This is a genomic window from Paenarthrobacter sp. AT5 (genome assembly GCF_032764245.1).
In the GTDB taxonomy this organism is placed as follows: domain Bacteria; phylum Actinomycetota; class Actinomycetes; order Actinomycetales; family Micrococcaceae; genus Arthrobacter; species Arthrobacter ureafaciens.
The window spans coordinates 743,521-858,863 of the sequence record NZ_CP136441.1; the positions used below are offsets into that span (position 1 = coordinate 743,521).

The following is a 115,343-nucleotide window of genomic DNA, read 5'->3' on the forward strand; positions in this document are numbered from 1 at the left end:
GCCGATCAGCAGGCCCACGGCCACGCCGATCAATGAACTCGCCCAAAACGGCAGCTTGGTGGCTGATCCCGCAAAGTATCCCAAGCCAACCTGCCATACCGCCCACAGGATGGCGCCAAGCCCGGCGCACAGGCTGAATCCCCGGATGGACACGTTGGCAATGCCTGACGCGGCCGACGTCGCCAATCGCCCGGCCGGGATGAACCGCGCACCGATGATGGCCCCGTACGTTGAGGACCGTCCGGCCTTGGCGATGGCTTCGTGAATGGCCAAGTGGGTTTTCCTTCCCCAGGACCACCGGTCCAGCACGTGGCTGATGCGCCGTTTGAAGAGCAGGTAAACGGCCATATCGCCAAGCCATGAGGCGAACGCGGCCAGGAACAAGATCAACCAGAAGTTGGCGTGGCCGTCAGCCGCGAGGGCGCCGCCGGTGATGACCACCATCTCGGACGGAACGGGCGGAAAAATGGCATCACCAAGCACCACGGGAACAATCCACAGGTAGATGGCCGATCCCCACGAATCGGGCGAGATGAAGTCCACCCGCACAACGTACCGCACTTGCCGTGCCCGCCGCTTCCCTTGCCGTTGCCCACCCGCGACGGAAGACTGGCGGCATGCGTATAAGGATCCTGCAAGGCGACATCACCACGCGAAGCACGGACGCGATCGTCAACGCCGCCAACTCATCATTGCTCGGCGGCGGGGGCGTGGACGGTGCCATTCACAGGGCGGCCGGGCGCGAATTACTGGAGGCTTGCCGGGAACTGCGGCGGAACGAACTGCCCGGCGGCCTGGACGTGGGGAAAGCCGTGGCGACTCCCGGGTTCCGGCTTCCTGCGCGGTGGGTGATTCACACCGTGGGGCCCAACCGGCATGCCGGGGAAACGGACCCGGGGCTGCTTGCCTCCTGTTTCCGCGAAAGCCTCGCGGTTGCCTCGCAGTTGGGCGTCGGCAGCGTGGCTTTTCCCGCGATCAGTGCCGGGATTTACGGTTGGGATGCGCGCCAGGTTGCGGAGGTGGCGTACGACGTCGTCACCGCCTTGGGGGACTCCGTTCCGGAACGAGGCGGTTCAGGAAACAGCGGCCCGGGAAGTCCGCTGGAAATAGTGGAGTTCGTGCTGTTTTCGGAGCAGACGGCGGCCGTCTTTCAGTCCGTTTTTGAAGGTTAGGGCTGTGTTTGAAGGATAGGGCCGCGTATGTTGGATAGGGCCGCGTCGGAGCGTCAGACGCGGGCTTCGCTGAGCTCCAAGCGGCTGCGGTACTCCACGGGCTTCTTACTGATGGGGTCAACAAAACGGATACCCCTGGCCAGGAGTTGCAGCGGCTTGCTGTAGTCGTCCGGCGCCTTGTCCAGCAGGTCCGGGTAGAACGCATCGTGGAGGATGCCCAGTCCCAGTGAGGCCATGTGAACCCGCAGTTGGTGGGTTTTCCCGGTGTGTGGTTCCAAACGGTACAGCGCGCGGCGCTGCGCCCTGGCGTCGAAGGTCCTGATCTGTTCAATCCGGGTCTCCGCATTCGGTTCGCCGTCAACCACTTCTGCCAGTAGGTAGCTGCGGGACTTGGTCATGCGGTTGCGGACAACTGCGGGGAAGTCGACGGCGGGATACCCTGCGGCCGGGGTCGCGGCAGAGACGCACTCGTAGTCCTTCTGGACCTGGCGTTTTTCGAAGAGCACTTGGTACTTGCCGCGTGTTTCCGGGTTGGTGGACAGGAGGAGGATACCGGCCGTCATTCTGTCCAGGCGGTGCATGGGGATGAGGTCTGGCAGGTTTAGGAGGTTCCGCAGCCGGACCAGTGCCGATTCCTGGATATAGGTGCCGCCCGGGGTGGTTGGCAGGAAGTGCGGCTTGTCCACCACCAGGATGTGCTCGTCCTGGTGGAGGATGTTGATTTCCACGGGCAAGCGGGTCTCCGGCGGGAGCGTGCGGTAGTACCAAATGAAGGTGTGGTCCTCCAGTTTGGTGGCCCGGCTCAACGGGATTCCGCCTTCGCCCACAATTTCGCCGGCGTCGAAGCGGTCCTCGATGCCTTTGGGATCGATGTGCCCCCAGCGATGCATCATGTAGTCCATCGCTGTCTCCCACGGGCCCTCATCCGGAAGCCGGAGGCGGGTTGCGTTCACGCCGTCGCGCACGGGGAGGGGGGATTGCATCACCGAATAATTCTACGTTGCCCGGCAGCCCCTCCCTTGGACCCTGGGGAGGGGGCTACCGAACACAAAAAAGTTCTTGACAAAAAAAGTTGTCGGTAGTGATACTTGAGGCATGTTGGACATCGAAGTGATCGAGGATCCCTCCGCGGCGGAAGCATCGCTGGATCCGATCCGCACCAGGATCCTGCAGGAACTCACTCAGCCCGCAACCGCAACGCAGCTGGCGGCCAGGGTGGACATGCCGCGCCAGAAGGTCAACTACCACCTCAAGGCCCTGGAGCAGCATGGCTTGGTGGAACTGGTGGAGGAGCGGCGCAAGGGCAACGTCACCGAGCGCGTCGTGCGTGCCACGGCAGCGTCCTACCTCATTTCCCCGAGTGCGCTGGCTTCCGTGGCGCCCGATCCCCGCCGCTTTGCCGACAGGTTCTCGGCCTTCTGGCTCCTCTCCCTGGCTTCGCGCACCGTGCAGGAAATGGGCAAGCTCATCTCCGGCGCAGCGGCGGCCAAGAAGAAGCTCGCCAGCTTCGCCATCGACGGGGAAATCACCTTCCGCTCCGCAGCCGAGCGGGCCGCCTTCGCCGAGGAACTCGGCGTCGCCGTGACGCGGCTCGTGGACAAGTATCACGACGGCGGTGCTGCCGCAGTGGCGGGCGGCGCACGGAAGCACCGCCTCGTCGTCGTACTTCATCCGGCACTGAAGACTCCATTAACTGAACAAACAACGCACGCACCAGCAGAAAAGGACCAGAGCAATGACTGACAACGGTAAGTTCGAAATTGTGGCGGACACCGAATTGCCCGGAACTCCTGAGCGCGTCTGGGAAGCCGTCACCAAGGGCACCTCGGCGTGGATGTTCCCCACCGACCAGTGGCCTGACGTGAAGACCGTGGAGGAACACCCAAACCACCTGGTTTCCCGCATGGAGGGCCCTGACGGCTGGTTCAACCAGTTGGAGCACGTCCTTGAGCCGCTTGAAGGTGGCCGGGCCAAGCTGCACTACGTGCACAGCGGCATCTTTGCCGATAATTGGGACGAGCAATACGACGGCGCCAGCAAGCACACCGAGTTCTACATCCACACCCTGGGCCAGTACCTCCGCTACTTCGACGGACAACCGGTGGTCTTCACCGACGTCCAGGCACCTGCGGCATCCCGGACGCCGGACGGCTTCATCAAGTTGAAGGAGGCGTTGGGCGTCGAAGGAGCTGCTGCCGGAACTTCCATTGATGTGGACGTCGACGGTGTGGGACGGCTCAGAGGGGAAGTGGACTTCTCGAACGAGAACTTCCTGGGCATCCGCACGTCGGACACGATGTACCGCTTCTTTGGCCGGAACGCTTTCGGTGCACCGGTGGGCATGACTGTCCACGAGTTTGGCGGCAGCGGCGAGTCCGAGCTCACCGCCAAAACCTGGGGCGCCTTCCTGGAGCGGGTCTACTCGTCCAACTAACTGGCAGTAGGGGTTGTTCCCAGCGCTGGGAACAACCCCTACTGCCAGTCAGATGGGGTCAGACTGCTTAAAGGTCAGGCGACGGCGGACCTCTCTTCAGCTTTTAGGCTCCGGCGGAGTTGCGGGGAATCGCCCAGCTTGTCCTGTGCCTCCCGGAGCGCCTTGACCGCGGTTTCGAGTTGCGCGGGCGGAAGTGTGTAAGGCACCCGCATGTAGTGCTCGAACGCCCCACCGACGCCGAACCTTGGGCCGGCAGCCAAGCGGACGCCGAATTCCGGTGCGACCACCGTCAGTGCGGTGCTGCTGGGTGTGGGGAGGCGGCACCAGACAGTCAGGCCGCCTTGGGGTCGCTCCACTTCCCACGCCGGCAAATGTTCGGCCAACAATTCCAACAGCGAGGCACGGTTGTCCCGCAGTTCTTCCAGCCGGGACCCAAGCGGCTCGGCGTAGGAGCGCACCAGCCGTGCCGCTGCGAGTTGCTCCACCACCGGCCCGCCGAGGTCCATGGTCGTCCTGGTGACCACAAAGCGCGTGATCAATGGTGCCTCGGCGCGGATCCATCCGGTCCGGAGCCCTGCCCAGTGCGACTTGCTGAGCGACCCTATGGAAACCACGGCGGGACTGAAAGCTGACATCGGTGCGGCAGTGGCGCCGTCGAGGTTTAATCCCCGGAGCGTCTCGTCCACAACCAGCACCGTGCCTGACGACGCCGCGGCACGTGCCAGGCGTTTTCTGTAATGGTCGGGCATGAGCCGGCCGGTGGGATTGTGGAAATCCGGAACCAGGTAAGCCATGGCCGGCCGTTGTTGGTGCATGGCAGCGACCATCGCGTCGATGTCCCAGGAGTCCGGAGCGTCGGGGGAGGGCAACGCGACGGGCAGGGGGCGGGAGCCCGCGGTGCGGATGGCGTCGAGGGCGTTCGGGTAACTCGGGTGCTCCACCAACACTTTGTGCTGTTTGCCGGCAAGTGTACGCAGAATGATGTTGAGTGCGTGTTGCGCGCCGGAGGTCACAAGGATTTGCTCCGGGGTGGTGGGTACGCCGTCGGCCGTGTACTTCGCAGCGATGGCCTCCCGGAGGACTGGAATGCCCAAGGCGTCGTAGCCGAAGCCCGGCAGGAGCGCCGGCAACTCGGTCAATGCGTCCGCGAAGGCACGGTGGACCACCTCGCCGGCCGCGGGCAACGATGCGTAGGCCAGGTCCAGCAGGCCTTCGGGCGCGGCGAGGCCCGGCATGCTGACGGGAGTACTCCGGTGCGGAATGCTCGTCCGCCCTCGACTGCCTTGGCCACCGGTCAGGAATCCTTGCTCGCGCAGGCTCGCATAGGCGGCGGTGATGGTGGTGCGGCTGAGTCCCAGGGTGGACGCCAGCGACCTTTCGCTCGGCAAGGCGACGTCCAGAGGAATGCGGCCATCCATCACCAGCAAACGCACGACGTCGGCCAGCTCACGGTAGGCGGGCAGCGCGCCGGAGTTCCACGACCCAAGGAGTCGGGCCAGGGCGGTGGGGTTCAGTGAACTCGGCATCAGTCCAGTATTTCAAACTGGCTATGGATTACAAGGCCAGTTTTCATGAATTATGGGATTCATGATGACCCGAAGACTCACCCAACTCCTGCTCGGACTGGCCATGTATGGCATATCTCTGGCGATGTTCATTCGAGCCGGCCTTGGCCTTGATCCTTGGGATGTGTTCCATCAAGGAGTCTCGGAAAAGACGGGCCTCAGCATCGGGGTGGTGGTGATCGTGGTGAGTTTCCTGGTGCTGCTCCTCTGGATCCCGCTGCGGCAGATGCCCGGTATTGGAACGCTGGCGAACGCGGTCCTGGTGGGCCTCTTTGCGGATCTGGGCTTGTGGCTGATCCCGGAGTTCTCCCATCTTGGCGGCCAGATCCCCCTGCTGGCGGGAGCGGTGGCGCTCAATGGCATCGCTTCGGCCTGCTACATCGGAGCCCGCCTGGGGCCCGGCGCCCGCGACGGCCTCATGACCGGCATCGTGCGGCGGACGGGATGGTCCGTCCGGCTGGTGCGCACCGGAATAGAGGTCACCGTGTTGGCAATAGGCTGGCTGCTTGGCGGATCGGTGGGTGTTGGCACGGTGGTTTACGCCCTGTCCATCGGTCCACTCGTTCAGTTGCTGCTGCCGAGGTTCATGGTCCCGGAGGGCAAGCCTGATGCGAAGCCGGGTGTCGCCGCAGGGGCCGTACTGACGCGGCCTGAAACATCGTTTCAGGGCGCCGGCTGGCACCGCGGGCAGAAGTAAATGTCCCGCCCCTCGGTCCCGTCCGGTCCCGCGAGGAGGCCGTGCCGGATCTGCGTACCGCAGCGCCGGCAGGGTTGGCGGGTCCTGCCGTACACCCAGTAACCGGGACGCATGGCACGCGGGCCCAGCGTAGTCCGACGCCCGGGTCCAAGGTTTTCACCGAGGAGGCGCTTGGCGTCGGTGACGATTTTTGCAAGGTCAGGGACCTGGCCCACGGGTAGCGCTGGGTGGATGCCAGACAGGAAACAGGAATCACAGCGGTAGATATTGCCTATCCCGGCAAGCTTGCGTTGATCCAGCAAGGCGAAGCCAATGGGAACGTCCGGTTCGGCCTGCAACCTCCGTAAGGCCTCGTCTTCGTCCCAGTCCGGGCCCAGGAGATCCGGCCCGAGGTGGCCGACGATCTTGTCTTCCTCGCTGGTGGGCACCACATCCAGGATTCCCAGGGAGAAACCGACCGCGTCCCCTACGGGAGTGCGCAGCACACAACGGGCGGTATGACCAGGCTTCGTCCATCGGCCCCCGGGCGGGTAGACCATCCATGAGCCCTCCATCTTGAGGTGCGAATGGATGGTCAACGCCCGCGGTTTCTTGCTGGCACCGGTCAGGGTGTCTTCCGGCCCCTCCAGACGCATCAGCAGATGCTTCCCGCGGGGCACCACCTCCACCATGGTCCAGCCCGACAGGTTCAGTGTGGCAAACCGGGGAACCCTGAAGTCTGAAGCGGAGAGGACCTGCCCTGCCAAGGCCTCGTGGAGCTTGTGTGCTGCCCGCCAAATGGAGTCTCCCTCAGGCACGGATACGCAGTCCCTTCGGTGTGGAGTAGGCGCCGGCGGCAGCCAGTGCCACGGCTATGGGGGTCTCCAGGAGATCGTGGCCGTTCACTTTTTCCATGAAGAGTTTGTCCACGGCGCCGCGCCGCACCACGCCCACCAAGGCCTCTGCGGCCACGGTCAAGGCAGCCTCGTCATGGCTGAAGGTGAGCAGGGTCTTGCCGCCGCGTTCGACGTAAAGCACCAGCGCGCCGTCGACCATCACCACCAAAGCTCCGGCCTTCCTGCCCGGGCGGTGTCCCGATCCGGCTTCACCGGCCACACCCGGCCATGGGAGGGCAGCGCCGTAAGGGTTCGCCGGGTCCGTTGCCGCCAAAGCCAACGCTGACGGGTCGGCCTTGGAGATCCGGGCGTCTTCCGTGAAGGACCGGAGCCTGTCCACTGTGGCAGGCACCGCGAATTGGGCCGCGCCAAGGTGTTCAATGAAGTAGCCCCGGCGGCACCGTCCTGCCTCTTCCAACCGGGCCAGGACCTTGTACATCAGCCCAAACCCGCCCAGGATGTTCTCGGCCATGACGGACCCGCGCGTCACCACTCCGTACCTGTCCAGCAGGAGCTCCGCGGTGCCGCGTGCATGGATGGTGGGGTCGAGCTCCGGGGCGGGAAGCGCGGACCAACGCCCGACGGCGAGCGGCGGCGTGGGTGCCGAAGCAGCCGTTGAACCGTAGCGTCCGCCGCTCAATCCCGGGGAGCCAAGGAGGCCTGCACCGTGGCGGCCCAAACGGCTCATGCGCGGTGCACGGGCCCTCGGGGCTTTCGCAACTTGCCGGTGGGCCGTCCGTCCTCCGGCGATCATGGCACGGACGGGGGCAAAGGTATCCCCGGTAACCCTGCCGGCCCACACCAGGTCCCACAGCGCTGAGACGACGGCGTCGTCACTGAGCACGGCGTCCATACCCCCGGCAACGTCCGTCAGTTGCCGGAAGAAGTAGCCGCCGCCGGCACTGAGGTAGTCCAGCAGGCGCTGCTGGGCATCGCCCGGTTCGAAGTCCGGCGAAGGGCTCAGGGTCAGTTCGGCAGAGTCTGCAACGTGGAGGCTGATCCATCCGTCATTGCCGGGCAGCTGGCCGGCTCCGGACCACAGCAGTTCACCCGCTGCCATGAGCTCGTCGAGCATCGCGGGTTTGTAGTCGGCCACCCTGCTGGCCAGCACCAACGGTTCCCATGCCGATGCCGGGACGGGAACCCCGGACAGTTGGTCCACGGCAGTGATGATGCCATCCAGACCCCGCAGGGCCGAGCCCCTCGACTTTCCCTGGGCACTGACGTTTTGCCATGCGGGAAGGAAGCGACCGTAAGCGGCGGCGTCCACCGGTTCCACTTCCGCCCGCAACGCAGCGAGGGAGCGGCGCCGCAATTTCCGCAAGACCTCGGCGTCGCACCATTCGCTGGCAGGAGGAGCTTCCGGGCCCATCAACTCGGGATCGGTGGTTTCAGGGTCCTGGGTTACGGCGACGGCGTGTGGTCGGAACTCACCCTCCACAACCCTGCCGTCTGCAGCCAGCCGCTTCAGGGCGGTATTGACGACGGCGACGCCCAGTCCCAGCCGCGTCGCCGCTTCGGCCGCAGTGAATGGTCCATGCGTGCGGGCGTAACGGGAAACGAGGTCTCCCAGCGGGTCCTGCACAGGTTCGATAAAGGCCAGCGGCACGCCCATGGGAAGGGGAACACCGATTGCATCGCGAAGCCGCGCCGCGTCTTCAATGGCAGCAAAGCGTTCGACGCCGCCGATAGTCACCTTGAGGGCGCGGTTGGCCTTCTGCAATGCCAAAAGGTGCTGCTCTGCTTCGGCGGGAGTTCCGGGAGGAAGGGCCTTGCCTTCGGTGAGTTCCTGGTCCTCCGCGTGGCCCTGAAACTGTTCCTGGTTCAGCAGCTGTTCCTGCTCCTGAACCAGTTCCTGCCCTTGCAGGCGCTCGGCTACTTCCTTCACGTCCAGCGGACCCAGCAGCCGGAGGAGGTCCGCAATGCCTTCCATCCCACGGACCCGACGATCCGGAACCAGCCGTTGCAGCTCCCGCTCGGTGGAATCGATGACTGCCGCGTCCAGGAGCTCACGGAGTTCCACCCTGCCCAGGAGCTCGTTCAGGAGGGTGGAGTCGAGGGCCAGTGCCGCAGCCCTGCGCTCGGCCAGGGGGGAGTCGCCCTCATAGAGGAACTGGGCGACGTAGCCGAACAACAGTGATTTGGCGAAAGGAGATGGCTGCTGCGTAGTGGTTTCGACGATCCGCAATTCCCTGCGTTCCACGGAGGCTGCGATGTCCTTGAGCGCCGGGAGATCATAGACGTCCTGCAAGCATTCGCGCACGGTTTCCAGCACGATGGGGAACGACGGGTACTTCTTGGCGACATCCAGCAGCTGGGCGGAACGCTGGCGTTGCTGCCACAGCGGTTGCCGTTTGGTGGGGTTTTGACGCGGCAGCAGTAAGGCGCGGGCAGCGCATTCCCGGAACCGCGACGCGAAGAGAGCGCTGCCGCCCACCTCTGCGGTGACGATTTGTTCCAGTTCCTCCGGATCGAAGAGGAACAGCTCCGCACCGGGAGGCTCATCTTCCATCATGGGCACCCTGAGCACAATGCCGTCATCGGCAGCCATTGCCGATCCGTCCAGGCCGTAACGCTGCTGGAGTCTCTGCCCCACAGCGAGGGCCCACGGCGCATGGACCGGCATGCCGAAGGGGCTGTGAAGGACCACCCTCCAGTCACCCAGTTCATCGTGGAAGCGTTCCACCACCAGCGTTCGGTCGCTGGGCACAACCTCGGTGGCCTGCTTTTGCTCCTCGAGGTATTGAATCAGGTTGCTTGCCGCGAAGGTGTCCAGACCGCTGGCCTGGCAGCGTTCCATGGCCGGCCCGGTATCAGCTGCCGAAAGTTCCCGGATGAACGCGCCCAGTGCACGTCCGAGGTCCACGGGACGGCCCAGGGAGTCACCCTTCCAGAACGGCAATTTGCCCGGCTGCCCGAAGGCAGGGGAGACGAGGACACGGTCATGCGTGATGTCCTCAATTTTCCAGCTGGTTGCTCCGAGGGCGAAGACGTCCCCGACGCGGGATTCGTAGACCATTTCCTCGTCGAGCTCGCCCACGCGGCGGCCGCCCTTGGCTGCGCGGGACGATGGGCTCGGGCCGTCGCCGTCAGAGCCACCGGAGGAACCGGTCCCTTCAACTTCGGTACCGATGATGTACACGCCGAAGAGGCCGCGGTCGGGAATGGTGCCGCCGGACGTGACCGCCAGCCGCTGGGATCCGGGCCTGCCTTCAATGGTTCCTGCGTGGCGGTCCCACACGATGCGGGGCCGCAGCTCGGCAAACTCATCGGAGGGGTACCGGCCTGCCAGGAGGTCCAGCGTGGCCTCGAAGGCTGACCGGGGGAGGCTGGCGAACGGCGCCGAGCGGCGAACGGTGCTGAACCATTCCTCGACGTCGATGCTCTCCAATGCGGTGGCCGCGACGGTCTGCTGGGCAAGGATGTCCAGCGGGTTGGTGGGGATGCTCAGCCGCTCAATCTGGCCACTGAGCATCCGCTCCACCGTGACGCTCGTGTGGAGGAGGTCGGCCCGGTGCTTGGGGAAGAGGACGCCCTCGGAGATCTCGCCTACTTGGTGCCCGGCACGACCGACGCGCTGGAGGCCGCTGGCAACCGAGGGCGGGGACTCTACCTGGATGACAAGGTCCACCGCGCCCATGTCGATGCCTAGTTCCAGTGATGACGTTGCAACAACACAGCGCAGCCTGCCGGATTTGAGGTCGTCCTCGATCATGGCCCGTTGGTCCTTGGACACTGAACCATGGTGTGCCCTGGCAAGAACGGGATCGCTTCCGCTGGTGCTGCCTGCCTGGGCCATCATGTGAGCGGGTGTTGCGGTGGAAACAGGCGCCTTGGCCCGGGATGCAGCGGAAGCCTCATCTTGCCCTGGCCCGGCGCCCCAGTCCTCCGTGTCTCCAGCTACCGGCTCCGCCCACGGTGAACCCGCCTCCGCCATGAGTTGCCGCTCCGCGTAGATCTCGTTCAACCGGGCGGTCAGCCGCTCCGAAAGGCGACGTGAATTGGCAAAGACAATGGTGGACTGCTTGGAGAGGACCAGATCCACAATCTGCTCCTCAACGTGCGGCCAGATGGAAGCTTGCGGCTGCAATCCGGAAGCCGGCCCGGAATCGAATGCGCCGGCAGCACCCTGGAGGTCCGACATGTCCTCAACAGGCACGGTGACCGTCAGGTTCCAGTTTTTCTTGGAGGGGGGAGCAACGATCTCCACCGGAGCCTGCCCGGCAAGGAATTGGGCCACCAACTCGCGCGGCTGCACTGTGGCGGACAACCCGATGCGTTGAGCGGGCTTGGGCAATAGCGCGTCCAGGCGTTCCAGCGATACAGCGAGGTGGGCACCGCGCTTGGTGCCGGCAACAGCGTGGACTTCGTCGATGATCACGGTGTCCACTTCGCTGAGCGTCTCGCGTGCACGCGACGTCAGCATCAGGAACAGGGACTCCGGCGTTGTAATGAGGATGTCCGGAGGGTTGGACAGCAGCGAGCGGCGATCTGCCGCCGTCGTATCTCCCGAACGGACGCCAACGGTCACCAGCGGTGCGGGCAGGCCCAAACGCTTTGCCGTTTGCGTGATGCCGATCATCGGGGCGCGGAGGTTGCGTTCCACGTCCACGCCGAGGGCCTTGAGCGGCGATATATAGAGGACGCGGGTCTTGGTCTTGGGACGCTTGGCGCGGCCCTTGGCCGGCGCCGGAACCTCCTCAAGTCCCGGCAAAGCATCCGACGGGGCTGCGTGCAGCCTGTCCAACGCCCAGAGGAACGCGGCCAGGGTTTTTCCCGAACCGGTGGGGGCTACCACCAAGGCATGGGAGCCGGAGGAAATGGCATTCCACGCGCCATCCTGGGCGGCCGTGGGCTCACTGAAAGCGCCGAGGAACCATTCCCTGGTTGCCTGGCTGAAACGGCTCATGGCGCCTGTGGACGCCTGCTGCTCCTGCATTCCTCCATCATGCCCCACGGCCCGGACATAATAAGCCCGGCCCGTGGGGAGGCGGTTTATACCGCTTGGAATGCGGTGATGCTCAAGAGCTTGATGCCTATGTTGCTGCAGGCATCGTGGGGTTCGGCGACGAACAGGGATGCCGTGTCTTCGGGCGGGTAGATGCGGTATCCCGCTGCCGGGACCTTGGTGCAGTCGCCGTAGTTCCCGGCCTGCGTGTACCGAAGCTCCGCCCATGCGGACTTGCCGGGGGCCAGCTCGATCTTAGTGACGGGCGTGGTCGTTTCCCGCGTGGCCGGTTCGCCAATGGGATCTCCCGTGGCGTTGGCTGTGAGGGACACCCCGGCGAAGCCTTCCAGGACACAGGTTGCCGAGCCTGAGTTGGTCAGAATCAGTTTCTCGTAGATGCTTCCGGCAGCGCCGCCACCGGTGGCGTCCGTTGTTGCAGTCAACGAATCCGCCTTGCACAAGGCGGGCGCGGCCGGAGCAGCGGACGTGGGGGCTGCCGACGGTGAGGTGCTTCCGGACGGAGCAGCCGACGTCGACGACTGCGAGGGCGAAGCGGACGGCGTGGATGAACTTGGCGGTGCGCTGCTGGTCCCCGAAGGGCTCGGGCTGGGCCCGCAGGCGGCCAGCATCAGCAGCGAGGCAGCCGCCGTCGTCGTCAAAAGTCCGGTCTTGATGCGCTGAGTCCACATGGGCACCAGCCTTGCTGCGGCCGTGGCGGGAGTCAATCGAGCCACGGCCACCGCCACGGATTGGCGCCCGGATTGTGATCTTCCGGGCGCCAATCGTGCAGGGCTACTTGGTTGTTGTGCCCGTCTTTGCGGTCCGGCTGCGGAGGAACGCCGCGCCTCCCAGAACCAGGCCGGCCAAGCCGGCGATCAAACCGGCCCAACCAAGTGCGGTCGAGTCGTCGCTGGTCACGGAAGCGGCCTGCTCAGTGGTTTCCGTTGACACGCCGTGGTGGCCGCCGGACGAGTCGGCAGGGGTGATGGTCACCGAAGGGGCGGGGGACTTGAGGTCATCCTCTTTCCGGCCATCCTTGGGAACTTCGGACCAATCCACCTGGCCCTGCTCGCAGGTCTGCAGCGTGGGGAAGTAGATGGTCTTGCCCGCTGCATCAGGCAGCTTGACCGACAACACCAAGGCATCCCGCAGGTGCGGATCCAGCGGGGTCTTGGCCGTGTAGACGATCTGGCCGGTGCGTTTGGTGATGCTGGTCCCGTCGTCCAGCTTCTTCGGTGCGTCGAGGGTTTCGGTCACCTTCTCAACGGTCCAGTTGGGGTTCACCGTGGGCTGCGCATCCGTCAGTTCCTCAGGCAGCGTGATGGTCACCTTCGTGGTGGGGGAGGTATCGCAGCCGTGCGGAATGCCAAAGGTGACCAGCGCGTAGGAGTTGGCAGCGGTCTTGTTTGGATCGGCGCCGACGTGGGCGGACGCCCCGGCCAGTCCGGCCATCATCAGGGCAGCGGTGGCACCGGCTGCAGCGGTCGTGGACAGGGCACGGCGGAGTACGGACTTGTTCATGGGAATGCCTTTCAAGGTGCGCCTCTGAGCGGCGCTGGGTACAGGTTTTTAGCCCGTCACCTCACAAGGCTTTTGCTTGTTGTGAACCTTGGGTGCCGGGCGGAGTCAGGAATGCACGACGGCGGCCGGCGGGCCGCGCCGGCTGTCTTGCCTGAGGTTCCGCCACGGGCGGGGGATGAAAACCACGGGTGCGCCGACGACCAGTGGCGTGGCACCGGCGTCGGGCTTGAAAAGCAGTGTGGGCAGTACAGCAAGCGGCCGGAGCCAGGCTGCAAGCTGCCACAGCGCATCCTCGCCCTTCGACAAGGCAACTGCGGACGCGACGGTGGCCAGAGCGTGCGCCACCAGCATGAGGGCTCCGGCGGCAGTTCCCGGATCATGAAGGTGGGCAGCGGGGTCCAGCACGGGTGTCAGGAGCTCGGTTCCCACGTGGTGACTGCCTCGTGGTCCGGTAACACCCACCGGTGCAAAGGCGCTGAAAGCGTCGTGCAGGATGAACTGGCTCGCGCCCAGAAGCGCGGACATTGCCACAAGGTTCAGCTTGAACCGGGAAGCGAAGGTGGTGGCCAGGCCCGTTACGGCAACCAGCGCCAGGAGAACCGGGAACGTGGGGAGTTCGCCGCCGCCGGCAACGTGGGCACTTGCGGCCAGCAGCACGATCACCGTGGCGATCGCCGAAGAGCGCAAGGCATGGAAGGGAGTCCGGTGCTGCAGAGTGCGCACTGTGTCCTCCCTGTGTTGGCCGGCTGCTTGGGCACCTCTGATTCTATCGGGATTTCTGGAAAGGGCTGGCGGAGCGTTCAACCGAGGACGGCCTCAGGGTGCGTTCGATCTCCAGAAGCTCGGACAGTGCTTCGGCGCAGTGCAGGCAGCCCGCCAGATGGCTTTCTGCCCGCCTCCTGCCGGCGGCGGTCGCCGAGTCCCGCGCCAACCGCGCCAGGAGCTGCGAGATTTCGGAACAGCCTTTGCCGGCGGGCTGGCGGACGTGTGCCTGGAGATACGCCTGGCGGAGACCCTCGCGGGCGCGGATCAGTAACGAGGCAACGCCGTTGGGGTTCACCCCCACGTATTCTCCCGCCTCGGTGTGCCTCATCCCCTCAATGTCCACGCACCACAGCACCCGTTGCCATCGGGTGGGGAGCGAGCGGAAGGCCCGCAGCAGGGTGGTTGATTCGAACAGTGCGACGAAAGCGTCTGCCTCCTGGCTTGTTTGCGCGAGCGCCCTGTCCCGGTCAAAGGCCGCCCGGCGCCTGGCGCCGGCGTTGCGTTGGTGGGCCATCCGGCGCGTCGTGGTCAGCACATAGGAGCGGAAGTACGCGTTCGGTCCTTTGCCGGCTTCCAAAGCCACGAGGACGGCCAGGAAGGCTTCGGCAACAACATCGTCCACGTCGCTGAGGTTGTCTGCCTCCCTGCGTGCCACGTAAACGGCTGCATTTTTATGGCGTCTGTAAAGTTCATCGAATGCGGACAGGTGTCCTTGCCGGACGAGTTCTATCAAGTGATTGTCGCGGGCATTGGGGGAGTCGGCGGCTGCAGTGGTTGGGGGTTCCACACTTTGCCTTTCAGGGTCGGGGCGAGCGGCCCAAACCTAGGAAGAGCATGATTGGATTCACCGAAGATGCAGGAAAGTGGGAAAAACGGACTGCCCATGCAGGATTTCGATTTCGACGAGCGTGACCTGAGGCTTTTGCATGCCCTCCAAGTGAGGCCCAGGGCACCATGGACGGCTTTGGCTCCAGTGGTTGGCGCCGACGCCGTCACGCTTGCACGAAGGTGGAACGTCCTCCAGGACCGAGGGCTCGCCTGGATGACGTCCTACAAAGGATCCGGGGCCAGGTTTGTTGGTGCCATCATCGACGTCACGTGTGCGCCGTCCATGATGTCGGCAGTCATACAAGGTCTGGTCCGCGACCGGGAGGTGGTTTCCGTCGACCAGACCGCCGGAGCCCGTGACCTTATTCTTACGGTCTTCTGCAGTACCGACGCCGAACTTTCCACGTTCCTCCTGGACCGGATTCCCGCAGTGGAGGGGATCACCAGCACGCGTACGCACCGGGTCACCAGGATGATCACGGATGCACGGAAGTGGCGTCTGAGGTCCTTGGCGACTGACGAAGTGCGGGCGCTCGAAAGGGCTGTGCCGTTGCCAACTCCGCGGGCCTCGGCAGTCAGTGCCGAGGTCGAGAAGGATTTGGCCGGGATCCTGCTGATGGACGGCAGGACGTCCGTTGCCGACCTTGCCCGACTGCTGCGCATCAGCCCTACACGGGCAAAGACCGCGCTGGCCAACGTCCTGGGTTCGCAAAGGGTGGTGGTCCGGCTGGAACTGGCGCGGACATCCTCACCCTGGCCGGTCTGCGTCTGGTACTTCCTGAGCGCCCCGGCGTCAAAGGTCGATCTTGTCGCCGCAAGCCTGGCCGGATTGAACGAAGCGCGGCTGGTTGTCACGACTGGCGGCACGCATTCCATCGCGATGGCGGTGTGGTTGCGCGGAGTCGAGGACATGGCTGTGCTGGAGCGCCAACTCGGCGAGCAGCTGCCCTACGTGGAGATCGCCGACCGGTCGATTGTGTTGCGGACACCGAAGCACATGGGCAAGCGCCTGGACACGGACGGCCGGCGGATTATCCAGGAGATTTAGACTGGCGGTTTTCGGGATCGTTCCGGGTACTGCAGGGCTCGGGTTTCTTGGATGACTTTCTTGTAGTCATCAACGTTGACCCCGCTTTCGTTGTGCTCTTTGCCCTCGAACAAACACGCTTCGAAACCGAACAAGAACATCGTCATGCCGCATTCCTTGGCATATTGCGGAGCTCTTCGCAGCTGATCGGAAATGCTGTCTGAGCGTGGCGAACCTCCCGTAAATGGCCAGTCCGCCGGGCCGGGGTTTTCCCCCACCAATCCCAGGCCGGCGCGTCGGGCCAAGGCGCTCGTGTACCTGTGGGACGACCACAGGGAGGCACTGTCGTGCAGCACATCGTCGTCGTCGCTCGGGTGGCATTGGTCCTGCGGAGGCAAAGCATTGCGTGCTTCGACGGCGGATATGTCGTCCAGTCCGGTGAAATCCACGTCCACGCCCGGCAACGTTGACAGGACCGCGAATTGGGCGGGGTAGTCCAAGCCCCGTTCCTGGGCTCCGTCTGGATTGGCCCGCCCGTCCAGACGTCCTTTGATGGCTTTCGCCTTGTCCGCCGGCAGGACCCCACGGCCCGCAACCGGCACGTGCACTCGTCCCTGATATCCGAGCTCCCTTAGTTCGTGTATCTGCCATGCCACCGCATCGACCACAGATCGGGCGTACCAGTCCCACCACCCCTGGACCTGCCCGTCAGTCACTGAACTCCCGTTCCACGAAGGTGAGCCCGGGACCCACCCCGGCATTGGGGACGGTGATACGCCTTCAGCCAGACCTTTGCCGGACTGCGGGGCGTCACCAAATGCCCAGAACTCACCTTCATGTCCGCCATCGTCAGGCCCCGGGTACCCTAACTCCCCACCGGCATTCGTCCCTACCCGTATGGCTGCGATGCCATTGAATCCCAGCTCCGGAAGGATGCCTGCCAGATAGTCATGGGCGGTTTCCCGGACCTTGGCGCTGAACACCAGCTCGGCCCCGGCTTTTTTGGGAGTGCCTCCTGCGCTTCCCTTCAAGGAACCGCCGGGCAGCTTTCGCACCCACTTGGGCGGGTAGTGCATGCCGGGGGACAGCACGACTTGCATGCCGGCGTCACGACAGTCCGCCAGCTGTTGTTGTACCTGGGCAACGTAGTGGCGGTCCACGCGCCTATCCACCGGCTGGTAGCGATCCCAAGCCAACGGCAGCTCAACAACGGAAATTCCGGCGTCTCGGAGCGCGGCGAGTCGATCGGGAGCGCACGTGGAGCCCAAAACCCCAAAGGACATGGAGCCCGGAATGCCCTGATCGGGCCCAACGCTGCATCCGGCGCCGGCACTTGCCATCGTCACCGCCAACACAGTCGAGAGGATCCGGCGATTCACCGGTACCCGCCGCTGATCGGGGGGAGAGTCAGTCCTCCGGCCACCGCGGCGTCGAGTTTTGTTCGGTCCAACTGCCAAACGACCGTGTCCCCGGACGTCGGGCCGGTAAATGTGAAAACGGGCCGTGCGTTGTTTTTGAGCCAGTCCAGAAGCTCAGGTGCCGCAAAGCCGTAGCCCTCACCCAGCTGCCGTCCTTGGGTCAGAACGTACTGGGCGCCTCCATCCCTGAGGGACTGCAGGGATGGCAGGACTTCCCAACCTTCATGCGGCAGCAACGCGAACTCGCCTGTCACGGACGTCAGGCCCACCTTCGAGGACACGGGCAGTTCGGTGTTCATCCAATCCCGTGCACTGACAAGACCGTCGTCCACGACTGACCTGGCCTGTATCCCCAGCGCGAGACTGAGCACGACCATCAATGCGGAGGCCGTGACGGCGGTCCAGCGAAGCCGGGGGAGCCAGTCGACCACCATCATGACCGCCACGGGCGTTGAAACCAGTGCCGCCAGCACCACGCAGTAGCCGAATTGTTCCTCTGCCGCTCCAAAAAAGACCGAGTAGATACCAACCAAGCCTGTCAGCAGAGAGAACAAACCGATCACGCGACGGTCCGCCAAAGGGGAAAAAGCGGCGATTGCACCGGCAACGATGGAAAGCCCCAACAGTACATAGCTGGTTCCGAACCGACCGACCATATCCATGAGCCGGTCCGTCAAACTAACGCCCGCCACTGAATTGAAGCCGGTCATCTGGACAGCGCCGGCCATCCTCAGGACACCCACCGACTTCTGGTCCACGAACTGGGGCAGCAGCCCGTTGGCGGTAATCCAACCAAGATAAATTGCGTAAGGGACCATGGCCGCGGCGATGACTCTCATGGCGGTCAGCGGGGGAACGGTGTTGCGCCAGAACACGCCGAGCAGCAGCGGGACCACAGTGAAGACTACGGTCATATCTTTCGTGACGATGGCGAGCCCGAAGACCAGTCCGGCGCAGATCTCAAGCCACAGGCGTGCGGCCCGCCACTTGCGGTTAAGCAACAGCAACACCAGGAGCCACCCTGAAAGAACTGCCAGGCCAGCGGGTGGCTCCATCATGAGCCGCCCGTCCATGCGCAGCACAAAGGGGTCACTGGCCAGGACGATGCCGGCCAGCGCAGCGGGCCCCGTCCCAACCAGACGGCGGACCACAAGAAAACAGACAACCACTGTCACTGTTCCGAGGACAGTGTTGACCCAGCGTAATTGCAAGGCCAGATCCAAGGGGTGTCCTTCAAGGCCGCATAGGCGCATGACCAAAGCGTTGAGAGCGTAGGAGCCTGGGGGATGAAGGAAAAAGGGTTTGCCCAGAATGGATGGCGTGTGGCCACCTGCTATCTGCCCAGCCAAGTCTGCGTAGGTCACTTCGTCGATAAACACATCGTTTGCGCGCTGAACGCCGGATGCCCGAAACTCCAAGGCAAGGAGTGCCAACAACACTGCCACCCACATGGGTTGCCGAATTACCCTTTGGATCAGGTTGGCGGGCTGCGGCTTGCTCGTTTCCGACGCCGGTACACGTGGCTTTAGCGAGTTGATGATGCCCTCCAAAATGGTGTTCGCATTGGGCGGGTGCTGTACCCACATCCTGCGAAGTGCAAAGATCGGGCTTCGCAGCTCGGCTGGAAGCCCCTCACTTATGTGCAAGTGCGGACATCCGGGGTTCCGTGACGCGGGAATTGCCATCGATTGCGTCGTCACGGATAAGCGCGGAAGGTGCCCTGGGCGGCAACGGGAGGGATGCGGTCGTGGCCGCCGTGGTCAGAAAACGCGTCATGTCTTTCGCCGCATTGTGGACAACTGCAACATCTGGCTCGGTTGCTTCCGGGCTGTTGGTATTGTCATGTTCGATGCTTTGGCGCTGGTGTTTCTGCGGAAACACACATGGCTTGAAGCGCCTGCCGGTTTTCTCTTGGGGCCGGTGAGCTATGGAGGCATGTTGGCAGCAACGACTGAGAGTTGGATAAGTGCCCGAATTCGATCTTCCGCCTGTCCATGAGGTCGACCCTGAGTATCCTCTCCGGGAAGACGGCAAGCTGCCCAAACAGTTTGAAGCTGAGCTGGAATTGGTCAGCACCCTGCGCTTGAACGGAGTACTTAACTTCGCGGCCCCTATCCTGGGCGCGGTGGATCCGGAAGGCTGCAAGGTCATTGCCAACGCGATCACCAAGCACGCCGACGAAGTGAAATAGCCCAACGGCACCGGCCATATGGACGAGCAGCAGATACAGCAGATAGTCGACCGGGTCGTCGCGGCGATTGAAGGCTTGAAGCCGGGTCCGGCACAGGACTGGCAGGTTTGGGGCGCCTTTGGTTCCTATGCGACTCTCTTGGCGGCCGTCGTGGCGTTCCTGATCGGTTGGTGGAGCATCAGGCAGAAACGCGAGGCCGATGCCCGGTCGGAGTGGTGGCGCAGGACCCAATGGGCGCTGGAGGCATCCGCGTCAGATAACGATGAGATGTATTCCTACGGGACCGGGATGCTGGATCTTCTTGCCCGAAGCGAGTTGGCTACCCCGAAAGACAAAGAACTCCTGGATGCCGTGTGGGAAGTCACCGACACTGAGATGCAGGACGATAGCATTGAGCAACTCATCAACGAGGCTTCCAAGCTCAACGGCCTTAATGAGGAAGAGAAGGCTATTGTTCGGAGTTTCTATAACGTAGACGACCCTCCTGTTACGGGAGAGAATGAGGACAAGAACCAGTCCAGGAACCAGCGGGAGGAGGCAGATGGCTCCGCAGACAGATAAAGACAGAGCTCGCAAAGAACAGGTGTTCAAGAAATTGCGCCGTGAGATTCTGGCAGCCCGGCTGAAGGTTACCCTGGACGAGCAGTTGAACCGGAAGACTTCACCCGCCCAGAAGCGGCTGTCTGAAATGAAGTTGCCACCGATCACCAGGTCTACCGTCACTCCGATCAAGCGGACACCTAACTACGCAGTCAAGTCACAGAATCAGACCGGCCGGCGAGTAGCCAGCTAAGCCCGAATTCTTCAGTCCATCGGCGGCGGGCCCAGTAATTCATGCTCGCGCCGACGCATGAGCTCGTTAGGCATTCCTCCGAGAACCCGCGTAGACCAGCATCGCGCCAAGGAGCTGTGCCCGCCTGACTGATTCGAGCAAAGCAAAAGGCCCCGGTTCCCATCAAACAATGGGAACCGGGGCCTCGCTATATGGCGGTGACGGTGGGATTTGAACCCACGTTGGCTGTTACACCAAACAACATTTCGAGTGTTGCACCTTCGGCCGCTCGGACACGTCACCAACTGAAATAGGGTACCGGAGTTGGGCCCCGTTCCCCAAAACGGCCGTCGCCGTTGGGACGGATCAAGGGTCAACTTCCGTCCCGCGCACAGCAACGATAGATTCATAAGCATCATGACGATCTCTCAGGACCAAGGCGAACACCGCCCGGACACAGCGCAGGCCTACTGGGTTACGGAATCGGGCCACGGGGAACTCCGTAGGGAAGCCATCGAAGCCCCGCAGGACGGCGAAGCGCTGGTCCGAACGCTGTACTCGGGCGTCAGCCGGGGGACGGAGCGCGTGGTGCACGAGGGTCGCGTTCCGGAGCGGGTTGCGGACCTGATGCACGCGCCCCACCAAGAAGGCGACTTCCCGGGCCCCGTGAAATACGGCTACTTGAACGTTGGCGTCGTGGAGCAAGGCCCGGAGGAATGGCTGGGCAAGACTGTCTTTGCACTCCACCCGCATCAGGATTACTTTGTCCTTCCCGCCAGCCAGCTCACTGCCATCCCGGAGGATGTCCCGGCACGGCGTGCTGTACTGACCGGCATTGTGGAAGTCGCCATCAACGCTATTTGGGAAGCCGGCCCGCGGCTTGGTGATCGTGTTGCCGTCATCGGCGGCGGTTTGGTGGGTGGGGTCCTGGCGACGCTCCTGCGCAAGTATCCGCTGGACCGGTTGGAACTCGTGGACGCCGATCCCGGCAAGGAAGAACTAGCCCGGAAGCTCGGCATCCGGTTCGCAGCCCCAACTGAAGCCATGGACGACTGCGACATCGTCTTCCACTGTTCCGCCTCCAACGAGGGCCTCAAGCTCAGCCTCCAACTGGCCGGTGACGACTCGGACGTGATCGAACTTTCGTGGTTCGCCGACAAGGAAGTCACCCTGCCCCTCGGCGAGGACTTCCATGCCCGTCGGCTCAACATCCGCTCCAGCCAGGTGGGCGCCGTAGCCCTCCCAAGGAGGCACCGGAGGACCAACGGCCAACGCCTGCACGAAGCAGCGAACCAGCTGAGGGACCCGCTCTTCGACACGTTCATCACCAGTGAGTGCACGTTCCAGAACCTGCCCAGCACGCTTGTTAAGTTGTTCGAACGGCCCGGTGGTTTCTGCCACGTGGTCGCCTACCCACAGCCGGAGGAATAAGACATGTTCAGCCTGACCGTCCGACGCCATTTCATGGTCGCCCACAGCCTTCCCAGGGAGGCATTCGGCCCGGCCCAGGGCCTGCACGGTGCCACCTTCGTCGCCGAGGTGACGTTCCGCCGTCGTGAACTTAATGACGATGCGATCGTGCTGGACATCGGCGCCGCCGGCGGCATCCTCGAGGAAATCCTCGCCGACCTGAACTACAAGAACCTGGACGAACACCCGGCGTTCAAGGGCAAGCTCTCCACCACCGAAGCGCTCGCCAAGCACATCGCCGACGTTATGGCAGCCCGCATTAAGGACACCGACGACGGTCCCGCGCTGTCCGGCATCGACGTCGTCCTGCGCGAAAACCCCGACGCCTGGGCGGGCTACTCGCTGGAGCTTCCGGGCAACTAGGCCAGGCACGTGGACATCCGCTTCGTCGTCCCGGGCAACGTCCGGCACGGGTCCGGCGGCAACAAGTACAACGCCGCGCTCGCACAGCACCTGACCGCTCTCGGCGCCCAGGTTGAGACAGTAACCGTCGACGGCGACTGGCCGGTGGGCAGCGAAGCGGACCGGAAACGTTTCGCGCAAGCGCTCGACGGCGGCACAACAGTGATTGCCGACGGATTGGTTGCAAGCGGGGCGCCTGATGAAGTGGCCGCCGCCGTCCTTTCGGGAACCAACACCTGGATCCTGTCGCACATGGCATTGGCGGATCACCCGCAACTTGAGGGAAAGGCGCTTGCTGCGGCCAGCGGCGTGATCTGCCCCAGCGAGCATGCGGCCAGCGAACTGCTTACCAGACACGGGGAACTGGAGATCGTCGTTGCAAGGCCCGGAGTTGAGCCGGGGATCATCGCGGCCGGCTCGGATCCGCTGCGTATCGTGGCTGTGTCAGCGTTGCTGCCCAACAAGCAACAGACAATGCTCGTCGAAGCGCTCAGCCAATTGACGGACCTGCCATGGAACGCGGTGCTGGTTGGTTCGCCGGATGCGGACCCGGCCTACGCAGCAAACGTCCGGGCCGCCGTCGAACATCACGGACTGGAAAACCGGGTGACCTTCACCGGTGAGCTGGGCGGGGAAGCCCTCGAAGACCAGTGGCACATGGCTGACCTCAGTGTGCTGATCTCCACATCCGAGGCGTTCGGCATGGTGGTTGTCGAGTCACTGGCGCATGGAGTTCCGGTGTTGGTAAGGCAGGGGACCGGTGCTGTGGAAGCGTTGGGTGGGAGCGGTGCAGGCGCTGCCTTGGATCTCGACGCCCCCGGGGTCCTGGCCGAAACGCTCAGGACGTGGCTCACTGACGCGGAGGTACGCCGGACGTGGCGGGAAGCGGCCTTGGCAGCCCGTGGGCGGCTTCAGAGCTGGGAGACTACCGCCCGGACCGTTTATAAGGCCATCGAGATGACAGTTAATGCCAATCCCGAGGCCTCCGATTGGCATTAAGTGCCATCTCGCGGGCGAACCGGGCTCAGGGCACCCGGTGAGCGGCAAAAAAATCCCTCAGCAAGGCTGAGCATTCTTCCTCGCGCACACCCGCGTAGACCTCCACCCAGTGGTTCAGGCGGCGTTCACGGAGAATGTCGAACACCGATCCGACGGCCCCGGCCTTCTCATCCCACGCGCCGAATACGACCCGCGGAATCCGGGCCAGGACAATTGCACCGGCGCACATTGCACACGGTTCCAAAGTGACCACGAGCGTGCAATCCTCAAGCCGCCATCCGTCGCCGTCAGCTCCGGATTCAGCAGCCCGCCGGCGCAGTGCGGCGGCCGCCTGCCGGATAGCCACAACCTCCGCGTGCGCGGTCGGGTCCCCGTGCGCCTCCCGTTCGTTTCGCCCGGAACCCAGCACGCCGCCGTCGGGCCCCAGGATGACAGCTCCGATCGGAACATCGTCGGTTTCCAAGGCAAGGCGTGCTTCGTCCAGGGCAAGGCCCATCCATGCCAAGTGATCTGCGTGATACGGCTCGGTAGGGCTCATGCCTCAATGATAGTTTTGGGGGATGCGCACACTCGTCGTGGACCACCCGCTGGTCGCTCACAAGCTCACCGTACTGCGGGACAAGAACACCCCCTCACCGGTCTTCCGGCAGCTCACCGAAGAACTCGTGACCCTCCTGGCCTACGAGGCCACCCGCGAGGTCAAGACCCAACCGGTGGAGATTGAAACCCCGGTCACCAAGACCATCGGCACCGCTTTCACCAAGCCCACGCCACTGGTTGTCCCCATCCTCCGCGCCGGACTGGGCATGCTCGAAGGCATGACCAAGCTGGTCCCGACGGCGGAGGTCGGGTTCCTGGGCATGGCCCGCGACGAGGAAACCCTTGACATCATCACCTACGCGGAGCGCCTCCCCGAGGACCTGACGGGGCGCCAGGTGTTCGTCCTGGATCCCATGCTCGCAACCGGCGGCACCCTGCGCGAGGCCATCAAGTTCCTGTTCAAGCGTGGAGCCTCGGACGTCACGTGCATCTGCCTGCTGGCCGCTCCGGAGGGCCTGGCCAAGCTGGAAGAGGAACTCGCCGACGCCAACGTCAACATTGTTCTGGCTTCGATTGACGAGAAACTCAACGAGAAGTCGTACATCGTTCCTGGTCTCGGCGACGCGGGCGACCGCTTGTACGGGATCGCCGGCTAGGCATAGACCCCTATTACTTTCCGTCGTGCCCCGCTAGCCTGTGGCGCATGGACTGGAAACTTGAACTGGTGTTTGTCCCCGTGTCCGACGTCGATCGCGCGAAGGATTTCTACGTCAACAAGGTCGGTTTCAACGCCGATTACGACGAACGACCTTCCGACGGCGTCCGCTTCGTCCAGCTCACTCCTCCGGGTTCGGCGTGCTCCATCGCCATCGGAGAAGGGTTGTCGGACGCACCCCCAGGCACCGCTCCGAGCCTTCAGATGGTGGTGGCGGACATCAACAAGGCCCATGAACAGCTCAAAGCCAACGGGGTGGACGTCAGCGATGTCGACGTCCAGGACTGGGGCCACTTTGTGTACTTCGCCGACCCCGACGGCAATAAGTGGGCGGTGCAGTACCTCCCTCAGCGGCCCAACGGGTAACCAACGCAGGCTCACTGTGCGGCAGGATGGAACCATGATCCTTCCTGCCGCACAGCCCGGTCCGGGACATTCCCGGCAAACCCTCACCGTTCGCGCCGTCCTCTTCGACATGGACGGAACGCTGGTGGATTCGACGGCCGTAGTAGAGCAGGTCTGGCTGGAGTTCGCAGAACGCTACGGGCTTGACTACACCGAGATCCTGCGGACCTCCCACGGCGTCCAGGCCGGCGACACGGTGCGCCGATACGCCCCGGCGGATGCCGACGTCGTTGCCCTCACCGCCGAACTGGGCGAGATGGAACGCAACCGCACTGACGGCATCATTGCCTTGCCGGGAGCTGAGGCCCTGCTCGAAGCTCTTCCGGACGAGGCCATCGCATTGGTCACTTCGGTCGACCGCATCCTCGCCGATATCCGCATGCAGGCCGCCGGACTCGCCATGCCTTCGACGGCGGTTACCGCCGAAGCCGTTACGCGCGGCAAGCCGCATCCGCAGGGATACCTCAAAGCCGCGGCCTTGCTCGGTGCCGAACCGGCCGACGTCGTGGTTTTCGAGGACGCACCCGCAGGCATTGCCGCAGCAAGGGCCGCCGGGATGCGGACAGTGGTTGTGGGCCAGGCCGCCGCGCACCAAGCGGATCTGGAACCCGGCATGTGGCGGATTCCCGACTACTCGGCGGTGACCGTGGAGACCGTGAGGCACGACGACGGCGGCCACGTCATCACGCTGACGTTCTAGCCCTGTTCCACCCGGCCGGGCGGGAGTAGGCTGTGCGCATGTCTGCGTTGCCGGAGGCATACGGTGCTGCATTGGAGCGTGCCATGGTGCACGCCACCAATTGGCTCGCGTCGGTGCCCACCCGTTCAGTCCGCCCACAGTCCGACGCCGACCAGGTCGCCGCAAGCATCCTGCCGCGGCTCCCCGACGAACCTGCTGATGCCGCCGCCGTCGTTGATGAGCTGGCTGCACTGGCCGAACCGGGACTGATGGCCATCCAGTCCGGACGTTTCTACGGCTGGGTCATGGGCGGCACCTTGCCGGCTGCCATGGCGGCGGATTGGCTTGTCTCCGCGTGGGACCAAAACGCGGGCCTGCGCTTTGCCACCCCGGCGGCGGCAGCGATCGAGGAGTCTGCGGCCGATTGGTTGCTTGACCTTCTGCACTTGCCCGCCACCTCCGACGTCGGCTTCACCACGGGGGCCACTACCGCCAACTTCGTCGGGCTTGCCGCGGGAAGGCAGCACCTGATGGACGAGGCCGGCTGGGACCTGGAAGGCCTCGGCCTGTCCGGGGCGCCGAGGATCACGGTGTTCGCGGGGCGGGAGCGGCACGCTGCGGTGGACCTCGCTTTGAGGTATCTGGGCCTGGGGACATGTGTTCCCGTGGACGCAGACAGGGAAGGCCGGATCCTGCCCGACGCGCTCGATGACGCCATGGGAGAGCAACCCGGCCCGGCGATCGTATGCCTCCAGGCCGGCAACCTGCACTCGGGCGCCTTCGATCCCATGGCTGACTCCATCGGAGTGGCCCGCGACCGTGGTGCGTGGGTCCACGTGGACGGCGCCTTTGGTTTATGGGCGGCTGCGAGCCCGAAACTGCGGGAACGCCTGGCAGGTGTGGAGCTCGCCGATTCCTGGGCCACCGATGCCCATAAGACACTCAACGTTCCCTACGATTGCGGCCTGGCAATCGTGGCCCGCCCCGAAGCCATGAGGCGTGCCTTCAGCGTTCATACGAGTTACCTGATAGCGACGGATGCCGGGCCGGGGGACCCTTTCGAGAAAGTTCCGGAGATGTCCCGCCGCGCCCGCGGTATTCCGGTGTGGGCTGCCCTGCGCCAATTGGGCCGGAACGGTGTCATCGACATGGTGGAGCGGTTGGCCGAGAACGCGCGGGCGCTCGCTGACGGCCTATCCTCGATCCCCGGGGTGGAAGTGCTCAATGACGTGGTGTTCACGCAGGTATCGGTGAGTTTCGGGAGCGACGAACGGACGCGCAGGATCACCCAGCGGCTCATGGCAGAAGGCGCCGTGTGGATGTCAGGGTCTTCCTGGCAGGGCCGGAACATCCTGCGGATCTCCGTCAGCAACTGGTCCACGGACGACGCCGATGTGGCGGCGTCGGTGGAAGCAGTCCGGCGTGCGGTGGAGCAGGAACCCGAAGCCTAGTTAAACGCCAACGCCGCCCCCGGTTCCGCCATCCGCTCCTGTAGGTACTGGTGCGTGTGGCGGCAACGGGAGCGGCTTCTCAGGCAACGTCCGGGTTTAGTACCAGTTGTTGGCCAAGTGGAATGCCAAGGCTGCGGACGGCGAACCGTAGCGTTCCTTGATGTAGTTCAGGCCCCACTTGATCTGGGTCTGGTAGTTGGTCTGCCAGTCAGCACCGGCGGAAGCCATCTTGCCGGCCGGCAGCGACTGGACAATGCCGTAAGCACCGCTGGAAGCGTTGGTGGCAGTGGTGCGCCAGTTCGATTCCTTTTCCCAGAGCGTGTTCAGGGCGGTCATTTCACCCGGACCCCAGCCGTAGTTGGCCAGGATGCTGGCAGCGTAGGCCTTTGCGGCGGCAGGATCATCAATGGCCTTGGGGGCTGCAGCGGCGGCAGCAGCTTCTGCGGCAGCCTTGTCCGCAGCGGCCTTGGCGGCGGCGTCGGCTGCAGCCTTCTCTGCTGCTGCCTGGGCAGCAGCAGCCTGCTCGGCGGCGGCCTTGTCAGCTGCGGCCTTTTCTGCGGCAGCCTTCTCCGCAGCAGCCTTTTCGGCGGCGGCCTTGGCAGCTGCGGCCTTTTCAGCAGCGGCGCGCTTTGCGGCCTCAGCCTGGGCGGCGGCTTCAGCGGCAGCGTTCTCGCGGGTCTGCGGGTCCACCTGGACCGAAGCCTGGGTCTGTGCTGCCTGGCTCATCTCCGGAAGGTTGAACGTGGCGTTTGCGGCCTGCCCGAGCGATGCAACGCCCAGCGCGGCTGCGACGACGCCGGCTGCTACCGACATGCGGTGGCCGGTCCTACCCTGGCGGGCAGCGTTCTTCAGGACATTCTGCGACTTGGTCAGGGGAGCGTTGTTTTCGTCACGGTGACGCGCCTCATGGCGCGACTGATCCTTGAATTCAGACATGTGTGATTACCTCTCAGCGCCTGCGGAGTTAGCTGTCGGGTTCGGATGAGGTCATCCGGCCGCGCGTGTAGCTGCGGCTTCACCCCAAGGGCCGGCGCAATGCCTGGCCCGGAGACTCTGGGTCCCCCGTCTCTGCCTCGAAATCAGAACGGAACTCCGGGAAGTGGCAGAGCTCGGCGCATCCCGGGTGTGGGCCAAGGTTGGGGCGACCCACTCGTTCGACGGTACAGGAGGTTCAAGCGAAAGTCACATTTAGGTAACAGAGATCACGACGCCGGTGCGTCGCCTTGCCGGATTCGCCGCGGTGGGGATGTGCCCCAAGGAAGGGCGGGGCAGGATGCGCCACGGCGCCGCGACAATCGGGGGCACTGAGGCTGCGCGGGGGTTCGCAGGTGGCGTTCGGAGCTTTTAGCAGATTGGGAGCCTGAATATCGAGCCTGGCGTCCACTTCGATTGGACAGCATCCGTTTCAGATCGTGAGATTCCGCTGGTCGGGCGCTCGCGGGAATCCAGAGGGGCATCATGCCCCTTTGGTCGAAGAAAGTTCAGTCAGAACGCAATATTTCTGTCCTTAACCGAACAAAACCGCATTCATTTTTGCGATCCGCTGAATTGTGATTTGCGGCACAATACTCGCGCTTATCTCAGAATGTGGACGTTTCCGCCCTTTGTTACTTGCGTGTTGTCATTGTTACGTTGCACACTTCCAATGTGAACAAGAACTCAACAGCACCTGCAGCCGCAGCAATCTTCTCCAGCACACCCGCTGGCGACGAGTCCCGCTGTTGTCGAATGCAAGCCTAACTTCCCACCCCAGAAAAGTTTCAGGCATTCGCCCCCTAGCCCACCGTTGGGCGCCCCTCCCCAAATTCATTGCGGGGACACCAGCATTCGAAGCCGCGATGACGGCTATTCACTTTTGAGGTAAGCACTCCATGTCAGTTGCATCCGGATACGTCCACATCTCCGTCCGTAACGCCAACAAGGCCGCTTCCAACGCCGGCCTCCGCCCCGGTTTCGGTAACCGCCCCGGTTACGCACCCGGTACCCAGGCTGCTGCCCAGCAGGCTCCGGGCTACGTTCCCCAGGGCTACAACCCGAACTCCTACGGACAGTTGCGCGCCGTGCCTGCCGCTACCGAGCCCGCCGCCATGACGGCACCCACTCCGGTGGTGGCCCAGTCCGAGCGTCTCCGGCCCGTGGCCAATGACAACGTAGCCCGCGGATTCGTGCTCTACATGGGCATTGACGAAGAGACCGCAGCTGCTGCCGGGACCTCCATTGCCAAGCTGGCCCAGGAAATCCGTGCTTACGCCCAGTCGCTCGTGACCGGCGCGGAAAGCTATGCCGCCGTCGCCGTTGCTCCCGCCAGCGCACCCGGGTCCGCACTCGACGTCGTACGTTCCACATTCGGTGACCCCACCGTGGCCGCACGCCAGCGCACCGAAGCCGCACGTCCTGCGCCCCAGCAGGAAGCGCGCCCGTCCGGCGTGCTCATCGACCTCGCCCGCCGCGAAGTCCACCTCGACGGCGAATCGCTGAACCTGACGTTCAAGGAATTCGAACTCCTCAACTACCTCGTGGAGAACGGCACCCGCACGGTGGGCCGTGACGAGCTCCTCGAAGGCCTGTGGCGGAACGCCGAGGAAGTCCCCAACGAGCGCACCATCGACGTCCACATCCGTCGTCTCCGCTCCAAGCTGGGCCGCCTCGCCAACACCGTCCGCACGGTCCGCGGCCAGGGCTACCGTTTCTACGAGCACCCCGAGGTCATTGTCTGGGCCGCTCCGGAATACTCGATCTGATCCTGTGACTGCCGAAAGGCGGCACATCCCTCTGCGCCTGCGCTCACTCGAGCAACCACTGCGCTGACGGAATGTGCCGCCTTTCGTTTTGTCTGGTCAGTGAGTATCTGCCTGGCGCGGCTATAAGGTATTTGGATGAGCGACCACCACCTGAGACGGCTTGTGATCATGCGCCACGCCAAGGCGGACTGGCCCGTGGGTGTGCCCGACCATGAACGCCCCCTCGAGGAACGCGGGCACCGCGAAGCCCCGTTGGCCGGAAAATGGTTGTTGAAGCACAAGGTGGTCCCTGACTTCATCCTGTGTTCCTCGGCCCTCCGGACGCGCCAGACGTGCACATGGATCTGCGATGAACTGGGCGAAAAAGCTCCTACGCCCAAGCTCGAGAACGGGCTGTACGCAGCCTCGGCCACAGAGATGCTCGCGGTCATCAACCACGTACCGGACACAGTTACTACGTTGATGGTGATCTCCCACATGCCGGGCGTGCAGGACCTTGCCATGCGGCTGGCTTCCCGGGACTCGGACCACGACGCCTACATGGATGCCGCCACCCGCTACCCGACCAGCGCCTTGACCGTGCTGGAGACGGAGAAGCCTTGGGCTGAGCTCGACGGGCAAGACGCGCGTTTGATCCACTTCAAGGTGCCGCGCCACTAACCCCCCGCCTCTTACCTCAACTGGCTGGCATTAGGGGTTGTTCCCAGCGCTTTTGGCAACCACTAATGCGAGTCAGTCGGGACCGCGGGGAGTTCTTCAGCGGCGGCCACCTCCCGGAGAAGGCGAACCGTGTGGCGGATGTTGGGACTCGCTGCCATGGTCTTGCGGTACACGATCCCTACGGCGCGCTGCTGCACGGGATTCACTACCGGGACGGCAACAACCCCTGCCGGAAGCGGCGGCCTGCCCAGCCGGGGGACCAGCGCCACGGCCACCGACTGTTCCACCATGGCGATGTGCGTCGAAAAGTCGGGATCGTAGACGCGAATATCCGGCACGCGGCCCAATCCAGCGAAGATCTGCAGCAAGGCCTCGTTACAGATGGCTCCCGCCGGCGTGCTCACCCACGTTTCGTCCAACAGGTCAAGGCGTTCGACGGCGGTCCTCGCCGCCAGCGGATGGCTGACGTTGAGCAGGGCGTCGGCCTGGTCGAGGCACAGGTCTTCGTGGGCCATGTTCTCCGGGATCACGAGTGGCACTGAGTTCCAGTTGTGGACTACCGCGAGCTCGGCTTCGCCGGTTGCAACGCGTTGGATGGCCTCGCGCGGGTCCTCGGCGAGCACGCTGACCTCCAGCTCGGAATCGGTAGTCGCGATCCGTCCCAGCATGGGCCCCACCAGGCCGCGGCAGGCTGTGGAGAAGGCCACCAGCCGGAGTGTGCCCGACGGCTTCTCCGGATCTGCCAGCAGGGTTGCCTGCAATTCCTCGAGCTCGCCCAGAATGCGCCGACCGTATCCGGCCAGGGCAACACCACGTTCGGTGAGGAGTACCCCGCGCCCGTTGCGCTCGAGCACGGCGACTCCGGCCTGCTTCTCAAGTTTCTTGATCTGCTGCGAAACGGCGGACGGGCTGTAACCCATCGCCTCTGATGCGGCCACCACGGACCCGTGCTGATCGACCGCAACCAAGGCCCGGAGCGTGGAGATATCGATCATGAAGCAAATCTACATTGTCGCGTACCGAATTCAACGCTGGTGCTTCATTGAAATGAACGTAAGAGTGGACTTGTGAACCTTCGTCATTCCGTGCTCGCAGTGCTCGTTGCCGTGCTGTGGGGCATCAACTTCGTTGCCATTGACCTCGGCCTGCACCCCGACGGCCGGGACGTTCCCCCGTTGTTGTTCGTGGCCTTTCGTTTCCTGTTGGTGGTGTTTCCCTGCATCTTCTTCATCCGCAAACCTGATGTGGGCTGGAAGGCCATTCTCGGCGTCGGGCTCTTTATGAGCGCAGGGCAGTTCGGGCTGCTGTACCTGGGCATGGCGCTGGGCATGCCGGCGGGGCTGGCTTCGCTTGTCCTTCAGGCGCAGGTGCTTTTCACTATCCTGCTTGCCGGACGGTTCCTGGGTGAGCGGCCGACGCGGAGGCAGATGGTGGGCGTGGTCCTGGGCATTGCCGGCTTGGGCGTAGTGGCTTTGGGTCGGAGTGCCGTGGCCCCGGTGCTGCCGCTCATGATCGTGCTGGCCGCCGCCTTGTCCTGGGCAGTTGGAAACGTGGTGGCCCGGCACTCAAAAGCCACATCCGGCCTGGGCTTGGTGGTATGGTCCGGAGCCGTGGTTCCCCTGCCGATGGTGGTTTTGTCCCTTGCGGTGGACGGTCCGGAGGCGGTGCTGGAAACCATTGTTGACCTGCAACCGGCAACCATCCTGAGCGCGGTGTATACGGCCGCCTTCGCATCCCTAATTGGTTACGGGATCTGGAACCGGCTGCTGACGCTCTACCCAAGTTCCGACGTCGTGCCGTTCACGCTGCTGGTTCCGGTGGTGGGGATGACCGCCGCGTGGCTGGTGCTGAGCGAGGTCCCGACCGCCGCCGAGATCCTGGGCGGCCTGGTCCTGCTCCTCGGCGTGGCGACGGCAGTGCTGAGTGTGCCCCGCAAACGATCCGTTGTCAGGTCCGGTGAACGCCTCAAGATTCCGCGGTAGGGCGCAGGGCGGGCCTTGCAGCTAGCGCTTGGTGGCAGGCTTGCGCTGGGTGGAAGCGTTCGACGCCGGCCGCTTGGCAGGCGTCGTTGGCTTGCGGGGAGCGGGGCGCTTGACTTGGGTGGCCGGGCGCGGGGTGGGATTTCGCTGGGCCGGTGGCGGGCTTGGTTTCCGCCGGGCCGGTGTCCGCTTGGTAACAGGGGCCGGCCGCTTGGCAGGAGCAGGAGCAGCCGTTCGCGAGCCAAATGACGGCATCACGGCGCCGAGGAACAGGACCGCCACGGTTCCCACGCCTGCAACGGCAGCGAGGTAGAAGTAAATGTCCGGGTCCTGGCTGCTGACGGCACTGCCCATGGCGTTGGAATCCTGGTTGAATGCCAGCCCCCACATCCGGAGGAAGGCTATGCCGAATCCGACGAACAACGTGGTGCCCACCGCGGCCAGAAGGACAACCAGGTAGCGGCGTCGGTTGAAGACCTGGACCAGTGAGGCCAGATAACAAGTGAGGACGGCGCCAAGGAAGAGGTAAAGAACCACTTCTTCAAGGACCACTGCGGCCAACACCAAGAGCCCCAAGGAGACGAAAGCAGCTACGATCGCGAGCTTTCCACTGTTCCCCATGTGACGCATGGGGTTAATCATCGCCGACCAAGCCGCCACGCCACGCCGTCGTAGATTGCAGTTCTGTACCGTTCAGCGGAACCGGGGTGTCTGCGGGCTAAACGGCAGGGCTACTTGATCACGTACCCGTGCATGATGGTCATCACGGCGGCCACGCTTTGCCCGCGGGTGCGTTCCGGGTTGTAGGTTTGCCGGTCGAGTCCCACCACAAAGATGGCACCGAGGATGGCCGCTTCCAGGCTTCCCCGGGCAATGCTCTGGTCAACGGGATAGTCGCCCGCCACGTGGTCTACGGCCGACCCGATCACGGCCAGCAACTCACCCCGGAGTTCGGCAAACACCGCGCTCCACTCACCGGGAGCGCGCCAGTTCTCGCTGACCCACAGCCGTGCGAAGGAAGGATAGTCGTCCATGAACTCCATGGCCTGCTCCACCATGTTCGTCATGGCGTCCAAGGGGTCCGCGACCTGCCCTTCGATGGCCTGGAGGCGTCCGAGCATGATGTCCACGCCGTGGCGCAGGAGCTGGGCGATCAAGTCCGACTTGCTGCCGAAGTTGTAATAGACCGTTCCCTTGGAGACTCCGGCTGCGGCCGCAATCTCGTCGACGGTCACGCCGGCTGCTCCGCGCTCGCCGATGAGTTCCATCGAGGCCTCGAACAGGCGCTGCTTGGTGGCGTTGGTGCGCTCGGGACGCAGCTTCTTTCCGGTGGCACCCGTGACGCCGGCAGCCCGGACGCCGGCAGCCCGGACGCCGGCAGCCCGGACGCCGGCAGCCCGGACGCCGGCAGCCCGGACGCCGGCAGCCCGGACGCCGGCAGCCCGGACGTCGGCAGCCTCAGCGGTGGCAGCACGGGCCCGTGCGGCCTCTGGGGTGCTCATACGGCGATCTCCGGCTTCAACGTCTTGAGGGTCCACGTCTTATGTTTGCGGACTGCAAGGGTGGACAGTACTGCTCCCAGCACAGTGTAGCCAAGCAGGCCCAGTACCGTTGGCCAGATCATGGTCAGTTCGCCACCGTAGATCAGGTGCCGCATACCGGTGACCACGTAACCCATCGGCAGGACTTCATGGACTACGTGCAGCGGCATTGGCGTGGTTTGCCAAGGGAACGTGCCGCCCGAGGAAACCAACTGGAGGACCAGCAGGATCAGCACCACGAACTTGCCCGGCGTACCCAGGAAGGCCACGATTCCTTGGATGATCGCGCTGAATGCCATCGCCGCGGCCAGCATGAACAGCCACGTGCCCACGGGGTGTGCCGGGTTCAGCCCCAGGCCCAGGTCCACAACGAGCGTCAGGACGGTGGCCTGCAGGACGGAGACGGCGAAGAACGGCAGCCAGCCGCCGACGGCGATTTTCCATGAGCGTGCATTGGATGCCAGTGCCCGTTGGGTGATGGGCCGCATGGCCTGAACAAGCATGAACACGCCGATCCACAGGGCCAGGGTGAGGAAGAACGGTGCCAGGCCCGCGCCATAGGAGCTCGCCTTGGCCTGGAAGATGTTGTCCACCGCCACGGGGTCGGCGATCACCTTGGAAACGTTGCTCTTCTGTTCGTCATTGGGGTTCGGAATGTCGCCCGCGCCCTTGGACAGTTCAGAGGCCAGGGTGCCGGCGCCATCGGATGCCGTCACTGCTCCGGTGGCGAGTTGTCCGGCGCCGTCGTCCAGCCGGTGTGCGCCGCCGTCGAGCTTGGTGGCTCCCTCCAACGCGGCCTGTTGGCCGCTTGCCAAGGTGGATGCACCGCTGCTGAGCTGGTCCGCGCCGGCGGAGGCCTTGCCGATGGCGTCCGTCAGCGCAGGCGTTGCTGCGGCGAGTTTCGCGGCCCCGGCACTCACTGCGGCTGAGCCGTCGGAGAGCTGCTGGATCTTGGCCGCGTCATCGGCGATCTTCGTCCTGGCGTCCGACACCGGGCCGGAAGCCGCTGCCGCGTCGAACTCCGCCAGGACCTTGGCTGCCTGTTCCGGCGTCAGAACACCTGCCGCGACCAGCTTGGAGTTGGCCTCCACGACGCGGTTTCGCATGCCCTTGTCCGCTGCGTCCAACTGCCCGACGACGTCCTGCACCTTCGCGTTCAGCTGCGCATTTCCGGCGGCTACTTGGGCGGCCCCGTCGGCAAGTTTGCGCGAATCGGCCGGCAGCGTGGCGGTCTTGTCCTGCAATTCGTTGAGCCCGGAACTGAGCTGGCCGGCTCCGGTGTTGAGCTGATTGGCGCCGTCACGGAGTTTCGTCTGGCCGCCAACCAGCTGGTCGGCGCCGGTAGCCAACTCCGTGGTGCCGGCGTGAAGGGTTGCAGCGCCATCACGGAGTTTGCCGACGCCGACAGCGAGCTCCCCGGCGCCGTCGGCGGCTTTGACGATGGAGGCGTGGATGGTGCCGAAGCCCGTGAGGAGTTGGTTGGCTGTTTCCTCGCCTACTTCCTTGGCCACGGTGGAGTGCACCGCGGTGGTGAGTTTGTCCACGATGGTGCTGAGGAGGTAGTTGTTCGCGTCATTGGTGGTGACGTGGAGCATGGCCTGATCGGCGGCGTCGAAGCTGCCCGGAGAGGCGAGGTTCGCGGAGAAGTCCTCGGGGATCCGCAACGCGAAGGCGTATTTGCCGGTCTTGACCCCGGCGTCCGCCTCCTCGGCGTTGGCGACTTGTTTCCAGTTGAAGACGTGCCCGTCCACCAGGTTGTCTGCCACTTTCTTGCCGGCCTGCAGTTCCGCGCCGTCCTGTGATGTGGCGCCCTTGTCTTCCACAACCAAGGCAGCGTCGATCCGGTCCAGGTTTCCGTACGGATCCCAGTTCGCGTAGAGGTACACGGCTCCGTACAGCAGGGGAACCATGGTGAGGGCGAGGATGGTCAGCTTGGGCAGGAGCCCGCCGGTCATGCGCTTGAGTTCGGAGCGGGCGAGCCGCAGAACAGTCACGGTGCAGTCCTTTGGAGGTGGTGGGTTGGAACAGGTTCGGTGCTTTCGGGTGTCGGCTCTGCCTCCGGTTCGGCCGGGCGCCGGACCGAGTTGCCGATCACCGCTGCGGGGCCTGTCCAGTTGTCCGGAAGGGCTGAAACGATCCCGACGACGGCGAGCGGCCGCCCGGCGTCGGAGGCCAACGCCTGAAGTCGAGGCAACCACGCGGCGGGGTCGGCACTATGGCGGTCTGGTGAGTCGACCACCAGGAGGTCCACGGCGGGATCAGCCAGTGCGAGGGCGGTCAGTAGTTCCAAGCGGCGGCCGGGCGGCAGCTGTTCAATCCAGAGTCCGGCAATGTCCTCGAACCGGTTGACCTTCAGCCATGGCTTGCTGAGCAATGCGCCGCGGTAACGGCGCGGGATGAGCGCCAGGTCCTCGGTGACCAGGTCACGGACGCTGAGGTGCTGTTCCGGTTCGTTGACGCCGAGGGAGTCCACCAAGGCGCTGGCGGCCCGGATCTTCCTGGTCTTTGGCTGGTTGTCCCAGCTCAGCGTCCCGCTGCCCGGCTTCATCCGGCCGCTGAGGGCCAGCGCCAGGGCGGTCCGTTGTTCCTGTCCTTGGCCGGAAACCAGGAGGAGTTCGCCGCGCTTGGCTTCGAGGGATGTTGGCGGGAGGAGATCGGTTCGCCGGCCGTTGATGTGAAGTTGCTGTGCAGACAGCACGGGCAGGGCCTTTCGGAGTAACGATGTCTGAGTCGAGTCTAACTAAACTGACCGGTCAGTTCAAATAGCAAGCTCTCACAACCGGACGGCTCCCGGCGTAGGCTTCTCCCATGACTGCCGAAAATTCCCGCGAATTCGACGTAATCGTGATCGGCGCGGGCGCCGTCGGAGAGAACGTCGCGGACCGTGTGGTGCAAGGCGGCTTGTCTGCCGTGGTGATCGAAGCCGAGCTCGTGGGCGGTGAGTGTTCGTACTGGGCCTGCGTCCCTTCCAAAGCCCTCCTCCGTCCCGGCAGCGCCTTGCACGCAGCCCAGCTGATCCCCGGCGCAACCGAGGCCATTACGGGAGTCCTGGATGCTGAAGCAGCCCTCAAACACCGGGACTGGTTCACCAACAACTGGCAGGACGGCAGCCAGGTGGAATGGCTTGAGAGCACGGGCATTGAGCTCATCCGGGGACGGGGACGAATTACCGGGCCCCGCGAAGTCCAAGTCGATGGCCTGGACGGTAACAGCTACGCGCTCAAGGCCCACCACGCCGTGGTCATCGCTACGGGTTCCAGCCCCACGGTCCCCGACGTGGAAGGATTGTCCGACGTTCCGTTCTGGACCACCCGGGGAGCCACCGCAGCCAAGAAGATACCCAGGCGGCTCGCCGTCCTCGGCGGGGGAGTGGCCGGAGTCGAGCTGGCCCAGGCCTTTGCCCGGCTGGGCTCCATGGTCACGCTCATCGCCCGGAGCCGCTTGCTCGGCAGCTACCCGGAGGAAGCCGCCGCACTGGTCCTCGCCGGGCTCAGGGCGGACGGCGTGGCAGTGCACCTGCACACCGACGTCGACAAGGTGGAAGAGGACGACGACGGGTCACTGACCATCACGTTCGACGGAAGTACCGTGAGCGCAGACGAACTCCTGGTTGCTTCCGGGAGGCACCCCGCATTGGCAAACCTCGGCCTGGAAAATGTGGGCCTCGCCGCCGACGGCGGGAAGCTCACACTGACCACGGACGTCAGCGGGCTGGTGGACGGCCCGGCAAGCGACGGCACCAGCGGCTACTGGCTCTACGCTGTGGGCGACGCTGCCGGGAAGGCCTTGCTGACTCATCAGGGAAAGTACGCGGCCCGCGCCACCGGAGACGCAATCGTCGCACGGGCCAAGGGCAAGCTGCATGGCACGCCCAAGCCTTGGAGCCCTTGGGCCCAAACCGCCAACCACCACGCTGTACCGAGCGTCGTGTTCACGGACCCCGAAGTTGCCTCCGTAGGCCCGAGCCTTGAGCAGGCTCTTCTGGACGGAAAGAACGTCACGGGTGTCGAATTACCCATCAACGTCTCCGGATCGCAGCTCTACTCGCCCGACTACAAAGGCTGGGCGCAGATCGTCGTCGATGAGGACCGCCGGGTCATTCTGGGCGCAACCTTCGCGGGTCCCGGGGTAGCTGAACTCCTCCACGCCGCGACCATCGCGATTGTGGGCGAGGTACCCCTTGACCGCCTCTGGCACGCCGTCCCGGCCTTCCCCACCCTGAGCGAAGTGTGGCTTCGCTTGCTGGAGAAGTACGGGCTCTAAGCTGCGACCGCAAAAATTTGCTGCATCATTCCCGTCTGAACCCTCGTATCCCCTATAACTACGGGGTTGCGGGAAGGGCATGCGGCTAATGATTGAGCAAATTTTGGTGCTACGCGTGCATCGCACCCTTGAACCAGCCCGTAATGGACGCCGGGTGGGTGATGGCCGTGCCGGCCACTACTGCGAAGGCGCCGGCATCGAGGGCCTGCCGGGCATGGGCGGGTGTATGGATGCGGCCCTCGGCGATGAGCGGTTTGCCCAGGTTCGCCGAAGCGATTTCCGCCAGCAACGCCAGGTCCGGCCCATCGGTCTTGGGGCGCTCGCCGGAGTACCCGGCGAGGGTGGTTCCGATGAGGTCTGCACCGCCTTGGACGGCAGCGGCCGCGTCGTCGAACGAGCCGCAGTCGGCCATCACCAAGGCATGGGATTCGGCATGGATACCGGCAATGGTCTCTGCCAGGGACAGGCCGTCCGGCCGGGCACGCCGAGTCCCGTCAATGGCCACCACATGCGCGCCGGCATTCGCCACGGCAAGGGCATGACGGAGGGTGGGTGTGATGAAGACGCCGTCGTGGCCGTCTTTCCAGAGTCCGATCACCGGCACCTCGACGGCGGCGCGGGTGAACTGCACGTCCGCCAACCCTTGGACGCGGACGGCCGCAGCACCGCCAATGACTGCGGAAGCCGCCACCTGGCCGGTGGTGCGGGGATCACGCATGGGCTCGCCGGGGTACGCCTGGCAGGAAACAATCAGCTGGGAACGGAGGGCCTCGAGGCCTTCGGCGGTGAGGATCATGGTCCCTTCCTTACTTAAGAACGAGTTTCGCAGCGCCGACGATCGCCGCCGTATTACCCAAGGTGGCGCGAACTACCGGTACGGAAGCCAAAGGGGCCAGGAGTTCCTGGCGCAGGGCGGTCTCCATGGGCTTCCACCAAAGCTCCCCGGCGTCGGCAAGGCCGCCGGACACCACCACGACTTCAGGGTCAAGGATATTGATGAGGCCGCCCAGGGCTTGCCCGGCGGCTTTGGCACCGAGCCCGACGGCGGCACGGGCGGCGACCACGGCACCGGGAGCGGCGCCGGCAGTGGCAGCGACGCCGCTCACGGTGCGGTGGTTTCCCTGGGCGATCGCGAACACACCACGGGTATCGGCGGCCTCCGACGCCAGACCACCGAACCGGAGGTAGGCCGCGTGGATGGCGGGCCCGGAAGCGACGGCTTCCACGTGCCCGAAACCACCGCACACGCAGGGCAGCGGATTTCCGTCCACTACGGCGTAGGGGGACGCGAAGTGCCCCACATGGCCGCCAACAAAACGGTGTCCCAGGAACGGCGAGCCGTTCAGGACAAAGCTGCCGCCCACGCCTGTACCGAAGGCGACCATGAGGGAACTGTCGGTGCCTGCGGCTGCACCCAGCCATGCCTCGCCGAGGGCGTGCGCATGGACGTCGTTGACGGCCCGGACCGGAAGTCCCACACGGGCGGAGAGCCCTGCAACAAGCTTCGTTCCGGTCCAGCCCAGGATGGCATCCGTTGCGGAGACCACTGTCCCGGCCGCGGCGTCGATGACTCCCGCGGAGCCGACGCCGACGCCGGACGCTGTCAGTCCGGCGTCGGCAGCGCGCTCAACCAAGCCCGAAACCAGCGCTGCGGTGGCATCCAGGATTGCTTCGCCACCGGTCCGGTTCAGCGTCGGAATGGTCCCCGACATCAGTACCTCCCCCGACTCTGAGACAACCCCGGCGGCGGTTTTGGTACCGCCGAGGTCAACGCCGATCACGTGGGTCATGGAAGCGGTCATCGAACCGGTCATTGAGGACTAGACCAGCCCGTTGCGTTCCAGGATGGCGCGGATCGCGGCGGTCTCTGCGTCGTTCAGGGTCAGCATGGGCTGGCTCATGGTGTTGGACTCGATGATGCCCATCACCTGCAGGGCGGTCTTGAAAGCGCCCAGGCCCGCAGCGCCGCCGGAAACGCGGCCGTTGGGGGTGTAGACGATCTCGAACACATCGGCCAGACGGTCTTGTTCCCGCGCGGCCAGGGCCCAGTCTCCAGCCTGTGCGGCATCGAAGAGGCGGCGGTAGCCGGCCGGATCAACGTTGCCGAGGCCGGGAACAACGCCCTGTGCGCCGCCGAGGAGTGCGCCGTCCACCACCACTTCGTGTCCGGTGAAGATATCGAAATTGGGGATGTCCTTGGCCTGCAGCAGCAGTTGGCGGAAGGAGACGTCGTCGCCGGAGGAGTCCTTGACGCCGGCAATCACGCCGTCGCGGCCAAGCCGGACCAGGAGGTCGGTGGGCAGCTTGAAGTGGGTGCGGACGGGCACGTCGTAGGCGAAGATCGGCTTGTCGATGGCCGCGTGGATGCTGCGGAAATGGGTTTCGGTCTCCGCGACGTTGCCGATCGCGTAGTACATGGACGTGACAACGATCGCGTCGGCGCCGAGGTCCACTACCTTCCGGGCTTCCTCGATGACGCGGTTGGTGGTCTGCTCGTTGGCACCCACAATCAGGGGAACCGCACCTGCGTTGGCTTCGGCGATGGTGGTGACCACCAGTTCGCGCTCGGCGTTGGTCAGGTAGGGGACCTCGCCGGAGGAGCCCAGGACGAAGAGCCCGGCCACACCGCCGTCGATCAGGTGCTTGGTGACGTTCTTCAGCGAGTCGGTGTCGACGCTGCCGTCGGCGTGGCGGGGGGTGATGACCGGGGGAATGACGCCCTGGAACTGAGTGGACACAGAAATCTCCGTTGGTTGTAACTTGTGAGGGGAAAAACTAGATGTGGAGCAGGCTCGGCGCGGCGCCCAGCAGCTTTTTGGTGTAGTCGTTGCTCGGGTTGTCGAACACCTGCGCGGCGGTTCCTTGTTCGACGATCTTGCCGAAGTACATGACGCAGATCCGGTCCGAGACATAGCGGACGGTCTGGATGTCGTGGGAAATGAACACCATGCCCAGGTTCAACTGCGTCTTCAGGTCGGAGAGCAGGTTCAACACCTGTGCACGCACGGACACATCGAGCGCGGAGGTCGGTTCATCGGCCACGATGATGTCCGGGTCCAGGGCCAGTGCGCGGGCGATCGCCACACGCTGGCGCTGGCCGCCGGAAACCTGCGACGGCGTCACTTCGGCTGCCGATTGCGGCAGGCCAACCAGCGCCAGCAGTTCCTTGACCTTTGCCGCACGACTGGACGCGGTGCCGATGCCGTGGACCTGCAGGGGATCGGTGAGGATGTCCTGGATGGTCATGCGCGGGTTCAGCGCCGTTGCCGGGTCCTGGAAAACCACGGACACGGAACGGCCGAACTCCTTGCGCATGGCCGCGTTGCGCTTGATGGCCGGCTTCCCGTGGAACAGGACCTTGCCCGACGTCGGGGGCTGGAGTCCGACCAGCACGGAGGCAAGCGTCGACTTGCCGCAGCCGGACTCACCGACGATGCCCACGGTCTCGCCGCGGCTGATGGTGAAGTCCACGCCGTCCACTGCCTTGACGATGTTCGGCCTGAACAACCCGCCGGTCCGCGCATGGTGGTAGACCTTGACGTCCTTGAGCTCGATCACGGGCTTCGAATCCCGGCGAAGTGATTCGCTCACTTTGCGTCCTCCTTCAAGTGGCTGGCCCAGTAGTGGTCCGTGTCCTCACCGTTCGCCGAAGCGACGGGCGTGAGGACCAGCTTTTGGTGCGGGTCGGCGTCGGGCCTGAGCGAGCGGGCGGCGAAACGGTCACCGGTTGCGAAGTCGCGTGGCGACGGTACGGTTCCCGGGATCTGGTGCAACCTGGCGGCGTCGGCCTCGATGGACAGCACCGCACCCAGCAGGCCACGGGTGTATTCGTGCTTCGGGTTCTGCAGGAGCTCCGACGCCTGCGCGGACTCCACCACCTGGCCGGCGTACATAACCGTGATGCGGTGGGCGAGGGAAGCGACCAAAGCGAGGTCGTGGCTGACAAACACCATGGCGAAGCCCAATTGCTCGCGCAACTCGTTGAGCAGGTCCACTACCTGTTTCTGGACGGTGACGTCCAAGGCTGTCGTGGGCTCGTCGGCCACCACGATCTTGGGCGAACGGGACAGGGCCATGGCGATCAGCACGCGCTGTCGCTGGCCGCCCGAGAGCTCGTGCGGGTAGCTGGCCAAGGTGCGGACGGGATCCAGCTTCACCATTTCCAGCAGCTCGGTCGGAGTCTTGCGGCCTCCGCGCTTGGTGAGCTGTTCCATCTGCTCCTTGATCTTCATGGACGGGTTCAGGGAGCTGAGGGCGTCCTGGTAGACCATGGCGATCTGTTCACCGCGCAGTCCGACGTAGGCCTTCGGATCGCTGTGCCCGGTCTTCGGATCCAGCAGTTCCTTGCCGTCGAACTTGATGGAACCACTGATGTGGGCGGTTTTCGGCAGGAGGCCCATGACCGCGAGCGAGGTGATGGATTTGCCGCAGCCGGACTCACCGACCAGCCCCATCGTCTCGCCCTCACGGACAGTGAAGGAGACGTTGTCCACGATCGCGGTGTCGCCGAAGCGGCCGGGGAAACGGATGGACAGGTCCTTGACCTCGAGGACGTTGCGTGCGCCTGCCGGCACCTGCGGGAGGCGGTCGGTGCGCTTCGCTTCGATCGAGGCGAGGAGTTCAAGTTCGCGGTCCAGCAGGAGGTGCGGATTGACGACGGCGGTCCGTACGTCGGTGAGCACGGCCGACTTGCCGAACTCGTCGGTGACGCCGTCACCGGATGCGGCCCGGACGGCGTCGAGCTCGTGTTCTTCAACCACGGACGGCTGGGCCGGGGAGGTGGCTACCTCGGTGTCCACGGCAGTTGCGACGGCGGCGGTGGAACCGTCGTCGTCCTTGACCGCCGGAGCCTTGCGAAGCTTGGGGTTGACCATTGCGTCGGTGAGGCCCTCGGCCAGGATGTTGAGGGAAAGGACCGTGAGCAGGATCGTCAGGCCGGCGAACGTGGTGGCCCACCATCCGCCGGAAAGCACCAGGTTGCGGCCGTAGGAGATCACGTTGCCCCAGGATGGAGCGGGGTCCTGCACGCCGGCGCCGAGGAAGGACAGCGACGCTTCCAGGATGATGGCATCGGCCACCATCACCGTGGCGAACACCAGCACGGGAGCGGCGGTGTTGCGGACGATGTGCTTGACCAGGATGTAGAAGCGGCCGGCCCCGATTACCCGTTCGGCGCGGACGTAGTCTTCGCCGTACTGGGCCAGGACGTTGGCACGGACAACGCGAGCCAGTTGCGGGGTGTAGATGATGGCGATCGCGATGATGATGGTGGGGACCGAGTTACCGAAGGCGGCCAGCAGCACGGCGGCAAGGGCGATGCCCGGGAACGCCATGAGGATGTCCATGATCCGCATGATGACCTCGTTGACGGCCTTGCTGGAGGTCGCGGCGAGCGAGCCGAGAAGGGCGCCCACCAGGATGGCCAGGCCGACGGCGCCGAGGCCGATCATGAGCGACGACTGCGCACCGAAGAGCAGGCGGGAGAAGATGTCGCGGCCCAGCCGGTCGGTGCCGAAGAAGTGTTCCGCACCCGGGGGAGTGGCCGGAATGAACGTCTCCAGCGGATCGTGCGGGGCGAGTACCGGCGCGAAGACGGCGGCGACGGCGATCACTATGAGGAAGAGCAGGGCGATACGGGAGCCCCAGGGCAGGGCCTTGAAACGAATGCCCGGGGCACTTAGCCGTTCTGCGAGCTTGCTGCGCATGAGCTATACCGTCCTGATTCGGGGGTTGATGAGCAGGTAGAGAAGGTCCACCACGATGTTCACCAGAACGAACGTGACAGAGATGGTGAGCACCACGCCTTGGACGAGGTTGACGTCAAGGTTGGTGATGCCGTTGAGGATCAACTGGCCCATGCCGGGCAGGGCGAAGATCATTTCAATCACGACGGCGCCACCCAGCAGGTAGCCCACGCGCAGTCCCAGCACGGTCACCGGGGTGACGAGCGCGTTGCGCAGCACGTTCCTGGAGACTACCTCGCGGTAGGGGACACCGTTGCCGATCGCGGTGCGGACGTAGTCCCGGTCCAGTTCCTCCACCATGGAGGTCCGGACCACGCGGATCAGTGAGGCAGAGACCGGGATGCCGAGCGCGAGGGCCGGAAGGGCCATCGAGTTGAGCCACCCGCCGAAGCCGGATTCCGGCGTCGCAATACCGCCCGAAGGGAACATCGGGTTGTTGCCGAGCGCGAACCACTGGATCAGGAGGATGCCGAGCCAGAAGGACGGGGTAGCGATCGCGGCGATGGAGAACACGCGGACCAGCTGGTCCTGCCACTTGTCGCGGTAGAGGGCGCCAAGGATGCCGAAGACCAGCGAAACCACGATCGCGATCAGCACGCCAAGGAACGTCAACTGCAGTGTCAGGGGAAAGGCCGAGCCGATCATGGAGGCCACGGACTTCGCCGGCGGGGTGGTGACGCCGAGGTCGAACTGCAGGAGTTTGCCGAGGAATCGGAAGTACTGCAGGAACAGGGGGTCGTTGAGGCCGTTTTCCTGGCGGTACTGTTGCTTCGCTTCTTCGCTGGCACCATCGCCGAGGGCCGAGCTTGCCTGGTCGCCGGGAGCGGCCTGCAGGACGAGGAAGACGAGCAACGTGATGCCCAGGATCATCAATGGCAATGCTGCAAGTCTGCGGCCAAGCAGACGCAATATCGTGACCAATTTATTCTCCGGTTGGTAGAGGTACAGCAGGGTTGCGGGCCCTGCCTTGCGGCCCGGGAGGGGAACCCGGGACGCAAGGCGGGCCCCGCAACGGTGGGGGACCGACTAAGCGGTACGTCCGACGTCGATGAAGGACACGCCGGTGGTGGGCAGGGGCCGGAAGCCGCTGAGCTTGTTCTCGTCCCAAGCGCTGGGCAGCTGGCGGTGGAAGATCGGGTACAGCGGGACTTCTTCGGAGACGAGGTCCACGATTTCGCCGACCGTCTTCTTGGCGGCATCGCCGGAGGCCTGCGAGCCCTTGTCCATGAGTTCCTGGAGCTTGGTGCGCTCGGGCGTGGTCCAGAAGGCGCGCTTTTCCATCCAGGTGCTGCCCGAGTAGAACCAGCTCAGGAGGAGGTCCGCGTCGTTGCCGAACACTGACGGGTCACCCGGGGCGGCAACCACGGTGTAGTCGCCCTTGCCCACGCGGTCGGTGTACAAAGCACCGGACTGGAGGTTCTTGACGGTGACCTTGACACCCGGGAGCTTGTTCCAGGATTCGAGGATCAGCGGAGCGACGTCCTTGACCCACGCGGTGTCGGTGGTGAGGAGTTCGAATTCGAGGTTGGTGACGCCGGCTTCCTTGAGCAGGTCCTCAGCCTTCTTGGCGTCGTAGCCGTAGACGTTCTTGGCCTTGACGTAATCCGGGTGGCCTTCCTGGAAGTAGGAGCTGGCGGCCTTGGCGTTGCCGAACAGGGCCTTCTTGATGATTGCTTCCTTGTCCATGCCGTAGTGCAGGGCCTGGCGGACCAACTTGTTGTTGAACGGTGCCTTGGCACAGTTGAACATGAGGAACAGAAGGCCGAAGGACTGCACCGACTCGACCTTGACCTTGGACTTGAGGCCGTCCACATCGAGGTAGGGGACATCCTCGATCGCCTGGACGCGTCCCGACTGGACTGCCGTGACGCGGGCCGCGGCGTCGGAGAGGAGCAGCCAGGTCATGCCCTTGGCGAGGGCGGGCTTCGGGCCGTTGTAGTCGGCGAAGGCTTCAAAGACGATCTTGTCGTCCTTCACGGCGGAAACGAGCTTGTAGGGGCCGGAGCCCACCGGCTTGGCGTCGAATGCCTTGAGGTCAGTGGCGAGTGCCTTGGGAACGATCTTGACCACGGAGATACGCGGTCCGAAGCCCGGGAAGGCGTACTTGAGGGTGAACTCGACCGTCTTCCCGTCCAAGGGCTTGACGTCCTGGATGAACGGGATGAACTGGGAGAACAGCGACTTGTTGGCCGGGTCCATGACGCGGGTGAAGGAGAAAGCGACGTCTTCGGTGGTGACCGGAGAGCCGTCGTGGAACTTGGCACCCTCGCGGATGGTCACCTGGTAAGTGGTGTCGTTGACCTTCGTGGGGTCCGCTGCGGCGAGGGCGTTGTATGGCTCGCGCGTTGCCGGGTGCAGTTCGATGAGGCCTTCGAAGATGTGCAGGTTGGCTGCCATGGGCGTTGCACCGGAGGAGCTCAACGGGTCGAAGCCCGTGGAGAGCGCGTAGGAGATGCCCGCCTCAATGGTGAGGTCCTTGTTGACCGCAGCGGTGTTGGTCGCATTGCTGCTCGTGGTGCTGGCAGCGCCGCCGCACGCAGAAAGGGTCGCGGTGAAAGCAGCAGCGGCACCGACGGCTCCACTCAGCTTCAGGAAGTTCCTGCGGCTGGCGTCGTTGACCAGCGGCAGGCTATTGATCGTCTTGCTCATAGGGGCCTCACAATTCACTTATCGTGGGTTATCGGATGTAGGACGTCCGATGCTCATAGTGAAACTGTAAGGGTGGTCACAACGAACGTCAAGTGAGAATCAGGTCACGCCGGGGTGTTCCGGAAGGCCTTCGGGGCGACTGTTCGAGGGCCCGGGAGCGGGACTTCCAGGGAAATTCCGCGGCATACTTATCAGGGAGGTGGGACATCCGATATTGTATGCTGCAATCATCAATCTGCAGTGGGCGCTAAGCTCGCTCCAATATTAACACCCGCACTTGCCGGCGGCGGAGGCGTCGAGCCTGCGCAGCGGTAACTGCTTTGGCAAGGAGAGCGCCATGACAACTTCCGGTGTAGTACCGCAGGCGCGGTTCAGTGCACAGGCGCGGCTGCGGGCTTTGCAGTCGGACATTATGGAACTGATCCTCGAGCGCGAACTCGAGGCCGGCGACCCCCTGCCCACGGAGAGTGAACTGTCCGTAGCCCTCGGAGTAGGACGCAACACGCTCAGGGAGTCCCTGAAGGTGCTCCAGGCCCTGGGTGTGATCGAGATCCGCCATGGCTTCGGCATGTTCGTCGCTCCGAGCAACTTCGATGCCCTGGCGGACGGGCTGACCTTCCGCGGCCGCCTCTCCCTGCGGCATCAGGGATTCGAAGCCCTGCAACTGGTAGACGTACGGCAAGCCCTGGAATCCGGCCTGATCGCATCTTCCATTGACGTCATGACGCCCGCGCAGCTGGCCTCCATTGAGGAAGCGGTCAAGCAGATGGAGGAGTTGGCGGCTTCGGGCGAGAACTTCGTCGCCGCCGACGCCGAGTTCCATCGCCGCCTGTTCGAGCCCCTCAACAACGAGCTCCTCATCAACCTCATGGGCGTGTTTTGGAAGGTCTACCGCAAGATCCACGTGGAGATAGGCGCCGGCAACGAGGACCTGGTCAAGACCGCCGCCACGCACCGCGATATCTACACCGCCGTGGCAGCCGGGGACAAGCCCCTCGCAGCCGAACTGCTCAACCGCCACTTCGACGGTATCCGCCGCCGCATCAGCGAGGCCGTGGGCGAGTAACGCGCCGAACCCAAGGGCCGCCGTCGTACTTCTGTTCAAGTACGACGGCGGCCCTTGCCGTTTCCGCTCAACGCACTTTCCCTGCCCCGCCACCACCCGCAGCCGCAAACTCCCTGCCCCACCGCTCAACTCCCTACTTCCCCAACTCCCTATTTCCCCAACTAGGTCGCATTAGCGCGCGTTTAGAGCCGTCTAAACGCGTGTGGAGTCTCATGACTTAATAGACAGTTCTGTCTCATGACTTCGTAGACACTCTGTCTCAGGACATCGTGGACACTTAGCTTGCGGGTTTGCTGCTCTGCATGAGCAAACCCCAACCGGACATCAAGATCCGGCATGCTGTGGCAACGTGGTCCGAGGATTCGCCCAGAGGCGCGGTTACTGCGTTCTGCAGGAAGCACAATGTCTCCCGGGCCTGGTTCTACCGGGTCCGGGCGGCGGCTGCCGAGGTGGGGCCGGTGAAGGCATTGGAGAAAAAGCCCACGATTCCAAGAACCATGCCGGCCCTGACCCCACAGGCGATGATCGAGTTGCTGCTCGGTACCCGGGCGGAACTGCAGGAGAGCGGGCAGGACCACGGTCCGCTTTCTGTCATCGCGAAGCTCTCACGACAAGGCTTCACACCGCCCTCGCGTGCCACCGTGGCCAGGATCTTTTCCCGGGCCGGTGTCGTGATGCCCGAACCGCGGAAGAAGCCTCGAAGCGCCTACAAAAGGTTCGTCTATCCGCAACCCAACGCGTGCTGGCAAATCGACTCGACCGAATGGCAGCTCGCCAGCGGCAAGAAGGTAGCCATCTTCCAACTCATCGATGATCATTCGCGTTTGGCGCTGGCGTCCCTGGTCGCACCCGGCGAAACCAGCGCCGCCGCAATCGCCGTCGTTACCCAGGCCATCGAACGCCACGGAGCACCGCAGAAGTTCCTTTCCGACAACGGCTCGGCACTGAATCCCACCCGCCGCGGCCGCACCGGGGCCCTCGTGGAGTTCCTCAAAGCCAAAGGCATCGAACCGATAACGGGCAAACCCTACAAACCCACCACCCAAGGCAAGAACGAACGCTTCCACCAAACCCTGCACCGATACCTGCACAGGCAACTCCCGGCCCCTTCAATGGCTGCCCTGCAACTGCAGGTCGACGCTTTCGATCTCTACTACAACAACGAACGCGAACATCAAGGCCTACCCGCGGGAACGACGCCCTATGAGGCCTGGAACGCCACCCCGAAAACGCCCCCGCCAACCGTTCCTGAGCAAGTCACGCCCGCAACGGACAGGCAAAGCGCGCACCGAACAGTGAACCGGAACGGGTCCGTGACGATCCTAGGAACCCACTTCAAAATGGGCAAAGAACACACCGGCACCACCGTGCACATCATCTACGACGACACCACCATCATGTTCTTCGGAGCACAAGGCACCGAGATCATCACTCACCCCAGACCTCCGCACGGAACCACCTACGTCGGCAACGGAAAACCCTCAGGAGTCGTCGCAGACCCACAAGGCACCCGCAAGAAACGAACAAAGTACCCGCCCCGCAGAGGCCGACAAACAAAGTCCCAAGACGAAGTGTCCACACAGTCGTGAGACAACAACCGTCCACGAAGTCATGAGACATGAAGTGTCTACAAGGTCATGAGACATGACAAGCCGTCTAAACGCGCACAGCTGCGACTTAGTTGGGAGGGGTGGGAGGGGAGTGGGGGCGGGACGGGGAAAACAAAAGACCCGCACCGGCGAACCGGTGCGGGTCTTTATCTGTGCGCCCAAAGGGATTCGAACCCCTGACCTTCTGTTCCGTAGACAGACGCTCTATCCAGCTGAGCTATGGGCGCATTCTTGGTGATTCTCGGCGGTCTGTTTCTCTGACCCCCTCGAACCTCAATAAACTTTACAGAAGTTCATGTGAAGTTCCAAATCGACAGACTGTAATCTGCCTAACTAGACCGGTCTAGGTGACCTTTGTCACTTAAATCAGCCATTCAGAAACTGGATTCCTTGATTTTCCGCGGTTTTCATTTGCGCGGCCCCCATTTGTCCGATGTCTGACAACGGATTGGTCTGGTCCGCGCCCCCTATCGTTTAGGACACACCACCGAACCCGACGAAGGGAACCGCAATGGGCGATCTGGCGCGACTGCCGCTGCTTGAGAAGGCACCTACTACGCATGCACGCCTGCTGGCCTGGGTCGAAGAAGTAGCTGAACTGACTCAGCCGGACCGCATCCACTGGGTTGACGGTAGCGAAGCAGAAAACAAGAAGCTGACAGACGAGCTGGTTGAGGCCGGCACGCTGAAGCGGCTCAACCCGGAGACGTTCCCGAACTCCTTTGCAGCTTTTTCCGATCCCGCTGACGTTGCCCGTGTAGAGGAGCAGACCTTTATCTGCTCCGAGAACGAGCGCGACGCAGGCTTCACCAACAACTGGATGGCCCCGGCCGAGATGAAGCAGAAGCTGCGCGGACTTTTCGCCGGCTCCATGCGCGGCCGCACCATGTACGTCATTCCCTTCGTCATGGGCCACCTGGATGCTGAAGACCCCAAGTTCGGCGTTGAGATCACCGACTCCGCCTACGTGGTTGCTTCCATGCGCATCATGGCCCGCATCGGCACCGACGTTCTGGAACGCATCACCCGGACCGACGCGTTCTTCGTACCGGCGTTGCACTCCCTCGGCGCACCGCTGGAACCCGGCCAGGCCGACGTCGCATGGCCGTGCAACCCGGAAAAGTGGATCGTCCACTTCCCCGAAGAGCGCTCCATCTGGTCCTTCGGTTCCGGCTACGGCGGAAACGCCCTGCTGGGCAAGAAGTGCTACGCGCTGCGCATCGCGTCGGTCATGGCCCGCGACGAAGGCTGGCTGGCCGAGCACATGCTCATCCTCAAGCTGACCTCTCCCGAGCAGAAGACCTACTACGTCTCCGCGGCCTTCCCCTCCGCCTGCGGCAAGACCAACCTCGCCCTGCTGGACCCCACCATCAAGGGTTGGAAAGTTGAGACCCTGGGCGATGACATCACGTGGATGCGCTTCGGCAAGGAAGGCGAGCTCCGCGCGGTCAACCCGGAAGCCGGTCTTTTCGGCGTTGCGCCGGGCACCGGTTGGGGTACCAACCCCAACGCCATGCGTGCCATTGCCAAGGGCAACAGCATCTTCACCAACGTCGCACTGACCGACGACGGTGGAGTTTGGTGGGAAGGCATGACCGAGGAGACCCCGGCACACCTGACCGACTGGCAGGGCAACTCCTGGACTCCGGACTCGGAGGCCCCGGCCGCGCACCCGAACTCCCGCTTCTGCACCCCGATCGACCAGATCGACATGCTTGCCGAAGAGTACTTCAGCCCCGAGGGCGTGGAACTCTCCGCCATCCTGTTCGGTGGCCGCCGCAAGACCACCATCCCGTTGGTCACCGAGGCCCGCGACTGGTCAAACGGCATCTTCATGGGCGCCACCCTCTCGTCGGAGACCACCGCTGCAGCGGCCGGTGCCGTGGGCGTAGTCCGTCGCGATCCGATGGCGATGCTTCCGTTCATCGGCTACGACGCTGGCGATTATCTGAACCACTGGGTGAACCTGTCAGCGAAGGCCAATCCCGAGCGCTTGCCCAAGATCTTCCTGGTCAACTGGTTCCGCCGCACGGCTGACGGCGGTTTCGCCTGGCCTGGCTTCGGGGACAACGCACGCGTGCTCAAGTGGGCCATCGAGCGGCTCGAAGGCAAGGCCGACGCCGTGGAGACCCCCATCGGCTTCGTGCCGACCGGTGAATCCATCGACCTCGAGGGCCTGGACATGACCCCGGCAGAGGTGGAGGCAGCCGTCCGTGTGGATGCCGACGAATGGACCACCGAGCTGGCCTCCATTGAAGAGTGGTTCGCCAACTTCGGCGAATCGCTCCCGGCGGCGCTGAAGTCCGAGCTGGACGGCCTGAAGAGCCGCCTGGCCTAGACCTCGGGAAGCAGGAACCTCCGGAGGTAGGAACCTCCGGAGGTGCAGAACCTCTTAGGGACAATGGCGTCCCTGAGTGAACGACGACGGCCTGTCACCTTTTGTACGAAAGGTGACAGGCCGCCGTCGTTCCTTGCCTTAGTTGGCGAGCCAGACGTCCGGACCGAAGACCTCGTAGTGGATCCGCGTTGCCGGGATGCCCGCTTCGATGGCCTCGTCGCGGATCTTCTTCATGAAGGGCAGCGGGCCGCACAGGTAGAGCGAGGCATCTGCCGGAAGATCGACTTCGCGAAGCGACATGAAACCTTCCTTGGCGCCGGCCTGCGGAGTCTCAAGCCACAGCTGCAGGTCGGCATCGATCCTGGCGGCGTCGGCGGTCATCTGGCCGCTGAGCGCCCAGCTGTCCATGGAACGTTCGGCGTGCAGCACCACTACATCGCGGTCAGTGCCGGTATCTGCCAGGGAGCGCAGGATGGAAGCGGTGGGCGTGCAGCCGATGCCGGCCGAAGCGAGAACCACCGGGCCTGCCTCGTTCTTGAGCGTGATTTCGCCATAGGGGTTGGAGATCTCCAGGATGTCCCCGGGCTCGACGGCGGTGTGCAGGGCGGTGGAGACCTCACCGCCGTCGTTGAGCTTGGTGGTGAAGATCCGGCTGGTGCCGGCGTCGCCGGACAGTGAGTACTGGCGCACCTGGCGGAGGCCGTCAGGAAGGGTGACCTTGACGCTGACGTACTGTCCTGGCTTGGCTTCCGTGATGGGGGTTTCATCCGCCGGTTCCAGCGTGAAGGTCATGGCATCCTTGCCTGCTGCTTCCTTGCTGACGACGCGCCACGGCATCCACATGCGGGTGTTGGCCTGCGCTGCGTAGAGGTCCTTCTCCAACTTGATCAGGGCGTCCGCCATGAGCCAGTACACCTCGGTCCATGCTTCTGCGATCTCCGGGGTGATGACATCGGCCAGGTCGGCGGCAATGGCTGCGAAGAGGTGCTCGTAAACCACGCCGTACTGCTCCTCGACGATGCCCAACGAAGCGTGCTTGTGCGCAATGCGGGAGAGGACCTTTTCCGGCAGCGTGCCGGGGTTGTTCACCAAGTGCGTGGCGAAAGCGGCAATGCTCCCGGCCAAGGCCTTCTGCTGCTCGCCGGAACGCTGGTTCGATCGGCTGAAAAGACCATCCAGGAGTTCGGGGTGTGCTGTGAACAAGCGGTTGTAGAAATCGGCGGTGATTTCGCCAATCCTCGATCCGACCAGCGGAAGGGTGGCTTCAATGACGGGGCGGGACTTTTCCGAGAGCATGGTTCTCCTGGGGTTGGGGTCCGTGCACCTGCGCCGGACCGGATCAATACATGTATTTCAAATACCTGTATTTAGATCAATTTCTACTCCCCGTAGAAAAGAAGTGCAAATCGAGGGGGTTCGTTACGCCGGAGGTCTCACGCCGTGGTGACGGCGGGCTGGGAAGCGGGTGACGGATCCGTGCCAAACTGGGGACGCAAGCCGATGGTAGCGAAGACCGGATTCATCTGGCGGGCGTGGGGCAGGGACGCGATCACCACGGTGTCGAGTTCCTTGTAGAAAGCTTCCCTGGCCCGCTTCATGGCATGGCGCAAACCGCACTCGGTCAGCAGCGGGCAGTCGCCGTTGGGGGATTGGCACTCCGCCGGGTCTTGCCTGCTGTCCAGGTGGCGGAGGAGCTGCCCCACGGTTGCTTTACGACCGGCAGCGTTGAGCCGGGAGCCGCCAAGCCTGCCACGTTCGACGTCGATCAGGCCGAGTTCGCGGAGCCGGACCATTGCTTTGCTCACGTGGTTGTACGGGGTGCCGACGGCATTCGCCACAGCCTGAGTGGTCAGCAAAGTCCCCTCGGGCGCAGCTGCCAACACCATGATGGCGCGGAGGCTTACATCTGCGAACGCGTTGATCTTCATCGCTTCACCTAAGGTAGTGCGGGTCTAGTCCACCCAGACTGACGGCTCGTGGGTGTCCGGCTCCATGGGCTCAAAGGTGAACCCATCGTCTGTTACATGATAGGGAACTATCGCGGCAAGTACGGTGCCGTCCCTGTGTTCGGCCGCGCCGGTGATTCCATCGCAACCATGTTCCGGCAGGCTGGCATCGTAGGCAACGGCTACCGCGCGGTAGTCGTTTCGCCCCTGCTTGAGGAGCTCCTGCACGTCGGCAAGCATCTGCTCAGCATCGAGGTGACCGTCTTCGTCCGGCTCATTCGGGGTTACCAGGACGATCCTGAGTTCACCGTCATTGGACAAGGTGATTCCGAAGGGGAGGAAGCCGCCGTTCTGCAGGAGGTGTTCCTGGGCCGTGCCAATGGCTGTGCCCAAGGTGTCCCTGAGTTCCTGCTCCGCCGCATTCCCCGCTGCTTGAGGTTCGTGGCTCATATGATGGCTCCCCTATGCCCTGACGATGGCCAGGACGCGGTCGCGGATTTTCTCCATGGTGGGCTGGTCCTTCGCTTCGGCGTTCAGACGAAGGAAGGGCTCGGTGTTGGACGGGCGCAGGTTGAACCACCAGCTGCCGTCCTTGGCGGTAAATGTGCTGCCGTCCATGTTGTCGATCTCGACGTCCTCGGACTCGAAATCGACCCGAACGCGCTCTACCGCTGCGGCTTTGTCCTCGATCTCGGAGTTGATTTCACCGGAGGAAACGTAGGGCTCGTACTGGCGGCCCAGCTCTGAGAGAGGACCGTCCTGCTCGCCCAACGCGGCAAGCACGTGCATGGCAGCCAGCATGCCGGTGTCCGCATTCCAGAAATCCCGGAAGTAGAAGTGGGCGGAGTGCTCCCCGCCGAACACGGCACTTTCCTGAGCCATCACGGCCTTGATGAAGGAATGGCCCACCCGGGTGCGGACAGCACGGCCGCCGTCAAGAGCGACGAGTTCCGGCACGGCCTTGGACGTGAGCAAGTTGTGGATGATCACCGGAGTCTCTTCCCCGGCGGCCTTTGCCCGGGCGATTTCACGGCGGGCCACCATGCCGGTGATCGCCGAAGGAGACACCGGGTCACCCTTCTCGTCAACAACGAAGCACCGGTCAGCATCGCCGTCGAAAGCCAAACCGATGTCCGCACCGTGCTTGACCACGGCGGCCTGCAGATCACGCAGGTTCTCCGGCTCCAACGGGTTGGCCGGGTGGTTCGGGAACGATCCATCAAGCTCGAAGTACAGCGGAATAATCTCAAAAGGCAGGCCCGGGAGGATTTTGTCACCCAGGACCGCAGGGGTGGTCAACCCCGCCATGCCGTTGCCGGCGTCGACAACAACCTTCAACGGCCGGGAACCGGAAAGGTCCACGAGCTTGCGGAGGTACTCGGAGTAGTCCTTCAGGACATCCCGCACACCGATCTGGCCACGCGTGGCGGCGGCCGGGATGCTGCCCTGGTTCAGGTATTCCTCGGCCAGGGCCTGGATCTCCTTCAAACCGCTCTCCGAAGAGATGGGCTGGGCTCCGGCCTTGGACATCTTGATGCCGTTGTACTCGGCCGGGTTGTGGCTGGCAGTGAACGTCGCGCCGGCTGCATTAAGCGCGCCGCAGGCGTAGTACAGCTCGTCCGTGGAAATAAGGTCCAGCAACTGCACGTTGGCGCCGCGGGTGGCAGCGCCCTTGGCGAACGCCTGGCTGAACTCGGGCGAGGAAGGCCGCATGTCCCCGCCCACCAGAACGGTCTCACCCTCCAACCCAAGGACGTCGATAAATGCAGCACCCACGGCTTCTACGATCTCGGCCGTGATTGATTCCCCCACGATGCCCCGGACGTCATACGCCTTGAAAGAGGCCGAGAGGTCAAAGGTCTTAGTCTGCTCGCTAGTCACGCGCTCAATCCTACTGTGAGGGTGCAAATGGGCATGAACCGCCTCCCGGCTATGTGGAGAACGGTTGTCCACATAGCCCTTCCTGCCCGTTTTCGCTGTCAGGCCCTGCTGCAATACTGGGGACATGGCCAACATCCCGCAAAATGTCGCTCTTCCTGTGCAGTCGCCTACACGCCAGCAGGCGCTTGAATGCCTCAGGGAGCTCGTCGGGAATCCCCAAGCCGAGTTCCATGACGGACAATTCGAGGCCATCGAAGCGCTGGTGGACGCTGGACGCAGGGCCCTGGTGGTGCAGCGTACCGGGTGGGGGAAGTCCGCCGTCTATTTCGTGTCGTCCCTGTTGCTGCGCAGGCGCGGGGCGGGGCCAACCTTGATTGTTTCCCCTTTGCTGGCGCTCATGCGGGACCAGGTGGCTGCTGCGGCCCGGGCAGGTGTACGGGCCGTAGCCATCAACTCGGCAAATGCATTGGAGTGGGATACGGTCCTGGCCCAGCTGGCGGCGGACGAGGTCGATGTCCTGCTGGTGTCCCCGGAACGCCTGACCAATCCCTCCTTCCGGGAGAACCAGCTTCCCGAGTTGATCCGGCGGACGGGTCTGCTGGTGGTTGATGAAGCGCACTGTATTTCGGACTGGGGCCACGATTTCCGGCCGGACTACCGCCGCATCGCGGACCTGATCACGCAATTGCCGGAAACCGTCCCCGTGCTGGCCACCACGGCCACGGCGAACTCGCGTGTTGTCCATGACATCGAGGAGCAGCTCGGGGAAGGGGTACTGACCATCCGCGGCCCCTTGGGCAGGGAATCCCTGCGGTTGGGAGTGCTTAACCTCCCTGACTCCCGGGACCGCCTTGGCTGGTTGCTCACGCATCTGAACGATCTGCCCGGCAGCGGGATTATCTACACCCTGACCGTTTCCGCCGCCGAGGACACCGCCCGCCTGCTTGCCGAGGCGGGGCACAACGTCCTGGCTTACACAGGACGCACCGATCCCGCGGACAGGGAGCGCGCGGAGCAATTATTGAAGGACAACCAGGTCAAAGCGCTGGTAGCGACGTCAGCCTTGGGCATGGGGTTCGACAAACCCGATCTCGGCTTCGTCATCCACCTGGGCGCGCCGTCGTCGCCTGTCGCGTACTACCAGCAGGTGGGCCGTGCCGGACGTGGCGCTGCGAATGCCGACGTCCTGCTGCTTCCCGGCTCCGAAGACCGCGAGATCTGGCAATACTTGGCCACCGCTTCGATGCCTTCGGCCGAGAAAGCGCAGGCCGTCCTGAACGTCCTGGATGAAGCTGGTTCCGCCCTTTCCACGGTGGCCTTGGAAGCGAGGGTGGACCTGCGCCGGACGCCCCTGGAGCTGCTGCTCAAGGTGCTCGCCGTGGATGGAGCGGTGGAACGGGTTGGAGGTGGCTGGAAGGCAACCGGGCAACCCTGGGCCTACGATGCTGAACGCTACTCCCGCATTGCCGAGGCACGCGTGGACGAGCAGGAATCGATGATCGTCTACGAGGACACCTCGGGGTGCCGCATGGAGTACATCACCTCAGTCCTCGACGATGAAACCGCGGCACCTTGCGGCCGTTGTGACAACTGTGCCGGGCAGTGGTTCCCGAAGGACATTGCCGAGGCAGCCGCTGACGCTGCGGGGCAAACGCTTCGCCGGGCGGGAATTGTGGTGGAGCCGAGGCTGCAGTGGCCGTCCGGAATGGACCGGCTGGGTGTGGCGGTGAAGGGCAAGATCAAGCCGGACCAGTCCGTGGCGGAAGGGCGTGTCCTGGCCCGCCTGACCGACCTGGGCTGGGGCGGAGCGCTGCGTGAACTCTTTGCCGCCGGCGCTCCGGACCGCCAAGTGGACCCTGCCATGCTCCAAGCCTGCGTTCAGGTGCTGCGGGAGTGGTCCGGTGCCGAGGGCGGGACGGCGTGGAGTGGAGCGGGCCGTCCGGTGGCCGTTGTGAGTGTTCCTTCCAGGAGCAAACCACAGCTGGTGGACTCGCTGGCCCGGGGAATCGCCGGCATAGGCCGCATGCCGTACTTGGGTGCCCTGCAACCTCAACATGGCGGACCCGTTGGAGCCCGGGGTGGCAACAGCGCTTACCGCCTTGCGGGAGTATGGGAACGGTTTGCGGTGGGTGAAGAACTTGGCCAGGCGTTGGTGGGCGCGCAAGGACGGCCTGTGCTCCTGGTGGACGATCTCATCGACAGTCGGTGGACCATGACGGTGGCCGGCCGGTGCCTCCGGGAAGCAGGTGCGGGGGCGGTCCTTCCCCTGGCGTTGGCCCAGGCTGGATAGCGGCCGCCGCCCCTTGCTGCGGACAGGACCGCTGCAGGACCCGTGTCATGCCCGGCCAGGTTGTGTCATGTTGTGATCGCTCCCACATCCCGTCTATAGGATCGATGAAACACACCCGCTTCCCAGCGCGGGATACCGTTTGATCCGGACCGGAGCCATGAGCACAGAATCGAACCGCACCGACGTCGCAGCCCCAAGTGAGAGCATGTGGCAGCCAAAGCTCGCGTTGCTGGTGGCGGCCACCTTCTTCATGGAGTTCCTGGACGGAACCGTCCTGACCACCGCGATCCCGAGCATCGCCTCCGATTTCCGCGTGCCCGCAGCAGATGTCAACATCACCATGACCGCCTACCTGGTGACTGTGGCCATGGGGATACCGTTGAGCAGCTGGCTGGCGGAACGAATGGGCGCCCGGAGGGTGTTTTGCTTCGCCATTGCAGTATTCACGATCGCGTCCCTGCTGTGCGCGGTGAGCCAGGACCTGACGATGCTCACGCTCAGCAGGGTGGCCCAAGGTGCGGGCGGGGCCATGATGGTTCCGGTCGGGACGCTGGTGGTCCTCCGGGGAACGCCGAAGTCCGAGCTTCTCCGTGCCACCGCTTACCTCGTGTGGCCGGGCCTTCTTGCACCGGTGTTGGCCCCGATGGTCGGCGGAGCGCTGACGACGTTCCTCTCCTGGCACTGGATCTTCCTCATCAACCTCCCGTTGGGCCTGGCCGCATTCATCGCCGCGCTGCGCTTGGTTCCCCGGACCGCCGTCGGGGATAAACGCAGGCTTGACTGGCTGGGACTGTTGCTGACGACGCTTGGCGTGGGTGCCCTGGTGGTAGGCCTTGAAACATTGGGCGGCCACACACCGGGGCTGGTGGCTGCGGTAGTGGTTGGAGGCGGCGTCCTTTCCTTGGCCGGAGCGGTCTGGTGGATGACCAGGGCAAAAGTCCCGCTGTTCAACCTTGGGGTCTTCGGAACGAGGACTTTCCGTGCCACGTCCACGGGCGGCTTCATCTACCGGCTCACCATCAGCTCGGTTCCCTTCCTGCTGCCGTTGATGTTCCAGGATGGATTCGGTTGGGATCCCCTGAAGGCCGGTGTCATGGTGGCGGCGGTCTTTGTGGGCAACATCGGCATCAAACCGGCTACCACCCCCATCATCCGGCGGTTCGGGTTCAAGCCCGTACTGGTCTTTGCCTCTTTCGCCTCGGCGGTGACGTTTGTTCTGTGCGCCTTCCTGTCGGCCGAGACTCCCGAGCCGGTAATTTTCGGCCTGCTGCTGCTCAGCGGCGCTTTCCGGTCCATCGGCTTCTCCGCGTACGCCTCGGTGCAGTACGCGGATATCGTCCCTGAGCAACTGCCGTCGGCCAATGCCATCTCTGCCACGCTGGTGCAGCTGGCGGCCGGTGCCGGAATTGCCGTGGGAGCACTGTTCCTCCGGTTGTTCGAAACCGCCGGGTTCCTGGGTGGGGAGAACACCGCTTACAAAGGGGCCTTCCTGGCCATGGCAGTACTGATGCTCGTGAGTACCGTGGACAGCCTGATGCTTCACCGGGATGCCGGCGCGGAGGTCAGTGCAGGCGGTCGTGGCCGCCAACCCCGCTAACGCCGCTAACGCTCGAAGGGGGTCCTGCAACCCCGGGTTAAACGCAAAAGGTCCCGGTTCGAAAACCGGGACCACTTCGCGGAGACGGGGGGATTTGAACCCCCGGTCGAGTTTAACCCCGACCCTTCATTAGCAGTGAAGTCCATTCGGCCGCTCTGGCACGTCTCCAATTGCTATTGCTAGCCCACCAAGGATACGCAGAACGTGCGGCACAGTGCAAAACAGCCGTCAACCAAGCCTGGGCCTTACTCGCCCCCGGCCAACGCCCGCCAGAGGAAGTGGTTGCTCCTGGCCTGCAGCGCGGCGGCTTGCCTGTTGTCCGAAGCTCCGGCGTGCCCGCCCTCCAAGGCTTCGTGGAACCAGACGTTGGGGATGCCCATGGCCTGCATCCGGGCGGCCATCTTCCGGGCCTGGACGGGACCCACGCGGTCGTCCGAGGTCGCAGTCCAGATGAACGTTTCCGGGTATTCCACTCCGTCACGGAGCAAGTGGTACGGGGAGAACGTGCGGATGAATTCCCACTGCCCGGGCACATCGGGATCTCCGTATTCGGCAATCCAGGAGTATCCGGCGGACAGCTTCGTGTATCGGCGCATGTCCAGCAGCGGCACCCCGCAGGAGATCGCCCCGAACAGTTCGGGGTACTGCGTGAGCATGTTGCCCACCAGCAGCCCGCCGTTGGAGCCGCCCACGCACCCCAGGCGTTTCCGGTTGGTGACTCCCCGCGAGATGAGGTCCTGCGCAACCGCTGCGAAGTCCTCGTAAGCGCGGTGCCTGTTTTCCCGGAGGGCTGCGTGGTGCCAGGACGGTCCGTATTCGCCTCCGCCGCGGATGTTGGCCACCACGTACACCCCGCCGCGGACGTGGGCGTCCTCCCCGGTGGTGCGGCGTTCAAGCCATGCCCGGCCGATCGTTCCGCTGTAGGCAGGGGTGCGGGAGACCTCGAACCCGCCGTAGCCGGAGAGCTGCGTGGGGTTCTGACCGTCCAGGACCAGGTCTTTGGAAGCGACCTGGAAGTAAGGGATGCGGGTGCCGTCGGCCGAAACAGCGAAGTGCTGTTGGACCTCGTACCCGGCTTCGTTGAAGAACGACGGCGAGCGCTTCACCTCTTCGTGGTGGCTCCCGGCAGGTCCGAGTGAGCCGCGCGTGAGGGTCGTGGGAGTAGTGAAACCTGTGGCCACCAACCAGTAGTCGTTTCCGGCGCCGGATTCGTCCTCGTCGTCCACTGCATAGGCGTTGACGTCATGGAGCGGGGGACAGGCGTCCAGGGTGCTCCAGGCCCAGGAACCGGAGTCGTCCGGCTTTGAGGGGTCCAGCACCCGGATCTCGGAGGAGACGTCCCGCAGCAGGTTCAGCAGCAGGTAGTCCCTGGTCCAGCTCCAGGACTGCAGGGACGTGTGGTCGTCGGGCGTGAACAGCACCACCACGTCGCGTGTGCCGGCCAGCCACTCTTCAAGGCCTGCCGCGAGGAGGGAGCCGGCAGGGTATTGGACGCCGGCAACGGACCAGTCGTGCCGTGGACGGAACATCAGCCATTCGCGGTGCGCGCTGATGTTGACGTCCGTCGGGACGTCGATGTCCATCCAGGCGCCGTCACGGAGCAGCGACGTCCGCTGGTTGTAGAAGTCGATGTAGTCCACGGCGAAAGTGCGCTCAAAGCCTGGCGTGGAGTCGTGGGCGACCATGGCCAGCATGTGGTCTTCGGGGATCTCGAAGATCTGTTCCGCTGATGCCAGGGATTCGCCGCGGCGCAGCTTCACCGCGGTTCGGGCGTAGGAGGAGGATGTTGCGGGTAGTCCGTCGGCGGTGCTGGAGACCAGGAGAGTGTCTGCATCGAGCCAGCTGACATGGCCCTTCGCGGTGGGTAGGTCAAAGCCACCATCGGCCGGGTCCACGAACGTCCTGGTGGCGAGGTCGAATTCGCGGTACCGGTTGGCGTCGCCGCCGTCGGGGGAGAGGGAAACCATGGCGAGCCGGTAGTCGGAACCGTCGGACGGGCGAAGGAAGCCGGCCCCGTGGAACACCCACTCGATACCTTCGGAGGCTGCCAAGGCGTCCACATCCAGCAGCACGTCCCAGTCCGGTGCGTCGGAGAGGTAGCTCTCCCACGTGGTGCGGCGCCAGAGGCCCTTGGGGTGTTCCCGGTCCTTCCAGAAGTTGTAGTAGAAGTCCCCCCGCTTGTTCACCATGGCGATGCGGTCGGTGGAGTCCAGGACCTCCAGGATGCCCGCTTCCACCGCCGCGTATCCGGCGTCTTCCAGGAGTTCTTCGGTTCGGGCGTTTTGTTCACGGACCCATGCCAGCTGTTCTTCGCCGTGGATGTCCTCCAACCAGACAAACTCATCCGTTGGCTCGGGTGCGACGTCGGCGTGGCGGGGCCCTGGCTGCTCGCGTTCTTCGGGCAAGGGCGATTGATCAGCTGCTGTGGTGGTCATCGCCCCATCCAAGCAACACAGGTAAAAGGGAAGCAAGTCATGCAGAAGTTAAGCTTGAGCGTGGCTACTTCCCAAACCAACCGTGTTGCCCTTGTCGGGGCTGGTCCCAGGGGTACCAGCGTCCTTGAGCGGTTGCTCGCGAACCGGGCGGCGGCAGGGAACGGCGGAAGCACGCTCCACATCCACGTCATTGACCCCTATCCGGCCGGTTCGGGGCACGTTTGGCAGCCCGGGCAGTCCCGGCTGTACCTGATGAACACGCAGTCGTTCTATCCCACCCTGATTCCCCAGGAACCGGAGCTTGCCCCGCCTCTGGCGGGCGGTTCGTTCGACGAATGGCGCGTGACCCGGCGTCGTGACGGCCAGGGACTCAGCGACGCCGAGAAGGCCGAGTTGTCCGCGCTGGCGTCCGACAACTTCCCGAGCCGCGCCCTGTACGGGCGTTACCTGCAGCAGACGCTGGCTGAGCTGCTCCAGCGGGTGCCCGACGGCGTGGACGTCACCTTCCATGAAACGTCGGCGGTGGCGGCCCGCCCGGCGGGCAAGGCGTTCGACGTCGAACTGGCCGACGGCGGTACCCTCACCGTCGATTCGGTGGTGCTCGCCCTTGGCCACATTGAAGCCCGCCTGAACCCCGAGCAACGCTCCTTCCAGGTGGCCGCCGAAGAACACGGACTGCTGTACTTCCCTCCGGCGCCTCCGGCCGACGTGGACTGGTCCATAGTGCCGGACAACGAACCCGTGCTGGTCCGGGGAATGGGCCTGAACTTCTTCGACGTCATGGGGCAGCTGACCGAGGGCCGCGGCGGCAAATTCGTGGACGCCGTCGCCCCGGGTACCGGCGCCCTGGAGTACCGTGCTTCCGGGCGCGAACCGAAAATCATCGCAGCGTCCAGGCGAGGCACCCCGTACCGGGCCAAAGCCGGGCTGTCCGGCTACTACGCCACGAGCATCACCCTCCGCTACCTGACGGAAGCCGCCGTCGACCGCTTCCGGGCTGCGGGGATCCAGCCCGGCTTCGACCATGATCTGTGGCCGCTCCTGCACCGGGACGCGTTGTGGGCGTACTACGCAACGTTGGCACGGTCCCAACCGGCCGCGATCCGGGACTCGGCCCAATTCCTGGCCGACCTGGAGGACGCGCTGCAGCCGCATGCGCACGCAACGGGCAACTGGGAAACCGAAGTGGGGGCGCTGGTCGAAAAACACGTGGTGGCTTCGCGCCGGCTGAACCTTCGGGCGCTCGCCGCCCCGTTGGCGGGCCGGACCTTCGCCTCCCGCCGCGAGTTGGACAAGGCCATCACCGATTACCTGGATGATGATGCCCTGCGTTCGGAGCTCGGCGAAGCCGATCCTGTGAAGATGGCGATCGGCGCACTCCATACGGGCCGCGCGATCCTTAAGACCGTGGTGGCGGACGGTGGAATCACGGATGAGTCGTGGGTGGCGGAGCTGCGCGGCTGGTTCGAATCCTTCGTCGAGGGACTGGCCAGCGGGCCTCCCGCACTTCGTTCGGAGCAGCTGGCCGCCTTGGCGCGTGCCGGCGTCGTGAGTTTCGTGGGGCCGGACCCGAAATTCAGCGTGGACCGAAACGCCAAGGTCTTCCGCGCCTTTTCGCCCTGGGTGCGGGATGCGCCCGTGCAGGCGAGGACCCTGATTGAAGCGATGTCGCCCGCCAACCGGGTGGGTATCAACGTCTCCCCGTTGCTGGAACAGCTCATGGAGGACGGCCTGGTGCGAACCAAGATCATGATGAGCGTCGAGGGGACGCCGGTGCAGACCACCGGCCTGGATGTGGAACCACATCCTTACCGGCCCGTGGCCGCGAACGGCTCGGTAACCGAGGGTTTGTACGTGCTGGGCCTTCAGCTGTCGGCAACCCAGTGGGGGACCGCCATCGCTGCCGAGGCGAAACCGGCAACGGGCCAGGCCTACACCAGCGGACAGCGGACGCTGCGCGACGCCGACGAGATCGCGCGGAGCATCCTGGGGCTTTAACCCCTTTTATGACGACCGTGGATGCCGGGCGTTTGCAGCGGGTGCCCGCCCTTCGCTAGTGTGTGATCTGCGTCACCGGCTGGTGATGCGCGCTAGTGATCCGCGGCGGGAGAGTCCTGCCGGTACATCCCGTCAGGCGCCGTAGGAGCAAACCCTCCCCAGGAATCTCTCAGGCACCCTGTACCGCCGCGGCGAGGCAACTCTGGAAAGAAGCACGGTTCCCACCGGGCTCACCGAAGGTGCAAGCGTTCCTGTCTGCAGGCACGCGGAAACTCTCAGGTCAATGACAGAGCGGGGAGGAACCCGAATCATCGTGGCATTCCGGTGCCGCCTGAACAATGGAGTTCCTCATGACGATTCAGCGCCCGCCAACAGACAACAACCATGAGCCCCACCTCGAACGGCAACTCAGCAACCGCCACATCCAACTGATCGCCATTGGCGGTGCCATCGGAACCGGCCTGTTCATGGGCTCCGGGAAAACCATCTCCGCCGCCGGGCCCTCCGTCATTTTCGTCTACATGATCATCGGCTTCATGCTGTTCTTCGTCATGCGGGCCATGGGCGAGTTGCTGTTGAGCAACCTGAACTACAAGTCCTTCAGCGACTTCGCCGCAGACCTTCTGGGTCCGTGGGCGGGATTCTTCACTGGATGGACGTATTGGTTCTGCTGGGTTATCACGGGCATCGCGGACGTCATTGCGATAGCCGGCTACTCGGAAGAGCTGTGGCCGGGCTTGCCCCTTTGGATTCCCGGACTCATCACGATCGGCATCCTCCTGCTCTTGAACCTGGCAACCGTGAAGGCCTTCGGCGAGACGGAATTCTGGTTCGCCCTCATCAAGATCGTGGCCATTGCGGCGCTCATCATCGTGGGCCTGTTCATGATCTTCAGTGGCTTCCAGTCCGATGCCGGCCCTGCCAGCTTCACCAACCTCTGGTCCCATGGAGGCTTCTTCCCCAACGAATTCATGGGGTTCGTGGCCGGTTTCCAGATCGCAGTCTTCGCGTTCGTGGGTATTGAACTGGTGGGAACCACCGCTGCCGAAGCGAAGGATCCGGAGAAAAACCTTCCCAAGGCCATCAACTCCATTCCCATCCGTGTGCTGCTCTTCTACGTAGGCGCCCTCATCATCCTGATGTCCGTTACTCCGTGGACGCAGTTCGCGGCCGGCCACAGCCCTTTCATCGCCATGTTCTCGCTTGCCGGGCTTGGGGCCGCAGCCACGATCGTCAACCTCGTGGTGTTGAGCTCGGCGATGTCCTCCGCGAACTCCGGGATCTACTCCACGTCCCGCATGGTTTACGGCTTGGCGCAGGAAGGCGACGCGCCCGCAGTCTTCAGTGCGCTCTCCGGACGCAAAGTACCCCGCAACGCGCTGTTCCTTTCCTGCGTGCTGCTGCTCTCCGGCGTCGTCCTCATGTACGCCGGCCAGGACGTTGGCAAGGCCTTCGACATGGTCACCACGGTGTCGGCCGTGTGCTTCGTGTTCGTCTGGTCGATCATCCTGGCGAGCTACCTCGCCTTCCGGAAGCGTCGTCCGCAACTGCACGATGGCTCCGCGTTCAAGATGCCCGGCGGTGTTGTGATGGTTTGGGTGGTCTTCGCGTTCTTCGGGTTCATCATGTGGGCATTGACCACGCAGCCGGACACCCTCATGGCGCTGCTTGTCACGCCGGTGTGGTTCGTGGCGTTGGGCATCGCGTGGGCCATCCTGCGCCGCCGGCCGGCCCACGTGGCCCGGTTTGAAGCTTTCCGCGCGAGCCTGCAAGAGGACGCTGAACGGCTTCCCGAGCCTGAACCCGCACGCAAGTAGGACACAAAAAGCCAGGCCCCGCGACCACACGGACGCGGGGCCTGGCCCCTTCACTGCCAACCCGGGTTTGTCAGCCCCTCAGGCACCTCTGATATTCCAACCAGGCGATGGCGTAGCGGAGCCAGCCCGCAATGTCGTACCACTTGGATGGTTTGGCCGGTGCCGTGCATTGCGGCGGATTCGGGACGCTCTCCGCCACCGTGACCAGGACCTTGACCGTGGTGCCGGTTTCGACGGCGGTGAGCACCAGCGTCGCGGTACCGGCTGCTGCTGTGGCGGGAACCGTGACGTTGACGTTCGCGGCACCGGAGGTCACCGGAACATCGCCCAACTCCACGGTGGTGCCTGCGGCGTCGACGAACGAGGCCTTGAGGGTCTTGTTCGCCGGGCTGCCGATGGACGTCAGGTCCAGCTTGGAAACGGCCAGGCTCAGGGCATCTCCGGCCGTGACGTCGCTGGCTGTTGTGTTGGCAACAGCTACGGAACGGCGCGCGAAGTCGGGCGATACCGGGTTGTGCGCCTGGAGGTACTTGATCCACGCATCCCGGTCCACCAGCCCGGTGTCCTTGGTGTTGCTGCCTTCCTGGAAGACGCGGAAGTTGTCACCGCCGGTGGCTAGGAAGCTGAAGGTACCGATCCTGTACTGCTTGGCCGGATCGATCGGCGTACCGTCCACCCAGATCCCGGTGACGCGCTCACCTGTCGGGCGGGCGGCGTCGTAGGTGTAGTTGACGTTCTTGGACAAGCCCAACTGCTGGTACGGGCGGCTCGGTACCGTTCCGTCGGGGTTGGTCTGCCACTGCTGTTCCAGGAGCGTCTTGAATTGTGCGCCAGTAAGGGACGTCGTCCAGAGATTGTTGACGAACGGCAGCACCGCGTTCGCCTCGGCATAGGTGATGGTTCCGTCCGGGGCGTAGTACAGCTCGTTGCGGAGCCCGCCGGGATTAACGACGCCGATCTCCGCTGCACCCAGTTCCGGCGCCTTGAGCGTGTCCACCAGTGAGTCCGCCACGAGGTTGCCCAACGTGGACTCGCTCGCGCGGTCGTCCCGCTTGGGGGCGCCGCCTTCGGGGTCCGGCGTGAACGCCGTGGTGATATCAGCGGTCACTACCCCTACCGGCTGGTTGCCGATCTCTTTGGCGTCAGCCAAGGCCTTGTCCACGATCGTTTTCACGGCTGCCACCCGGGGGTAGGCGGCAACGAGGCTTTCGGGAGTGTCGGTGGTGCGCTCCACGATCGATGCTTCGTAGGCGGTGACCGTCTTGGAAGCCACGTCCACGGTCAAGGTCACGGTTCCCACGTTCTCCCCGTAGTTGCCGGTCTGGATGATCGGCCGGGTCTTTCCGGTGGCTTGCCCGTCGGCGTCCCGCACCGGGGCGTCCCAGGCATATTCCTTGTGGGTGTGGCCGGTGAAGATTGCCGCGACGTCGGGCGTGGTTTGGTTCACGAGTTTCGCGAACGGTCCTCCGGCGGCAACTTCCTCCTCCAACGTGGCGCCGTCGGGCGTTCCGGACGCTGCGCCGTCGTGGTTTTCGACGATGATCAGGTCAGCGGCGCCCTCAGCCTTGATCTTCGCCGCAACCCGGTTGATGGCATCCACCGGATCACCGAACTCCAGGTCGGCGATGCCCGCCGGAGTCACCAGGGAAGGAACCTCCGGGGTGACGGTGCCGATCACTGCCACGCGCAGGCCGTTGAGTTCCAGCACCTTGTACTCGGGCAGGACGGGAGTGGTGGTGCCCTTTTGGTAGACGTTCGCGCCAAGGTAGGCGAACTTAGCGTTGGTGCCACCCGCGGCGACGCGGTCGCGCAGGTCCTCCCAGCCGCCGTCGAACTCATGGTTGCCAACCGCGGAGGCTTGCAGCTCGAGGGCGTTCAGGACGTCGATAGTGGGCTGGTCTTTCGCCACGGAGGAGGCAAAGAGTGATGCTCCGATGTTGTCCCCGGCCGAGATGAACGCCGTGGCGCCCGGTGCCGCGGCAGCACGCAACTTCTCCACCGTTCCGGCGAACAGTACGGTGTTGGAATCGATCCTGCCGTGGAAGTCGTTGATCCCCAGGAACTGAAGGTCTACGGTCTGCGGCGCACTTGGTGCCAGGTCAAGGCCGACCACCACGGGATCGTGGTCGCTGGCCCGGAACTCGTCCGACGCATAGTAGTTGGTCACATTGTTGTTATACCGGCTGTATTCCAGTGCCACGGACTCCACGGAGTTGATGTTCCATATGTCGCTTCCCGTGACTGTCGGGAGGGCGGCGGGAGAAGCCAGAACGTGGTCCAGCGAGCCGACCATTCCGCCGTACAAGTAGGAATGCTTGCCCGGCCCTGCTTCGAGGTTGGTGTAGCCCGCGCCGGTGAGGACGTTGAGGGGGTCCTCCTTGGCGTAGGCATTGAAATCGCCCATCAGGAAGACCTTGTCCGTGCCCATGGAAACCTGCTGGTCCTTGGCGAAAGCGAGCAGCGACTCGGCCTGGCGTGTCCGGGCAAGGTTCGATGCACCCTGGCCTTTGTCCGTGTCCTCCGGCGTGGCGGCGGATCCCTTGGACTTGAAGTGGTTGACGATTGCGATGAACTTGGTGTCATCTGCTGCGCCTGGGGGCTTGAAGGCCTGGGCCAAAGGCTTGCGGGCACTGGCAAAGGCATCGGTGTCGTTGTGGATCACGGAGCCACCCACCGGTTCGGCCGTGGCTTTCTTGTAAATGAAGGCCGTCCGGATCATGTCCTCATCGCTCAGCGGAGGAGCATTCGCCGGCGTGCGGACGTAGTCCCACACCCCGGGGGTCTTCGCGTTCAGGGCGTCCACCAGTGTTGCCAAAGCGGCATCGCGGTCCTTGCCGAACTGGGCCGAATTCTCGATCTCTTCCAGGGAGACAACGTCGGCCCCGGACTTGGTGATGGCGGCGACGATCTTGGCCTGCTGGCGTTGGAAGTTCTCCGCGTTGGCGGCGCCGCGGGCGTTGCAACCTTCCTTGACGGTGATGGGGTTGCCATCACGGTCGGTGTAGTACACGCAGCCGCTGAGTTGATCGCCCGTGGTGGGAAAGTAGTTCAGGACGTTGAAGGAGGCCAGCTTGAGGTTGCCGCCCACGTCGGCAGGGCCTTCAGGGCGTGCAACAGCGAAGGACGCGGGCTGCACCCCGTCCGCAGTGGCCGCAGTCAGGGGCGCGAGGGGCTGGAACTTCCAGGAGTTGTTGCCGTAGCCCAGGATAACGTCGGTCGTGAACGTGGCAGCCGAACCTACCCGGACGGGGTTTTCCGGAGTGAGGTAGGGCAGTTGTTGGGCTTTGGTGGTGGCGTCCTTAAGGAAGTTGGTGGACGCGCCGTCGTCGAGCTTGATGCCGCGCGCCGCGTTGTCAGCCACAACCGCCGAATACTCTGCCGAACCGTACGGGGCTACCGCCGTCGGCTGCACCAGGGGTGATGTGCCGGCCGCGAGGCCGATCTCGCCGTACTGGTTCAGAGCGTAGTTGTCCGTCACCACAAAGTCGCCTTGGGGTGCGATCAGCATGCCTTCGAGGCGCTCGCGTGCGGCGTCGTTGGCCGGGAGGGAAAGCGGTGTGGCCTTCACTTCCGGGGCGGGATCATTCAGTTTTGTGACACCCGCCGCTTGCACCGTGATCTGGGTCTGGTTCGCGAATTCGCTCACGACGCCGGTCAGTTCCAGGTAGTCGCCCGGCTGAACGGAACCCGCCGTCGTAGGGGAATAGACGAACAAAGCGTCCGACGCCGTCCTGGCCGCCCCGCTGCTGTCGCCTCCCGTCCCCGGACTTTGGACGTAGTAGCCGTTCAGGCCGCCGGTGGCGTAGGCCGCGGTCACCTTGCCGCGGGTGGTCACGGTGCTGCCGACGAGTGGGCTGGCGGGGCCGGTGCCTTGGATCTCGGCGATGGTCTTGGTGCCGGACTCCGGCTGCAGCAAATACGCCTCATTGACGACTACCGGCGAACCAGGAGCCGCGGGATCATCTGCTGCGAGGGCCGGCACAGCCGTCAGTGGGGCCGCTGCCAACCCCGCTGACAGGACAGTGCCCGCCAGGAATTTCCAGTGCTTACGTCGCATCCGCTCTTACTTTCGTGAGGGAGCCCAGCCGGGCTCGCTGAGGGCGTCCACGTTCCATGGCGCGGACGATGAACCGGAAGTTGCTCCGGGTAAAGCTGCCTCGGGTCTAGCTCAGCGCGAACGGATGAATGGGGCATTGCCTGCCGGTAAGCGGAAGGTTGCCCGATAGAACACTATGTGCGGCCTCTGACACTTTCAATGGCTATCCGGGGGCAGGTTCTCAGATAACCGGACGGCAGCGGCGGCAAAGAGGGCTGGAAAGCAGAAAGTGCCCCGGGTTCTGGAACCCGGGGCACTTGTTACGCGGAAGGTAAGGGATTTGAACCCTTGGTACGGGGTTACCGCACACTGGTTTTCAAGACCAGCTCCTTAGGCCGCTCGGACAACCTTCCCTGCCTAGTAGTGTTTCATAGGGAGTTGGCTGTACCAAAACATCACGTACTTTCAGGCCCCGGAGCCGGTTAGTGCAGCAAGAAAACGGGAGTTCGTCATGAAAGCCGTCTTTATTTCCGAACCAGGCGGACCCGAAGTCCTCGAAGTAAGGGAAGTACCGGCACCGGTGCCCGGCGAGGGCGAGGTGCTGATCGACGTCGTAGCCGCAGGCCTCAACCGCGCCGACGTCCAACAGCGCCGGGGCTTTTACCCGCCGCCGCCAGGGGCCTCGGAGATTCCCGGCCTTGAAGTGTCGGGCCGTATCGCCGGGTTCGGGCCTGGTGTCACCAAGGCCTTTACTTTGGGGGACAAGGTAGTCGCGCTGCTCTCCGGCGGCGGCTACGCCCAGCAGGTGGCGGTACCGGCCGAACAAGTGCTGCGTCTACCCGAGGGCGTGGACCTGGTGACGGCGGCGGGTCTTCCGGAAGTGGCGGCCACTGTTTACTCGAACCTCGTCATGACGGCACAGCTCCAGCAAGGCGAGACGGTCCTCATCCACGGCGCGACGGGCGGCATCGGCACCATGGCCATCCAACTGGCCAAAGCCTACGGCGCCAAGGTGGCCACCACTGCCGGCACTGATGAGAAAGTGGGCACCGCCAAAGCGTTCCTGGGTGCCGACATCGCCATCAACTACGCCGAAGAGGACTTCGTCGAAAGCCTCAAGGCACAAAACGGCGGCAAAGGCGCCGACGTGATCCTCGACGTCGTGGGCGCCAAGTACCTCCAGCAGAACATCGATGCACTGGCCGATTACGGCCGGCTGGTGATCATCGGGCTCCAGGGCGGCACCAAGGCCGAGATCAACCTGGGACAGCTCCTGAGCAAGAGGGCTGCCGTCATCGCTACGGCGCTGCGCCCCCGGCCGGTGGCGGAGAAGGGCATCATCATGTCCGCCGTTCGGGAGGTGGTGTGGCCCATGCTCGCCGACGGGCGAATCAAACCACTCGTGGCCAAGTCGTTCCCGCTGGAACAGGTGGGGGAGGCGCACAAGTACTTCGACTCCGGCGACCACGTAGGAAAAGTCCTGCTGCTGCTCTGACCCGACCACTACAGCGAGGAGCCCCATGTCCATCCGGCACAGCCTCCTGGCCTTGCTCCAGGGCCAGCCCAGGTACGGCTACGAGCTGCGCTCGGAATTCGAAGAACGCACCGGCGCCGCGTGGCCGTTGAACATCGGGCAGGTGTACACAACCCTGGACCGCCTTGAGCGGGACGGGCTGGTCAGCAAAGACGGCGACGACGGCGGGGGACACGTCGTCTACAGCATCACTGACGCCGGGGTAGCCGAGGTGGATGCCTGGTTTGAGGATGCGGTTGAGCGCGGCAACCCGCCCCGCAACGAGATCGCCATCAAGCTGGCGCTCGCCGTCACCCTTCCCGACGTCGATCCTTCCGCGGTGATCCAATCCCAGCGCGAGGTTTCGTTGCGCGCCCTGCAGGACTACACCCAGGCCAGGAAGGCGGCCTCGGCGGGTCAGCGCCCGGCGGATACGGCCTGGCTCCTGGTCCTGGATTCCCTGATCTTCCAAGCGGAAGCCGAGGTCCGCTGGCTGGACCTGTGCGAAGCCCGGATGGTGCAGGCTCAAGGCCGCAACCACTCCAACTAACCGCCGTTCATCGCAGCATCACTACCGTTCACCGCACCCGGACGGGCCTGGGCGGTGGGTCGCCCTTCCCCGGGGAACCTCCTTGCTAGCGTGCGCTTGTCGTGTGTCCGCGCACGGCATCATGACGCCAACGCAGGCAGCACAGCGCCGCGGCAGGTCTCAAGGAGGAGAAAATGGGCAAGTTACCTGAGCAAACCGGACTCGTGGAGGGATTGGACCCCACGCTGCCCGCGCCGGCAGTGGACGATTCAGTCCGCGAAGCCGAGGAACGGAAATGGACTCCCGCCAAGATCGGTCTCTGGGTAGCCATTGCGCTGCTGGGCGGCGTCGCCTGGGTGATGCTGGCCCTGGTCCGCGGCGAGACTGTCAACGCCATCTGGTTCGTTTTCGCAGCGGTTTGTACCTACCTGATCGGCTACAGGTTCTACTCCAAGGTCATTGAACGGTATCTGACCAAGCCGGATGACCGTCGTGCCACCCCGGCCGAATACAAAGCCGACGGCAAGGACTACGTCCGCACGGACCGGAACGTCCTGTTCGGGCACCACTTTGCCGCGATCGCCGGTGCCGGGCCGCTGGTGGGACCTGTCATCGCAGCCCAGATGGGGTACCTCCCCGGCACTATCTGGATCATCATCGGCGTCGTACTGGCCGGTGCCGTGCAGGACTATCTGGTGCTGTTCTTCTCCATGCGCCGCGGCGGCCGGTCCCTGGGCCAAATGGCGCGCGAGGAACTTGGCGTCATCGGCGGAACCGCCGCCCTGGTGGCCACCCTGCTGATCATGATCATCATCGTCGCCATCCTGGCGCTGGTTGTGGTCAACGCTTTGGGTGAGAGCCCGTGGGGTGTCTTCTCGGTGGGCATGACCATCCCGATCGCGCTCTTCATGGGCGTCTACCTTCGCTTCATCCGTCCCGGAAGGGTGATGGAGGTGTCCATCATCGGCTTCGTACTGCTCATGGCAGCCATCATCGGCGGCGGCGCCGTGGCCGGAACGGAATGGGGCGCAGCCTTCTTCCACCTGGACAAGGTGACCATCGCCTGGGGCATCATCATCTACGGCTTCATCGCCGCCATCCTGCCGGTGTGGCTGTTGCTGGCGCCCCGCGATTACCTGTCCACCTTCATGAAGATCGGTGTGATCGCCATGCTGGCCGTGGCCATCATCGTGGTCCGTCCGGAGATCAACGTCCCGGCCTTCAGCGAGTTCGCCAGCCGTGAGAACGGTCCGGTCTTCTCCGGTGCGCTGTTCCCGTTCCTCTTCGTGACCATTGCCTGCGGTGCCCTCTCCGGCTTCCACGCCCTCATCTCCTCCGGCACTACGCCGAAGCTCATTGAGAAGGAACGGCAGACCCGGTTCATCGGGTACGGCGGCATGCTCATGGAGTCCTTCGTCGCGATCATGGCCCTGGTGGCCGCAATCTCGATCGACCGGGGCATCTACTTCGCCATGAACGCACCCTTGGCGCTCACCGGCGGAACGGTTGAGTCCGCTGCGCAGTGGGTGAACAGCCTGGGCCTGGCGAATGTGAACATCACCCCCGACGTCCTGGCGCAGACCGCGAGCGACGTGGGGGAGGAGAGCATCATCTCCCGTTCCGGCGGTGCTCCCACCCTGGCCGTTGGCTTGGCGCACATCATGCAGCAGTTCATCGGCGGTCCGGGAATGATGGCGTTCTGGTACCACTTCGCAATCATGTTCGAGGCGCTCTTCATCCTGACGGCCGTCGATGCAGGCACCCGCGTAGCCCGCTTCATGCTGCAGGACTCGATCGGCAACTTTGTTCCCAAGTTCAAGGAAGCGTCATGGCGCCCGGGTGCCTGGATCTGCACAGCCATCATGGTGGCAGCGTGGGGCGCCGTCCTCCTGATGGGCGTCACGGATCCGCTCGGCGGCATCAACACCCTGTTCCCGCTGTTCGGCATTGCGAATCAGTTGCTGGCTGCCATTGCCTTGGCGGTCTGCATGGCCATCGCGGCGAAACGCGGAACGTTCAAGTTCCTGTGGATCGTGGCCGTCCCGTTGGCCTTTGCCGCCGTCGTGACCATTACGGCGAGCTTCCACAAGATCTTCTCGCCTGTTCCCGCCGTCGGCTATGTCGCGAACAACGCAGCCTTCAGCAAGGCTTTGGCGGACGGAAAGACGGAGTTCGGCACGGCCAAGACCGTAGCGGCCATGGAAGCCGTGGTCCGCAACACCATGATCCAGGGAGTGTTGTCGGTCATCTTCGTGACCCTCAGCATCATTGTGATCGTCACAGCCATCATCGCGACGGTGCGGGCCCTGCGCGCCGGAGGCGGCGAGGACCATGAGGACTCTGCCCTCCCCTCCAAGGTGTTCGCCCCCGCCGGCCTGATCCCGACGGCAGCGGAGAAGGAGTTGCAGGCAACATGGAACGCACTGCCGCCGGAGAAGCGTTTGGAGAAGGCCGGGCATCACTGATGAATGCCGTCCTCAAGGGCCTCCGTGGCTTCGCCGGTTACCTCCGGGCGGTCATGGGCGCCGACGCGTACCAAAAGTACGTTGAGCACTTCGAAGCTGTAGGCCATTCCGGTCCCGTCATGACTGAACGCGAGTTCTGGCGGGACCGGATGGACCGGCAGGACGCCAACCCCCAAGGCCGCTGCTGCTGAATCCCGGTGGCCATGGGAGTTTCGCTACAAACGAAGTCCAAAAAGGCCGACCGACCCCGGTTGGTCCGCTTGGGCGTGAGAGTATGAAACCCATGAGCGATCTGAACGACATTCAGCCCAAGGATGAGGCTTCGGACGACACCCCTGTTGAGGGCACTCCCGTGGAGGGCAACGCGCTGGACGGGGATGCCCCGGCCGCGGCCGACGGGAAACCGGGCGACGCCGGGGACGGTAAGCCGAAGGGCTCCAACCTGCAGGAACTGGTGGATGAACCGGCCAAAGTGATGCGGATCGGAACCATGATCCGCCAGTTGCTGGAAGAAGTGAAGAGCGCTCCCTTGGACGAAGCTGCCCGGGGCCGCCTGGCCGAGATCCACGAACGCTCCATCAAGGAATTGGAAGATGGCCTGGCGCCCGAGCTGATTGAAGAGCTGGAACGCATCAGCCTGCCGTTCCCCGATGAAAAAGCACCCTCTGACGCCGAGCTTCGGATCGCCCAGGCCCAGCTCGTTGGCTGGCTTGAAGGTTTGTTCCACGGCATCCAAGCCGCCATCGCCGCCCAGCAGGCCGCGCGCGACCACGCAGCAGCCCAGCGGCAGCTGCGCCAGTTGCCCCCGGGTACGGTGATCGCGCCGGGGATCATTATTGGCGAGAACGGCCAACCGCAGAGGGCTGCTGCTCCAGGAGCCGCGGCGCCTGGGTCCCCGGGACGTCCCGAGGACCCCGACCACGGTCCGGGCCAGTACCTCTAAGCTCGTCCATGAGTTTCTTTGGGGCCGTCCGGCAAGGGCGGAAGGATGATCTTGAGCTTGGCAAGGGCCTGTGGCGCCGGGCCCATGACCGTTTTCAACGCGGGCTGGACCGGTACCATCAGGTCCTTGAGGGTGTCGAGGACGATCAGCTGTACGGCGAGCTGGTAGAGATCGCAAATTCCTTGGCCGCTTTGCTGCCCCGGGTTCGGGCGGTGTGCGTGGAAGCCCAGAAGCGCTCACCCAGCGACGGCTTGGATGTTCCCGGTGCTTTGGCAGGAGTGCACCGGGCGCTGTCCAAGGCAGGAAATGCCTTGGCCACCACCGCCGAGGCGGCAGCCATGCTTCGCCTCGCCGTGGGGCCGGTTCCTGTGGGCGCCCTGTCCGTGCACCGCCGCGCGGAGGCCGTCTTCGAGCAGGTCGCTGACGCTGAGCGGCTGATGAATGAGCAAGGCGAAAACCCCTAAAGCGTGCGGCGCATGCAACTACCCGCGTGCGCCCTTATTCCCTTGGTGCAATGAGTTAAGCGGATAGCTGATCTTCCTGTTTTCGGGCGCGCAGAGCGGCCTGAGGCTGGCAGGATGGCATCATGACTTCCTCACCAACACTGACTTTCAACGACGGCAACACCATCCCCCAGCTCGGCTACGGGGTGTGGCAGGTTGAAGACGATGTAGCCGAAAAGGTGGTCCGCCAGGCGTTCGAAGCCGGCTTCCGCCACATCGACACCGCCAAGATCTACGGCAACGAATCCGGTGTGGGCCGTGCCATTGCCTCCTCCGGCCTCTCCGCCGAGGAAATCTTCATCACCACCAAGCTGTGGAACGCTGACCAGGGCTACGAGTCCACGCTGGCGGCCTTCGAGGACTCCATGGACCGCCTGGGCCTGGAAACCCTGGACCTCTACCTCATCCACTGGATGCAGCCCAAGCAGGACAAGTACGTTGACACCTGGAAGGCCCTGATCGAGCTTCAGAAGCGCGGCCGGGTCAAGTCCATCGGCGTGTCCAACTTCAGCATCGAGGGCCTGCAGCGCCTCATCGACGAGACCGGAGTAGTACCGGCCATCCACCAGGTGGAGCTGCACCCGTTCTTCAACCAGTCCGAGCTGCGTGCCTTCGACGCCGCACAGGGCATCCTCACGCAGGCCTGGTCGCCGCTGGGCCAGGGCGGCGAGCTGCTCGAGAACGCGACTATCGCCGAGATCGCCGCCAAGCACCATGCCACCCCCGCACAGGTGGTTATTGCCTGGCACCTCGCGATCGGCAACGTGGTCATTCCCAAGTCCGTCACCGAATCCCGTATTCAGGAAAACTTCGCCGCGCTGTCCGTGAAGCTGGATGAAGCCGACGTCGAGGCCATCAACGGCCTGGACCGCGGCGCTGAAGGCCGCATCGGACCGGATCCCGCAGTTTCCGACTTCGCCTGATTCTTAAACAGGCGCCCCCACCCAACTGGGTAGCAGTTGTGCGCGTTTTGATCGCTCAAAACGCGCACTACTGCTACTTACACGGGTGGGGGCGTTCTGGTTAAGAACCGGAGTTAAGGTACGACGGCGGCGGACGGGTTCGCTGCCTCGCCTGCGGGCCTGGCCTGCTCGCCTGAGGCCGGGTGCGCGGCGACGGCCGCTGCATGCTCGGCCAGCACACCCGTTTGGTGCCTGATCTTCAGCCGGTAGAGCAGCGCGCCGCCAACAGTCACCGTGGCCACGAAGATCACGCCGCCCCACTGGAGGTACCACTCAAAAGGCGGAACGGAGTTGTAGATTTCCTGTCGGGGCCAGATGAGGTTCAGCGTCATGGCCCCACCCCACAGCACGGCCACAATGTTCACCGGAAGCCCCCACTTGCCCATGCAGAACCCGGGCTCGGATCCGTCGTTGGCAAGCGGCCACTTCTTCAGGAACCGCTTGCGCAGCAGGGGCACTGTCACCAGCAGGTAGGACATGTAGATCAACACGATGCTGATGCTGGAAAGAATGGTGAAGATCGCGGGCTGCATCACGTTGATGAGCAGTGGGATTACCGCTATAACCCCGATGACGATCGCAGCCACCGTGGGCGTCCTGCGGACCGGATCAACCTTGCTGAGCTGCCGGCTGAACGGCAGGTTGTTGTCCCTTGCCATGGCGAACATCATGCGGATCGCCGCCGCGTGAACGGCGAGCGTGCAGACCACGACAGCCACCACGATGCACACCAGGAAGGCTTTGCCGAAGGGTCCGCCGAGGACGCTCAGGACGATGTACTGCAGGCCGCCGTCAGCGTGTCCCACCTTGGGGTCGCTGAGGTCGGGAGCGGCCAGGATGCCGAACAACAGCATCAGTCCGCCCAGCAGGAACGACGCCGTGACGGCGCGAAGGACCGCCTTGGGTGCTGTCTTCTTGGGATCCTTCGTTTCCTCGCCCAGGGAGCTGGCCGTGTCAAAGCCGTACATCACGTACCCGGATGCCATGGCGCCGATCAGGAAGACGCCGAAGAAGCCAAGGTCGTGGCCTTCACCGAAGCCGGCAGTATCAAAGAAGACTTCCGGACCCCGGACAACGTGCCAGCCCAAGGCAAGGATGAGCAGCACCGCGGCGATCAGCTCCACGAAGACCCCGATGCTGTTGATGCGGGTCATGAGCTTCACGCCGAAGGCGTTGATCAGGGTGGAAAGGGTGATCATGATCGTCGCCAGAACCACACCGTTCATGGCGAAGTCGAAGGGACCACTGCCATCTCCGACGAACTGGAACCCGGACCACAGTTGCGGCAAGGTGATCTGCAGCGCCAGTGCTACAGAACCCAGGGCCATGATCGAGGACAGCAACAACAGCCAACCGGCCAACCAGGACATCGTCCCGGTCGACAACCGCTTGGCCCAGTTATAGACCGAACCGGCTACCGGGTAACGTCCGGCGAGCTCGGCGAAGCAAAGGGCCACCATGAGCTGGCCTACGAAGACTATGGGCCAGGACCAGGCGTAGGCCGGGCCGGCCATGGAAAAACCGAAATAGAAAAGCTGGAAAACACCGGTAAGGATGGAGATATAGCTGACGCCGGCAGCGAAGCTGGCGAACTTGCCAATGCTGCGGTCGAGGGTTTGCGTGTAGCCAAATTCGTCCATGCCGCTTGAATCATTACTCTTGCTGGGTTCCACTGTGGACTCCTCATCAGAAAAGCAAGATCGGATCGGCCGCCCTGGGGCGCGGCGGAATCGAAAATTTTTGCTGTGGATACTTATCCCCCCTAGGAGGCGCCCCCGTTGGGGGGCCCCTTAGGCGTACGACGGCGTGAAGTCCTCCTCTGCGGTAACAGAGACGGCAAGGTTCGCTTCAGCCCGGGCAGCCTTGATCAGGTCCGCGCACCGCTCGCCGATCATCATGACGGTGATGTTGGGATTCACGGTCACATGCTCGGGCATGACCGACGCATCGGCGACCCGCAACCCGGTGACCCCCTTCACCCGCAACTCGGGATCCAAAGGTGACATGTCGTCGTCGTACGCGCCCATCCGCACGGTTCCCACCGGGTGGTACACCGTGTTGTGGGTCTTGCGGATGTACTCCCGCAGCTCCTCGTCCGTCTGGGCCTCAACGCCGGGCGACAGCTCGCGTCCCGTCCATTCAGCCATGGCAGGCTGCGCGGCAATCTCGCGGGCCTTCCGGATACCGGCCACCATGACGCGCATGTCATGTCCGTCCGGGTCCGTGAAGTAGCGGGGATCCACCATGGGCTTGTCCCGGAAGTCCCGGCTGCGGAGACGGACCGTGCCGCGGGAGCGGGCGTGTGTGACGTTGGGAGTGAGACTGAAGCCGTTTTCCGTCGTGGGGTAGCCGTGGCGCAGGGTGTTCATGTCGAACGGAACCGAACCGTAGTGCATCATCAAGTCCGGCCGGTCCAGGCCATCCTCCGTGGGAGTGAAGATGCCGATCTCCCACCACTGCGTGGAAGTCTGCACCATCGGCTGCTTGGCCTCGTACTGCACCAGGCCCTCGGGATGGTCCTGCAGGTTCTCGCCCACCCCGGGGGAGTCCACCAAAGCCTCAATGCCGTACTCGGCGAGGTGGGCCGCCGGGCCGATGCCGGAGAGCATCAACAGCTTGGGGGAATCGATGGCGCCTGTGGACAGGATGACCTCGTGGTTGACCGTCAGTCGGTGCGTGCGGCCGAAAGCCGAATCGACAACATCGACGCCGGTACAGCGCTTGCCTGCGTCGAACACCAGTTGGCGCGCCCTCAACCCTGTCAGCAGGGTGAAGTTGGGGCGTTCGATGATGGGGTGGATGTAGGACACCGAACTGGAGGACCGGGTACCGTCCGCACGGCGGTTGATCTGGAAGAAGTTCGCTCCGTTGATCACCGTGGTGCCTGTGTTGAACTTAGTGCGGGGAATGCCCGCCTGCTCGCAAGCATCCAGCAGGGCAACGCCGGCAGGATCGGCAGGTGGGACGTTCATGAGGTGTACCGGGCCCGAATCACCATGATGCGGAGCCTCCGGGCCGGCGTCCTCGTTGGTCTCCAGCCGCTTGTACAGCGGCCAGGCAGCATCAGCGTTCCAGCCGCTGGCACCGTACTTGGACTCCCACTCGTCCAGGTCTTCCCGGGGTGCCCAGAAAGCGATGCAGGAGTTATGGCTTGAGCAGCCACCCATCACCTTGGCACGTGCATGGCGCATGAAGGAGTTTCCGTTTTCCTGCGGCTCGATCGGGTAGTCCCAGTCGTAGCCGGATTCCAGCAACTCCATCCAGCGGTCCAGCTGCAGGACCTCAGGAATGTTGCGGTCGTCCGGGCCGGCTTCCACCAGCGCGACAGTGACATCAGGGTCCTCGCTCAACCTGGCGGCCACTGCGGCTCCCGCAGATCCGCCGCCGATGACGACGTAGTCGAACGTGCGCTCGCCGAGGGCGTCGATGGTGTCGAAGTGCATCTAGTTCTCCTTGCTGTGGTCAGCGAACCAGCCGGTTACCTGCGGCCTGGTGTTCTGGTAGATGTGCTTGGCTTCCTGGTACTCGGCCAGTCCCGTGGGGCCGAGCTCCCGGCCCACTCCCGACTGTCCGAAGCCGCCCCACTCCGCCTGCGGGAGGTAGGGGTGGTAGTCGTTGATCCAGATGGTGCCGTGCCGGAGCCTGCCCGCCACCCGTTGCGCCTTCCCGGCGTCCTGCGTCCACACTGCTCCGGCCAGCCCGTAGATCGTGTCGTTGGCGGTTGCCACGGCTTCGTCTTCGGTGCGGAAAGTTTCCACGGTCACTACCGGGCCGAATGCCTCATCGGTCACCACCGACATTCCCCGCGTGACGCGGTCCAGGACGGTCGGCCGGTAGTAGAAACCGGCGTCGTACTTATCGCCTTCCGGCGCCCCGCCGCCGGTCCGCAACCGGGCACCCTCGGCGATGCCGCGTTGGACGTACTCGTGGACCTTGTCGCGGTGGTCGGCAGAGATCAGCGGGCCGGTTTCCGCGTCCTCGTCGAAGGGGCCGCCCAAGCGGATGGCTTCTGCGCGGCGGGCCAGTTCGTCGACGAAGCGTTCGGCGATGGATTCCTCCACCAGCAGCCGTGCGCCTGCCGAGCAAACCTGCCCGGAGTGCAGGAACGCGCCGTTGAGCGCATTGTCGACGGCGGCGTCGAAGTCCGCGTCGGCGAAGACCACGTTGGGGTTCTTGCCACCCAGTTCCAGCGCCACCTTCTTGACGGTTGCGGCAGCGGCCGCGGCGATGCTCTTGCCGGTCTCCAGGCCGCCGGTGAAGGAAACGAGGTCGACGTCGGGGTGTTCCGTCAGCGGTGCGCCCACCTTCCGCCCGGGACCGGTGACAAGGTTCGCGACGCCGTCGGGCAGTCCCAGGTCCTTCATGAGCTGCATGCACAGGATGCTGGTGGAAGGGGTCAACTCTGCTGGTTTGAGGACGAACGTGCAGCCTGCGGCCAGTGCCGGTGCAATCTTCCACGCCGCTTGGAGAAGGGGGTAGTTCCACGGGGTGATGAGGCCGCAGACGCCGACGGGCTCGTAGACGATCCGGCTGACGACGTCGGGGTTCCCGGCGTCTACCACCCGGCCCGGCTGCTGGCCCGCGAGCTTGCCGAAGTATTCGAAGCACGCAGCGATGTCATCGATGTCGATGCGGCTCTCGATGATGCGTTTTCCGGTGTCCAAGGATTCGGCCCGTGCGAATTTTTCGCGGTGTTCGCGCAGTCCGGCTGCGACTTTGAGCAGGAAGGAGCCGCGCTCGGGGGCGGGGACGGAAGACCAGACGCCTGAGTCGAAGGCTGCCCGGGCTGCGGCGATCGCGCGTTCGGCGTCTTCCTTGCCACCTTCGGAAACGGTGGCGACAACTTCACCGTCAGCCGGGTTTCGGATCTCCCGGGCGGCACCGGAAGCAGCTGCCTCCCATGAACCGTTGATGAAGAGCGTGGATGCTGTTGTTGACATTGTTCTCCCTATGAATCGGGCAAAGTGCTGGGCTTGGAGAGCGGGGTCCGCCAGGATTCGGGCACGGCGCGGCCGGGCCTTGTATGGCTTTGGCGTGTTGCCTGTGGTGTTGGAGTTACGAGCCGTTGATCCGGCACGAAGGTCTGTATGTGGCGTGCCTGGCTGCGATGCAGCGGTGGCCTGTGGTGCTAGGAGCCTGGACTGAGTGTGTCGTAGGTCATAGAAAGACAGTAGAACACTTTGAACGATCGTTCAAGACTTTGCGGCATCAGATATATCAAGCCGTGAGTTTGTGACTTTTAGCAGGCGATCCGGCGTCGGCGTCAGCTTGCTTCAGGCGCCGGGGCGAAAGCGATCTCTTCCGTGCGGGCGATGCTGCGCTCGATGGCGGCCGCGTCGATGCCGAGGAGGGAGGTCAGCCACATGCCGTTCTGGATGACGACGACGTCGGCGGCCCGGTCGCGGCATTCACCCCAGGAAAGCCCGGGCTTGGCATTGGAGATCAGGGACGCCAAACCGTCCAGGTAGCGGTCAAACGCGGCAGCGTTGATCTCGGCGTAGCCCTCATCGGCTTGCGCGAGGGCCCACAAATGCAGGCGCAGGGACAAATAACGGGTAGTCAACAGGTCGGCGCCGGCCACCCGGCGGAGGGCGCGGCGGAGGTGCTCCACGGGGTCAGCGGCTGGGTCTGGTGCCACGAGGAGGAGGTCGTGTTCATCAACGTGCTGCAAGGCCGCCCGGATCAGGCTGGTTTTGTCGTCGTAGTAATAGTTCACCAGGCCAAGGGCCACTCCGGCCTCGCGGGCCACAGCACGCATGCTGACCCCGGAAATACCGTGCCGGGAGAGCAACTCCAAGGCCGCTTCGAGGATGCGGGACTGTTTGTCGAGCTGCTCGCCGGATTTCAAGGTATCTGTCCCCATAGGGCCAGACTAACGTGCCCGCACAGGTGAGGCCCGGTCCGCGCGTCCTGTCGTCATGGTGGAGCGCAAACCGGGCCTTGCCGTGGTGGCCTTAAACGCTGGTGGCGTCCTCGACCTCGCCTACCAGTTCCTCGATGATGTCTTCCAGGAACAGCATGCCGGTGGTGGCGCCGTCGGAGTTGAAGACGCGGGCAATGTGTGCGCCGCTTCTGCGCATCGAGGCCAAGGCATCCTCAAGCTCGCTGCCCACATAGACCGAGGCCAGGCGGCGGATTCGCTTCTCGGGCACCGGACGGTTGAACTTTTCCGTGGTGGTCAGGTCCATCACGTCCTTCAAGTGCAGGTAACCGGAGGGTTGGCCGTCCCGGTCAGTGAGGATGTAACGGGAATACCCATGCTCCGCTACTGTCCTTTGGATGTCGGCCGGGGTTGAAGAATCCGGCAACAACACCATGTCGGCAATCGGTACTTCAACCTCGCCCACCGTCTTGGACGTGAACTCGAAAGCAGCGGTCAAGGTGCCGCTGGTGTCATTCAATGTACCCACGCGGGTGGACTGCTCAACGATCGTGGCTACTTCATCCAAGGTGTAGGCGCTGGTGGCCTCCTCCTTTGGCTCCACGCGGAACAGGCGCAACACGGAGTTCGCGATCCCGTTCAACGTCCAAATCACGGGCTTGAACACCTTTGCCACGAGAACCAGCGGGGGAGCGAGGATGAGGGCGGCGCGGGTTGGGACCGAGAAGGAGATGTTCTTGGGAACCATCTCGCCCACCACCACGTGGAGGAACGTCACCAACACCAGGGCCACCACGAAGGCAATGATGCCAATGGCTTCCGCCGGAAGGGACGTCAGGCCCAACGGGATCTCCAGCAAGTGGTGGATGGCCGGTTCGGAGACATTCAGGATCACCAGCGAGCAGACCGTAATACCAAGCTGGCTGGTGGCCAGCATCAAGGTGGCATGCTCCATGGCCCACAGTGTGGTCTTCGCTGCTTTGCTGCCGGCCTCGGCCTTGGGCTCGATCTGTGACCGCCTGGCCGAAATCACGGCAAACTCGGCGCCCACGAAGAACGCGTTCACAACCAGTAGGACGACCAGCCAGATGATGCCGGGAAGGTACTCGCTCATGGCCGAAGCTCCTCGGAGATCTTGTTGATGATCTGGTCATGGGTGCTGATTTGTTCGGTGTCGGGGTCCGGAGTGAAACGGATACGCCCCAGCTGGGCGCCGGCCACTCTTTCCACCCGCAGAACGCCCCCGCCGACCGCAACTTCGTCGCCCAATTCAGGCACCCGGTCCAGCTGGTCGGACATGAACCCGGCCACGGTGTCGTATTCTTCCCCTTCGGGGACGACGATTCCCGTCCGGTCCAGCAACTCATCCGGCCGCAGGGACGCGTCGAACGTGATGGAGCGTCCCACGCGGACCACACCTGCCCGGGCCCGATCATGCTCGTCCTCGAGTTCGCCCACGATTTCCTCCACGAGGTCTTCGAGGGTCACAATCCCTGCAGTTCCGCCATGTTCATCGGACACGATCGCTACCTGCAGGCCCTGTTTGCGGAGCAGAACCAGCAACGCGTCCACGTCCTTGGACTCCGGAACATACAACGGTTCGGTCATCAGGGACGTCGCCACCACTGCATCGCGCTGCTCCAAGGGGACGGCGAAGGCCTGTTTCACGTGCAGGACGCCCAGGATTTCGTCCCGGTCCCGGCCAATCACCGGGAAGCGCGAAAACCCCGTAGCAGAGGCCAACTCCACGATCTCGGCGGCAGTTTGGTCAGCATCCACCGCCATCATACGGACACGGGGAGTCATGACGTCACCGGCCGTGTGCTCCGAGAACCGGAGGGTTCGGTTCAGCAACTCGGCATGGTCCTGATCCAGAAGGCCTTCCATGGCGGACCGCCGCACCAGCGAGGACAGCTCCTCTGCTGAGCGTGCACCGGAGAGCTCCTCCTTCGGCTCGATGCCGAAGGACCGGATGATCTTGTTTGCGGTGTTGTTGAACAGCAGGATTGCGGGTTTGAAGACGGCGGTGAACAGCGCCTGGAAAGGAACCACCACTTTGGCTGTTGCGAGGGGCAAGGCCAAAGCGAAGTTCTTGGGGACCAGCTCGCCGATCACCATCGAGAACACAGTGGCAAGGAAAATCCCCGCAACTGCCCCCACCCCGGGAACCACATCAGCCGGGAGGCCCCAGGACTGCAGGGGCTCGCTGAGCATCCGGCTGATGGCGGGCTCAAAGGTGTAGCCGGTGAGCAGCGTGGTCAGCGTGATGCCGAGCTGCGCGCCGGACAAGTGCGTCGAGGTGATCTTGAGGGCCTTGATGGTTGGCCCCAGCCGCTTTTCGCCGCGGGCTTGGCGGGCTTCAAGTTCGGTCCGGTCCAGATTGACCAAAGCGAACTCCGAAGCGACGAAGAATCCAGTGCCGACAGTGAGGACGAGGCCTATGCCGAGCATGATCCATTCATACATTCGGGCGCCCCTCTCCCTGGGAGACCGGCAATCCGGTCAGCGGGCAGAGGGGCCTGGGCATATGTGAAGGAGGGTCATCCATAATGTCGTCATTCTACGGGTTGGTTGAGGACCGTGGCGTTCTTGTGCGCCGCAGGCTGAAACCGGAACCGTGAGAAGGCGCAGACCGTTGATGATCCCGGAAGGGCGTTGTAAACCAAAGAAACCCCCGGAAATCCGCAGTTCCGGGTTCTTCAGCCTGCCCGCGGGCCGGGGTCGTGCGCCTTCCGCCGTCCGTCCCGGTGGGACAGGTAGGCGAACACCACCAGGGCGGCGCCGGCCACGATCATGACCACAGGGAAGGCGAAATCCGCAGGGATCAGCAGGACCGTGGCCTGGAGGATGAAGATCAGCCCCATCACCGCCAGTGCCCCGGCCGGAATCAACGGCCATTTCATCCGTTTCCTGTGGTCGCTGGTTTCATCGACGCGCACCGGAACCAGCGAAAGCACACCAAAGGTGGCCGCCAAACCCAGGAAGAGGATGGCGGCGGTAGGGGTACCCTGCAGTTCCTGCGGGAGGGCCACGATGACCGCCAGGGTGAACATGACGCCGGAAGGGATCAGGGCCCACCAGTTGCCCGGTTCGCGGAGGAACACGGCGGCAAAGCCGGCACCCATGAAGACGAACAGGAAGGCTGCACCCCAGGCGCCGCCCGTGAGCTGGGCGGTGGTGATAACCGCAGCCAGGCCCAGGAACACGGACCCGGGGATGGCCGCCCACCAGTTCGCCCGACGACGGATGAACAGGGCAAGGAACACGACCCCAACGGCCGCGAAAATCAGCGGTGCCACGAAAGATGCGGTGTCCATGATGCCCACCCTGTCCAGCAGCAGCAGGACCCCCAGCACAATGATGACGACGCCTGCGATGATGCTTGCGTTTGCCGATTTCACCGTATGCCTCCCGGATCCGGCAGCCGGCCCTTCACCGCGCTGCTTAACTCAGGCTAGGACCGGTCCCGGACCGTAAACAGGGCACAAAGCCCCCGCCTGCCATGCAGGCGGCCCCAACAGCCCGGACTTTAGTCCCTGTTATGGAATAACCCTCAGGCGTAGCTTGAAAGTGGCGCCGGCAACGGCGTCGTCAGGTTTCAAGGGGGCATCATGACCAGGCCCAGGTTCTCGGCACTCTGCATTCTTGGGCTCAGCAGCCTGATGGTCCTGACAGCCTGCTTCGGGCCGCCGAGTCCGTCGCCCACCACGAGCAGCGCCAGCCCAAGCGCGACGACTGGCCCCACCTCAACAGCGGGCACGACGGCGTCGGCCACCACCTCAGCCCCGGCCGCTTCCACGCCTGCCGCGCCGCCGTCGTCCGCCCCCGCAAGCCCGCCAGCCACGCAGGAACCAGTGCCGTCCGGTCTCCCTGAACAGACCGGACCGCTCACCGTTTACTACGTGGCCGTCGGCGACAACGGCGTCTCCGGGCCGCGCATCGGGTGCGGTGACAGCGTGGTGGCCACCACGACGGCGCCGGTCACCTTCACGGACCAGGTGGGCCCGAGCATCAACGCCCTTCTTGCCAACAAGAGCCGCGACGTCGGCCTCTCCGGGCTGATCAACGTGCTGTACCAGTCCAACCTCAGTTACCTTGGCGGCGAGCTGAACGGCAGCGGCATCACCATTTGGCTCTCCGGGCAGTTCATGCTGGGTGGCGTATGCGATGTCCCGCGCGCGAAGGCCCAGCTGGAATACACCGCCATGGCCGCGTCCGGAGCGACGAGCGCGCGGGTGTTCGTGAACAACCGGCCGATCGACGAGGTGCTAAGCCTCAAGTAGGGCGTGCGTGGCTTCCGGAGCAGCCCGCGGGTCAAAACGGTCAATAAAAAACCCCGGATTGCCCTTGAAGTAGGGCTATCCGGGGTTCAACCGAGCTTCCTATCAGAATCGAACTGATGACCTTTTCATTACGAGTGAAACGCTCTACCGACTGAGCTAAGGAAGCACCGCGTCCATCTGCCGTTTCCGGCCGATCACGCAAGACATAACTGTAATAGAGTCACGCGGCCCGGGTCAAAACGGGCAGGAGCCCTAGCATTTCAAGCCGTCCTGCGGCAGCTTGCCGTCTACAAAGTAGTCGTCGACGGCGGTGCTGACGCAGGAGTTGGAGCGGCCGTAAGCTGTGTGCCCCTCACCCTCCCAGGTCACCAGGGCGGCGTTTTCCAGTTGCTTGCGAAGGGACTCCGACCATTCCAAAGGCGTGGCCGGATCACCGGTGGTGCCGATCACCACGATGGGTGCGGAACCCGTGTAATCGACGGCTGCCGGCTGGCGTTTTGGCTGGTACGGCCATTCCTTGCACGTCAGGCCGCCGTAGGCGAAGAAGCTGCCAAATGTGGGGGAGTCCTGCTTGAGCTTGGCTTCTTCTGCGCGCATCCCGGCGGTGTCAGTGACCATGGGGTAGTCAAGGCAGTTGATGGCGGTGAAGGCGAAGGCCGAGTTGGAGGTGTATTTTCCGCTGGGGTCCCGGTCCGCGCCGAGGTCCGCGATGCGGAGCATCTGGGAGACATCTCCGGAGAAAGCGGTCTCCAACGCCTGGGTCAAAGCCGGCCAGCTTTGGTTGTCGTACAACGGCAGAATCAGGCCGTTCACGAATTCGGTTCCCGTGACGAGCCGTCCGTCCCGGGCAGTCTGCGGATTCGCGTCCACCGCATTGATGAGGTCCCGGATCTCTTGGACGCCGTTGTCTACTCCGCCGCTCAGCGGGCAGTTGTTTTGGCCCAGGCAGTTGGCTACGTAGGTCCGGATGGCTTTCTCGAACGCCCTCGCCTGACCAGCGGTGAGTTCTTCGTTGCTGATGGAGGGATCAACCGCGCCGTCGAGGACCAGCCGCCCGACGTTCTCCGGGAACAGGTCTGCGTACGTGGAGCCCAGGAACGTTCCGTACGAGTAACCGAGGTAATTGAGCTTGGCGTCGTTGACCACGGCCCGGAGGACGTCAAGGTCCTTGGCGGCGCTCACGGTATCAATGTGTTCAAGGACCGGCCCGGTCTTTTCGGCGCACTGCTTGGCCACCGTTTTGTTGAAGGCCAGCGCAGCGGCCAGTCCCTCGTCCGTGTCCTTCCGGAAGTCCTTCTCACGCGCAGCGTCCCGTTCGGCATCCGACGACATGCAGGTCACAGGTGCGGACCTCTTAACGCCCCGGGGATCGAAACCCACGATGTCGTAGTTGGAGCGCAGCTTCTGGGTGAAGTGCGACTTTCCGCTGTCCTTGACGAAGTCGACGCCGGAGCCGCCCGGCCCGCCCGGGTTGATCAGGACCGTGCCTTTCTTGCTGCCGTTGCTTGCAAGCTTGATGGCTGAGAGGGTGATCTCCTCCGAATCCGGTTTTCCGTAATCCAGGGGGACCTGCACCTTGCCGCATTCGAACCCGTCTTCGCAGGAACTCCACTCCACCCCCTGGGAGTAGAACTTCTCCAGTCCTTCCGGCGCGGACGCAGCGATTGAGGGGTCCACCGTACTGGTGGAAGGTTTGGCTGTGGGGGCGGGAAGGAACGGCAGGGAGCATGCGCTGAGCACCAGCATGGACACCATGGCGAGGCAGAACGCGGCGAACCGGCGGGGTGCGGACTTCATGGATTCTCCTATTGCTGGATCAGGCTTGTAGCCATTGACTCCACTGCCAACAGCGGTGCCACGTTGGTAGTGGTGATGCGGACGCGTGCCTTATTGATGGCGTCCATCCGGGCGAGCGTGGTTTCGGGGGCGGACTGGCGCGCGTACTCTTCCAGCTCGCTCTGTAGCTCAACGTTAACCAAGTCCACCGCGTTCCCAAGCTGGATGATGAGGACATCACGGTAGAAGGACAACAGGTCCGTCAGGGTCCGGTCCAGCGAATCCGTGACGGAGCGCTTGGCGCGGCGCTTCTGGTCGTCTTCCAGCTGCTTGACCTGGCTGCGCATCGACGGCGGAAGGGTGCCGGATTCGGGCGCCCCGAGGCTTGACAACAATGCCACTTTTTCCGCAGCGTCGCGTTCGTCGTTGGAACTGTTGGCCTCTTCCGTGGCGATCTTCACCAGCTTTTCGGCCATCATCACCGCTGCCGTTACTCCGCGCAGGCCAAGCGGAATGCGGACTGTTTCCAAACGGCGTTCCCGGGCGTCGGCGTCGCGTGCCAGTCGCCGGGCGATGCCGATGTGGCTCTGTGCCGCGCGTGCGGCCCGCTCGGCAAGGCCACGTTCGACTCCGTCGCGCCTCACCAAAAGATCGGCGACGTCGGAGGCAGGAGGCAAGCGCAAGGTCACCGGGCGGCATCGCGAACGAATGGTTACGAGCACATCTGCCGGGGAGGGTGCGCACAGCATCCATATGGTCCGGGGAGTGGGCTCCTCGATGGCTTTGAGCAGCACGTTGGTGGTCCGTTCGGCCATGCGGTCGGCGTCCTCCACCACGATGATGCGCCAACGGCCGGTGGAAGGCCGGTCGCCGGCTTTGGCCACCAATTCCCGGGCCTCGTCAATGGTGATGGTGACTTTCTCGGTCCGCACGAACGTAACGTCCGAGTGTGTTTCGCCAAGGATGGTATGGCACGCGGGGCATTCGCCGCAGCCCCGCAAAGTGACGTCGTCCTGCTGGCAGTTGAGGGCCGCAGCGAAGGCCTTGGCGGCATTGGAACGGCCGGATCCGGGCGGACCCGTGAACAGCCACGCATGGGTCAGGCCGCTCTCTGACTGGGCGGCCTGTTTCAACTGTGCGACTACCGGGGCTTGTCCCTGCAGGTCATCCCATACGCTCATTGGCTGACCCGATCACCCAACAGGGCTTCCACCCGTTCGAGGATCCGTGCAGCCAACGTCTCGATGTCCAAGGCCGCGGGCAGCACCAGGTAGCTGTCCGGCGCGGCGGCAGCCAACTGGAGGAAGGCATCCCGGATTGCTGTGTGGAAAGTGTCGGGTTCGGATTCCAGCCGGTCCTCGGCGGCGTCACCCGCCGTCCGCCGTTCGCGACCGTCGGAGGGCTCGACGTCGAGCAGTACCGTGAGGTGCGGATGGAGCCCTTCGGTTGCCCACTCGTTGAGCGACCTGACGTCCTCGGCGCCCAGCCCTCGACCAGCGCCCTGGTAGGCGACGGAGGAGTCGATGTAGCGGTCGGTAATGACCACGTGGCCCAACGCCAGGGCCGGACGGATCACCTGGCTGGCGTGTGCAGCACGGGCAGCGGCGAACATTAACGCCTCCGTGCGGGCATCTATGGTGCCGTGGCCGTGGTCCAGCACCAGGGAACGCAGCTTCTCGCCAATGGGAGTTCCGCCGGGTTCGCGTGTCCGCAGCACCGTGAGGCCCTTGGATTCGAGGGCGTCGAAGAGCCGGGCGGCCTGCGTGGACTTGCCCGCTCCGTCCCCGCCTTCGAACGCGATGAAAAGACCTGGGCTCTGGATACTCACCCGTCTAGCCTACCGAGCTTCCCTGACATAAAGATGCGTAATGCCTTTCATCCACAGGGTTCGGCAGCCGTACCCTGAATCCATGAGCCTTTCCGATCACCATGCTGCCGATTTGTCCCCGGAAACCCTTGTGGTTGCTGCCGGGCGGCCTGAACGCAAGCACGATGAACCGGTCAATCCACCCATCGTCCTGTCCTCCACATACTTCGGAACTGGTTCGCTCGGCGACGGGGGCCGCGGCTACGGACGTTATGCCAACCCCACCTGGGATCCTTTCGAGGAAGCCCTCGCCAAGCTCGAAGGCGCGGAGCTCCCCGGCCTGCTGTACGCTTCCGGCCTCGCTGCAGTCAGCTCCGCACTCTCCTTGGTGCCGGCGGGCGGCGTCGTGGTCATGCCCTCGCACAGTTACGCAGGTTCGCTGGTCATGGCCACGGAGCTGGCAGAAAAAGGCGTCCTTGAACTGCGGACAGTGGACATCGCGGATACCGAGGCCGTCAAAGCGTTGATCGATCCTGCAGACGGCAAACCCGCCGACCTGCTGTGGCTCGAAAGCCCCACCAACCCCATGCTCGGCATCGCCGACATCCGGGCCCTGACCGAGGCTGCCCACGCGGTGGGCGCGATCGTGGTTACGGACAATACTTTCTCGACGCCGTTGGTGCAGAAGCCTCTCAGCCTGGGGTCCGACGTCGTACTCCATTCGGTGACCAAGTACCTGGCCGGGCACTCCGACGTCGTCCTCGGCGCCTTGGTGACGTCCAATCCGGAACTGCGCGCCGCCCTTCTGCACCACCGCATCATCCACGGCGGAATCGCCGGTCCGTTCGAGGCGTGGCTTGCCCTGCGGGGCCTGCGGACACTGGCGCTTCGCATTGAGCGGTCGCAGGCCTCGGCGGCGGTCCTGGCCGAGCGGCTAAGCCTTCACCCCCGTGTTGAGGCAATCCGGTTCCCGGGCCTCCCGTCCGATCCCGGCCACCAACGTGCCAAGGACCAGATGCAGGGCTTCGGCTCTATCCTGTGTATCCAGATCGCAGGTGACGCCGCCCGCAGCGGGGCCGATGCGGCCGATGAACTGGTCCGGGCCCTTGAACTGTGGCTCCCTGCTACATCCTTGGGCGGAGTGGAATCGCTGATTGAACGCAGGCGCCGGCACACGGCCGAGCCGCTTAGCGTTCCGGAGAACCTGGTGCGCCTGAGCGTCGGCATCGAGAACGTCGAGGACCTCTGGGCCGACCTCGAGCAAGCGCTGAAGTCGCTGGGCAGCTAGGCTAAAAGGCGTGGACGGAAAATACTTGATTGGCATTGTCACCAGCGGGGTCTACTTCATCTTGGGATTGGTGGCCTTGGCTCTTGAGGTCTGGGCATTCGTGGACTGCTTGCGCCACCGCCCCACCCTCTTTGTCGCTGCCTCCAAGCGCACCAAAACGTTCTGGACCGCCCTCACCGGCATCGCGTTCGCCATCGGTGCGCTGAGCTTGCTCGGTGGTGGAGGCGGACTGGGCCTCTTCGGCATCGCCGCCGTGACCGCGGCTTGCGTGTACCTCGCCGACGTCCGTCCTGCTGTCCGCGAGGCCGGCAGCGGAGGCAACCGCAACGTCGGACCTTACGGACCTTGGTAAGAATCCTCCCGGCGGGGCGCCACGGCGTCCCATGCCACTGTTAGTTCACCCAGCCGCCACCGCGACGGTCCATCCAACAGCGGCCAACCGGCGTCGCGCAATGTCCGGCACATCTGCGTCCAACGTTGCCGGTTCCCGAACGACGCCAGCGGCGCGGCCTCCAGCCACGTCCGGTCCATGGCCTGCAGGAACGTGTGGATCGGCTCGCCCGGCACGTTCCTGTGGATGAGGGCCTTTGGTAACCGCTCCGCCACGTCCGATGGTTGCTCGAAGCTGCCGAAACGCACGGAGAAGCTCAGGCTCAGGGGTCGGGCCGGGTCCAAAGCCACCCACGTGACCCGACGGCCGATTTCGTCACATGTTCCATCAATGAACAAACCACCCGGCGCCAGCCGCGACTGAACCAGATGCCAGATCTCCGGAACGTCGGCTTCCTCGTACTGCCGGAGCACATTGAAGGCCCGGACAATGACCGGCTTGCCGGGGACAGGGAGCTCGAACCCTCCCACATGGAAGCTCAGGCCCCGCCGTTCCAACGGCTTCGCGGTGCGCACCCGCTCGGGTTCGATCTCGATTCCGCAGACGCGGACGTCCGGCCGCACTGCTTGCAGCCGTTCAAAAAGTTCGACGGCGGTGGTCGGGGAGGCGCCGTAGCCCAGGTCGATGACAAGGGGCTCGACGGCGGTGCGGAGCCGCCACGCCTGCGGGCCGGCCAACCACCTGTCCAACCGACGCATCCTGTTGGGATTAGTGGTGCCCCGGGTCACGTTGCCCACCGGCTTCCCGCCCCGGCTCCGGGGAGAGGCTACCCGTTCAGCTTTTTGCACCACGGCTCCACTGTATCGGTGCGGCCCTGGCGGTGCGCGGCGGGGGAGCGTGGGGGCCGCGGCGTCGTGGTTAAGGGTGGTCCGGGGTGGGGGCTGCGGCTGCGGGCTTGGGGCTGGGGTGGGCTTGTCTTGGGCGCACCCTTTGCCGCCCTTCGCTCCCGTGGTTATGGGGGCGCAGTGCGTGAACGGGTGCGATGGCGCCGAAGTAGGGGTGCGCCAGGCGGAAACGGGTGCGGCCGCCCACGAAGAACCCGTGCTCCCCGAGCGCCCAACGGACCACACCGCCGCCCAGATCCCAGAGCCCAGAGCCCGGAGCCCAGAGCCCAGCCCCGGAGCCCAGGGCCCGGTGCACGGCGTAATGCCCGGCGGGAGGGAACACGCCTCGGCTAGGATGAAAACCATGACTTACAAGCTGATTCTGCTGCGCCATGGCCACAGCGAATGGAACGCCAAGAACCTGTTCACCGGATGGGTGGACGTTGACCTGAACGACCAAGGCCGCAAGGAAGCAGCGCGCGGCGGGGAACTCCTGGTCGAGAACAACGTTCTCCCGGACGTCCTCTACACCTCGCTGCTGAAGCGTGCCATCAACACGGCGAACATCGCCCTGGACAAGGCCGACCGCGGCTGGATCCCGGTCAAGCGTGACTGGCGCCTGAATGAGCGCCACTACGGTGCCCTCCAAGGCAAGGACAAAGCCCAGACCCTCGCCGAGTTCGGCGAAGATCAGTTCATGGAATGGCGCCGCAGCTACGACACCCCGCCGCCGCCCTTGGACGACAACAGCGAGTTCTCGCAGGCCAACGATGTCCGTTACAAGGACCTCGGCGACGCCCTTCCCCGCACGGAGTGCCTCAAGGATGTCCTCGTCCGCCTGCTTCCCTACTGGGAATCGGACATCAAGGAAGACCTCAAGGCCGGCAAGACCGTCCTGGTCACGGCACACGGCAACTCCCTGCGTGCACTCGTGAAGCACTTGGACGGCATCAGCGATGACGCCATTGCCTCGCTGAACATCCCGACCGGCATCCCGCTGGTCTACGAACTGGATGAGGACTTCAAGCCCGTCACCCCGGGCGGCACCTACCTGGACCCCGACGCCGCAGCCGAGGCTATCCTCGCAGTGGCCAACCAGGGCAAGAAGTAAGGCTTCGCGGCCCCGGCTGAAGAACGCTGGACATACGACGGCGGTCCGGTCACCTTGGGTGACCGGACCGCCGTCGTGATTTAACTGCCCTGTATTAGAAGCCCTCAGGCTGCCACTCTCCGGTGACCAGGTAGGTGACCTTGCGGGCAACCGAGACCCCATGGTCGGCGAAGCGCTCGAAGTAGCGGCTCGCAAGGGCAACATCCACCGTGGTGGCAGCGGATTCCTTCCACTCGGGAGCAGCGATCGCCTTGAAGACGCTCAAGTGGAGGTCGTCCACCGCGATGTTGATCTTGAGGATGTCGCGGGCAACTTCGAGGTCGCGGGTCTCCAGGAGCTCGATGACCTTGGCGACGATCTCAATGTCGTACCGGGCCATGGCCTGGAAAGTCTCAGTGAGCGAAGAGGGGATGACGTTGGCCGGGTAACGGAGCCGGGCCAGCTGGGCGACGTGCCGGGCGAGGTCGCCCATCCGTTCCAACGAGGCACTCATACGAAGGGAGCCAACAATCATGCGCAGGTCGCTGGCCACCGGACCCTGGAGGGCAAGGATGTCGATGGCACGCTCGTCCAGGCTGTTCTGCAGGAAATCGATGCGCGCATCGGCCGCGATGACGTCTTGGGCAAGGTCAACGTCGGCACCTTCAAAAGCAGTGGTGGCCTTGGTGATAGCTTCGTGAACGAGTTTGGAGATCTCGATGAGGTCGTCGCCAACCTGGGTGAGCTCCGACTGAAAAACCTTGCGCACTAAGGCGTCCTTTCCTTCGAGACCCGGCACAGGCGGCGGCCGGGATCGCAAAAACCACGGGTAGTCCAACAAGCAACATTGACAGTAGCCCGTGAACGGTTCCGCACCTTTAGGTGAACGTTAGTTGAACCGTTCGGGTTTGCCTCCGGAACCATGCATCGCCACGTTTGCACAGCATAAGCTGGTCGAGTGGATCCGTTGCTCGTAGGCGTCATTGCCGGCCTGGTTGGCCTGTCCTTGGGCGTGTTCGGCATGCTCGCTTTCGGCATCAGTGAGCGGCAACGGAAGATCGAGGACTTAGGCATCTCCGAGCCCGTGCTTCCCGAAGGGGCAGCGGAAGTACTGTCCGTGGTGGGCCGTGCTTTCGTGGTGGTGGATGCGATCGACGGCGTCGTCCGGGCCAGCCCCGGCGCCTATGCCTATGGCTTGGTCCGCGGGCACACGGTGGTCCACAAGCAGCTTCTGGAAATGACCGCCAAGGTCCGCCGCGACGGCGTGATCCTGGAAGAACAGTACGAGCTGCCGCGGGGACCGATGGGCAAGGGCGCGATTGTCGTGCAGGTCCGGGCAGCGATGCTCGGGCAGGAATACATACTGCTGCTTGCCGACGACCGCACCGAGATCACCCGCACGGAGGAAATCCGCAACGACTTCGTGGCCAACGTTTCCCACGAACTCAAGACCCCGGTAGGGGCCATCTCCCTTTTGGCCGAAGCCCTCGAAGCGTCCGCGGATGACGAGGAGGCCGTGCGCCGTTTCGCCAAGCGCATGCACAAGGAATCGGGCCGCCTCGCAGCCCTGGTGCAGGACATCATCGAATTGTCACGCCTGCAAGGCGCCAACGTCGCCCAGCAGGGCAACGCCGTGGACGTCAACGCCGTGATCCTGGAGGCCGTGGACCGCTCCCAGCTGCCGGCAGAGAGCAAGAACATACGGATAGTGGTGGGAGGCCATGCGGACACCGAAGTCTTCGGCGACCGGGACTTGCTGGTGACCGCACTGCGCAACCTCATCGACAACGCCATCCGCTACTCGCCCGAAAACAGCCAGGTGGGAGTGGGCGTCCGGACCCGCGAAGGCGTGGTCGCGGTGTCAGTGACGGACCAGGGCGAAGGGCTGACTCCCGAAGACCAGGAGCGCGTGTTCGAGCGCTTCTACCGCGTGGACGCCGCCCGCTCCCGCCACACCGGCGGCACGGGCTTGGGGCTGAGCATCGTCAAACACATTGTCTCCAACCACGGCGGCGAAGTGACGGTATGGTCCCAGCCCGGCCACGGCTCCACGTTCACCATCCGCTTGCCCGAGTTGGAAAGCCAGGACGACGGCGGACTCCCGCCTTCCACTGCCAACCCGGTTCCGCTTCCCGGACAGCACCAGGGGAGCGCCGCCGTCGAACCCCAACGAGCGGGCCACGCTCGCAATGAAAGTCAACAAGAGGGCGCCAGCGGCGCCCAAGAGCAAGGAGCCAGCGCTTGAGCCGGATTTTGATCGTGGAGGACGAAGAGTCCTTCAGCGACCCACTGTCCTACCTATTGGGCAAGGAGGGTTTCGACGTTGAAGTAGTGGACAACGGCAGTGATGCCTTGGTGGAATTCGATCGCAACGGGGCAGACCTCGTCCTGCTTGACCTGCAGTTGCCGGGAACACCAGGAACTGAAGTGTGCAGGCAATTGCGGCAACGCTCCAGCGTGCCGGTGATCATGCTGACCGCCAAGGACTCGGAGATCGACAAAGTAGTGGGCCTGGAACTCGGTGCCGACGACTACGTCACCAAGCCGTACTCTTCACGTGAATTGGTGGCGCGTGTCCGGGCCGTCCTTCGCCGCCAAGGCGAGCCCGAGGAGCTCATCTCTTCCACCGTGCAGGCCGGGCCTGTCCGCATGGACATAGAACGGCACGTGGTCAGCGTTAACGGGCAGCAAGTCTCCCTGCCCCTCAAGGAATTCGAACTGCTGGAGATGCTCCTGCGCAACTCCGGGCGGGTGTTGACCCGCGGGCAGTTGATCGACCGGGTGTGGGGTTCGGACTATGTAGGGGATACCAAGACCCTGGATGTCCACGTCAAGAGGCTTAGGAGCAAGATTGAGCCGGATCCTTCGGCCCCCTGCTATTTGGTCACCGTCCGCGGACTGGGGTACAAGTTCGAGCCGTAGGCCGAGGGCATGGGCCCTAAGTCCATGAAGAAACAAACAAGGGAGGGGTTCCGCCGTAGCGGAACCCCTCCCTTGCAGTTGCTTGTAAGAGCGCGGTCCTAGTGGCCGGCTCCAGCCGACTCGGTGGAGGTAGCGGAGGGCGAGGCCGAACCGGACTCCGTAGAGGTGGGCGATGCCGAACCGCTGGGGGTGGGCAGGTATTCCTTGTACTCAGGAAGGGTGCCGTCCACAACAGGCACGTTGATCGTGGCGGAGTCGGAACCGCTGCGGATGGTCACCGGGGTCAGGCCGCCGGGGATAACGCCGGCGCTGCTGAGGATCGCGGAGTCGGAGCCGGTGTTCAGGTACGTCTCGGAGTTTGCCTTGACCGGGATTTCGGTCTGGGAGCCGTTTGCGCCGCTGATGGTCAGGGTAGCGTCCGAGGTGCCCTGGTTGAAGACAGCGCCGATGACGCGTCCGGGCTCCTTCTCGCCGGAAGCCACGATCAGGATGTTGCGCAACTGCAGCTGGCCGAGGTCAGCCTTGACCCCGTCGGATGCCGAGTACTGGTGCGAAGTCTGCTGGGCGTTGACGAAGCCGCAGCCGGTGACGGACAGAAGACCGACGCCGATTGCAGCGGCCGCAATTGCCAGCTTGCCGCGCTGGACAGTGTTCATCGCAGAAATGCGCACGACACCTACTCCTCAAGAGTCATTGGAAAGTTTTCAGCCATAGCCTATCGGCAAATCGGGCGAAACGAGGATTCGGGAAGCCTTTGTGGCGCCCACGACGGCGGACACAACCGCGTGCGACCGCGTGCCCGCTGGCGCGCACGCGTGAGAGCCCGGGCATTCACTTCGATTGACTAATGCATCTTTCACAGTTTTCGTCAAGGGGTTCTTTAGGGCCCTTTCGGGCCTTTTTCCCTTTATTTGCGCGGGAGGAGGGGCCGTCCGATGCCAGTCGTATGCCTTAATCGTGATAGACTAGTCTGCGGGAAAGGGGAAAGTCCACATGGTTTTTGAGGTCGGCGAGACAGTAGTTTACCCTCACCACGGTGCAGCAAAAATTGAGGAAATCAAGATGCGCACCATCAAGGGCGAAGAGAAGATGTATCTCAAGCTCAAGGTGGCTCAGGGTGATCTGACCATTGAAGTTCCAGCAGAGAATGTTGACCTTGTTGGGGTCCGGGACGTAGTGGGCAAGGATGGTTTGGAGCACGTATTTGACGTCCTCCGCGCCGAGTTCACTGAAGAGCCCACCAACTGGTCACGTCGTTACAAGGCAAACCTGGAGAAGCTTGCTTCGGGTGATGTCATCAAGGTGGCAGAGGTCGTCCGCGATCTTTGGCGTCGTGATCACGATCGCGGCCTTTCCGCAGGTGAGAAGCGCATGCTGGCCAAGGCGCGGCAGATTCTGATTTCAGAACTGGCGCTGGCTGAGAAGACAGACGAAGAGAAGGCAGCAAGCGTTCTCGACGAGGTCTTGGCTTCCTAAGAATTGATGCCCGGTGGTGCGAAAGCGCCGCCGGGTTTCTTTTTTGTCTTCCAGTAACCTTGGCGCATGAGTAATCCTTCAATGCGCTCGGTTACGGCCGTCATCGTAGTTGCAGCCGGTTCAGGGGAGCGCCTGGGCTACGGCATGCCTAAAGCCCTGGTTCCTTTGGGTGGTGAGTCCATCCTCATGCATGCCCTCCGCGGCGTGGTGGCGGCAGACGTTGCACGCCAGATCTGCGTTGCCGTGCCCAAGGGGGATACGGAGATGCGTGAGCTGATCGCTGATTTCACCGTGGAACTGGTGGACGGCGGACCTGAAGTGTCGGTCGTCGACGGAGGGTCTACCCGCGCGGACTCCGTGCGCGCCGCCCTCGCCGCATTGGAGGAAGGCACTGAATTTGTGCTGGTGCACGACGCCGCCCGGGCCCTTGCGCCCGAGCGTGTCTTCCAGCGCGTTGCCGATGCCCTTGCTGCCGGGGCGAAGTCGGTCATTCCGGCGATGCCGGTGGTTGACACCATTAAGACGGTGGCGGCTACAAGTGGGGCAGGGACGGAGATCGCGCCGGAAGTGGTCACCGGAACCGCCAACCGGGAGCAGTTGCGCGCAGTCCAGACGCCTCAAGGTTTTGAGCTGGCAACGCTGCGCCGTGCCCACGGGGCCGCAGCAGATTTCGATGACCAACAGTCTGCGTCGGTTACCGACGACGCCATGTTGGTGGAACTCCTCGGAGTTCCGGTGCATGCGGTCCGGGGAGCCAGCCAGTCCTTGAAAATCACCACACCGCTGGACCTCATCATCGCCGAAGGCTTGTTGGAAGGCCCCCTGGGAATGCGCTGGGTGGAGGGCTGATGAACCAAGCTGAACCGATCCTGCCTCGCACCGGAATCGGCATTGACGTGCACGCCTTCGCACCCGCCGACGACCCCCAGCCGCTGTGGTTGGGAGGATTGTTCTGGGAGGGCGAGCAGGGGCTCTCAGGCCATTCCGACGGCGATTGCATCGCCCATGCGGCCGCGGATGCGCTCTTCTCCGCCTGCGGAATCGGCGACCTCGGCACGCACTTCGGCACGGACCGCCCCGAGTTTGCAGGCGCTTCCGGAGTGAAGCTCCTGGGCGAAGCCGCGCGCATTGTCCGTGCCGCAGGATTCGGGATCGGAAACGTGGCCGTGCAGTTCGTTGCCAACCGTCCCAAGTTCGGCCCTCGGCGGGAAGAATCACAGCGGGTCCTCAGCGAAGCCGCCGGTGCACCCGTGAGCGTCACGGCGACCACCAGTGACGGCCTCGGATTCACGGGGCGCGGTGAAGGGATCTCGGCCATCGCCACGGCCCTGGTTTACCAACTGCCGGAGCCCGGGCAGCCGACTACCGCGAACGGCGGGCAGGATGCGTAAGCCGCGTTCCGGCGTCGTACGTTTTCCGGCCGCTGCAGCAATAGCAGCCCTCGGGGCGGCACTGATGCTGGCCGGCTGCGGCGGAACTCCAAAGATGGACGTGAAAGCCAGTTGCGAGTTCCTGAACAACGATTCCTTCAAGCCGGACGGCAACCAGCAGCAGCAGTCCAAACAGCTGGCCGAGCACTATCACCAACTCTCGGAAAAACTCACCCCGGAGATCGCGGACCCCATCAAGGAGATGGCGGCCATTATGGACAAGGCCGCGTCCTCGTCGCTCGGAGCGGCTACCCAGGAGCAACAGCAGCAGCTTACGGTCCAGTTCAACAAGATCGGCGAGTTCTGCAAGTAAGCCGGGCACGGTCCGGCATCGGCTAATCTGGAGCGGTGACCCTGCGCTTCTATGACACTGCCTCCGCCGAAGTCCGTGACTTCGTTCCCCTCGAACCCGGCAAGGCGAGTGTCTACTACTGTGGGGCCACCGTGCAGGGCATGCCGCACGTGGGCCACGTTCGTTCGGCGATCGCATTCGACCAACTGACCCGATGGCTGGAATTCCGCGGCCTGCGGGTCACAGTCGTGCGCAACGTCACGGATATTGATGACAAGATCCTGGCAAAGTCCGAACGGTCCTTCGGGCCTGACTGGGACGCCGAGCCCACAGCCAAGCAGGACGAGGAATGGTGGGCGCTGGCCTACCGTTACGAGCTGGAATTCGAGCAGGCCTACGAGACACTTGGCGTCCAGCGCCCCACCTACGAACCCCGCGCCACCGGACACATCCCTGAGATGCACGCTCTGATTCAGCGGCTCATTGACCGTGGCCACGCCTACCCTGCCCTCGATGACTCCGGAGACGTCTACTTCGATGTCCGTTCCTGGAGCAAGTACGGTTCGCTCACGCGTCAGAACGTAGATGACATGCAGGGAGCCGCCGACGCCGACCCCCGCGGCAAGCGTGATCCCCGCGACTTTGCGCTGTGGAAGGGTTTCAAGGAAGGCGAACCGGAAACCGCCAGTTGGGCTTCCCCTTGGGGAGCCGGCCGTCCCGGGTGGCACCTCGAATGCTCCGCCATGGTCACCAAGTACCTCGGCAAGCGCTTCGATATCCACGGCGGGGGACTCGACCTCCGTTTCCCGCACCATGAGAACGAGATGGCACAGTCCCAGGCTGCGGGCGATGATTTCGCCAACTTCTGGATGCACAACGGCTTGGTGACCTACGAGGGCGAAAAAATGTCCAAGTCCATAGGCAACACCATCAGCCCGGCCGAGATGCTGGACGTGGCCTCGCCCAGGGTGGTCCGGTACTACCTCGGGCAGGCCCACTACCGCTCTGTCCTGGACTACCGGCCGACGTCGCTCCAGGAGGCGGCTGCCGCCGTCGAACGCATTGACGGTTTCATCGCGAAAGCGTCTGCCAAGGTTCAGCACGACATGGGCGGACCGAGCGCTTATGCCGTAGCGCCGCAGGCCAACATGCCGGCCGCCTTTGCCGCCGCGATGGACGATGACCTGAACGTCCCGCAGGCACTGGGCGTCCTTCACGAGACGGTTCGTGCGGGCAACACGGCGCTGGCCGCCGGGGATCTTGAGGCTGCCAAGCAGGCCCTCTACAGCGTCAATGCCATGACCTCGGTCCTGGGACTGGACGCCGTGAAACGCCCCGAAGCCGTGCAAGGCCGTGAACACGCCGCCCTCGAGGTGCTGGTCGAGGCGCAGCTCGAAGCCCGGGCAGTCGCGCGTGCGGCGAAGGACTGGGCCGCGTCGGACGCGATTCGCGACACGCTCGCCGCAGCCGGCATCGTGGTTGAGGACGGGCCCGACGGCGCAACGTGGAGCCTCAAGCGCGGCTGACAAGAAGGCTCGTCCGCCGAATTGCATTGGGTCAGTAGACTTGATTCCAGACTCATTACAACATCAAGGATGGAATCCCATGGCCAACAACGGTAACCGGTCGGTCAAGAAGAAGAAGGGCCCCACCGTCGGAACCGGTGGCCACGGCCGCAAGGCACTCGAAGGCAAAGGCCCCACGCCCAAGGCGGAGGACCGCGTCTACCACAAGGCCTACAAGAACAAGCAGTTGGCCGAGCGTTCGGCTGCCAAGCGCGGTGCAGGTCCCCGCGGCGCCGGCGCACGCCGGAGCACTGGTCCCAAGGGCCGCGCCACTGAAGAGCTGGTGACTGGCCGCAACTCCGTTGTGGAAGCCCTGCGCGCCGGCATCCCGGCCAAGGCGCTGCACGTGGCCATCCGGATCGAGATGGACGACCGCGTCAAGGAATCCCTCAAGATTGCTGCTGAACGGAATATCCCGCTGCTGGAGGCCGGCAAGTCCGAGCTCGACCGGATGACCGAGGACGCCGTGCACCAGGGCCTCGTCCTGCAGATTCCGCCGTACGAGTACGAGGACGCCTACGATCTCGCCGAAGAAACGGTAGCCAAGTGGAAGAAGGGGCACATCTCCAACGCTCCGCTCTTCGTCGCACTGGACGGCATCACTGACCCCCGCAACCTTGGCGCCATCATTCGTTCGGTTTCCGCCTTCAGCGGTCACGGCGTCATCGTGCCCGAGCGTCGCTCCGTAGGTGTGACCGCTTCCGCGTGGAAGACCAGCGCGGGAGCTGCCGTCCGTGTCCCCGTGGCACGGGCATCCAACTTGAACAACGCCCTCAAGCAGTTCAAGGAGATGGGCATCTACGTTCTGGGCCTGGACGGTGGCGGCGACGTCTCGCTTCCGGACCTCACTGTCGCTACCGAACCGGTGTGCATCGTGGTAGGTTCCGAAGGCAAGGGCCTCAGCCGGCTCGTGCGCGAGAACTGCGACCAGATCGTCTCCATCCCGATCGACTCCGCCATGGAGTCCCTGAACGCTTCCATGGCCGTCGGCATCTCCCTCTACGAGGTCTCCCGGCAGCGCTCGGCAAACTAGCCCCCGTTCCTCTCTCACATCCCGACGCGTTTTGGCTCACGCTCTCTCACCTCAAGCGGTGGGGGAGCGTTTGCCGTTCTGCGTGGATCAGCCCACGACGGCGCCTCCCGGACACCCGCAGTACGTCCGCCGCGGGTGGGATGTGGCAGAGCAACCGGCGGAAGCGGGTGGGATGTGCCAGAGCAACCGGCGGAAGCGGGTGGGATGTGGCAGAGGAACGCTAGAAGTCGCGGCGGTTGGCCAGCACCGGGAGCTTTTGGCGGGCTTCCTGTACTACGGTCCCGTCGAGGTCGGCAAAAATCAGTCCCGGCTCGCCTTCGAGTGATTCAAGCACTTGGCCGAACGGGGAAACGACGGCGGAGTACCCCACTCCCGTGGGTGCCGTGCTTTTGGTTTCCACTCCCTGGGTAGCGGGATCACCCTGGCCGCAGGCAAGGACGAACGTGGTGGTATCCACGGCCCGGGCGCGGGCAAGGAGCTGCCACTGCTCAGCTTTGCCGGGGCCGGATCCCCAGGACGCTGAGACGATATTGACCACCGCGCCACGCCGGGCGTTCTCGGTGAACAGGGCGGGGAAACGGATGTCGTAGCACGTGGCCAGACCAAAGGTGAGGCCACCGGCGTCGAACGTCACGGGGTCTGTACCGGGCTCGACGGTATCGGACTCCGCAAAACCGAACGCGTCGAACAGATGGATCTTGTCGTAGCTGGCCTCTACACCCGGGCCGGTGGCCACAAGGGTATTCCGTACGCGGGCTTTTCCGGACTCCGAGGGGGTACCGGGCGTGAACATCCCGGCAACGATCACCAGCTCCAGCTCCTTGGCGAGTTCGCGGACCCGGGCTGCCCAAGGGCCGTCGAGGGGCTCGGCAATGTCCAGCAGCGAGTTGCCGAACGCACGCATCATGGCTTCCGGAAAGACCACAAGGCCGGCGCCGCCTTCCTTGGCTCGTCGGGCATACTCCTCCAGGATCTGCAGGTTCCCGTCCAGATCCCGGCCTGTGATGACTTGGGCAAGTGCCACGCGCACGATGTGTACCTCCAGTTCCGTACCTCCCAGTATGGCAGCGCTGCAAGGAAGTGCCGCGTATGTCGTCACATGGAAGGAGGAAGCGGCACATAGTTGGCGTGGAACTAAACTTGCAATCAATGGTCATGCCTATTTTGGAAACAGCAGCCGCCGTGGACGCCTCCCGTCCCGCGCCGCTCGGACTGAGCTCGCCGCAGTCCGGGGAGACTAATGCTGCCTCCGCACCCATCGGTCACGTCAACGTGGCAGTGTTCGCCCCGGATCTGGAGCGTGTGGAGATGGCGTACCAGGCGCCAGGCGAGGGATGGCGCGTCCACACTCTGCCGAACAAGGCCGACGGCATCCACTTCGGCATCGTGGACGGGGTTCCGCCCGGCACCCGCTACGGTTTCCGCGCCGCTCCTGAAGGCGGCGGACTTCCGGTGTCCGTGCCCTCGGTGGATTTTGACGACGACGGCGGACAGCCCCTGTTGCTTGACCCTTACGGCCGCGCCGTGGACCAGCGGGGCGAATTCCTGACGAGCGTGCATATGGACCGTGACTTTGACTGGGGAGATGACGCCACGCCGCGGACTCCGCTGCGGAACACGGTCATCTACGAGGCCCATGTCCGCGGCCAGACGATGTTGCACCCGGACATCCCCGAGCACCTGCGTGGAACATATGCAGGCATGGCCCATCCCGTGATGATCCAGCACCTGACGGAACTGGGTGTGACGGCCGTGCAGCTGCTTCCGATCCACTTCCACCTGGATGAGTCGCACCTTCAGGACCTTGGCCTGACCAACTACTGGGGCTACAACACCATAGCTTTCTTCGCACCGCAGTCCTCCTACGCCACCGAAGCTGCGCGGAACGCAGGGCCTCATGCGGTCCAGGATGAACTCAAAGGCATGGTCAAGCTGCTCCACGCTGCCGGGATCGAGGTGCTCCTGGATGTGGTCTACAACCACACAGCCGAGGCCGGACCGGACGGGCCTCCCATCAGCTTCCGCGGACTGGCGGAGAAACGGTACTACCGCCACGATGCCCACGGCCGCTACTTGGACACCACCGGCTGCGGCAACACACTGGACTTCAGTGATCCCGTTGTGGTGGACCTGGCTTTGGACTCGTTGCGCTACTGGGTCAACGACTTCCACGTGGACGGCTTCCGTTTCGACCTCGCTGTGACGCTTTGCCGCGATTCCGGAAACGAATACGACCCGAACCACCCGTTCCTGCGCGCGATCGCGGAAGATCCCGTGCTGTCCTCGGTCAAGCTGATTGCCGAGCCGTGGGACGTCGGTTTCGGCGGTTGGCAGACTGGACGGTTCCCCCGCGGCTGGGCTGACTGGAATGACCATTTCCGCGACGGCGTCCGCAACTTCTGGCTTTCCGACCGCGCAGCCATCGAGGCCGGCGGCCACGGCGGGTCAGTGGCGAAGCTCGCGCAGATCATGGCCGGTTCCCAGGAGCTGTTTGCCGCTTCAGGCAGGACGCGTCTGGCGTCGGTAAATTTCGTCACGGCCCACGACGGCTTCACCCTTGCGGACCTCGTCAGCTACGACCGTAAGCACAACGAAGACAACGGCGAGCAAAACAGGGACGGCCACGGCGATAACCGCAGCTACAACCATGGCTTCGAAGGCCGCAGCGAGAACGAGGCGATCGTTGCTGCCCGCGCCCTGTCAGTCCGCAACCTCATGGCTACCCTTTTGCTGTCCATTGGCGTTCCGATGATCACAGCCGGTGATGAACTAGGGCGGACGCAGCATGGGAACAACAACGCCTACTGCCAGGACAACCCCACTGCCTGGTTGGACTGGAGCCGCACCCACGAGGCCCACTCACTGTTCCGGACCACCCGCGAGTTGGTCCGCCTTCGGAGATGGTTCCTGAGCCAGCAGCCTGAGAGCTTCCCGGCGATGGCCGACGACTCCAGCCTTCAGTGGTTTGATGACAACGGCAAACGCATGACCCCGGCCCGCTGGAACGATCCCGGCGTCCGGTGTGTCCAACTTCTGATGGGTGACGAGGACAGCCAAGTGCGCGGCTTGATCGTGATCAACGGCAGCAACCATGACGTTCGGATGGTCCTGCCGGAGATTTTGAGCGAGACGGGCGTCGGGAAACGTATGTTCGAGCTCCGTTTCACCACGTCAGTGCTCCATGAACGCCGTAAGGGTGCGCTGGTAGCGTCCGGTGAACGGGATATCCTGCATGCCAACACCATCAACGTTTACCGCACCTGAAACCTGAGGAGTTCCCGGCATGAAACGCAGCAGGCTGGCGGCGTTCGCAGGTTTGGTGATCGCCGTCGTCGTGCTGGTTGTCGCCATGGTGAGCGGCCAGCAGGCGCCAACGGCACCTGGGGAGTCACCCGGCACCGCGGTAAGTACGACGTCGGCGCCTCCTGCTGCTGGCCGGGCACCGGAGAATCCTTCCGGACTGCCGGCCGTCAACGCCTCCCAGTTGCCCAAGGAAGCACGGCAGACCCTTGTCCTCATCGCGAAGGGCGGTCCCTACCCGTACCGGGAAGATGACGGAAACTTCGGTAACTTCGAAGGACTCCTGCCCAAGAAGGGAAGCGGCTTCTATAAGGAGTACACGGTGCCGACGCCGGGCAAGTCCAACCGCGGAGAACGGCGCATAGTGGTGGGCAGGGACGCAGCCAAGTACTACACCGCGGACCACTACGAATCGTTCAAGTTCATCGTCGAGGACAAGTAGGAGCCCATGAAGATCTACTCAGCTGACACCTGGACGCTCGAAGAACTGCAGGAGCAGGTTTCCGACGCAGGCCGCCGCACTATCCTGGTGCCCCCCGCGGACACCAAGAAGGCCGTCCTCGAGGTCTTCGGCCAGGTCCTGGATTTCCCTGAGTACTACGGCGTGAACCTGGATGCCCTCAATGACTCCCTGCATGACTTCGCCGATTCCCTGTCGGAGGATGGCGATGCTCCGGTCACCATGATCTGGCAGGTCCCCGCGGCTTACCGGACGGACCGCTCATTCGGGGTGGTCTGCGAAATCCTCCAAGACGCAGAGCGCTACGCCGGCCGCGACCTGGCAGTGATCGCCGTCTTCCAGCACTAAAGCGCAAACGGCCTGGTGGATCCTAACCTTGGTCATCGTTTAAAGCCCACTGGGCGGCCGTGATCCGGCAGCGCACGTCAAAGGCGAGGAACGAGCCAGTGCGCCGAGGATTGCGGCCGCCCAGCGGCGGCTGAACCAGGACTAAGCGTTCGCGATCAACCCAAGTTCAGCCTTGGAAGCCAACGCCGAATGCTTCGGGAACACCCGAACGGTGTAGCCGAAGGAGCCTGAGCGGTTGATGACCAGTGATCCGTGGAAGAGATGGCGTCCGTGGCCGAGGTCTTCCTTCGGGTCCAGTTCGGCAACCACAATGTCTTCGAGTTCATCGCTTTCCTCGGCCCGTCCGAAGGCCACCTCCACGGCGACGTCTTCGGGTGCGAGGTTGTTCAGGGCGATGTACGCGTTGACCTGGAGGGTGTCGCCTACTTGGGGTTCCTCGGAGAGGCCCACCGAATCGACGTGTTCCACTACAACCTCGGGCCAGGCGTTCCGGACCTTGGTGGTCCAGGCGGCGAGTTCCTTCGCCTCCCGGTAGGAGTCTGCGGAGGCCCTCCGCCCGGACACGGCTGCCGGGCAGTAGAGGTTGTTGACGTAGTCGTGGAGCATGCGTTCGGCGGAGACAGCAGGACCGAGGTTGGCCAGGGTGTGCTTGATCATCGAAACCCAGTGGGTGGGGATCTTCTCCGTGCTGGACTCGGAAGGTCCTGCCGCCCCGGCACCTTGGGACACGGTGGTGCCGTAGAAGCGGGGTGCCACCTGGGTTTCGAGGAGTTCGTAGAGGGCTGCGGCTTCGATGTCGTCACGTTGGTCGGCTGAGGCGCCGTTGTTGGCCGTGGGGATCGCCCAGCCGTTCTCGCCGTCGTACATTTCGTCCCACCAACCGTCCAACACGGACAGGTTCAACGAGCCGTTGATGGCCGCCTTCATCCCGGACGTGCCGCACGCCTCCAGGGGGCGGAGGGGGTTGTTGAGCCAGACGTCGCATCCCGGGAACAGGGTTCGCGCCATGGCGATGTCGTAGTTGGGCAGGAAGACGATCCTGTGGCGCACTTCGGGGTCGTCCGTGAACCGGACCAGGTCCTGGATCATTTTCTTGCCCGCATCGTCCGCTGGGTGCGACTTGCCCGCGATGACCAACTGGATGGGGTGCTTCGGGTCAAGGAGCAGGGCCTTGAGCCGCTTGGGGTCGCGCAGCATCAGGGTGAGGCGCTTGTAAGTGGGAACACGGCGGGCGAAGCCGATGGTCAGCACGTCCGGATCCAGGACTTTCGCGGTCCAGCCGAGTTCGGCGTCGGCGGCGCCCCGCTTCTTCCAGGAGGCGCGCAGGCGGCGGCGGACATCCTCGATCAGCTGGACGCGGAGTTCGCGGCGAAGTGCCCACACATCCTCGTCACTGACGTTGTAGGCGAGGTCCCAGCGCCCCATCGCTTCGGCTTCCGCGCCGAACTGGCTGCGGACAAGGGAGGAGATCCGCGGGTCCACCCAGGTAGGAACGTGGACGCCGTTGGTGACGGAGGCGATGGGCACCTCGGAGTGGTCGAATCCCGGCCACAGGCCTGCAAACATCTGGCGGGAAACAACGCCGTGAAGCTTCGCTACGCCGTTGGCGCGCTGCGCCAGGCGCAGGCCCATGACGGCCATGTTGAAAACCGCAGGGTTGCCGCCGTCGTAGTTTTCCCGGCCGAGCTCCAGGATCCGTTCCACCGGGACGGCAGGGGCGAGGCCCCCTTCGAAGAAGTGCTTGATCTGGACCGCTTCGAAGCGGTCGATCCCCGCGGGCACCGGTGTGTGGGTAGTGAAGACGGTGGAGGCGCGGCCGGCGGCGAGTGCCTCTTCCCAGCTGAGCGGATCAGCGGGATCGGACATGGCTTCCTGGATCCGCTCAATACCGAGGAACCCGGCGTGGCCTTCGTTGGTGTGGAAGACTTCCGGCGCGGGCGTGCCGGTCAGTTCCTGGTAGACGCGCAGGGCCTTCACGCCGCCCATGCCGAGCAGGAGCTCCTGCTGGAGGCGGTGGTCGCCGCCTCCGCCGTACAGGCGGTCCGTGATGCCGCGGGCGGCTTCGTCGTTGGAGGGTACGTTGGAGTCCAGCAGCAGCAGGGGCACGCGTCCGACGTCGGCACGCCAGACGTGCGCATGCAGCTCGCGTCCGTTGGGCAGCGGCAGGGAAATCTGCACGGCCTTGCCCTGGCCGCCGTCCTTTGCGGGGTGGCGCAGGAGTGTCAGGGGCAGCCCGTCAGGGTCCAGGACGGGGTACGTTTCCTGCTGCCAGGCATCGCGGGAGAGTGACTGCTTGAAGTAGCCGGCCTGGTAGAGGAGGCCGACGCCGATCAGCGGGACGCCGAGGTCGGATGCGGCTTTGAGGTGGTCGCCGGCAAGGATGCCGAGGCCGCCGGAGTACTGCGGGAGTACCTCGGTGATGCCGAATTCGGGGGAGAAATAGGCGATGCACTTGGGCGCGTCGTCGCCCAGGCTTTGGTACCAGCGCGGCTCGCTGAGGTAACGGTCCAAGTCCGCCGCGGCTTCCTGCACGCGCGCCACGAGCTCTCCGTCCGCGGCCAGGTCCTGAAGCTGTTCCCGGCTGATGGACCCAAGCAAGGCAATGGGATCATGCTGCGCGTCTTCCCACAGCGCAGGGTTGAGCCCTGCAAAAAGTTCCCGCGTGGGCCGGTGCCATGACCAACGCAAGTTCGTTGCCAAACGGGCTAATGGCCTGATGGGCTCAGGGAGGACGGTACGGACTGTAAACCTTCGGATTGCCTTCACGAGCGCCACACTAACCGACTCCCATGACAGTCGGAACCGCTTTGGGTTTCTTTTAGGTAAAAGACATGAGCGCGCCGAATATAGGTCGTGTGCTTAGCATTCTGTGATTTTTGTCAGTAACGTCGTGCTTGTGACGAATATCCAGCGAACCAGCACCGCTCTGAAATCCAAGACAAAAACGGACATCACCGACGGACTTCGCTTCGGCCGGTTCCCCATCACGGCTGTCCAGCCGGTGGTGGACGGGGGCCGTTTCCCGGCAAAGGCATTGCCCGGGGAAGACCTCCGGGTTTCTGCCACGGTATTCCGGGAAGGACATGATCAGCTCGGCGTTTCCGCTGTGCTCCTGGATCCCAGGGGCAAGGAACGCCAGCGGGTCCGGCTGGCCCCTTCCCAGGAGGAACGCTGGAAGGGTCTGGACCGCTGGGAGGGCCACCTGACCCCCACCGGTGTGGGAGCCTGGTCGTTCGTCATCGAAGCCTGGCACGACCGGTACGGCACGTGGCACCACAACGCCGAGGTGAAGGTTGCCGCCGGGATCGACGTCGAGCTCATGCTCACTGAAGGTTCCGTGCTCCTCGCCGAGGCGGCAGGGGACGACGCCGGACGCAGCGCCGCGGAAAAGCGCACCTTGCGTGCCGCGTCAGTCGTGCTGGCGGATACCACCAAGTCACCCGAGGAGCGCCTTGCCGCCGGTTTCAGCCGCGAGGTGCTGGCCGCCGTCGGGCGTGTTCCCATCCGTGAACTGGTGACGGTTTCCGAGCAGTTCCCGCTCAAGGTGGAACGGGACCTTGCCGGCCGTGGCTCGTGGTACGAATTCTTCCCCCGCTCCGAAGGTGCGGTGCTGGACCACGCCACCGGCGTATGGACTTCCGGCAACTTCCGCACCGCGGCCCGGCGGCTGGACGCCGTTGCCGGGATGGGGTTCGACGTCATCTACCTGCCGCCCATCCACCCCATTGGTTTCCAGCACCGGAAGGGCCGCAACAACACCTTGACACCGGGCCCGCAGGATCCCGGCTCGCCGTGGGCCATCGGTTCCAAGGACGGAGGCCACGACGCCATCCATCCTGATCTGGGGACTTTCGAGGACTTCGACGCGTTCGTTGCGCGTGCCAATGAGCTTGGCCTTGAGGTGGCACTGGACCTGGCCCTGCAGGCCGCTCCAGACCACCCATGGGTCGAGTCGAATCCGGAATGGTTCACCACCCGCGTGGACGGCTCCATTGCCTACGCGGAAAACCCGCCGAAGAAGTACCAGGACATCTACCCCCTCAACTTCGACAATGACCCCGCCGGCCTCTCCAAGGAAATCCTGCGCATCGTCCAGTTGTGGATCAGCCACGGCGTGAAGATTTTCCGCGTGGACAATCCGCACACCAAGCCTGTCTGGTTCTGGGAATGGCTGATCGGAAAGATCAACAAGCGCAATCCCGAGGTGGTTTTCCTCGCGGAGGCGTTCACCCGGCCGCCCATGATGCACGCCCTGGGACGGGCAGGATTCCAGCAGTCGTACACGTACTTCACGTGGAGGAACACCAAGACAGAAATCGAGGAGTACTTCCACGAGGTCAGCCACGAGACCCCGGCGTTCTTCCGCCCGAACTTCTTCGTGAACACCCCGGACATCCTCACCGAGTACCTGCAGTACGGCGGCCCGGCGGCTTTCAAGATCCGTGCCGTCCTCGCCTCCACCGCCAGCCCGCTATGGGGCGTCTATGCCGGCTACGAGCTGTATGAGCACGTTGCCAGGCCCGGTGCGGAAGAGTACATCGACAACGAAAAGTACGAGTACAAGGCACGTGACTGGGAGGGTGCTGCGGCGTCCGGCCACACGCTGGCCCCCTACATCACCAGGCTCAACACCATCCGCAAGGACCACCCGGCCCTGGGCGATTTGCAGAACCTGACATTGCACCGGAGCACGGACGATGCAACCGTTGTGTACTCCAAGCACAAGACGTTGCCGGACGGCCGCAAGGACACTTTGATCGTGGTGGTCAACGTGGATCCGCACAGCACGCGGGAGAGCACGGTTTCGCTGGACCTCGCTGCACTGCAGCTCGATCCCGGAGACTTCAACGACGAGGGCCGTTACTGGGTGGACGACCTCATCAGCGGACAAAGCTGGGAATGGGGCGAACACAACTACGTCCGGCTGGACGCCCACGTTGAGCCGGCCCACGTGCTCAGCATCCGGAGGCAGCCTTAGTGAGTTTTTCTCCGCAAAACCCGAGCCAGTACTTCACTCCGAAGAACACCTTCGAGCTGAACGCTCCCGGTCTCCAGCATGATCCACACTGGTACCGCAAAGCTGTGTTCTACGAGGTACTGGTTCGGGCCTTTGCGGATGCCAACGGTGACGGCTCCGGTGACTTCCAGGGCCTGATCGACAAGTTGGACTACCTGCAATGGCTGGGCGTCGATTGCCTGTGGCTGCCGCCGTTCTTCCAATCGCCGTTGCGTGACGGCGGTTACGACATTGCCGACTACACCTCAGTGCTGGACGAGTTCGGGACCATCAGCGATTTCAAGCGCCTGGTGGCCGAAGCGCATGCCCGCGGCGTTCGGGTCATCATCGACCTTCCGCTGAACCACACTTCGGACCAGCACCCCTGGTTCCAGGAATCCCGTAAGGACCCCACCGGCCCTTACGGAGATTTCTATGTGTGGAGCGACACCGACGAGAAGTACCAGGACGCACGGATCATCTTCGTGGACACCGAAGAATCCAACTGGACTTTTGACCCCATCCGCCGGCAATTCTTCTGGCACCGCTTCTTCAGCCACCAGCCGGACCTGAACTTCGAGAACCCGGCCGTCATCGACGCCCTGCACGATGTTGTCCGTTTCTGGCTGGACCAGGGGATCGACGGCTTCAGGGCAGATGCCATTCCCTACCTCTATGAGGAAGAGGGCACCAACTGCGAGAACCTTCCGCAGACCCACACCTTCCTGCAGGACCTGAGGCGGATGGTGGACGAAAGCTACCCGGGCCGGGTGATCATCGCCGAGGCAAACCAGCCCCCGCATGAAGTGGTGGAGTACTTCGGAACCGAGGAAGCACCCGAATGCCACATGGCGTTCCACTTTCCCATCATGCCCAGGCTGTACTACGCGCTGCGTGACCAGAAGGCCGCCCCGATCATCGAGACCTTGCGGGATACACCCAGGATTCCGCGGGGAGCGCAGTGGGGCACCTTCCTCCGCAACCACGACGAACTGACCTTGGAAATGGTGAGGTCCGACGAGCGGGCAGCGATGCTCGGCTGGTACGCCCCGGATCCCCGGATGCGGGCCAACATCGGTATCCGACGCCGGCTGGCACCGTTGCTGGACAACTCCCGGGCCGAAATCGAATTAATCAACGCCCTTCTGCTCTCCCTGCCGGGCAGTCCGTTCCTCTACTACGGCGACGAAATCGGGATGGGTGACAACATCTGGCTCGATGACCGCGACGCCGTGCGCACGCCGATGCAGTGGAACCCGGACCGCAACGCAGGATTCTCCAACGCAGACCCCGGCAAGCTCTACCTGCCGATCATCCAGTCGCTGGTTTACAACTTCGCCATGGCCAACGTGGAGGCCCAGGCCGCCCATTCCGGCTCGCTGTTGCGCTGGACGCGCCAGATCCTGAGCGTCCGGAAGAACCATCCGGTGTTCGGGCTGGGCAACTTCCGCCACATCGAGGCCGACCACGAGGCCGTGCTGGCGTACGTCCGGGAACTTGCTCCGGGAAATGAGGAAGGGGAAACGGCACAGACGATTCTGTGCGTCTTCAATCTTTCGCAGCATCCCGTAGCGGCCGCCCTGGACCTCCCTGAGTTCGCCGGCCGCGGCTTCAGGGACATCTTTGGCGGCCAGCCCTTCCCGGCCGTGGGTGATAACGGCCAGCTGACTGTGATGTTGGGGAGCCACGCCTTCTACTGGCTAAGGCTCCGCTCCGCATTTTCCAATCCCTCGTCGCCTATGACGCAGGCGATCCCAGTGGTGTCGACGAAAGGGTGAGATGAGCAAGGGAACGTTGGACCCCTCAATTGAAAGCCTTCTGCGCGGCTGGCTCCCCACGAGGCGCTGGTTTCCGGTCAAGAGTCCGGAATTCGACCTGGAGCGTGTAGGTGGTTTCGCCCTCCCGGAACCGGGCGGGGCGGATGCAGTGGAAGTCCTGCTGCTTGCCGTCACCTACAAGACGGCCGACGGCGGCCCGCGGACCGACGTCGTGCAGGTTCCGTTGAGCTTCCACGGCCAACCGCTGGCGGACGCCCCCGAAGCTCTTATCGGTGAGGTGACGCAGCCCGGGGGTGGGCTCCGGCTGGTGTACGACGCTGCCTTCGATGAAGCCTTCATCAAGGGTTGGCTGGAACTCATGCGCGCCGAAAGCACAGCGGGAGAGGGGGCAGCACGCGGCCACCTCGCCGCCGGCCGCCTGACCCTGCCGGACAACCCGACGTCCGTGAAGGTGCTCTCCGGTGAACAGTCCAATACGTCCGTGATCGTGGACGACGGTGACTCAGCGTCCATCGTGAAGATCTTCCGGGTGCTCGCGGCCGGGAAGAACCCGGAAGTGGAGCTGGGCGCGGCCCTGACCGCCGCCGAAACCGGGGAAGTTCCGGCAACCCTCGGCTGGATCACCGGTTCGTGGCACGCGCAGGGTGAGGCTGCGGGAGGCGAACTCACGGTTGCCCACGAATTCCTCCGCGGGGGACAGGACGCCTGGCGACTGGCCGTAGAGGCAGCGGGTTCCGGCACCGACTTCACGGCCGAAGCCCACGGGCTCGGTGCTGCCACCGCCACGGTCCATGCGAGGCTGGCCGGGACCTTTGGGACTTTCCCCGGCCAGGAAAAGGGCCCGGCGATCATCGCAACGCTCGCACGGCGGGTCCGGGCCTCGTGGGCTGAGGCGGCAACCGCCGTCGGGCCTTACGACCAAAGGCTTGAAGAGCTGTTGGCGACCCTCGACGACAACGCCGTAGGCCAGCTGCAACGCGTCCACGGCGACCTCCACCTCGGCCAGATTCTCCGGGTTCCGGAGGCCGGAGGGAAGCCGGGACGCTGGGCCATCCTCGATTTCGAAGGCGAGCCGCTCCGGACCATCGACGAACGCAATATGCCGGACCTCCCGTTGCGGGACGTCGTGGGGATGCTGCGCTCCTTCGACTACGCCGCAGGAGCGGCAATCCGCGAAAACGCGGAAGCTGCAGTGCCCGACTCCTGGGTGGATGACTGCGCCGAGGCCTTCCTGGCCGGGTACGCGGAAGTCAATCCCGGAGCCATTGACCGCAGCTCACCGCTCTTTGTGGCATTGTGGCTGGACAAGGCCTTGTACGAGGTGGTCTATGAGTTGCGGAACCGGCCGGATTGGTTAGCCATCCCGGTCAACGCGGCACGGCACATCCTTGATAACACGGACCGCGGCACGCCCGCGGCTACAGCGGAAGGTAATGACATGACTGGCTCTGCACGCACCGAACGGCCCCGCGTTCCCCGGCAGGTGGACGCCGAGACCTTGGCCCGTGTGGCAGCCGGCGCCCACCACGCGCCCCACTCGGTCCTGGGCGCACACCTTGACGACCACGGCCACGTCACCGTCCGCTCGGTCAAGCACCTGGCCAAGTCGGTAACAGTGGTGACCGAGGCCGGGCGCACCCCCATGGAACACGAAGCCCATGGTGTGTGGGTGGCGGTCCTGGAGCCGCTCCAGCCCGGCCACGTGCCGGACTACCGTCTGGAAGTGGAGTACGACGCCGATTCCGTCACCGTTGATGACCCTTACCACTACCTGCCCACGGTGGGAGAAGTGGATCTGCACCTGATTGGCGAGGGACGGCACGAGCGCCTCTGGGACGTTCTGGGCGCGCATATCCAGAACTACCGCACGTCCTTGGGCGATGTGCATGGCGTGTCCTTCGCCGTGTGGGCTCCCAATGCGCAGGCTGTGCGGGTCATCGGTGATTTCAATGGCTGGGACGGCCGGCAGCATGCGCTGCGCTCGCTGGGCTCATCCGGTGTGTGGGAAGTCTTCATTCCGGGC

At 64.1% G+C, this 115,343-nt stretch carries 99 protein-coding genes, 5 tRNA genes and 2 riboswitches (2 of these 106 only partly in view); of the genes, 51 read left to right on the forward strand and 53 right to left on the reverse strand.

The features are described 5' to 3' along the window. Positions 1–543 carry the 5' portion of a DedA family protein gene (locus RI444_RS03540; RefSeq protein ID WP_164888685.1) on the reverse strand. It extends 90 nt beyond the left edge of the window, so the window shows 543 of its 633 coding nt (coding positions 1–543); it begins with the start codon at positions 541–543; its stop codon lies beyond the left edge, outside the window. 74 nt (positions 544–617) lie between these two features. On the opposite strand from RI444_RS03540, the gene RI444_RS03545 reads away from it, so the two are divergent. Next, a complete protein-coding gene (locus RI444_RS03545; protein ID WP_062095175.1) occupies positions 618–1,172 on the forward strand; it encodes an O-acetyl-ADP-ribose deacetylase in 555 nt (184 codons plus the stop codon). Positions 1,173–1,225: 53 nt separating this feature from the next. Here the strand turns inward: RI444_RS03545 and RI444_RS03550 are convergent, their stop codons facing one another. Next, positions 1,226–2,155 carry a pseudouridine synthase gene (locus RI444_RS03550; protein ID WP_062095177.1) on the reverse strand — a complete coding sequence of 310 codons (930 nt, stop codon included), beginning with the start codon at positions 2,153–2,155 and terminating at the stop codon, positions 1,226–1,228. Positions 2,156–2,267: 112 nt separating this feature from the next. On the opposite strand from RI444_RS03550, the gene RI444_RS03555 reads away from it, so the two are divergent. Then, the gene (locus RI444_RS03555) at positions 2,268–2,915 is read left to right on the forward strand and encodes an ArsR/SmtB family transcription factor (protein WP_207605116.1); all 648 of its coding nucleotides are present in this window, start codon (positions 2,268–2,270) and stop codon (positions 2,913–2,915) included. Next, entirely contained in the window at positions 2,908–3,606 is a 699-nt protein-coding gene (locus RI444_RS03560) for an SRPBCC domain-containing protein (protein ID WP_207605115.1), read from the forward strand. Before RI444_RS03555 ends, RI444_RS03560 begins: the two co-directional genes overlap by 8 nt. 74 nt (positions 3,607–3,680) lie before the next feature. On the opposite strand, the gene RI444_RS03565 is transcribed toward RI444_RS03560, so the two are convergent. Continuing rightward, entirely contained in the window at positions 3,681–5,132 is a 1,452-nt protein-coding gene (locus tag RI444_RS03565; RefSeq protein ID WP_316963867.1) for a PLP-dependent aminotransferase family protein, read from the reverse strand. 61 nt (positions 5,133–5,193) lie between these two features. Between RI444_RS03565 and RI444_RS03570 the strand changes: the two genes are divergently transcribed. Continuing rightward, positions 5,194–5,868: a hypothetical protein gene (locus tag RI444_RS03570; RefSeq protein WP_316963868.1), complete on the forward strand. Its 675-nt coding sequence runs from the start codon at positions 5,194–5,196 to the stop codon at positions 5,866–5,868. Here RI444_RS03570 and RI444_RS03575 read toward each other — a convergent pair. The 6 genes from RI444_RS03575 to RI444_RS03600 all read right to left on the reverse strand — a co-directional run bounded on the left by RI444_RS03575 (position 5,835) and on the right by RI444_RS03600 (position 14,764). Further along, positions 5,835–6,665 (reverse strand): DNA-formamidopyrimidine glycosylase family protein, encoded by an 831-nt coding sequence (locus RI444_RS03575; protein ID WP_316963869.1) that lies wholly within the window; start codon positions 6,663–6,665, stop codon positions 5,835–5,837. The genes RI444_RS03570 and RI444_RS03575 overlap by 34 nt on opposite strands. After that, entirely contained in the window at positions 6,658–11,682 is a 5,025-nt protein-coding gene (locus RI444_RS03580; RefSeq protein ID WP_316963870.1) for a DNA glycosylase AlkZ-like family protein, read from the reverse strand. The genes RI444_RS03575 and RI444_RS03580 overlap by 8 nt, the downstream gene beginning before the upstream one ends. A gap of 56 nt (positions 11,683–11,738) precedes the next feature. Then, positions 11,739–12,380, reverse strand: a complete 642-nt coding sequence (locus RI444_RS03585; protein ID WP_207605958.1) for a DUF4232 domain-containing protein — start codon at positions 12,378–12,380, stop codon at positions 11,739–11,741. 103 nt (positions 12,381–12,483) lie between these two features. Then, entirely contained in the window at positions 12,484–13,212 is a 729-nt protein-coding gene (locus RI444_RS03590) for a YcnI family protein (RefSeq protein WP_062095191.1), read from the reverse strand. A 105-nt stretch (positions 13,213–13,317) separates the two neighbouring features. Further along, complete coding sequence (locus RI444_RS03595; RefSeq protein WP_207605113.1) at positions 13,318–13,935, reverse strand: hypothetical protein; 618 nt, start codon at positions 13,933–13,935, stop codon at positions 13,318–13,320. Between the two features lie 43 nt (positions 13,936–13,978). Further along, the gene (locus tag RI444_RS03600) at positions 13,979–14,764 is read right to left on the reverse strand and encodes an RNA polymerase sigma factor (protein ID WP_179014405.1); all 786 of its coding nucleotides are present in this window, start codon (positions 14,762–14,764) and stop codon (positions 13,979–13,981) included. Positions 14,765–14,860: 96 nt separating this feature from the next. Between RI444_RS03600 and RI444_RS03605 the strand changes: the two genes are divergently transcribed. After that, the gene (locus RI444_RS03605; protein WP_069694707.1) at positions 14,861–15,853 is read left to right on the forward strand and encodes an Lrp/AsnC family transcriptional regulator; all 993 of its coding nucleotides are present in this window, start codon (positions 14,861–14,863) and stop codon (positions 15,851–15,853) included. Here RI444_RS03605 and RI444_RS03610 read toward each other — a convergent pair. Next, positions 15,850–17,178 (reverse strand): hypothetical protein, encoded by a 1,329-nt coding sequence (locus RI444_RS03610; protein ID WP_207605112.1) that lies wholly within the window; start codon positions 17,176–17,178, stop codon positions 15,850–15,852. The two genes, RI444_RS03605 and RI444_RS03610, sit on opposite strands and share 4 nt — an antisense overlap. A gap of 29 nt (positions 17,179–17,207) precedes the next feature. Further along, positions 17,208–18,701 carry an ArnT family glycosyltransferase gene (locus RI444_RS03615; protein WP_069694668.1) on the reverse strand — a complete coding sequence of 498 codons (1,494 nt, stop codon included), beginning with the start codon at positions 18,699–18,701 and terminating at the stop codon, positions 17,208–17,210. A gap of 515 nt (positions 18,702–19,216) precedes the next feature. Here RI444_RS03615 and RI444_RS03620 point away from each other — a divergent pair. The 3 genes from RI444_RS03620 to RI444_RS03630 are packed head-to-tail and all read left to right on the forward strand — an operon-like array spanning position 19,217 to position 20,234. Further along, positions 19,217–19,441, forward strand: a complete 225-nt coding sequence (locus tag RI444_RS03620; protein ID WP_062095206.1) for a hypothetical protein — start codon at positions 19,217–19,219, stop codon at positions 19,439–19,441. Positions 19,442–19,459: 18 nt separating this feature from the next. After that, positions 19,460–20,002 carry a hypothetical protein gene (locus tag RI444_RS03625; RefSeq protein WP_062095208.1) on the forward strand — a complete coding sequence of 181 codons (543 nt, stop codon included), beginning with the start codon at positions 19,460–19,462 and terminating at the stop codon, positions 20,000–20,002. After that, positions 19,983–20,234, forward strand: coding sequence for a hypothetical protein (locus RI444_RS03630; RefSeq protein ID WP_128397191.1), 252 nt, complete (start codon positions 19,983–19,985; stop codon positions 20,232–20,234). Before RI444_RS03625 ends, RI444_RS03630 begins: the two co-directional genes overlap by 20 nt. Before the next feature lie 192 nt (positions 20,235–20,426). Here RI444_RS03630 and RI444_RS03635 read toward each other — a convergent pair. Next, positions 20,427–20,516: transfer RNA gene (locus RI444_RS03635), tRNA-Ser, on the reverse strand. Positions 20,517–20,630: 114 nt separating this feature from the next. Here RI444_RS03635 and RI444_RS03640 point away from each other — a divergent pair. The 3 genes from RI444_RS03640 to RI444_RS03650 are packed head-to-tail and all read left to right on the forward strand — an operon-like array spanning position 20,631 to position 23,084. Then, a complete protein-coding gene (locus RI444_RS03640; RefSeq protein WP_062095212.1) occupies positions 20,631–21,644 on the forward strand; it encodes a zinc-dependent alcohol dehydrogenase in 1,014 nt (337 codons plus the stop codon). 3 nt (positions 21,645–21,647) lie between these two features. Beyond that, positions 21,648–22,046, forward strand: coding sequence for a 6-pyruvoyl trahydropterin synthase family protein (locus tag RI444_RS03645; RefSeq protein WP_069694670.1), 399 nt, complete (start codon positions 21,648–21,650; stop codon positions 22,044–22,046). 9 nt (positions 22,047–22,055) lie between these two features. Continuing rightward, the gene (locus tag RI444_RS03650) at positions 22,056–23,084 is read left to right on the forward strand and encodes a glycosyltransferase family 4 protein (RefSeq protein ID WP_083261933.1); all 1,029 of its coding nucleotides are present in this window, start codon (positions 22,056–22,058) and stop codon (positions 23,082–23,084) included. 25 nt (positions 23,085–23,109) lie between these two features. Here RI444_RS03650 and RI444_RS03655 read toward each other — a convergent pair whose 3' ends face one another. Then, complete coding sequence (locus RI444_RS03655; protein ID WP_062095215.1) at positions 23,110–23,622, reverse strand: nucleoside deaminase; 513 nt, start codon at positions 23,620–23,622, stop codon at positions 23,110–23,112. 22 nt (positions 23,623–23,644) lie between these two features. Here RI444_RS03655 and upp point away from each other — a divergent pair, with 22 nt between their 5' ends. The 4 genes from upp to RI444_RS03675 are packed head-to-tail and all read left to right on the forward strand — an operon-like array spanning position 23,645 to position 26,874. Then, entirely contained in the window at positions 23,645–24,280 is a 636-nt protein-coding gene (upp, locus tag RI444_RS03660; RefSeq protein WP_021474806.1) for a uracil phosphoribosyltransferase, read from the forward strand. Between the two features lie 47 nt (positions 24,281–24,327). Then, positions 24,328–24,705 carry a VOC family protein gene (locus RI444_RS03665; protein WP_021474805.1) on the forward strand — a complete coding sequence of 126 codons (378 nt, stop codon included), beginning with the start codon at positions 24,328–24,330 and terminating at the stop codon, positions 24,703–24,705. Between the two features lie 34 nt (positions 24,706–24,739). After that, positions 24,740–25,444, forward strand: a complete 705-nt coding sequence (locus RI444_RS03670) for an HAD-IA family hydrolase (RefSeq protein WP_207605111.1) — start codon at positions 24,740–24,742, stop codon at positions 25,442–25,444. A 38-nt stretch (positions 25,445–25,482) separates the two neighbouring features. Then, the gene (locus tag RI444_RS03675; RefSeq protein ID WP_069694672.1) at positions 25,483–26,874 is read left to right on the forward strand and encodes a pyridoxal phosphate-dependent decarboxylase family protein; all 1,392 of its coding nucleotides are present in this window, start codon (positions 25,483–25,485) and stop codon (positions 26,872–26,874) included. 96 nt (positions 26,875–26,970) lie between these two features. On the opposite strand, the gene RI444_RS03680 is transcribed toward RI444_RS03675, so the two are convergent. Further along, positions 26,971–27,810, reverse strand: a complete 840-nt coding sequence (locus RI444_RS03680) for a hypothetical protein (RefSeq protein ID WP_062095222.1) — start codon at positions 27,808–27,810, stop codon at positions 26,971–26,973. 5 nt (positions 27,811–27,815) lie between these two features. Continuing rightward, positions 27,816–27,969, reverse strand: a riboswitch (cyclic di-AMP (ydaO/yuaA leader). Positions 27,970–28,745: 776 nt separating this feature from the next. Here RI444_RS03680 and RI444_RS03685 point away from each other — a divergent pair. Together RI444_RS03685 and RI444_RS03690 are read left to right on the forward strand one after the other, a co-directional pair. Further along, positions 28,746–29,615: a winged helix-turn-helix domain-containing protein gene (locus tag RI444_RS03685; protein WP_021474557.1), complete on the forward strand. Its 870-nt coding sequence runs from the start codon at positions 28,746–28,748 to the stop codon at positions 29,613–29,615. Positions 29,616–29,750: 135 nt separating this feature from the next. Further along, positions 29,751–30,275: a SixA phosphatase family protein gene (locus tag RI444_RS03690; protein WP_062095224.1), complete on the forward strand. Its 525-nt coding sequence runs from the start codon at positions 29,751–29,753 to the stop codon at positions 30,273–30,275. A gap of 62 nt (positions 30,276–30,337) precedes the next feature. On the opposite strand, the gene RI444_RS03695 is transcribed toward RI444_RS03690, so the two are convergent. Continuing rightward, a complete protein-coding gene (locus tag RI444_RS03695) occupies positions 30,338–31,270 on the reverse strand; it encodes a LysR family transcriptional regulator (protein ID WP_207605110.1) in 933 nt (310 codons plus the stop codon). Between the two features lie 72 nt (positions 31,271–31,342). Between RI444_RS03695 and RI444_RS03700 the strand changes: the two genes are divergently transcribed. Next, complete coding sequence (locus tag RI444_RS03700; RefSeq protein ID WP_069694673.1) at positions 31,343–32,257, forward strand: EamA family transporter; 915 nt, start codon at positions 31,343–31,345, stop codon at positions 32,255–32,257. Positions 32,258–32,278: 21 nt separating this feature from the next. Here RI444_RS03700 and RI444_RS03705 read toward each other — a convergent pair whose 3' ends face one another. From RI444_RS03705 to RI444_RS03720, 4 genes are all read right to left on the reverse strand, one after another. Then, the gene (locus RI444_RS03705; protein WP_242703146.1) at positions 32,279–32,875 is read right to left on the reverse strand and encodes a hypothetical protein; all 597 of its coding nucleotides are present in this window, start codon (positions 32,873–32,875) and stop codon (positions 32,279–32,281) included. Positions 32,876–32,985: 110 nt separating this feature from the next. Then, the gene (locus tag RI444_RS03710; RefSeq protein ID WP_207605108.1) at positions 32,986–33,756 is read right to left on the reverse strand and encodes a TetR/AcrR family transcriptional regulator; all 771 of its coding nucleotides are present in this window, start codon (positions 33,754–33,756) and stop codon (positions 32,986–32,988) included. Beyond that, complete coding sequence (locus tag RI444_RS03715) at positions 33,753–35,789, reverse strand: YhgE/Pip domain-containing protein (protein ID WP_207605107.1); 2,037 nt, start codon at positions 35,787–35,789, stop codon at positions 33,753–33,755. The genes RI444_RS03710 and RI444_RS03715 overlap by 4 nt, the downstream gene beginning before the upstream one ends. Then, a complete protein-coding gene (locus tag RI444_RS03720) occupies positions 35,786–36,493 on the reverse strand; it encodes an ABC transporter ATP-binding protein (protein ID WP_069694676.1) in 708 nt (235 codons plus the stop codon). Before RI444_RS03720 ends, RI444_RS03715 begins: the two co-directional genes overlap by 4 nt. 110 nt (positions 36,494–36,603) lie before the next feature. Here RI444_RS03720 and RI444_RS03725 point away from each other — a divergent pair, with 110 nt between their 5' ends. Continuing rightward, entirely contained in the window at positions 36,604–38,058 is a 1,455-nt protein-coding gene (locus tag RI444_RS03725) for a dihydrolipoyl dehydrogenase family protein (protein WP_062095236.1), read from the forward strand. Between the two features lie 109 nt (positions 38,059–38,167). Here RI444_RS03725 and RI444_RS03730 read toward each other — a convergent pair whose 3' ends face one another. From RI444_RS03730 to RI444_RS03760, 7 genes are all read right to left on the reverse strand, one after another. After that, positions 38,168–38,854, reverse strand: coding sequence for an N-acetylmannosamine-6-phosphate 2-epimerase (locus RI444_RS03730; RefSeq protein ID WP_062095238.1), 687 nt, complete (start codon positions 38,852–38,854; stop codon positions 38,168–38,170). A gap of 10 nt (positions 38,855–38,864) precedes the next feature. Continuing rightward, a complete protein-coding gene (locus RI444_RS03735; protein WP_207605957.1) occupies positions 38,865–39,848 on the reverse strand; it encodes an ROK family protein in 984 nt (327 codons plus the stop codon). A 30-nt stretch (positions 39,849–39,878) separates the two neighbouring features. Beyond that, complete coding sequence (locus RI444_RS03740) at positions 39,879–40,796, reverse strand: dihydrodipicolinate synthase family protein (protein ID WP_062095244.1); 918 nt, start codon at positions 40,794–40,796, stop codon at positions 39,879–39,881. Positions 40,797–40,833: 37 nt separating this feature from the next. Further along, positions 40,834–41,649: an ABC transporter ATP-binding protein gene (locus RI444_RS03745; protein WP_062095246.1), complete on the reverse strand. Its 816-nt coding sequence runs from the start codon at positions 41,647–41,649 to the stop codon at positions 40,834–40,836. Further along, positions 41,646–43,763: a dipeptide/oligopeptide/nickel ABC transporter permease/ATP-binding protein gene (locus tag RI444_RS03750; RefSeq protein ID WP_179014443.1), complete on the reverse strand. Its 2,118-nt coding sequence runs from the start codon at positions 43,761–43,763 to the stop codon at positions 41,646–41,648. The genes RI444_RS03745 and RI444_RS03750 overlap by 4 nt, the downstream gene beginning before the upstream one ends. A gap of 3 nt (positions 43,764–43,766) precedes the next feature. Beyond that, positions 43,767–44,672: an ABC transporter permease gene (locus RI444_RS03755; RefSeq protein ID WP_021474543.1), complete on the reverse strand. Its 906-nt coding sequence runs from the start codon at positions 44,670–44,672 to the stop codon at positions 43,767–43,769. A gap of 156 nt (positions 44,673–44,828) precedes the next feature. Further along, entirely contained in the window at positions 44,829–46,451 is a 1,623-nt protein-coding gene (locus tag RI444_RS03760; RefSeq protein WP_168529624.1) for an ABC transporter substrate-binding protein, read from the reverse strand. Positions 46,452–46,788: 337 nt separating this feature from the next. Between RI444_RS03760 and RI444_RS03765 the strand changes: the two genes are divergently transcribed. Both RI444_RS03765 and RI444_RS03770 read left to right on the forward strand, forming a co-directional pair. Beyond that, entirely contained in the window at positions 46,789–47,517 is a 729-nt protein-coding gene (locus RI444_RS03765) for a FadR/GntR family transcriptional regulator (RefSeq protein WP_069694680.1), read from the forward strand. A 302-nt stretch (positions 47,518–47,819) separates the two neighbouring features. Beyond that, a complete protein-coding gene (locus RI444_RS03770; RefSeq protein WP_062095146.1) occupies positions 47,820–49,106 on the forward strand; it encodes a DDE-type integrase/transposase/recombinase in 1,287 nt (428 codons plus the stop codon). Positions 49,107–49,280: 174 nt separating this feature from the next. On the opposite strand, the gene RI444_RS03775 is transcribed toward RI444_RS03770, so the two are convergent. Beyond that, a tRNA-Arg gene (locus RI444_RS03775) sits at positions 49,281–49,354 on the reverse strand. A gap of 284 nt (positions 49,355–49,638) precedes the next feature. Here RI444_RS03775 and RI444_RS03780 point away from each other — a divergent pair. After that, positions 49,639–51,465, forward strand: a complete 1,827-nt coding sequence (locus tag RI444_RS03780) for a phosphoenolpyruvate carboxykinase (GTP) (protein ID WP_062095252.1) — start codon at positions 49,639–49,641, stop codon at positions 51,463–51,465. A 138-nt stretch (positions 51,466–51,603) separates the two neighbouring features. Here the strand turns inward: RI444_RS03780 and RI444_RS03785 are convergent, their stop codons facing one another. The 4 genes from RI444_RS03785 to RI444_RS03800 form a co-directional block, all read right to left on the reverse strand. Beyond that, on the reverse strand, positions 51,604–52,761 hold the full coding sequence (locus RI444_RS03785) for a globin domain-containing protein (protein ID WP_207605106.1): 1,158 nt from the start codon (positions 52,759–52,761) through the stop codon (positions 51,604–51,606). Between the two features lie 137 nt (positions 52,762–52,898). Beyond that, positions 52,899–53,393, reverse strand: a complete 495-nt coding sequence (locus tag RI444_RS03790; protein ID WP_021474536.1) for an RrF2 family transcriptional regulator — start codon at positions 53,391–53,393, stop codon at positions 52,899–52,901. Between the two features lie 24 nt (positions 53,394–53,417). After that, positions 53,418–53,861: a hypothetical protein gene (locus RI444_RS03795; RefSeq protein WP_021474535.1), complete on the reverse strand. Its 444-nt coding sequence runs from the start codon at positions 53,859–53,861 to the stop codon at positions 53,418–53,420. Positions 53,862–53,873: 12 nt separating this feature from the next. Beyond that, a complete protein-coding gene (locus RI444_RS03800; RefSeq protein ID WP_207605105.1) occupies positions 53,874–55,292 on the reverse strand; it encodes a phosphomannomutase/phosphoglucomutase in 1,419 nt (472 codons plus the stop codon). 124 nt (positions 55,293–55,416) lie between these two features. Here RI444_RS03800 and RI444_RS03805 point away from each other — a divergent pair, with 124 nt between their 5' ends. Both RI444_RS03805 and RI444_RS03810 read left to right on the forward strand, forming a co-directional pair. Then, positions 55,417–57,582, forward strand: coding sequence for a RecQ family ATP-dependent DNA helicase (locus tag RI444_RS03805; protein WP_207605104.1), 2,166 nt, complete (start codon positions 55,417–55,419; stop codon positions 57,580–57,582). A 157-nt stretch (positions 57,583–57,739) separates the two neighbouring features. Then, positions 57,740–59,179, forward strand: coding sequence for an MFS transporter (locus RI444_RS03810; RefSeq protein WP_031217322.1), 1,440 nt, complete (start codon positions 57,740–57,742; stop codon positions 59,177–59,179). A gap of 79 nt (positions 59,180–59,258) precedes the next feature. On the opposite strand, the gene RI444_RS03815 is transcribed toward RI444_RS03810, so the two are convergent. Together RI444_RS03815 and RI444_RS03820 are read right to left on the reverse strand one after the other, a co-directional pair. Beyond that, positions 59,259–59,347, reverse strand: a tRNA-Ser gene (locus tag RI444_RS03815). A gap of 77 nt (positions 59,348–59,424) precedes the next feature. Further along, positions 59,425–61,614, reverse strand: coding sequence for a prolyl oligopeptidase family serine peptidase (locus RI444_RS03820; protein ID WP_207605103.1), 2,190 nt, complete (start codon positions 61,612–61,614; stop codon positions 59,425–59,427). A gap of 60 nt (positions 61,615–61,674) precedes the next feature. Between RI444_RS03820 and RI444_RS03825 the strand changes: the two genes are divergently transcribed. Both RI444_RS03825 and cycA read left to right on the forward strand, forming a co-directional pair. Then, positions 61,675–63,612: an FAD/NAD(P)-binding protein gene (locus RI444_RS03825; protein WP_031217320.1), complete on the forward strand. Its 1,938-nt coding sequence runs from the start codon at positions 61,675–61,677 to the stop codon at positions 63,610–63,612. 96 nt (positions 63,613–63,708) lie between these two features. Beyond that, positions 63,709–63,808: riboswitch (glycine riboswitch) on the forward strand. Between the two features lie 154 nt (positions 63,809–63,962). Continuing rightward, complete coding sequence (cycA, locus tag RI444_RS03830) at positions 63,963–65,429, forward strand: D-serine/D-alanine/glycine transporter (RefSeq protein WP_021474670.1); 1,467 nt, start codon at positions 63,963–63,965, stop codon at positions 65,427–65,429. A gap of 70 nt (positions 65,430–65,499) precedes the next feature. Here cycA and RI444_RS03835 read toward each other — a convergent pair whose 3' ends face one another. Both RI444_RS03835 and RI444_RS03840 read right to left on the reverse strand, forming a co-directional pair. Continuing rightward, the gene (locus RI444_RS03835) at positions 65,500–69,486 is read right to left on the reverse strand and encodes an ExeM/NucH family extracellular endonuclease (RefSeq protein WP_207605102.1); all 3,987 of its coding nucleotides are present in this window, start codon (positions 69,484–69,486) and stop codon (positions 65,500–65,502) included. A gap of 304 nt (positions 69,487–69,790) precedes the next feature. Further along, positions 69,791–69,878, reverse strand: a tRNA-Ser gene (locus tag RI444_RS03840). A 98-nt stretch (positions 69,879–69,976) separates the two neighbouring features. Between RI444_RS03840 and RI444_RS03845 the strand changes: the two genes are divergently transcribed. The 7 genes from RI444_RS03845 (at position 69,977) to RI444_RS03875 (ending at position 76,341) form a co-directional block, all read left to right on the forward strand. Next, positions 69,977–70,960 (forward strand): NAD(P)H-quinone oxidoreductase, encoded by a 984-nt coding sequence (locus tag RI444_RS03845; protein ID WP_021474668.1) that lies wholly within the window; start codon positions 69,977–69,979, stop codon positions 70,958–70,960. Between the two features lie 25 nt (positions 70,961–70,985). Next, entirely contained in the window at positions 70,986–71,528 is a 543-nt protein-coding gene (locus RI444_RS03850) for a PadR family transcriptional regulator (RefSeq protein ID WP_021474667.1), read from the forward strand. Between the two features lie 173 nt (positions 71,529–71,701). After that, a complete protein-coding gene (locus RI444_RS03855) occupies positions 71,702–73,972 on the forward strand; it encodes a carbon starvation CstA family protein (RefSeq protein ID WP_207605101.1) in 2,271 nt (756 codons plus the stop codon). Continuing rightward, the gene (locus RI444_RS03860) at positions 73,972–74,163 is read left to right on the forward strand and encodes a YbdD/YjiX family protein (RefSeq protein WP_207605956.1); all 192 of its coding nucleotides are present in this window, start codon (positions 73,972–73,974) and stop codon (positions 74,161–74,163) included. Before RI444_RS03855 ends, RI444_RS03860 begins: the two co-directional genes overlap by 1 nt. Positions 74,164–74,255: 92 nt before the next feature. Next, the gene (locus RI444_RS03865; RefSeq protein WP_021474247.1) at positions 74,256–74,915 is read left to right on the forward strand and encodes a bacterial proteasome activator family protein; all 660 of its coding nucleotides are present in this window, start codon (positions 74,256–74,258) and stop codon (positions 74,913–74,915) included. Positions 74,916–74,923: 8 nt separating this feature from the next. Next, positions 74,924–75,379 carry a hypothetical protein gene (locus RI444_RS03870; RefSeq protein ID WP_021474248.1) on the forward strand — a complete coding sequence of 152 codons (456 nt, stop codon included), beginning with the start codon at positions 74,924–74,926 and terminating at the stop codon, positions 75,377–75,379. A gap of 122 nt (positions 75,380–75,501) precedes the next feature. Further along, entirely contained in the window at positions 75,502–76,341 is an 840-nt protein-coding gene (locus tag RI444_RS03875; protein WP_021474249.1) for an aldo/keto reductase, read from the forward strand. Between the two features lie 113 nt (positions 76,342–76,454). On the opposite strand, the gene RI444_RS03880 is transcribed toward RI444_RS03875, so the two are convergent. From RI444_RS03880 to RI444_RS03915, 8 genes are all read right to left on the reverse strand, one after another. Further along, entirely contained in the window at positions 76,455–78,020 is a 1,566-nt protein-coding gene (locus RI444_RS03880) for an APC family permease (RefSeq protein WP_207605955.1), read from the reverse strand. 150 nt (positions 78,021–78,170) lie between these two features. Further along, positions 78,171–79,823: a GMC family oxidoreductase gene (locus RI444_RS03885; protein ID WP_207605100.1), complete on the reverse strand. Its 1,653-nt coding sequence runs from the start codon at positions 79,821–79,823 to the stop codon at positions 78,171–78,173. Continuing rightward, the gene (locus RI444_RS03890) at positions 79,824–81,320 is read right to left on the reverse strand and encodes an aldehyde dehydrogenase family protein (RefSeq protein WP_069694689.1); all 1,497 of its coding nucleotides are present in this window, start codon (positions 81,318–81,320) and stop codon (positions 79,824–79,826) included. A 323-nt stretch (positions 81,321–81,643) separates the two neighbouring features. Next, on the reverse strand, positions 81,644–82,243 hold the full coding sequence (locus tag RI444_RS03895; protein WP_062095270.1) for a TetR/AcrR family transcriptional regulator: 600 nt from the start codon (positions 82,241–82,243) through the stop codon (positions 81,644–81,646). Positions 82,244–82,334: 91 nt separating this feature from the next. Then, entirely contained in the window at positions 82,335–83,375 is a 1,041-nt protein-coding gene (locus RI444_RS03900; RefSeq protein WP_166186858.1) for a hemolysin family protein, read from the reverse strand. Continuing rightward, positions 83,372–84,727 (reverse strand): hemolysin family protein, encoded by a 1,356-nt coding sequence (locus RI444_RS03905; protein ID WP_179014467.1) that lies wholly within the window; start codon positions 84,725–84,727, stop codon positions 83,372–83,374. The genes RI444_RS03900 and RI444_RS03905 overlap by 4 nt, the downstream gene beginning before the upstream one ends. 233 nt (positions 84,728–84,960) lie before the next feature. After that, complete coding sequence (locus RI444_RS03910) at positions 84,961–85,662, reverse strand: hypothetical protein (RefSeq protein WP_179014469.1); 702 nt, start codon at positions 85,660–85,662, stop codon at positions 84,961–84,963. Between the two features lie 197 nt (positions 85,663–85,859). Beyond that, on the reverse strand, positions 85,860–86,105 hold the full coding sequence (locus tag RI444_RS03915; RefSeq protein WP_021474257.1) for a hypothetical protein: 246 nt from the start codon (positions 86,103–86,105) through the stop codon (positions 85,860–85,862). A gap of 10 nt (positions 86,106–86,115) precedes the next feature. Here RI444_RS03915 and RI444_RS03920 point away from each other — a divergent pair, with 10 nt between their 5' ends. Continuing rightward, positions 86,116–86,544: a GerMN domain-containing protein gene (locus RI444_RS03920; RefSeq protein WP_207605099.1), complete on the forward strand. Its 429-nt coding sequence runs from the start codon at positions 86,116–86,118 to the stop codon at positions 86,542–86,544. A gap of 93 nt (positions 86,545–86,637) precedes the next feature. Here the strand turns inward: RI444_RS03920 and RI444_RS03925 are convergent. From RI444_RS03925 to tmk, 4 genes are all read right to left on the reverse strand, one after another. Beyond that, positions 86,638–86,710: transfer RNA gene (locus RI444_RS03925), tRNA-Thr, on the reverse strand. Between the two features lie 86 nt (positions 86,711–86,796). Continuing rightward, positions 86,797–88,341: an alpha/beta hydrolase gene (locus RI444_RS03930; RefSeq protein ID WP_021474259.1), complete on the reverse strand. Its 1,545-nt coding sequence runs from the start codon at positions 88,339–88,341 to the stop codon at positions 86,797–86,799. Between the two features lie 8 nt (positions 88,342–88,349). After that, positions 88,350–89,501 (reverse strand): DNA polymerase III subunit delta', encoded by a 1,152-nt coding sequence (locus RI444_RS03935; RefSeq protein ID WP_207605098.1) that lies wholly within the window; start codon positions 89,499–89,501, stop codon positions 88,350–88,352. Beyond that, positions 89,498–90,148: a dTMP kinase gene (gene tmk / locus RI444_RS03940; RefSeq protein ID WP_062095278.1), complete on the reverse strand. Its 651-nt coding sequence runs from the start codon at positions 90,146–90,148 to the stop codon at positions 89,498–89,500. Before tmk ends, RI444_RS03935 begins: the two co-directional genes overlap by 4 nt. Positions 90,149–90,230: 82 nt before the next feature. Here tmk and RI444_RS03945 point away from each other — a divergent pair, with 82 nt between their 5' ends. Together RI444_RS03945 and RI444_RS03950 are read left to right on the forward strand one after the other, a co-directional pair. Further along, positions 90,231–91,415, forward strand: coding sequence for a trans-sulfuration enzyme family protein (locus tag RI444_RS03945; protein WP_207605097.1), 1,185 nt, complete (start codon positions 90,231–90,233; stop codon positions 91,413–91,415). 10 nt (positions 91,416–91,425) lie between these two features. Next, entirely contained in the window at positions 91,426–91,767 is a 342-nt protein-coding gene (locus tag RI444_RS03950; protein WP_021474263.1) for a DUF2516 family protein, read from the forward strand. Here RI444_RS03950 and RI444_RS03955 read toward each other — a convergent pair. Both RI444_RS03955 and RI444_RS03960 read right to left on the reverse strand, forming a co-directional pair. Next, entirely contained in the window at positions 91,752–92,597 is an 846-nt protein-coding gene (locus RI444_RS03955; protein ID WP_207605096.1) for a class I SAM-dependent methyltransferase, read from the reverse strand. The two genes, RI444_RS03950 and RI444_RS03955, sit on opposite strands and share 16 nt — an antisense overlap. Positions 92,598–92,664: 67 nt before the next feature. Then, the gene (locus tag RI444_RS03960; protein ID WP_207605095.1) at positions 92,665–92,973 is read right to left on the reverse strand and encodes a hypothetical protein; all 309 of its coding nucleotides are present in this window, start codon (positions 92,971–92,973) and stop codon (positions 92,665–92,667) included. Positions 92,974–92,994: 21 nt separating this feature from the next. On the opposite strand from RI444_RS03960, the gene RI444_RS03965 reads away from it, so the two are divergent. Continuing rightward, a complete protein-coding gene (locus RI444_RS03965; protein ID WP_021474265.1) occupies positions 92,995–93,741 on the forward strand; it encodes a phosphoglyceromutase in 747 nt (248 codons plus the stop codon). 94 nt (positions 93,742–93,835) lie between these two features. On the opposite strand, the gene phoU is transcribed toward RI444_RS03965, so the two are convergent. Then, entirely contained in the window at positions 93,836–94,489 is a 654-nt protein-coding gene (gene phoU / locus RI444_RS03970) for a phosphate signaling complex protein PhoU (protein ID WP_062095285.1), read from the reverse strand. 198 nt (positions 94,490–94,687) lie between these two features. Here phoU and RI444_RS03975 point away from each other — a divergent pair, with 198 nt between their 5' ends. Next, entirely contained in the window at positions 94,688–95,965 is a 1,278-nt protein-coding gene (locus RI444_RS03975) for a sensor histidine kinase (protein ID WP_197521596.1), read from the forward strand. Then, complete coding sequence (locus RI444_RS03980; protein ID WP_207605094.1) at positions 95,962–96,642, forward strand: response regulator transcription factor; 681 nt, start codon at positions 95,962–95,964, stop codon at positions 96,640–96,642. The genes RI444_RS03975 and RI444_RS03980 overlap by 4 nt, the downstream gene beginning before the upstream one ends. A 98-nt stretch (positions 96,643–96,740) precedes the next feature. Here the strand turns inward: RI444_RS03980 and RI444_RS03985 are convergent, their stop codons facing one another. Continuing rightward, positions 96,741–97,298, reverse strand: coding sequence for a hypothetical protein (locus tag RI444_RS03985; protein ID WP_062095287.1), 558 nt, complete (start codon positions 97,296–97,298; stop codon positions 96,741–96,743). Positions 97,299–97,635: 337 nt separating this feature from the next. Between RI444_RS03985 and RI444_RS03990 the strand changes: the two genes are divergently transcribed. The 6 genes from RI444_RS03990 to rlmB all read left to right on the forward strand — a co-directional run bounded on the left by RI444_RS03990 (position 97,636) and on the right by rlmB (position 102,438). Then, a complete protein-coding gene (locus RI444_RS03990) occupies positions 97,636–98,118 on the forward strand; it encodes a CarD family transcriptional regulator (protein ID WP_009357288.1) in 483 nt (160 codons plus the stop codon). 66 nt (positions 98,119–98,184) lie between these two features. Further along, the gene (gene ispD, locus RI444_RS03995) at positions 98,185–98,967 is read left to right on the forward strand and encodes a 2-C-methyl-D-erythritol 4-phosphate cytidylyltransferase (protein ID WP_031217134.1); all 783 of its coding nucleotides are present in this window, start codon (positions 98,185–98,187) and stop codon (positions 98,965–98,967) included. Beyond that, positions 98,967–99,509, forward strand: a complete 543-nt coding sequence (gene ispF, locus RI444_RS04000; RefSeq protein ID WP_021474271.1) for a 2-C-methyl-D-erythritol 2,4-cyclodiphosphate synthase — start codon at positions 98,967–98,969, stop codon at positions 99,507–99,509. Before ispD ends, ispF begins: the two co-directional genes overlap by 1 nt. Beyond that, a complete protein-coding gene (locus RI444_RS04005) occupies positions 99,502–99,861 on the forward strand; it encodes a hypothetical protein (RefSeq protein ID WP_069695432.1) in 360 nt (119 codons plus the stop codon). Before ispF ends, RI444_RS04005 begins: the two co-directional genes overlap by 8 nt. Positions 99,862–99,896: 35 nt before the next feature. Further along, entirely contained in the window at positions 99,897–101,366 is a 1,470-nt protein-coding gene (gene cysS, locus RI444_RS04010; RefSeq protein WP_207605093.1) for a cysteine--tRNA ligase, read from the forward strand. Between the two features lie 79 nt (positions 101,367–101,445). Further along, positions 101,446–102,438 (forward strand): 23S rRNA (guanosine(2251)-2'-O)-methyltransferase RlmB, encoded by a 993-nt coding sequence (gene rlmB / locus RI444_RS04015; protein ID WP_021474274.1) that lies wholly within the window; start codon positions 101,446–101,448, stop codon positions 102,436–102,438. A gap of 220 nt (positions 102,439–102,658) precedes the next feature. Here rlmB and RI444_RS04020 read toward each other — a convergent pair whose 3' ends face one another. After that, on the reverse strand, positions 102,659–103,468 hold the full coding sequence (locus tag RI444_RS04020) for a carbon-nitrogen hydrolase family protein (protein ID WP_179014482.1): 810 nt from the start codon (positions 103,466–103,468) through the stop codon (positions 102,659–102,661). Positions 103,469–103,587: 119 nt separating this feature from the next. Between RI444_RS04020 and glgX the strand changes: the two genes are divergently transcribed. Genes glgX through RI444_RS04035 form a run of 3 tightly spaced genes read left to right on the forward strand, consistent with a single transcriptional unit; the run spans position 103,588 to position 106,546 of the window. Then, positions 103,588–105,702: a glycogen debranching protein GlgX gene (glgX, locus tag RI444_RS04025; protein WP_207605092.1), complete on the forward strand. Its 2,115-nt coding sequence runs from the start codon at positions 103,588–103,590 to the stop codon at positions 105,700–105,702. 19 nt (positions 105,703–105,721) lie between these two features. Further along, positions 105,722–106,180, forward strand: coding sequence for a ribonuclease domain-containing protein (locus RI444_RS04030; RefSeq protein WP_207605091.1), 459 nt, complete (start codon positions 105,722–105,724; stop codon positions 106,178–106,180). A gap of 6 nt (positions 106,181–106,186) precedes the next feature. After that, positions 106,187–106,546, forward strand: a complete 360-nt coding sequence (locus RI444_RS04035) for a barstar family protein (RefSeq protein WP_062095291.1) — start codon at positions 106,187–106,189, stop codon at positions 106,544–106,546. Between the two features lie 141 nt (positions 106,547–106,687). Here RI444_RS04035 and glgP read toward each other — a convergent pair whose 3' ends face one another. Then, positions 106,688–109,312 (reverse strand): alpha-glucan family phosphorylase, encoded by a 2,625-nt coding sequence (gene glgP, locus RI444_RS04040; RefSeq protein ID WP_179014486.1) that lies wholly within the window; start codon positions 109,310–109,312, stop codon positions 106,688–106,690. Positions 109,313–109,442: 130 nt separating this feature from the next. Between glgP and RI444_RS04045 the strand changes: the two genes are divergently transcribed. The 3 genes in view from RI444_RS04045 to RI444_RS04055 are tightly spaced (at most 1 nt apart) and all read left to right on the forward strand, a layout consistent with a single transcriptional unit that may run on beyond the window. After that, a complete protein-coding gene (locus RI444_RS04045) occupies positions 109,443–111,524 on the forward strand; it encodes an alpha-1,4-glucan--maltose-1-phosphate maltosyltransferase (RefSeq protein WP_373325310.1) in 2,082 nt (693 codons plus the stop codon). Continuing rightward, positions 111,524–113,320 carry a maltose alpha-D-glucosyltransferase gene (gene treS, locus RI444_RS04050; protein WP_207605089.1) on the forward strand — a complete coding sequence of 599 codons (1,797 nt, stop codon included), beginning with the start codon at positions 111,524–111,526 and terminating at the stop codon, positions 113,318–113,320. The genes RI444_RS04045 and treS overlap by 1 nt, the downstream gene beginning before the upstream one ends. Position 113,321: 1 nt before the next feature. Next, positions 113,322–115,343, forward strand: partial view of a 1,4-alpha-glucan branching enzyme gene (locus tag RI444_RS04055; protein WP_069695440.1) — the 5' portion only. Its footprint extends 1,626 nt past the window's final position; the window shows 2,022 of its 3,648 coding nt (coding positions 1–2,022); its start codon is at positions 113,322–113,324; its stop codon lies off the right edge, out of view.

Excerpts from the sequence above, each read along its gene's own strand:
- RI444_RS03545 (WP_062095175.1), top strand. The coding sequence starts at position 618 with ATGCGTATAAGGATCCTGCAAGGCGACATCACCACGCGAAGCACGGAC.
- RI444_RS03550 (WP_062095177.1), bottom strand. The coding sequence starts at position 2,155 with ATGCAATCCCCCCTCCCCGTGCGCGACGGCGTGAACGCAACCCGCCTC.
- RI444_RS03555 (WP_207605116.1), top strand. The coding sequence starts at position 2,268 with ATGTTGGACATCGAAGTGATCGAGGATCCCTCCGCGGCGGAAGCATCG.
- RI444_RS03560 (WP_207605115.1), top strand. The coding sequence starts at position 2,908 with ATGACTGACAACGGTAAGTTCGAAATTGTGGCGGACACCGAATTGCCC.
- RI444_RS03565 (WP_316963867.1), bottom strand. The coding sequence starts at position 5,132 with ATGCCGAGTTCACTGAACCCCACCGCCCTGGCCCGACTCCTTGGGTCG.
- RI444_RS03570 (WP_316963868.1), top strand. The coding sequence starts at position 5,194 with ATGATGACCCGAAGACTCACCCAACTCCTGCTCGGACTGGCCATGTAT.
- RI444_RS03580 (WP_316963870.1), bottom strand. The coding sequence starts at position 11,682 with ATGCAGGAGCAGCAGGCGTCCACAGGCGCCATGAGCCGTTTCAGCCAG.
- RI444_RS03585 (WP_207605958.1), bottom strand. The coding sequence starts at position 12,380 with ATGTGGACTCAGCGCATCAAGACCGGACTTTTGACGACGACGGCGGCT.
- RI444_RS03590 (WP_062095191.1), bottom strand. The coding sequence starts at position 13,212 with ATGAACAAGTCCGTACTCCGCCGTGCCCTGTCCACGACCGCTGCAGCC.
- RI444_RS03605 (WP_069694707.1), top strand. The coding sequence starts at position 14,861 with ATGCAGGATTTCGATTTCGACGAGCGTGACCTGAGGCTTTTGCATGCC.
- RI444_RS03615 (WP_069694668.1), bottom strand. The coding sequence starts at position 18,701 with ATGTGGGTGGCAGTGTTGTTGGCACTCCTTGCCTTGGAGTTTCGGGCA.
- RI444_RS03625 (WP_062095208.1), top strand. The coding sequence starts at position 19,460 with ATGGACGAGCAGCAGATACAGCAGATAGTCGACCGGGTCGTCGCGGCG.
- RI444_RS03630 (WP_128397191.1), top strand. The coding sequence starts at position 19,983 with ATGGCTCCGCAGACAGATAAAGACAGAGCTCGCAAAGAACAGGTGTTC.
- RI444_RS03640 (WP_062095212.1), top strand. The coding sequence starts at position 20,631 with ATGACGATCTCTCAGGACCAAGGCGAACACCGCCCGGACACAGCGCAG.
- RI444_RS03645 (WP_069694670.1), top strand. The coding sequence starts at position 21,648 with ATGTTCAGCCTGACCGTCCGACGCCATTTCATGGTCGCCCACAGCCTT.
- RI444_RS03655 (WP_062095215.1), bottom strand. The coding sequence starts at position 23,622 with ATGAGCCCTACCGAGCCGTATCACGCAGATCACTTGGCATGGATGGGC.
- upp (WP_021474806.1), top strand. The coding sequence starts at position 23,645 with ATGCGCACACTCGTCGTGGACCACCCGCTGGTCGCTCACAAGCTCACC.
- RI444_RS03665 (WP_021474805.1), top strand. The coding sequence starts at position 24,328 with ATGGACTGGAAACTTGAACTGGTGTTTGTCCCCGTGTCCGACGTCGAT.
- RI444_RS03670 (WP_207605111.1), top strand. The coding sequence starts at position 24,740 with ATGATCCTTCCTGCCGCACAGCCCGGTCCGGGACATTCCCGGCAAACC.
- RI444_RS03675 (WP_069694672.1), top strand. The coding sequence starts at position 25,483 with ATGTCTGCGTTGCCGGAGGCATACGGTGCTGCATTGGAGCGTGCCATG.
- RI444_RS03680 (WP_062095222.1), bottom strand. The coding sequence starts at position 27,810 with ATGTCTGAATTCAAGGATCAGTCGCGCCATGAGGCGCGTCACCGTGAC.
- RI444_RS03685 (WP_021474557.1), top strand. The coding sequence starts at position 28,746 with ATGTCAGTTGCATCCGGATACGTCCACATCTCCGTCCGTAACGCCAAC.
- RI444_RS03690 (WP_062095224.1), top strand. The coding sequence starts at position 29,751 with ATGAGCGACCACCACCTGAGACGGCTTGTGATCATGCGCCACGCCAAG.
- RI444_RS03695 (WP_207605110.1), bottom strand. The coding sequence starts at position 31,270 with ATGATCGATATCTCCACGCTCCGGGCCTTGGTTGCGGTCGATCAGCAC.
- RI444_RS03705 (WP_242703146.1), bottom strand. The coding sequence starts at position 32,875 with ATGGGGAACAGTGGAAAGCTCGCGATCGTAGCTGCTTTCGTCTCCTTG.
- RI444_RS03710 (WP_207605108.1), bottom strand. The coding sequence starts at position 33,756 with ATGAGCACCCCAGAGGCCGCACGGGCCCGTGCTGCCACCGCTGAGGCT.
- RI444_RS03725 (WP_062095236.1), top strand. The coding sequence starts at position 36,604 with ATGACTGCCGAAAATTCCCGCGAATTCGACGTAATCGTGATCGGCGCG.
- RI444_RS03730 (WP_062095238.1), bottom strand. The coding sequence starts at position 38,854 with ATGATCCTCACCGCCGAAGGCCTCGAGGCCCTCCGTTCCCAGCTGATT.
- RI444_RS03735 (WP_207605957.1), bottom strand. The coding sequence starts at position 39,848 with ATGACCCACGTGATCGGCGTTGACCTCGGCGGTACCAAAACCGCCGCC.
- RI444_RS03750 (WP_179014443.1), bottom strand. The coding sequence starts at position 43,763 with ATGCGCAGCAAGCTCGCAGAACGGCTAAGTGCCCCGGGCATTCGTTTC.
- RI444_RS03755 (WP_021474543.1), bottom strand. The coding sequence starts at position 44,672 with ATGATCCTGGGCATCACGTTGCTCGTCTTCCTCGTCCTGCAGGCCGCT.
- RI444_RS03760 (WP_168529624.1), bottom strand. The coding sequence starts at position 46,451 with ATGAGCAAGACGATCAATAGCCTGCCGCTGGTCAACGACGCCAGCCGC.
- RI444_RS03765 (WP_069694680.1), top strand. The coding sequence starts at position 46,789 with ATGACAACTTCCGGTGTAGTACCGCAGGCGCGGTTCAGTGCACAGGCG.
- RI444_RS03770 (WP_062095146.1), top strand. The coding sequence starts at position 47,820 with ATGAGCAAACCCCAACCGGACATCAAGATCCGGCATGCTGTGGCAACG.
- RI444_RS03780 (WP_062095252.1), top strand. The coding sequence starts at position 49,639 with ATGGGCGATCTGGCGCGACTGCCGCTGCTTGAGAAGGCACCTACTACG.
- RI444_RS03785 (WP_207605106.1), bottom strand. The coding sequence starts at position 52,761 with ATGCTCTCGGAAAAGTCCCGCCCCGTCATTGAAGCCACCCTTCCGCTG.
- RI444_RS03790 (WP_021474536.1), bottom strand. The coding sequence starts at position 53,393 with ATGAAGATCAACGCGTTCGCAGATGTAAGCCTCCGCGCCATCATGGTG.
- RI444_RS03795 (WP_021474535.1), bottom strand. The coding sequence starts at position 53,861 with ATGAGCCACGAACCTCAAGCAGCGGGGAATGCGGCGGAGCAGGAACTC.
- RI444_RS03805 (WP_207605104.1), top strand. The coding sequence starts at position 55,417 with ATGGCCAACATCCCGCAAAATGTCGCTCTTCCTGTGCAGTCGCCTACA.
- RI444_RS03810 (WP_031217322.1), top strand. The coding sequence starts at position 57,740 with ATGAGCACAGAATCGAACCGCACCGACGTCGCAGCCCCAAGTGAGAGC.
- RI444_RS03820 (WP_207605103.1), bottom strand. The coding sequence starts at position 61,614 with ATGACCACCACAGCAGCTGATCAATCGCCCTTGCCCGAAGAACGCGAG.
- cycA (WP_021474670.1), top strand. The coding sequence starts at position 63,963 with ATGACGATTCAGCGCCCGCCAACAGACAACAACCATGAGCCCCACCTC.
- RI444_RS03835 (WP_207605102.1), bottom strand. The coding sequence starts at position 69,486 with ATGCGACGTAAGCACTGGAAATTCCTGGCGGGCACTGTCCTGTCAGCG.
- RI444_RS03845 (WP_021474668.1), top strand. The coding sequence starts at position 69,977 with ATGAAAGCCGTCTTTATTTCCGAACCAGGCGGACCCGAAGTCCTCGAA.
- RI444_RS03850 (WP_021474667.1), top strand. The coding sequence starts at position 70,986 with ATGTCCATCCGGCACAGCCTCCTGGCCTTGCTCCAGGGCCAGCCCAGG.
- RI444_RS03855 (WP_207605101.1), top strand. The coding sequence starts at position 71,702 with ATGGGCAAGTTACCTGAGCAAACCGGACTCGTGGAGGGATTGGACCCC.
- RI444_RS03860 (WP_207605956.1), top strand. The coding sequence starts at position 73,972 with ATGAATGCCGTCCTCAAGGGCCTCCGTGGCTTCGCCGGTTACCTCCGG.
- RI444_RS03865 (WP_021474247.1), top strand. The coding sequence starts at position 74,256 with ATGAGCGATCTGAACGACATTCAGCCCAAGGATGAGGCTTCGGACGAC.
- RI444_RS03870 (WP_021474248.1), top strand. The coding sequence starts at position 74,924 with ATGAGTTTCTTTGGGGCCGTCCGGCAAGGGCGGAAGGATGATCTTGAG.
- RI444_RS03875 (WP_021474249.1), top strand. The coding sequence starts at position 75,502 with ATGACTTCCTCACCAACACTGACTTTCAACGACGGCAACACCATCCCC.
- RI444_RS03880 (WP_207605955.1), bottom strand. The coding sequence starts at position 78,020 with ATGGACGAATTTGGCTACACGCAAACCCTCGACCGCAGCATTGGCAAG.
- RI444_RS03885 (WP_207605100.1), bottom strand. The coding sequence starts at position 79,823 with ATGCACTTCGACACCATCGACGCCCTCGGCGAGCGCACGTTCGACTAC.
- RI444_RS03890 (WP_069694689.1), bottom strand. The coding sequence starts at position 81,320 with ATGTCAACAACAGCATCCACGCTCTTCATCAACGGTTCATGGGAGGCA.
- RI444_RS03895 (WP_062095270.1), bottom strand. The coding sequence starts at position 82,243 with ATGGGGACAGATACCTTGAAATCCGGCGAGCAGCTCGACAAACAGTCC.
- RI444_RS03900 (WP_166186858.1), bottom strand. The coding sequence starts at position 83,375 with ATGAGCGAGTACCTTCCCGGCATCATCTGGCTGGTCGTCCTACTGGTT.
- RI444_RS03905 (WP_179014467.1), bottom strand. The coding sequence starts at position 84,727 with ATGTATGAATGGATCATGCTCGGCATAGGCCTCGTCCTCACTGTCGGC.
- RI444_RS03930 (WP_021474259.1), bottom strand. The coding sequence starts at position 88,341 with ATGAAGTCCGCACCCCGCCGGTTCGCCGCGTTCTGCCTCGCCATGGTG.
- RI444_RS03935 (WP_207605098.1), bottom strand. The coding sequence starts at position 89,501 with ATGAGCGTATGGGATGACCTGCAGGGACAAGCCCCGGTAGTCGCACAG.
- RI444_RS03945 (WP_207605097.1), top strand. The coding sequence starts at position 90,231 with ATGAGCCTTTCCGATCACCATGCTGCCGATTTGTCCCCGGAAACCCTT.
- RI444_RS03965 (WP_021474265.1), top strand. The coding sequence starts at position 92,995 with ATGACTTACAAGCTGATTCTGCTGCGCCATGGCCACAGCGAATGGAAC.
- RI444_RS03985 (WP_062095287.1), bottom strand. The coding sequence starts at position 97,298 with ATGAACACTGTCCAGCGCGGCAAGCTGGCAATTGCGGCCGCTGCAATC.
- RI444_RS03990 (WP_009357288.1), top strand. The coding sequence starts at position 97,636 with ATGGTTTTTGAGGTCGGCGAGACAGTAGTTTACCCTCACCACGGTGCA.
- ispD (WP_031217134.1), top strand. The coding sequence starts at position 98,185 with ATGAGTAATCCTTCAATGCGCTCGGTTACGGCCGTCATCGTAGTTGCA.
- ispF (WP_021474271.1), top strand. The coding sequence starts at position 98,967 with ATGAACCAAGCTGAACCGATCCTGCCTCGCACCGGAATCGGCATTGAC.
- RI444_RS04005 (WP_069695432.1), top strand. The coding sequence starts at position 99,502 with ATGCGTAAGCCGCGTTCCGGCGTCGTACGTTTTCCGGCCGCTGCAGCA.
- rlmB (WP_021474274.1), top strand. The coding sequence starts at position 101,446 with ATGGCCAACAACGGTAACCGGTCGGTCAAGAAGAAGAAGGGCCCCACC.
- glgX (WP_207605092.1), top strand. The coding sequence starts at position 103,588 with ATGGTCATGCCTATTTTGGAAACAGCAGCCGCCGTGGACGCCTCCCGT.
- RI444_RS04030 (WP_207605091.1), top strand. The coding sequence starts at position 105,722 with ATGAAACGCAGCAGGCTGGCGGCGTTCGCAGGTTTGGTGATCGCCGTC.
- RI444_RS04035 (WP_062095291.1), top strand. The coding sequence starts at position 106,187 with ATGAAGATCTACTCAGCTGACACCTGGACGCTCGAAGAACTGCAGGAG.